Annotated in this window: 75 protein-coding genes (1 of these 75 cut by a window edge); 32 read left to right on the top strand and 43 right to left on the bottom strand. The window is 42.9% G+C overall.

The genetic code is table 11. From position 1 onward, the window contains the following. Positions 1–117 precede the first annotated feature (117 nt). From DWW91_RS20845 to DWW91_RS20830, 4 genes are all read right to left on the bottom strand, one after another. On the bottom strand, positions 118–1,698 hold the full coding sequence (locus DWW91_RS20845; protein ID WP_010800643.1) for a peptide chain release factor 3: 1,581 nt from the start codon (positions 1,696–1,698) through the stop codon (positions 118–120). A gap of 86 nt (positions 1,699–1,784) precedes the next feature. Continuing rightward, positions 1,785–2,645: a dTDP-4-dehydrorhamnose reductase gene (gene rfbD, locus DWW91_RS20840; protein ID WP_122328823.1), complete on the bottom strand. Its 861-nt coding sequence runs from the start codon at positions 2,643–2,645 to the stop codon at positions 1,785–1,787. Positions 2,646–2,649: 4 nt separating this feature from the next. Beyond that, entirely contained in the window at positions 2,650–3,198 is a 549-nt protein-coding gene (locus tag DWW91_RS20835) for a DUF4924 family protein (protein WP_010800645.1), read from the bottom strand. Beyond that, positions 3,195–4,121 carry a Mur ligase family protein gene (locus DWW91_RS20830; protein ID WP_046146539.1) on the bottom strand — a complete coding sequence of 309 codons (927 nt, stop codon included), beginning with the start codon at positions 4,119–4,121 and terminating at the stop codon, positions 3,195–3,197. The genes DWW91_RS20835 and DWW91_RS20830 overlap by 4 nt, the downstream gene beginning before the upstream one ends. A 95-nt stretch (positions 4,122–4,216) precedes the next feature. Here DWW91_RS20830 and DWW91_RS20825 point away from each other — a divergent pair, with 95 nt between their 5' ends. The 4 genes from DWW91_RS20825 to DWW91_RS20810 all read left to right on the top strand — a co-directional run bounded on the left by DWW91_RS20825 (position 4,217) and on the right by DWW91_RS20810 (position 12,040). Next, complete coding sequence (locus tag DWW91_RS20825; RefSeq protein WP_122328822.1) at positions 4,217–5,047, top strand: MBL fold metallo-hydrolase; 831 nt, start codon at positions 4,217–4,219, stop codon at positions 5,045–5,047. A gap of 125 nt (positions 5,048–5,172) precedes the next feature. Then, the gene (locus DWW91_RS20820) at positions 5,173–7,494 is read left to right on the top strand and encodes a glycoside hydrolase family 20 protein (RefSeq protein ID WP_122328821.1); all 2,322 of its coding nucleotides are present in this window, start codon (positions 5,173–5,175) and stop codon (positions 7,492–7,494) included. A gap of 95 nt (positions 7,495–7,589) precedes the next feature. Continuing rightward, on the top strand, positions 7,590–9,449 hold the full coding sequence (locus DWW91_RS20815) for an ATP-binding protein (RefSeq protein WP_009859719.1): 1,860 nt from the start codon (positions 7,590–7,592) through the stop codon (positions 9,447–9,449). A gap of 104 nt (positions 9,450–9,553) precedes the next feature. Further along, complete coding sequence (locus DWW91_RS20810; protein ID WP_122328820.1) at positions 9,554–12,040, top strand: S9 family peptidase; 2,487 nt, start codon at positions 9,554–9,556, stop codon at positions 12,038–12,040. A 148-nt stretch (positions 12,041–12,188) separates the two neighbouring features. Here DWW91_RS20810 and DWW91_RS20805 read toward each other — a convergent pair whose 3' ends face one another. From DWW91_RS20805 to DWW91_RS20775, 7 genes are all read right to left on the bottom strand, one after another. Continuing rightward, on the bottom strand, positions 12,189–13,547 hold the full coding sequence (locus tag DWW91_RS20805) for a hypothetical protein (protein WP_122328819.1): 1,359 nt from the start codon (positions 13,545–13,547) through the stop codon (positions 12,189–12,191). Positions 13,548–13,672: 125 nt separating this feature from the next. Further along, positions 13,673–15,223: an alkyl hydroperoxide reductase subunit F gene (gene ahpF / locus DWW91_RS20800; RefSeq protein ID WP_122328818.1), complete on the bottom strand. Its 1,551-nt coding sequence runs from the start codon at positions 15,221–15,223 to the stop codon at positions 13,673–13,675. 93 nt (positions 15,224–15,316) lie between these two features. Further along, entirely contained in the window at positions 15,317–15,883 is a 567-nt protein-coding gene (gene ahpC / locus DWW91_RS20795; RefSeq protein WP_122328817.1) for an alkyl hydroperoxide reductase subunit C, read from the bottom strand. Positions 15,884–16,043: 160 nt separating this feature from the next. Beyond that, positions 16,044–16,946, bottom strand: coding sequence for a cation diffusion facilitator family transporter (locus tag DWW91_RS20790; RefSeq protein ID WP_010800653.1), 903 nt, complete (start codon positions 16,944–16,946; stop codon positions 16,044–16,046). Positions 16,947–17,034: 88 nt separating this feature from the next. Further along, entirely contained in the window at positions 17,035–17,757 is a 723-nt protein-coding gene (gene pflA / locus DWW91_RS20785) for a pyruvate formate-lyase-activating protein (protein ID WP_046146537.1), read from the bottom strand. 20 nt (positions 17,758–17,777) lie between these two features. Next, positions 17,778–20,018, bottom strand: a complete 2,241-nt coding sequence (gene pflB, locus DWW91_RS20780; protein WP_009859726.1) for a formate C-acetyltransferase — start codon at positions 20,016–20,018, stop codon at positions 17,778–17,780. A gap of 775 nt (positions 20,019–20,793) precedes the next feature. Beyond that, positions 20,794–21,423 carry a DsbA family protein gene (locus DWW91_RS20775; protein ID WP_122328816.1) on the bottom strand — a complete coding sequence of 210 codons (630 nt, stop codon included), beginning with the start codon at positions 21,421–21,423 and terminating at the stop codon, positions 20,794–20,796. A gap of 347 nt (positions 21,424–21,770) precedes the next feature. Here DWW91_RS20775 and DWW91_RS20770 point away from each other — a divergent pair, with 347 nt between their 5' ends. From DWW91_RS20770 to DWW91_RS20700, 15 genes are all read left to right on the top strand, one after another. Further along, a complete protein-coding gene (locus tag DWW91_RS20770; protein ID WP_046146252.1) occupies positions 21,771–23,084 on the top strand; it encodes a hypothetical protein in 1,314 nt (437 codons plus the stop codon). 35 nt (positions 23,085–23,119) lie between these two features. After that, positions 23,120–24,340, top strand: a complete 1,221-nt coding sequence (locus DWW91_RS20765) for an imelysin family protein (protein WP_046146251.1) — start codon at positions 23,120–23,122, stop codon at positions 24,338–24,340. Between the two features lie 92 nt (positions 24,341–24,432). Continuing rightward, positions 24,433–25,839 carry a di-heme oxidoredictase family protein gene (locus DWW91_RS20760; RefSeq protein WP_009859730.1) on the top strand — a complete coding sequence of 469 codons (1,407 nt, stop codon included), beginning with the start codon at positions 24,433–24,435 and terminating at the stop codon, positions 25,837–25,839. Between the two features lie 19 nt (positions 25,840–25,858). Continuing rightward, positions 25,859–27,094: a porin gene (locus DWW91_RS20755; protein WP_009859731.1), complete on the top strand. Its 1,236-nt coding sequence runs from the start codon at positions 25,859–25,861 to the stop codon at positions 27,092–27,094. 14 nt (positions 27,095–27,108) lie between these two features. Further along, positions 27,109–27,816: a hypothetical protein gene (locus DWW91_RS20750; RefSeq protein ID WP_009859732.1), complete on the top strand. Its 708-nt coding sequence runs from the start codon at positions 27,109–27,111 to the stop codon at positions 27,814–27,816. Between the two features lie 21 nt (positions 27,817–27,837). After that, complete coding sequence (locus tag DWW91_RS20745) at positions 27,838–28,989, top strand: Rid family hydrolase (RefSeq protein WP_122328815.1); 1,152 nt, start codon at positions 27,838–27,840, stop codon at positions 28,987–28,989. 25 nt (positions 28,990–29,014) lie between these two features. Continuing rightward, the gene (locus DWW91_RS20740; RefSeq protein ID WP_010800662.1) at positions 29,015–29,707 is read left to right on the top strand and encodes a hemerythrin domain-containing protein; all 693 of its coding nucleotides are present in this window, start codon (positions 29,015–29,017) and stop codon (positions 29,705–29,707) included. 10 nt (positions 29,708–29,717) lie between these two features. Then, positions 29,718–30,326: a response regulator transcription factor gene (locus DWW91_RS20735; RefSeq protein WP_122328814.1), complete on the top strand. Its 609-nt coding sequence runs from the start codon at positions 29,718–29,720 to the stop codon at positions 30,324–30,326. A gap of 103 nt (positions 30,327–30,429) precedes the next feature. Beyond that, entirely contained in the window at positions 30,430–31,575 is a 1,146-nt protein-coding gene (locus tag DWW91_RS20730; protein WP_122328813.1) for a Rid family hydrolase, read from the top strand. A 49-nt stretch (positions 31,576–31,624) separates the two neighbouring features. After that, entirely contained in the window at positions 31,625–31,867 is a 243-nt protein-coding gene (locus DWW91_RS20725) for a hypothetical protein (RefSeq protein WP_046146247.1), read from the top strand. Beyond that, entirely contained in the window at positions 31,846–32,232 is a 387-nt protein-coding gene (locus DWW91_RS20720; RefSeq protein WP_122328812.1) for a type II toxin-antitoxin system RelE/ParE family toxin, read from the top strand. Before DWW91_RS20725 ends, DWW91_RS20720 begins: the two co-directional genes overlap by 22 nt. 76 nt (positions 32,233–32,308) lie before the next feature. Next, positions 32,309–33,001, top strand: coding sequence for a hemerythrin domain-containing protein (locus DWW91_RS20715; RefSeq protein ID WP_010800666.1), 693 nt, complete (start codon positions 32,309–32,311; stop codon positions 32,999–33,001). Positions 33,002–33,007: 6 nt separating this feature from the next. After that, positions 33,008–33,622: a response regulator transcription factor gene (locus DWW91_RS20710; protein WP_046146245.1), complete on the top strand. Its 615-nt coding sequence runs from the start codon at positions 33,008–33,010 to the stop codon at positions 33,620–33,622. Between the two features lie 151 nt (positions 33,623–33,773). Continuing rightward, positions 33,774–34,340, top strand: a complete 567-nt coding sequence (locus DWW91_RS20705; RefSeq protein ID WP_009859741.1) for a DUF3575 domain-containing protein — start codon at positions 33,774–33,776, stop codon at positions 34,338–34,340. A 15-nt stretch (positions 34,341–34,355) separates the two neighbouring features. Then, a complete protein-coding gene (locus DWW91_RS20700) occupies positions 34,356–35,804 on the top strand; it encodes a DUF3868 domain-containing protein (RefSeq protein ID WP_122328811.1) in 1,449 nt (482 codons plus the stop codon). Between the two features lie 78 nt (positions 35,805–35,882). Here the strand turns inward: DWW91_RS20700 and DWW91_RS20695 are convergent, their stop codons facing one another. The 12 genes from DWW91_RS20695 to DWW91_RS20640 all read right to left on the bottom strand — a co-directional run bounded on the left by DWW91_RS20695 (position 35,883) and on the right by DWW91_RS20640 (position 53,897). After that, the gene (locus tag DWW91_RS20695; RefSeq protein ID WP_122328810.1) at positions 35,883–36,950 is read right to left on the bottom strand and encodes a nitronate monooxygenase family protein; all 1,068 of its coding nucleotides are present in this window, start codon (positions 36,948–36,950) and stop codon (positions 35,883–35,885) included. A 138-nt stretch (positions 36,951–37,088) separates the two neighbouring features. After that, a complete protein-coding gene (locus DWW91_RS20690) occupies positions 37,089–37,907 on the bottom strand; it encodes a phosphate ABC transporter substrate-binding protein (RefSeq protein WP_009859744.1) in 819 nt (272 codons plus the stop codon). 92 nt (positions 37,908–37,999) lie between these two features. After that, positions 38,000–39,286 carry a hypothetical protein gene (locus DWW91_RS20685; RefSeq protein ID WP_009859745.1) on the bottom strand — a complete coding sequence of 429 codons (1,287 nt, stop codon included), beginning with the start codon at positions 39,284–39,286 and terminating at the stop codon, positions 38,000–38,002. A gap of 81 nt (positions 39,287–39,367) precedes the next feature. Continuing rightward, a complete protein-coding gene (locus DWW91_RS20680; protein WP_122328809.1) occupies positions 39,368–41,284 on the bottom strand; it encodes a beta-N-acetylhexosaminidase in 1,917 nt (638 codons plus the stop codon). A 76-nt stretch (positions 41,285–41,360) separates the two neighbouring features. Beyond that, positions 41,361–42,812: an alpha-L-fucosidase gene (locus DWW91_RS20675; protein ID WP_122328808.1), complete on the bottom strand. Its 1,452-nt coding sequence runs from the start codon at positions 42,810–42,812 to the stop codon at positions 41,361–41,363. 24 nt (positions 42,813–42,836) lie between these two features. After that, positions 42,837–44,348 (bottom strand): hypothetical protein, encoded by a 1,512-nt coding sequence (locus DWW91_RS20670; RefSeq protein WP_122328807.1) that lies wholly within the window; start codon positions 44,346–44,348, stop codon positions 42,837–42,839. Between the two features lie 52 nt (positions 44,349–44,400). Further along, on the bottom strand, positions 44,401–45,570 hold the full coding sequence (locus tag DWW91_RS20665; RefSeq protein ID WP_046146242.1) for a 6-bladed beta-propeller: 1,170 nt from the start codon (positions 45,568–45,570) through the stop codon (positions 44,401–44,403). A 6-nt stretch (positions 45,571–45,576) separates the two neighbouring features. After that, the gene (locus DWW91_RS20660) at positions 45,577–47,208 is read right to left on the bottom strand and encodes a TlpA disulfide reductase family protein (protein ID WP_052716698.1); all 1,632 of its coding nucleotides are present in this window, start codon (positions 47,206–47,208) and stop codon (positions 45,577–45,579) included. 170 nt (positions 47,209–47,378) lie between these two features. Then, positions 47,379–48,146, bottom strand: a complete 768-nt coding sequence (locus tag DWW91_RS20655; RefSeq protein WP_046146241.1) for a DNA-binding domain-containing protein — start codon at positions 48,144–48,146, stop codon at positions 47,379–47,381. Positions 48,147–48,203: 57 nt separating this feature from the next. Further along, a complete protein-coding gene (locus DWW91_RS20650) occupies positions 48,204–49,064 on the bottom strand; it encodes a T9SS type A sorting domain-containing protein (protein ID WP_122328806.1) in 861 nt (286 codons plus the stop codon). 83 nt (positions 49,065–49,147) lie between these two features. Then, on the bottom strand, positions 49,148–50,812 hold the full coding sequence (locus tag DWW91_RS20645; protein WP_046146239.1) for a RagB/SusD family nutrient uptake outer membrane protein: 1,665 nt from the start codon (positions 50,810–50,812) through the stop codon (positions 49,148–49,150). Between the two features lie 13 nt (positions 50,813–50,825). After that, a complete protein-coding gene (locus DWW91_RS20640; protein ID WP_046146238.1) occupies positions 50,826–53,897 on the bottom strand; it encodes a TonB-dependent receptor in 3,072 nt (1,023 codons plus the stop codon). A gap of 616 nt (positions 53,898–54,513) precedes the next feature. Here DWW91_RS20640 and DWW91_RS20635 point away from each other — a divergent pair. Then, entirely contained in the window at positions 54,514–58,542 is a 4,029-nt protein-coding gene (locus DWW91_RS20635) for a hybrid sensor histidine kinase/response regulator transcription factor (protein ID WP_046146237.1), read from the top strand. Positions 58,543–58,581: 39 nt separating this feature from the next. Here DWW91_RS20635 and DWW91_RS20630 read toward each other — a convergent pair whose 3' ends face one another. The 4 genes from DWW91_RS20630 to DWW91_RS20615 all read right to left on the bottom strand — a co-directional run bounded on the left by DWW91_RS20630 (position 58,582) and on the right by DWW91_RS20615 (position 66,361). Continuing rightward, entirely contained in the window at positions 58,582–59,955 is a 1,374-nt protein-coding gene (locus DWW91_RS20630) for a Gfo/Idh/MocA family protein (RefSeq protein ID WP_122328805.1), read from the bottom strand. Between the two features lie 82 nt (positions 59,956–60,037). Continuing rightward, positions 60,038–61,798: a RagB/SusD family nutrient uptake outer membrane protein gene (locus DWW91_RS20625; protein WP_122328804.1), complete on the bottom strand. Its 1,761-nt coding sequence runs from the start codon at positions 61,796–61,798 to the stop codon at positions 60,038–60,040. Positions 61,799–61,830: 32 nt separating this feature from the next. Next, entirely contained in the window at positions 61,831–65,271 is a 3,441-nt protein-coding gene (locus DWW91_RS20620) for a TonB-dependent receptor (RefSeq protein ID WP_046146234.1), read from the bottom strand. Positions 65,272–65,392: 121 nt separating this feature from the next. Beyond that, positions 65,393–66,361 (bottom strand): FecR family protein, encoded by a 969-nt coding sequence (locus DWW91_RS20615; RefSeq protein ID WP_044215148.1) that lies wholly within the window; start codon positions 66,359–66,361, stop codon positions 65,393–65,395. Positions 66,362–66,509: 148 nt separating this feature from the next. Between DWW91_RS20615 and DWW91_RS20610 the strand changes: the two genes are divergently transcribed. Next, entirely contained in the window at positions 66,510–67,058 is a 549-nt protein-coding gene (locus DWW91_RS20610) for an RNA polymerase sigma-70 factor (protein WP_009859765.1), read from the top strand. 4 nt (positions 67,059–67,062) lie between these two features. On the opposite strand, the gene DWW91_RS20605 is transcribed toward DWW91_RS20610, so the two are convergent. The 13 genes from DWW91_RS20605 to DWW91_RS20545 all read right to left on the bottom strand — a co-directional run bounded on the left by DWW91_RS20605 (position 67,063) and on the right by DWW91_RS20545 (position 86,631). After that, the gene (locus DWW91_RS20605; protein ID WP_009859766.1) at positions 67,063–67,827 is read right to left on the bottom strand and encodes a glycerophosphodiester phosphodiesterase family protein; all 765 of its coding nucleotides are present in this window, start codon (positions 67,825–67,827) and stop codon (positions 67,063–67,065) included. Between the two features lie 164 nt (positions 67,828–67,991). After that, positions 67,992–71,681, bottom strand: a complete 3,690-nt coding sequence (gene purL / locus DWW91_RS20600) for a phosphoribosylformylglycinamidine synthase (RefSeq protein WP_122328803.1) — start codon at positions 71,679–71,681, stop codon at positions 67,992–67,994. Between the two features lie 121 nt (positions 71,682–71,802). Beyond that, entirely contained in the window at positions 71,803–73,038 is a 1,236-nt protein-coding gene (locus tag DWW91_RS20595; protein WP_122328802.1) for a 6-bladed beta-propeller, read from the bottom strand. A 150-nt stretch (positions 73,039–73,188) separates the two neighbouring features. Further along, positions 73,189–74,136, bottom strand: a complete 948-nt coding sequence (locus DWW91_RS20590) for an HlyD family efflux transporter periplasmic adaptor subunit (protein ID WP_370449602.1) — start codon at positions 74,134–74,136, stop codon at positions 73,189–73,191. Between the two features lie 20 nt (positions 74,137–74,156). Further along, positions 74,157–76,352, bottom strand: coding sequence for a peptidase domain-containing ABC transporter (locus DWW91_RS20585; protein WP_122328801.1), 2,196 nt, complete (start codon positions 76,350–76,352; stop codon positions 74,157–74,159). Between the two features lie 62 nt (positions 76,353–76,414). Beyond that, entirely contained in the window at positions 76,415–77,995 is a 1,581-nt protein-coding gene (locus tag DWW91_RS20580) for a vitamin K epoxide reductase family protein (protein WP_122328800.1), read from the bottom strand. A gap of 32 nt (positions 77,996–78,027) precedes the next feature. Then, positions 78,028–79,128, bottom strand: coding sequence for a 6-bladed beta-propeller (locus DWW91_RS20575; protein WP_122328825.1), 1,101 nt, complete (start codon positions 79,126–79,128; stop codon positions 78,028–78,030). 125 nt (positions 79,129–79,253) lie between these two features. Then, positions 79,254–79,511, bottom strand: coding sequence for a hypothetical protein (locus DWW91_RS27565; protein ID WP_147426560.1), 258 nt, complete (start codon positions 79,509–79,511; stop codon positions 79,254–79,256). Positions 79,512–79,659: 148 nt separating this feature from the next. Beyond that, positions 79,660–80,007, bottom strand: coding sequence for a LytTR family DNA-binding domain-containing protein (locus tag DWW91_RS20565; RefSeq protein ID WP_122328798.1), 348 nt, complete (start codon positions 80,005–80,007; stop codon positions 79,660–79,662). A gap of 54 nt (positions 80,008–80,061) precedes the next feature. Beyond that, the gene (locus DWW91_RS20560; protein WP_122328797.1) at positions 80,062–81,576 is read right to left on the bottom strand and encodes a glycosyltransferase family 2 protein; all 1,515 of its coding nucleotides are present in this window, start codon (positions 81,574–81,576) and stop codon (positions 80,062–80,064) included. Continuing rightward, on the bottom strand, positions 81,573–82,763 hold the full coding sequence (locus DWW91_RS20555; protein ID WP_122328796.1) for a hypothetical protein: 1,191 nt from the start codon (positions 82,761–82,763) through the stop codon (positions 81,573–81,575). The genes DWW91_RS20560 and DWW91_RS20555 overlap by 4 nt, the downstream gene beginning before the upstream one ends. 46 nt (positions 82,764–82,809) lie before the next feature. Continuing rightward, on the bottom strand, positions 82,810–85,467 hold the full coding sequence (locus tag DWW91_RS20550) for a glycosyltransferase (RefSeq protein WP_122328795.1): 2,658 nt from the start codon (positions 85,465–85,467) through the stop codon (positions 82,810–82,812). Positions 85,468–85,530: 63 nt separating this feature from the next. Further along, positions 85,531–86,631, bottom strand: coding sequence for a DUF4934 domain-containing protein (locus tag DWW91_RS20545; RefSeq protein ID WP_122328794.1), 1,101 nt, complete (start codon positions 86,629–86,631; stop codon positions 85,531–85,533). Positions 86,632–87,143: 512 nt separating this feature from the next. Here DWW91_RS20545 and DWW91_RS20535 point away from each other — a divergent pair. Further along, complete coding sequence (locus tag DWW91_RS20535; protein WP_053078011.1) at positions 87,144–87,428, top strand: transposase; 285 nt, start codon at positions 87,144–87,146, stop codon at positions 87,426–87,428. Here DWW91_RS20535 and DWW91_RS20530 read toward each other — a convergent pair. The 3 genes from DWW91_RS20530 to DWW91_RS20520 all read right to left on the bottom strand — a co-directional run bounded on the left by DWW91_RS20530 (position 87,391) and on the right by DWW91_RS20520 (position 89,018). Continuing rightward, a complete protein-coding gene (locus DWW91_RS20530; protein ID WP_082150344.1) occupies positions 87,391–87,561 on the bottom strand; it encodes a TIGR04149 family rSAM-modified RiPP in 171 nt (56 codons plus the stop codon). The two genes, DWW91_RS20535 and DWW91_RS20530, sit on opposite strands and share 38 nt — an antisense overlap. Before the next feature lie 312 nt (positions 87,562–87,873). After that, positions 87,874–88,308 carry a DUF6078 family protein gene (locus DWW91_RS20525; RefSeq protein ID WP_009859770.1) on the bottom strand — a complete coding sequence of 145 codons (435 nt, stop codon included), beginning with the start codon at positions 88,306–88,308 and terminating at the stop codon, positions 87,874–87,876. A 110-nt stretch (positions 88,309–88,418) separates the two neighbouring features. Continuing rightward, the gene (locus DWW91_RS20520; protein ID WP_053078012.1) at positions 88,419–89,018 is read right to left on the bottom strand and encodes an RNA polymerase sigma-70 factor; all 600 of its coding nucleotides are present in this window, start codon (positions 89,016–89,018) and stop codon (positions 88,419–88,421) included. A 136-nt stretch (positions 89,019–89,154) separates the two neighbouring features. Here DWW91_RS20520 and DWW91_RS20515 point away from each other — a divergent pair, with 136 nt between their 5' ends. The 10 genes from DWW91_RS20515 to DWW91_RS20470 form a co-directional block, all read left to right on the top strand. Further along, the gene (locus DWW91_RS20515; RefSeq protein WP_122328793.1) at positions 89,155–90,156 is read left to right on the top strand and encodes a FecR family protein; all 1,002 of its coding nucleotides are present in this window, start codon (positions 89,155–89,157) and stop codon (positions 90,154–90,156) included. A gap of 159 nt (positions 90,157–90,315) precedes the next feature. Continuing rightward, a complete protein-coding gene (locus DWW91_RS20510; protein ID WP_048314427.1) occupies positions 90,316–93,753 on the top strand; it encodes a TonB-dependent receptor in 3,438 nt (1,145 codons plus the stop codon). 16 nt (positions 93,754–93,769) lie between these two features. After that, positions 93,770–95,605, top strand: a complete 1,836-nt coding sequence (locus DWW91_RS20505; RefSeq protein WP_046146532.1) for a RagB/SusD family nutrient uptake outer membrane protein — start codon at positions 93,770–93,772, stop codon at positions 95,603–95,605. A 103-nt stretch (positions 95,606–95,708) separates the two neighbouring features. Beyond that, positions 95,709–97,157 carry a beta-N-acetylhexosaminidase gene (locus DWW91_RS20500; RefSeq protein ID WP_122328792.1) on the top strand — a complete coding sequence of 483 codons (1,449 nt, stop codon included), beginning with the start codon at positions 95,709–95,711 and terminating at the stop codon, positions 97,155–97,157. 15 nt (positions 97,158–97,172) lie between these two features. Beyond that, positions 97,173–98,687: an arylsulfatase gene (locus DWW91_RS20495; protein WP_122328791.1), complete on the top strand. Its 1,515-nt coding sequence runs from the start codon at positions 97,173–97,175 to the stop codon at positions 98,685–98,687. A 96-nt stretch (positions 98,688–98,783) separates the two neighbouring features. Then, a complete protein-coding gene (locus DWW91_RS20490; protein WP_122328790.1) occupies positions 98,784–99,368 on the top strand; it encodes an RNA polymerase sigma-70 factor in 585 nt (194 codons plus the stop codon). A gap of 55 nt (positions 99,369–99,423) precedes the next feature. Further along, entirely contained in the window at positions 99,424–100,428 is a 1,005-nt protein-coding gene (locus tag DWW91_RS20485; RefSeq protein WP_009859778.1) for a FecR family protein, read from the top strand. Positions 100,429–100,545: 117 nt separating this feature from the next. Beyond that, positions 100,546–103,950 (top strand): TonB-dependent receptor, encoded by a 3,405-nt coding sequence (locus tag DWW91_RS20480; protein WP_233584539.1) that lies wholly within the window; start codon positions 100,546–100,548, stop codon positions 103,948–103,950. Between the two features lie 5 nt (positions 103,951–103,955). Further along, entirely contained in the window at positions 103,956–105,575 is a 1,620-nt protein-coding gene (locus DWW91_RS20475) for a RagB/SusD family nutrient uptake outer membrane protein (protein WP_233584538.1), read from the top strand. Between the two features lie 101 nt (positions 105,576–105,676). Then, positions 105,677–106,863 carry the 5' portion of a sulfatase-like hydrolase/transferase gene (locus DWW91_RS20470; RefSeq protein WP_122328787.1) on the top strand. 319 nt of this gene lie beyond the right edge of the window, so 1,187 of the gene's 1,506 nt are visible here — the first part of the coding sequence; the start codon lies at positions 105,677–105,679; its stop codon lies beyond the right edge, outside the window.

Here is a 106,863-nt window from a genome sequence, read left to right as displayed (position 1 = left end):
TGAACTTTTGGTTACTTTTCTTTCTAGAGAAAAGTAACATTCAAAACTGATAAATTTTGAATGAATCCCAATCCCCCAATTTATGATGGAAAGCGGCAAAACCGGACACGTTCCTTATCAGAATTCCGAAGTAAAATGGAACCTGATATCCGGGAAATCCTGCTGTGCCATGGTCAGCACATAGCCGGAATCGGCCAGATAGACGTCGCGCCCTTCTTTGTCGAGCGCCATATACTGGGATTTACGTTTCTTGAAATTCTCTAAAGCAACAGGATTGTCACTCTCGATCCAGCAGGCTTTGTACAAGCTGATCGGTTCCCATTTACATTGTGCGCCGTATTCATGCAGCAGGCGGTACTGGATAACCTCAAACTGCAACTGCCCTACCGTACCGATAATCTTGCGGCCGTTGAACTGGTTGGTGAAAAGCTGTGCCACACCTTCGTCCATCAACTGCTCGATACCTTTGTTCAATTGCTTGGCCTTCATCGGGTCGGCATTTTCAATGTATTTGAACATTTCCGGAGAGAAGCTGGGCAATCCCTTGAAATGAAGCTCTTCACCAGAAGTCAGCGTATCGCCGATCTTGAAATTCCCGGTATCCGGCAAACCGATAATATCGCCGGCAAAAGCCTCGTCCACCGTCTCCTTCTTCTGCGCCATAAAAGCAGTCGGGCTACTGAAACGCAATTGTTTGCCGAAACGGACATGTTTATAAGGAGCGTTACGCTCGAAACGACCGGAACAGATCTTTACGAAAGCGATACAACTGCGATGGTTCGGGTCCATATTGGCATGTATCTTAAAGATAAAGCCGGTGAAGCTATCCTCTTCCGGTTCAACCACACGTTCCACCGCCTGAATAGGACGGGGAGACGGGGCAATCTTGATAAAGCAATCCAGCAACTCCTTCACGCCGAAGTTGTTCAGGGCAGAGCCGAAAAAGACAGGGGCGATATCCCCTTTCAGATACGTATCCACATCGAACTCCGGATAAACGCCTTCGATCAGCTCGATGTCCGCACGCAGCTTTTCAGCCAGCGTATCGCCGATATGGTTTTCCAGCTCCGGGCTGTTGATGTCGTTGAACTCGATCTTTTCCGTCACATACTGTTTGCTCGGCGTATAGAGGTCGAGTTTCTGTTCATATATATTATATACCCCTTTGAAACGCTGTCCCATATCGATCGGCCAGCTCAAAGGGCGCACTTTTATCTGCAATTCTTCTTCTATCTCATCCAGAAGGTCGAAAGGATCTTTACCGTCACGGTCCATCTTGTTGACAAACACGATCACCGGTGTCTTGCGCATACGGCAGACTTCCATCAACTTACGGGTCTGGGCTTCCACACCTTTGGCAATGTCGATTACAATAATTACACTGTCTACGGCTGTTAACGTACGGAAAGTATCTTCGGCAAAGTCCTGGTGACCCGGGGTATCGAGGATATTTACTTTATGGTCGTCATAGTCGAAAGCCATCACAGAGGTTGCAACGGAGATTCCACGTTGTTTTTCTATTTCCATCCAGTCGGAGGTCGCCGTCTTCTTGATCTTGTTGGACTTAACAGCTCCTGCCACATGGATCGCGCCACCGAACAACAGCAGTTTTTCCGTCAATGTGGTCTTACCGGCATCCGGGTGGCTGACAATAGCAAACGTTCTTCTTCTTTTAATCTCTTCTGAATACTGACTCATTTTTATATCGTTTATTTTATTTCAAACAGGGTTATGAACAGGGTTTTCAACATACTTATCAACATATCAACAGGGTTATCAACAACCTACAGTTTCTCCATGCAAACGCGGAGACTCTCTTCCCAATGCGGGATGACGATGCCGTATGTTTCTTTTATCTTCTTCTTATTCAATACACTATAAGGAGGACGGACCGCCTTTGTCGGGTAATCTTTCGTTTCGATCGGACGGACGCGGCATTCTATTCCGGCCACCTCAAGGATTTTCACCGTAAAATCATACCAGCTGCAAACACCTTCGTCGGAAAAATGGTAAATCCCCGGCACAAAGGCATCCCGCTCGCCAGAGTCAACCACCGTGAGAATGGCTGCTGCCAGGTCGCCTGCATAAGTCGGTGTCCCGATCTGGTCGAATACGAAACCGAGCTCATCCCGTTCTTTTCCCAGACGGAGCACCGTCTTCACGAAATTATTCCCGAACTCCGAATATAACCAGGCGGTACGGATAATCACCGCATCGGGACAAACTTCCTGTAAAATCTCCTCACCGGCCAATTTAGTCCGGCCGTAAGCCGAAACAGGCCGGGTGACATCGGTCTCCACATAAGGACGACAGTTTGTTCCACTAAATACATAATCGGTAGAGACGTGAATCATTTTAGCTCCCGCCTCATGTGCAGCTTTACCCAATACACCGACAGCAAAAGTATTGATGCGGCGGCACAGGGCCTCGTCGTCTTCCGCCTTATCGACGGCCGTATAGGCGGCACAGTTCAATATATAGTTCACTCCGTTGTCCTTTACCATCGCCCGCACAGCAGCAGGATCGGTAATGTCCAACGTGTCGACATCCGTAAACAGGAAATTATATCCGGAATATTTGCCGGCTAACAAACGAATCGAATTACCCAGTTGCCCATTGGCACCGGTTACCAGAATTGTTTTCATGTCATTAATCTTCTAATTTCAATTCTCCGTTCATATCTTCACGATACTTTTCGGCAAGGAGGGCCAGAAAAGAACTGATCTGTTTGATCGCTTCCTGCGTTTCCGGACTGACGGTTTTTCCCTGCATACGGAGAAGCAGATAGCCATAGATTGCATTAAAACAGGTCTCCAGTTCAGGTAAGTCCTCTCCCCCGGATTTTGCGCGGAGTTGCACTATATAAGGGAGCGTTTTATAGTAGGCCGCCCCGTAAACCATTTCTTTCGTAGATTTAAGCAGCCGCAGATGCAGGTCGGTCAAGGCAATGATGACATTCTTGTTCAACTGGATATGTCCTTTTTCCTTGACACCTTCGCTACGCATCATCTCAATCAGTTCCTCATACCATCCGGCTATTTCTTCTTTCACATCGTCCGGCTGGTCGTATTGGGCGATCACCGTACGGCGGATCGAATCGATGTCAAACTGGTTGGCACGTATCAGGTCTTCCACCTGCCACATGTATAACAGATACTCGGCTATATTTTCTTTTCTTTTTTGCTTCGCTACAATCATGGTTGCAAAGATACACTATATTCGGATATCGCCCGATAGAAATCAGCATCTTTAACACCTAACTGACGGCAAGCCAGACGTGCAGCATTGAGGTTTGTCAGGAAATAACTGTCCGGGACATGTATCGGGAAATCCCCGTAACGGGTCTGGAGGAACGTCGCCCCGTCTTTCTCAATCACAGGATGTTCGCCGTAAGAGATGGCTGTAATATCCTCGCGCACTTCCTCAGCCAGCTGCTTCACAGCCGGGTCGCCTTCAAAATAAATCAGTTTGCCTTCACGTTCGATCAGGGTCGTGAAGTTCCTGAACGTATCATAATAAGCATCCGGAGTGGGATGGTCGGTATCCGGCGTCCATGACAGATTGGTCAATATCGCGATATGGGGACGGAAAAACTCCAGCTGGAAACGTTTCTCCAAAGCAGACGTAACATGTTCATCACCTTCGATCAGGGCGATGCGTGCTTCATAACTCATATGTACACGATTCGGCAACAAAGGAATCTCGCTGGTCAATGCATAGTCGAAAGCCAGCTTCTGACGTTGAAGGGCACGAATGATCATCGAGATAATTGTTTTCTTTCCGCGGCTTCCCGCAACAACTACCCGTGTCTTCTCTTTGGTCCGCTGAAAAATAAATTCAGGTATAGAGAGAATTAATAACCCTAATTCCTTAGCTCTTATCAGTTCCGGATTATCCTGTTTGACAGTGGCACCCAGAACGACAAAATTATTATCCTTTGTTAATCTCTCCGGAAACCAACCGTTTCCATGGCAAGTACAACCGGCAGCGTGCAGCTTTGCTATCACATCTTCTGTTATACCATTGCCGGAAACACTCACATCATATCCCTTCTCATGAATAGCCAAAGCCAGGTCAAGCACAAGAGGTTCGGTTACGGAGATTAAATGAACTTTTCGCATCACTTTGAATTTGTCGCAAATGTACACATTTTCATCAAGCATCAACATATAAGGAATAGAAAAAACATGCTTATCTTTGACACAAAAAAAGTGAAATGGATATACAGATAATCGATACGGGCTACTTTTATGCAGACGGCGGCGCCATGTTCGGAGCGATTCCGAAAACTGCCTGGAGCCGGCGTTACCCCAGCAACGAAACCAACGGCTGCGTCCTGGCAATGAGGAGCCTGCTTGTATCAAACGTTCCCGAAAAAGTGATCCTTATCGACAACGGAGCAGGCACGAAACATCTCCGGCAACTGAGCTATTATAATTTCTTCGACCTGGTCGATCTGGGGGAAGAATTACATAAGCGCGGCATCTCACCCGGACAAGTGACGGACGTTGTCCTCACCCACCTGCATTTTGACCATTGCGGTTATTCAACCTTAAAAAATGAAGAGACGGGAGAAATCTATCCGGCTTTTCCCAACGCGACATACTGGGTCAGCCGCAAACAATGGGATAATTTCCTACATCCGAACGCACTGGAAAAGGATTCTTACTTCATAGAAAATATGAAGGCGATAGCCGACAACGGACAACTGCGCCTCATCGATACCGACACGGAACTTTGTCCGGACATCGACCTGCGCCTCTTCGACGGACATACGCCGGGACAGATCGTTCCTTATATCCATACTCCCGAACAAACTTTCGTCTTTGCCGGAGATGTGATTCCCCTGGCAGCCAGTGTTTCACCGGAGTGGATTTCGGCTTACGATACCTTCCCGGTCACTTCTTATCAGGAAAAAGTCCGCATGCTGGAAAAAGCCGCCAGGGAAGGTCAAGTCCTTATTTACTGTCATGATGCTTATACCAGATGCAGTACGGTAAAGAAAGTCAACGACTTTTTCAAGAAAGATAAAACGATAGAAATATAGTAAGTTTACCGATTACCATCCGGATTCATTTCAGAAATAAAATAAATCACTATCTTTGGAAACAATCTGTTACAGATCATAAGATATATGAAAAAGACATTATCATTTATAACTTTTAATAACGCATGAATAAACTAAGCAAACTAACGCTGTTGTGTGCAGCTTTTGCCGGAATGATGGCATGTTCCGATGGTAAAATCGCGAAAGGCGATTACGGCATCATCCCTCTTCCGCAGGAAGTTTCCATGGTCAATGGAAGCTCTTTTGTGTTAACGCCTTCTACTTCCATCATTTACCCGGAAGGAAATGACTTACTGAAACAGGCTGGCGAGTTCCTGGCTTCTTATATTAAGGAAGCAACCGGCTATGCTCCGAAAGTGGGGACCGACAAGAGTTCCAAGCCGATCCATCTGTCGGTCGACAAAAGCATCTCCAACCCTGAGGGCTACCGGCTGACCGTTACTCCGGAAGGTATCGAGATTGCAGGTGCGAGCGAAGCCGGCGTATTCTACGGCGTACAGACTTTACGCAAATCGATTCCCGCAGTGGCCGAAGGGATGAATATCGAACTCCCGGCCGTAACGATCAACGACTATCCCCGTTTCGCTTATCGCGGAATGCATCTGGATGTGTCGCGCCACTTCTTCCCGGCTGATTCTATTAAGAAATACATCGACATATTGGCATTGCACAATATGAACACTCTCCACTGGCATCTGACAGACGACCAGGGATGGCGTATCGAGATCAAGAAATATCCGGAACTGACGACAATCGGTTCCCAACGCAAAGAAACAGTGATCGGACGTAACTCCGGTGAATATGACGGCAAGCCTTACGGCGGTTTCTATACTCAGGACGAAATCCGCGACGTCATTGCCTACGCTAAAGAACGTTTCGTCACAATCATCCCCGAGATCGACCTGCCCGGACACCAGCAAGCTGCGTTGGCGGCTTATCCGGACCTGGGTTGTACAGGCGGCCCGTATGAAGTATGGACACAATGGGGTATTTCCGACGATGTGATCTGTGCCGGCAACGACAAGGCAATGCAGTTCCTGGAAGATGTGTTGTCAGAGGTGATCGACCTGTTCCCGTCCGAATATATCCATATCGGAGGCGATGAATGTCCGAAAGTACGCTGGAAAACCTGTCCGAAATGCCAGGCACGCATCAAAGCGGAAGGCATCAAGGGAGACCAGAAACACAGCGCCGAAGAATATCTGCAAAGCTACGTGATCTCACGCATGGAAAAATTTGTGGAAAGCAAAGGACGCCATATCATCGGCTGGGATGAAATCCTGGAAGGCGGACTGGCTCCGAATGCGACGGTAATGAGCTGGCGTGGTGTAGACGGCGGTATCGAGGCAGCCAAACAACATCACAATGTGATCATGACACCGAACACGTACCTTTATTTCGACTATTACCAATCTACCGACACAGAAAACGAGCCGTTGGCTATCGGTGGTTACCTGCCGCTGGAACGGGTTTATTCACTGGAACCGACTGCCGGTATTCCTGACGAATATAAGAAATATGTAATCGGCGTACAAGCTAACCTTTGGACAGAATATATCCCGACATTCTCACAGGTTGAATACATGGTTATGCCGCGTATGGCAGCCCTTGCCGAAGTGCAGTGGACCGACCCGAGCAAGAAAGAATACCAGAGTTTCCTACCCCACCTGGTCCGTATGACAAAACTGTATGACCGCCTGGGTTACAACTATGCCAAGAATATCTTTGACATTCACGCAGAATTCACCACCGATACGGAGAACAGCGAAGTCGTCGTAACTCTCTCTACCCTGGGTGACGGTGATATCTACTACACACTCGACGGCAGCGAACCGACAAGCGCAAGCAATAAATATGAAGCTCCCGTAAAGATCAAGGAAAACGCAACCATAAAAGCCGTTGTCGTTCGTCCGACAGGCAACAGCCGCGTATTCTCTGAAAAAATCAATTTCAGCAAATCGACGGCAAAACCCGTTACTTTGCGTGTAGCTCCGAGTAAAGGATACGATTTCAAAGGTGGTCCTGAAATGACGGACGGCCTGACCGGTGATACAAATTACAAAACCGGCCGTTGGCTGGGCTTCCAGGGAAAAGACCTGGATGCGGCGATCGACCTGAAACAGCCGGTCGAAATCAGCAAGGTGGCTTTCAATACCAATGTGGTTAAAGGCGACTGGATCATGGGGGCTGCCGGAGTTACCGTAAAGGTATCCGAAGACGGTAAGAACTTCAGGGAAGTGGTATCCAAAACAATCCCGTCCCTGAAACAAACCGATAAGGATGGCATCTATCCGCAGGAAATTACCTTCGATCCGGTAAAAGCCCGTTACGTGGAAGTGATCATCAAAAGTGACAAACTGCCGGCATGGCATGGCGGCGCAGGTAATCCGGCCTATCTGTTCGTAGACGAAATTATTATTCAATAGGGTAAAACATCAACATTAAAGCCGTCTAAAAGACTTACCTCTTTCCGACAGTAAGTCTTTCAGACGGCTTTTTTACTTCAAATTATACAGGCTTTATGCGAAAAGCAATCATCATGCTAAGCCTTTTCCTCTGCCATTTCACACTAGTATACGGTAATAATCAAGGCAAGCAGGAATACATCCTTGTTCTGAACTCCGTTAATTACGACGAAGTCTGGACGAACGGAGTCTATCAATCTATCTACAACACCTTTAATGGCTCGCAATATGCAATCCGCACAGAAGAACTGATGGTTCCTACCATCGCGAACGCGGATGAAGCCGAAGCCAAAAGAAACTCCTTACTGGAAAAATATCCCATACGCCCCAAAGTAGTTGTCTTTATAGGCGATCCCGGATGGATAGTATACCGTTCCTTATTCGACAGTGAATGGAAAGAGGTCCCTGTCTTAATCTGCTATTCACGCAAAACCATGCCAGGTTGCATCGAAAATCTTCTTTCCCGGAATATATCGGACAAAGAACTTGTCCCTGCCAGCCAGATGTTGAAAGGCTATAATATAACAACCTTATATCAACCTTTCTATATGAAAGAGACGATTGAACTCATGCAACGTATTCAACCGGAGATAAAAAATATTGCTTTCATATCCGATAATCGCTATATCAGCCTGTGTGCACAAAAAGAAGTGGAACAAGCAATGGCTGACTATTATCCGTCACTGAAGTTAGATATTCTCACTACAACCCGGCTTTCAACCGAACAGTTGCTGGACACAATATCACGTTACAATAAAGAAACCGGAATATTGTATTACTCCTGGTTCTCTAAACAGGTTCAAGAAAATAATTACCTGAATGACAACATACAACGAATCGTTTACGGCTTTGCCCATAATCCGGTATTTACCGTTGCCGACCTACAAGCGGAAAACGGGAACTTTGCTGGAGGTCATTATATCTCGCTACCCGACTTTAGCGAGGAGGTTATTCATACTTTACAGCAAATAGTAGACGGCACTCCGGCTCGTGATATCCAGCCGCACAACGGAGGTGAACCACAAACCTACCTGAACTACCGGCATTTGAAACTACATAATACCGACAGCAATCTCTATCCTCGCAATGCGGTCTATTATCAGCGTCCTCCGAGTTTCTATGAACAGAACAAACTGGCTATTATCTGTATCATCGCACTTGCTTGTGCCATAGTCATAATCCTGGTGATGAGACTCCGGTTTTACTGGCAAGTACAACAGGAGATACGCGAACGCGAAAAAGCCGAAGAAGCCAACCGCCTTAAATCAGCCTTCCTGGCAAACATGAGCCATGAGATACGCACCCCGCTGAATGCGATCATCGGCTTCTCCACCCTGTTAGCCAATGAAGAAAATCTGGAAGAAAGGCAAGAATTCATCAAGATCATCGAGAACAACAATGAGTTATTGCTCCAACTGATCAACGACATACTGGACCTCTCCAAAATTGAGGCAGGAACCCTGGAGTTCATCTACTCGGACGTAGACGTGAATTCTTTACTGACGGAGATAGAACAAAGCAGCCGCATCCGTAACCGGCATCCGGAAATCCAAATCTCTTTCGAAGAACGTCTGCCACAATGCATCATCCATACGGAACGAAACCGTCTGACCCAGGTCATAAACAACCTGCTGACCAACTCTATGAAGTTTACAACCCGGGGAAGTATCCGCTTCGGTTATCGACAGGAAGGCAACAGGCTGCGTTTCTATGTAAAAGACACCGGATGCGGCATCCCTGCGGATAAGATAGATTCAGTCTTCGGACGTTTCGTCAAACTGAACAACTTCCAGCAAGGGACCGGCCTCGGCCTCTCCATCTGCAAAACCATCGTAGAAAAGCTCGGCGGAGAGATAGGTGTCGAGTCGAAAGAAGGGGTAGGGACTTTATTCTGGTTTACTATTAAGGTTGAATAAAGTTCTTCTTTCATTTCTTACAATACATTTCAGGATTTCAAAAGCATAGGTCTCCCTGTCAAAAAAATAAATACCTTTGCAGGAAACATCAAATTTTATTCGCCATGAAAAGAAACCTATTGCTTTTGGCGGCTATCTGTTCCTGCTATCATCTCTTCGCTGAGGAGGTCATAGTCAAGCAATTCAGATATGCCGGCCCGTATGAAGTGAAAAAGCCGTTCCTGAAAGACAGCCTCGACGTAAACAGTAAGAAATTCACCGAAAAAGAATTATTGAAAACAGCCGTTCCGTTTAGCAATGTACGTCAAAGTACACAATTGCTGGAAGCAAATGCCGACGGAGAAAGTACACTTCCGGCCGGCAACCAGTCTTCTTATATCGGACTGACCTCTTTCTATCTGAACAGCGACCGGTATGTAAAAGGGACTTTGCAGGTTAAAGGCCCGGAAACATACGAGGTCTATGTAAATAACGAAAAACAAACAGCCCCCGACGGAAAGGTTTCCCTGTCACTGGAACCTCATCGTTACGAAATCGTTATCAAATATTTAGCCGAAGGCGATAAAGCCGAAACCCTGAAAGTTTCGTTCGATACGGAAAAAGAGGCTGTTATCACGGCTACCACCGATCCGGAAAAAAGATATACGATCAGCGACGTGTTCGACGGAACACGTTTCCGCTCCGTCAGCCTCTCCCCCAACGGAAAATATCTGCTTACCTCCTATCAGACTACTTATCCCGGCGGACAGACCGCATATTTTCAGCAGATTACCGATAAAACCAACGGACAGGTACTGATGGAAAGCAGTACGAACAATTTCAGCTGGATGCCCCAATGCAACCGTCTTTATTATACCCGTAAAGGATTACAGGGAAAAGAACTGGTGACCGTCGATCCGGTGACAAAAGCCGAAACAATCCTCTCCCAGAATTTGCCCGATGGCTGGTTCAGCATCGCCCCGACAGAAGATTTTCTGATCTTCACGATCTCCGAGAAAGGGCCGGAAAAAGACAAAGACATGGAAGAAATACTCGTGCCCGACGACCGTCAGCCGGGATGGCGCAACCGTTCCTTCCTACACAAATATGACCTGGCAACGGGTGTTCTCGAACGCCTCACTTACGGCCACAATTCCACTTCGCTTAACGACATTTCGAAAGATGGCCGTTATCTGCTGTTCACCAGCAGCCGGCGCGAACTGACGAAGCGTCCGTTCAGCACAAAAATCCTTTACCGGATGGATTTGCAGAACAGGCAGGTTGATACACTCCTGGAAGATCCGTTCATCAACTATGCCAGTTTTTCACCGGACGGAAAGCAACTGGCTGTTTCCGGTTCGGGAGAAGCATTTAACAAGATTGGCTTGAATATTGCTCCGGGACAAACATCCAACCTGGCTGACGGACAGTTGTTCATCTACGACCTCTCCAATAAGCAGGCGACAGCCGTAAGCAAGGATTTTAATCCGTCTATCCAATCATTTACATGGAATACCGGAGATAAACAAATCTACCTGCAAGGAGAAGACAAAGACTGTGTCCGCCTGTATACGCTCAACCCAGCAAACGGAAAGATCAGTCCGGTTCCACTGAAAGAAGATATATTATCGGATTTCACAATTGCTGAAAATACCCCCGAACTTGTTTATTTCGGCGAAAGTGCCTCCAACTCACAACGACTCTACTCCATGAATCTGAAAAAGAAAGAGAAAGAGTCTGTCTGCCTGAAAGACTTGTCTAAAGACATTCTGAAAGATATTACCCTGGGCGAAGTGCACGACTGGAATTTCCAGGCGGCTGCCGGAGATACAATCTACGGTCGTTACTATCTGCCGCCGCATTTCGACCCGAGCAAGAAATATCCGCTGATCGTTAATTATTACGGCGGGACAAGTCCGACGGAACGCTCACTCGAAAACCGTTATCCGTCGCATACCTATGCTGCACTGGGATATGTAGTTTATATCATACAACCCAGCGGTGCCACCGGTTTCGGACAGGAATTTTCCGCACGCCACGTCAATGCCTGGGGAAAACGTACGGGAGACGAGATCATCGAAGGAACAAAAAAGTTTTGTGAAGAACACAGTTTCGTGGATGCCAAAAAGATCGGCTGCATCGGCGCCTCTTACGGCGGCTTTATGACACAGTACCTGCAAACTAAAACCGATATCTTCGCCGCCGCCATCTCACATGCCGGTATCAGCGATATTACCAGTTATTGGGGAGAAGGTTACTGGGGATATTCTTACAGTGCACTGGCTACCGCCAACAGTTACCCCTGGAATGCACGGGATATCTATGTAGAACAAAGCCCCTTGTTCCATGCCGACAAGATCAACACGCCGATCCTGTTCCTGCACGGCTCCGTCGATACAAACGTACCTGTAGGAGAAAGTATCCAGATGTTCACTGCCCTGAAACTACTCGGCAAGCCGACAGCCTTCATACAGGTAAACGGACAAAATCATCAGATACTGGATTATAAGAAACGGGCGGAATGGAACAAAACCATCTATGCCTGGTTCGCCAAATATCTGAAAGAGCAGCCGGAATGGTGGGAAGCTCTCTATCCGCCAAAAAGTCTGTAAAAGAATTGCGTCGGGATGCGACGCAACGTTACATCGACATGCAGTGCAACGTTACATCGACAGCTGATGTAACGTTACATTGACAGCTGATGCAACGTTACATCGAACCCCGATGCAAATAACACATATTTCATCAGCACTAACGATTTCAGAATCCATACTTTTTTATCAGCTCATCACAAAAAGAGAAGGCCTGTTGCCATGCATAGGCATGTTCGGATTTTTCAATAAGCAATAAACTGAGTATTTCCCGGGATTTGCGAAGATCAGAACCGTTCAATGCTTTATGAGCCATCAGTTCCTTTTTCCCAGGAAAACTATCGGGTATAGACATTTCCAGCATCCGATAATAGACTACCACTAACACAGCACGTTGCGATTGCCCCAGTAGTTCTTTCGATTTTTGACCACACTCATCGAGTGCCTTAAAATATACGGCATTCAAATACTCAACCGATTCGGCATATTCACCCTGTAAAGCAAGGATTCTGAAAATACCCAGTCGGGCACACTGCACATTATCAGACGATACCGACAAGTCTGCTACACGTTCAAAACCTTCTTTTGCCTCTTCCTGAGAGAGAACACTTTCTATAATCGGGATTTTTATTCCTTGTATTTTCACCCATTCATAGTAAGACATGCCAACCAAACAACGATGGAAAAGCCGGTTAAGTTCCGGTCCTTCTTCCATAGCGGACGCATAGCGATCGGCCTCAACAAACTTTCTCTTCAAAATAGAATCGTGGACCATCGATTTGCAAAACTCCAGGGATAAATCCCCTGTATTGTTCTTGTTCTTCCATTCATTATACGGAGCGCTCCAACCGGAGAGAAAAGGCATTTCTTCTTCTTCAAAGTCATCCAACTCCTTGCCAATCTCATCAGTCGCAAGTACTTCAAATGATTCGGGAACAGCCAGCATTTCAAGTAACGCCCGGATTCGCTCCGGTTCCGGCGCATCCTCCTCGTCCATCCCCGCCATCTGACAGAATAAGGGGAAAAAGGCATACCAAAATCCCAGCGTATCAACGGCATTAGCATAATTATCATCTTCTTTATCTCCCCCGGCGAGCACCTTTGAAGCCAGTGGGATGATAAGTTCGGCCAGTTCCAAAGGATCGAGTTCACGAAGTTCGGTCTTTGCCGATTCCGGAAGGATGCCGAGATCGATCAGTTTCGTCCACAGCAACGATCCTGCGGTGACACAGCAACGACCCGAACGGTGGTCGAAATAAGTTCCGTCACTCAAAAAGCCACCTTCTTCGTTGAGTTTCAGGGCTGCACTACGTTCCGGCTCGGGTAATTGCTCCGGAGGCAGAAGGAAGAGATAACCGAGTTTTTCCAGTTCTTCCCGTACCCGCAGGACAGTATATCCACAATCCAGTTGATTCTGGAGCTGGTAAAGATTGAAACAAATGTTTCGGGCTAAAGGAGGGATAGGAGAAGCGGTGGCAACTGTTATCACAGAACTTTCCACCAGACTTTCAATTTCATGCATCGACATAATTGTATAGATTAGAATGAATCTTGCAAAGATAGCAATACCCGGATATAAACCGACATAGAAACGCTTCTGAATCGATTTATACCCGGGTATTATTTTTTATGCCTTCCGGAAAGTTCTGCGGCTTATAACATTCCCCGCATCCGGTCTTCGAAAGCTGTCAGGGCTGCTTTGGCCCCTTCGCCCATCGAAATAATGATCTGTTTATAAGGAACAGTCGATACGTCGCCGGCCGCATAGATACCTGGAACGCTTGTACGACAATGGCTATCGATCACGATCTCACCCTGACGGTTCGTATCTACCACCTCACGGAACGGACCGCTGTTGGCTGCCAGGCCGATCTGGACAAAGATGCCATCCAGTTCGATGTTGCGGACTTCCTCCGTCTTACGGTCCTTTATACGGATACCGGTCACTTTTTCACCGTTACCCAGTACCTCCATCGTCTGGGAATGCATAAAGATCTCCACGTTCGGAAGGCTTCTTGCCTTATCCTGCAAGACCTGATCCGCTTTCAACTCATCGGCAAATTCGAGAAGCGTCACTTTTGAACAGATACCAGCCAGGTCGATAGCCGCCTCAACGCCTGAATTTCCTCCGCCAACAACAGCCACATGCTTGCCTTTATAGAACGGACCGTCGCAATGCGGACAGAAAGCGACACCGCGTCCGATATATTCGGATTCTCCGGGGACATTCAACCTACGCCAGCTGGCTCCGGTTGCTACGATAACGGCCGGGGCTATCAGTTTTTCGCCGGTAGAGGTTGTCAGCAGCTTTTCGCGTCCTTCGACTTCCACCTTCTCGATACGGCGGTGTTCAAGGATATCGATCGGATAATCTTTCATATGCGACATCAGGTCGAGAGCCAGCTGCTGCCCCGTCGTCTGCGAAACAGAAATCATATTCTCGATACCGACAGTTTCCTTCACCTGTCCGCCGATACGGTCGGCCACAACAGCCACCGCCAAACCTTTACGGGCAGTATAGATAGCTGCCGCACTTCCGGCAGGACCTCCGCCGACGATGATAACATCGTAGTTCTTTTCTACCACCGGCAGGTTCTCCTCTTTCACGCCATACTGCGCTTCGAGTTTGCCAAGCAGTTCGCCAAAGTCTCCACGACCTACATGGATCAGTTTACCGTCGGCAAATACGGAAGGTACTCCCTGCACTTTCATGGCAGCAACCTCTTCCTGGTTGATCGCACCGTCCACCATTTCGTGAGAGATTTCCGGGTTCAGTGTAGCCATGGCATTCAAAGCCTGTACAACGTCAGGACAGTTGGTACAGGTCAAAGAAACATATGTAGTCAGTTTGACTGGGCCATTCAGGGCCTTCACACGGTTACAAATACTTTCGTCGGGAATATTTTTGCCTTTGCCGTCGCTGTTCAGGATAGCCAGCAGCAACGAAGTAAATTCGTGTCCGTTGGGAACGCCCCGGAATTTAATACCGGTTTTTTCCCCGTTTTTCAGCAGAGAGAACTCCAGGCCTTCGCCGTCTGCCACCTGTACGGTGATCTTATCGGAACAGGAAGCCACATCGTTCAGCAATTCCAATAATTCCTTCCTGCTTTCATGTTCAGGAGAAACTTGTATATCAAATATATATTCGTTCGTCAATCCGCTAAAGATACCGGACAACTGATTTCTCATTGATGAATCTAACATAGTTGAATCCTTTATTTTAATTATGAATAGAACAACTGATATTTGTTTAGATAAAAAAGGCCGACAATGTGTTGCCGGCCTCCAGTTTTACTATTAGATCTTACCGACCAGATCGATGCTCGGTTTCAATGTTTCGCCACCTTTTTTCCATTTGGCGGGGCAAACTTCGCTCGGATGTTCGGCGATGAACTGAGCTGCTTCTACTTTACGAAGCAGTTCGTCGGCGTTACGGCCGATACCGTTATCGTTGATTTCTGCCAGTTTAATCTTTCCTTCCGGATTTACCAGGAATGTACCGCGGTAAGCCATACCGTCTTCTTCAATCATTACACCGAATGCACGGCTCAATACGCCTGTCGGGTCTGCCAACATCGGGTATTTGATCTTACGAATCGTTTCAGAAGCATCGTGCCATGCTTTGTGTACAAAGTGTGAATCTGTACTTACAGAATAAACTTCTACACCCATTGCCTGAAACTGGTCATATTTGTCAGCCATATCTACCAACTCGGTCGGACAAACAAATGTAAAGTCAGCCGGGTAGAAAAAGAAAATCACCCATTTGCCTTTGATGTCGTCGCTGCTTACAGTTTTGAAACTACCGTTGTGGTATGCCTGAACTTTAAACTCGGGTGCTTGTGAATTGATAATAGGTTCCATAGAATTTTTATTTTAATCGTTATTACTATTTTGTTTTTGTTACTGGTGCAAAGATAAGTTGCCGATTCGAGGTAAGAACAAAAAATCCAATCGAAAGGTTTTATGCAGTCATAGACAAAATCTTTGAGTATCAGTAAATCAGGTTTATAATATACCTGTTTCAGTCTGAGCAACAGTGCCCATCGCACTTGAATCCCGACGTTTCAAATTCGAGCGTAGCATGCTGGATTCCCACATGCTGAAGGTCGTGTTTTATCTCCTGTTTGATACGTTCCATTTCTGAAATATCCGCAACGGAAACATGGGCGGTAAGTGCCGTTTCGGTCGTACTGATCGCCCAGATATGGAGATGATGGACGCCTTCAACGCCTTCGACCGAATGTATCGTCTTTTCCACCTTATCGATGTCCGTTCCCGCCGGCACACCGTCCAGAGAGAGACGGATACTGTCGCGCAGCAGTCCCCAGGTAGAAACAATGATAACGATCGCAATCAACAGGCCGATAATCGGGTCGATGATATACCATCCGGTATGGGCAATAACAATTCCGGAGACAACCACGCCGACCGATACCAGTGCATCGGCAGCCATATGCAAGTAAGCACCTTTCACATTCAAGTCTTTATCCTTATCCTTCATGAAAAGCCATGCCGTAAGTGCATTTATAACGACTCCGATACCTGCCACCCAAGCGATCGCATCACCCTCGACCGGACGCGGATGCAGCAGTTTTCCTATACTTTCAGCAATAATAATCCCGACGGCCACCAAGAGGATGACCGCATTCAGAAGGGATACGAGTACAGTGCTTTTCTTATATCCATAGGTATAGCTGCAAGTCGGGTGCACCTTAGCCAGCCGGAAAGCCAGCATAGCCAGTACCAGGCTGGCCACATCTCCCAGGTTATGCCCTGCATCCGACAGAAGTCCTAATGAATTATACCAGAAGCCAGCCGTAAATTCGGCTACGACAAAAGCCAGGTTCAGGGAAATACCTATAATGAAAGCCTTGTTCAAAGAGGTTATTTCGTGGTGGTGATGATCATGATGATGTTGTTCCATATTCATTCCTACTTTTATTTGAGTAACAATATGGGACAAAACTATGTTTTTTAGAGCAATAAAAATATACCTGATTATAGGTAAATTATCAGATGGTTATACCGTGCTTCTTAAATATTTCTTTGGCATTTGCCAGACGTTCGGCCGATAAAGGTTCTACCTCTTTCAGTTTGTAGTCGAGACCTTGAGCCTCGTATTTATATGTGCCCATCGTGTGATAAGGCAAGAGTTCCGCCTTCTGTACAACCGTATAGTGGCTGATGTATTCGGCCAGTTTATCCAAGGCTTCGTCATTATCCGTCAGTCCGGGCACAATGACATGGCGTATCCAAACCGGAACACCGCGTTTTTCCAGTTCGTCCAGGAAACGTAACGTATTATCCAGTTTCACGGCCGTTAGACGGGGATGCAGGTCGGGATCGATGGTTTTTATATCCAATAAGACCAGGTCGGCATATTCCAGAACCGCCAGGGCTTTCGGTGTGCAGATATAGCCGGATGTATCGAGCGCCGTATGAATACCGGCTTCCCGGCAAAGACGGAAAAACTCCCTGAGAAATTCAGCTTGCAATAAGGGTTCTCCCCCGGTGACAGTCACGCCACCCTTGGCGATAAAGTTCTTATATCGTAAAACCTCAGCCAATAATTCTTCAGGCGTCATCTGATATTTGGCAAGCCCTTTGCTATCCCAGGTATCCGGATTGTGGCAATACAGGCAACGGAGCGGACACCCCTGCATAAAGACAACAAAACGAATTCCGGGACCATCAACGGTCCCGAAACTCTCTAGTGAATGTATGTTTCCTTTAATTTTCAATTCTCAATTTTCAATTACAAAGAATGATTGATTGTTCTTGAAATCACATCCAGCTGCTGTTCGCGTGTCAGTTTCACAAAGTTTACTGCATAACCCGATACGCGGATTGTCAACTGCGGATAGTTTTCCGGATGCTCCATAGCATCGAGCAACAGCTCCTTGTCGAATACGTTCACATTCAGATGCTGTCCGCCGTCAGGAGTAAAGTAACCGTCCAGCAGGCCGACCATATTGGCGATCTGAATATCACGTTCTTTTCCTAACGTTGCAGGAGAAACAGCGAATGTATAAGAGATACCGTCGTGTGCATGCTGGAACGGCAGCTTAGCGACAGAAGCCAGTGCAGCAACAGCGCCTTTGGTATCACGTCCGTTCATCGGGTTCGCACCCGGAGCAAACGGCGTACCGCCTTCGCGACCGTCAGGAGTTGCACCTGTTTTCTTTCCATATACGACATTAGACGTGATAGTCAGGATAGACTGTGTCGGAGTGGCGTTGCGGTATGTCTGGTGCTGGCGCAGATACTCCATGAACTTTTCAGTGATGTCGACAGCAATACTATCTGTACGATCGTCATTGTTACCGAAAGGAACATAATCTCCTTCACGCTCGAAACCGACAGCCAGACCACGTTCGTCGCGGATCACTTTTACTTTCGTATCGCGGATAGCAGCCAATGAGTCGGCAACGATAGAAAGGCCGGCAATACCTGTTGCGCGGATACGTTCTACCGAACCGTCATGCAAAGCCATCTCGAATGCTTCATACGCATATTTATCGTGCATGTAATGGATGATCTTCAGTGCATTCACATAGACTTTAGCCAGCCAGCGCATCATCTGTTCGTATTTCTCCATCACTTCGTTGTAATCCAGGTATTCGCTGGTGATCGGTTCAAACCTCGGAGCCACCTGTACACCTGATCTTTCGTCGCGCCCGCCGTTGATGGCATACAGCAAACATTTAGCCAGGTTGGCACGTGCGCCGAAATACTGCATCTGCTTACCGATCTTCATCGGAGACACGCAGCAGGCAATACCATAATCATCTCCATAATCCGGACGCATCAGATCGTCGTTCTCATACTGGATAGCGGAAGTATCGATAGAAACCTTCGCACAGAAACGTTTCCAGTTTTCAGGAGCGTTGTTGAACCACAGTACCGTTAAGTTGGGTTCCGGTGCCGGGCCGAGGTTATATAATGTATGCAGATAACGGTAAGACGTCTTCGTCACCAATGAACGGCCGTCGACACCCTGTCCGCCCAAAGACTCGGTTACCCAAACAGGGTCACCGGAGAACAGGTCGTTATATTCCGGAGTACGAAGGAAACGGACGATACGCAGTTTGATAATAAACTGGTCGATCAGCTCCTGAGCTTCTTCTTCCGTCAGCTTGCCTTCACGGATATCTTTTTCAATATAAATATCGAGGAAAGTAGAAGTACGTCCCAACGACATGGCAGCCCCATCCTGGTCCTTCACCGCAGCCAGATAACCCAGATAGACAAACTGAACCGCTTCGCGTGCATCCTTTGCAGGTTTAGTCACGTCGAAACCATAACCGGCACACATCTTTTCGAAAGCCTTCAGCGCCTTTATCTGTTCGGATATTTCCTCACGGCTCTGGATGATCTCTTCGGTCAGTTCCTGAATATCGAGTCTTTTCAGATAATGTTTCTTTTCAGCGATCAGGATTTCCGTACCGTAAAGTGCTACGCGGCGGTAGTCACCGATAATACGTCCGCGTCCATAAGCATCCGGCAGGCCGGTGATGATAGCGGAACGGCGTGCTGCAAGCATTTCATCTGTATAAGCGGAGAATACGCCTTCGTTATGCGTCTTTCTGTATTTCGTGAAGATTTCTTTTGTCATCGGGTCCAGTTTGTAGCCATATGCTTCCAGACTGTTTTCCACCATGCGGGTACCACATTTCGGGTAAATACCGCGTTTCAGGGGGGCATCGGTTTGCAGGCCGACAATTACTTCGTTTTCTTTGTCAATATAACCTGGTCCGTAAGTATCTATACCTTGAGGATATTTTGTTTCAGCGTCGTAAACACCCTTCTCCCTTTCAACCTTAAACATTTCGGTCAATTTATCCCAAACTTTCTTCGTCTTGTCTGAGGAGTCTTTCAAGAAAGAGTCGTCCCCTTCGTAAGGTTTGTAGTTGTTCTGGATAAAATCCCTTACGTTAATCTCTCTTTTCCAAATTTCGCCTTTGAACTGCGCCCAGTTCTCGTTTTCAAACTTCATACCTTATTTTGTTTTCTTCGGTTTTAATTTCGGTGCAAAGGTACGTTATTTATATGGCATGCGAAACAATCAACAAAAACATCATGTATTCCCAACGGCCAAAATCCCTACAAATAGTTACTAAAACGGTAGATATAGTGCAGCGTATCGCCTGATATAGGTATCAAACAGGAAGGATTATAAATAATATCAAAAAAATAAAAAAGGAACCATCCTTCGCAGGAGAGTCCCTTTTTTATGCCGGAAACAACCAATAAAAAATTTCCGACACACGTTTAATCATCTTATATGCTTACATAATTAGCAAAAGGTTTTGATATAGCGATTATACTAATAGTGTTACTTTTTTCTATGTTGCAAAGATAGAGCCGTCAAGGGGAGTACACAATACCTATTATATAGTAAAAAAAGAGCTTCCTACTACCTATTCTGTGTTATAATCGGGAAAATTGATCATTGGAATAAACAATATTTGCAAAAATTGCTTTCTTTGATAAATAAAAAAGAGCCATTCTTCACAGGATGGCTCCCTTTTATATATGAAAGGGACAACCAATAAAAAAACTCCCTTCCATGGGTATTTACCTTAAATGATAGGTGTACATAAAAATCAACAAATCGGATTTTGGTCAGGACGATTTATACTAATAGTAAAACTTAATTGATACGGCAAAGGTAAAACCACGGAAAGGCACAGGCAATACCTATTTATATGTAAAACGAGCTCATTTCTAACCATAAATAGGGATTACAGGGTAAAATATTACCTATATAATTATTCTACCTTCAGATTTTCTCCCGCAACATATACCACAGACCTGCCCGCCCCGCGACGGCGAAGAAGCCCCTGGCTGATAAAATCGTTCAGTTCATTCATCGCCTCGTAAGGTGTCAATCCGACCAGTCCTATATATTCCTTTCGGGTAATACAAATGTTTATTTTGAGGAAAGAGACCATTTTTTTCATCCGCTCTTTCACGGTAGAATTGACAATTTTTTGTCTCCGCGTAAGGGAATGCACGCGTTGAAACTTCATCTCATGTTTGATTCTTTTTCGGAATTCACTGCTGATTCTCAGATGTACATTTTGAAAAGCGATCGATTTCGGTTTGATTTCATCCTCATCGTCATCCGTATCCTTCAGGCACTTCAATGAAGTAGAAAAAAATCCAAGATCACCTAATTCCACAATGTTTCCATCGGCAAGCAGATAACAAAGGTCGTCGACAATGGCAACAAGTGCCCCGCCAATCTGATTCTTCGGCAGATGTTCAAAGGCTGCCACATGTTCTACAAACTCTTGACTGGTGTAAGTCTTTTTCGGACAAACACGGGCATGCAGCGATTTTTTACCGTCTTCCCCTTTGGGTGAAGGTGTTTCATACAGGTCGTATTGTGTGATCATAGGTTATATTGATATTAATTGTTCAAATATAACTTGTTTCTCCCTGATAAATCGAAATACTTCTAAAAATAAATTTCGCTTCTAGAAAAAAAATCATTCGACAATCATTCTTTATTCGTTCGACAATTGTCGAATGATTATTCGATAGCTGTTAAATGCATAAAGAATGATTGTCGAACGATTTTTTATTTTAAACGAACAAATATAGAAATAAGAATTGAATAGTACGCCCTCAAATAAACCTAACAAATACCTACAACTAGGTAAGCTCAACCACTTTTTACCTACTATATGCGATTGCGCAGGCTTCCCACACAAGCTAATTTTGCCAAAAATTTTAAAAAGGCATGAAAAGATTAGTGAATTTCCTAACGTTAGCGATATGTGTTTGCTGCCCGGTTTTAGCTCAAGAAAGCGAGATGAACTCTACCGTTAAAGCAAAAGAGGTCTACGATGATTATCAAAAGTTTCGTTTCGGAGGTTATGGGGAGATGGCTGCCAGTTACTTAGATTACGATTGGAATTGGACAACAGCCAACGGAACAGCAAAAAGAAACAGAGGAGAAATATCCATACCTCGTTTTATTTTAGCGTTTGACTACAAGTTTTCCTCCAAATGGGTGTTAAGTTCCGAAATCGAATTTGAATACGGAGGCACCGGAGCTGCCCGGGAAATCGAATGGAAAGAAGAAAATGGGGAATATGAAACAGAAATTGAAAAGGGCGGTGAAGTAGCTCTCGAACAATTTCATATTTCTTATTTAATGAATAAACATTTAAATTTCCGCTTCGGTCACATGATCGTTCCTGTCGGATTAACGAATGCGCATCATGAACCTTTGAATTTCTTCGGGGTATATCGTCCCGAGGGTGAAACGACCATCCTGCCTTCCACCTGGCATGAAACAGGAGTTGCCCTGTTTGGTGACTTAGGTAATTTCGACTATGAATTACAATTGGTTTCCGGTCTTGACCCGCAGGCTTTCCGCACAGAAAACTGGGCAGGAAAAGCGACTCAGGGCGCTTTCGAAATCAGCAATTTCACAAGCCCGGCATTTGTAGCACGCGTCAACTATAATGGAGTAAAGGCATTCCAGGGACTACGCGTCGGAGCCTCTTTCTATTACGACCAAATGGCTAAAAACGGAACCAAACCCACAAGAAACAGTAAGTATAAATTCCCGGTTACGATATTTTCGGCAGATGCCCAATACAAGAGCGTGAATAACAGTTTGATTGCTCGCGCCAACATCATATATGGCAATCTGGAGGACAGTGATGCATTGACCAGTATAAACAATGGTTCTTCCAATGCTTCCGGTTATCCCAAATCAACCGTAGCCAAAAATGCCATAAGCTATGGAGGTGAAGTAGGCTATAACATTGGTTCTTTCTGTGGAAAAAAAGCACCTAAGATTTATCCGTTTGTACGTTACGAATTTTACAGTCCCATGTACAAGATGGAAAAAGGAGGCAATGTCAAAGTCGCAGACAAACGTCTGGAAAAGAGCCTTATAACGGCAGGTTTAAATTATTATGCACTCCCCAATCTGGTTATAAAAGCAGACTATACCCACAAAATTGTAGGTGGAGGCGATTACAACAGCCAGAACATGGCATCTATAGGCATTGCTTATATAGGCTGGTTCATAAAAAAATAAAAAGAGAAAATATAAATTTATAATAGAATTTGAAAATGAAAAAGAGTACATTATTTCCCATCTTATTAATGGGAGTTTCATTGAGTTTCTTTTCTTGCAGTGACGACGATCCCGATAACAATGCTCAGGGATGGACTTTTGACCTCTTGCCTAATGACACAGGTACAAAACCGACAGAAGCACAAATGAGTGCGACTGTTACACAATACGTAGATCATGTTGTATTACCGACTTATAAGGATTTATTAGACAAAATGACTGCTTATACTGCTGCCGTAGACAAATTCGTAGCATCTAATAGTCAAAATGACCTCTCCGATGCATGTACCGCCTGGCGTGCTGCCCGTGTGCCTTGGGAACAATCGGAAGCTTTTCTTTTCGGTGTCGCAGATAAAGGTTTGTATGATCCAAGCTTGGATAGCTGGCCATTGGATAAAAATGGGATTGATAAAATTATAGAGTCCGGAGATTTTAGTAATGTAGATGGTGATGTTGATGACGACGAAGACGCACCTGCCGATGCTCCTCAAAACCTTCGTGGCTTCCACACAGCAGAAAGAATGTTGTTCGATAACGGCGATCCCCGTCAAATATCGAAATCACCTTTCAGTGACAATGAAAAGAAATATCTTCAAATTGTATCTAAACACATGCTGAAAGATGTTACAGCATTATATAATGGATGGGACAAAGGTTTAGGAGATATCAACGTACCAACTTCTTACGGGGAAGCGATGAAAAAACATGACGGGACTTCTGCTTATACTGGGTTAAGTTCTATTTACCAGGCTATTGAAACAATACTAAACGGAAATAACGGAATGGCTGGAATTTCTAATGAAGTGGGAACAGCTAAAATTCAAGATCCTGTTGATAAATGGAATGAGAGTAACAAAGATGCATCTGACCCGAACAACCCGGGAGTATTAGCCGTAGAATCATGGTATAGCTGGAATTCTATCGATGACTATGCAAACAATATTGTCAGCATCAAAAACTCATACTTCGGAGGCCGTGACCTGGATAAAGAGAATGCAAGTACCAATAGTCTGCATGCGTTGGTCAAGGTTATAAACCCGACATTGGATAGCTTGATGGTTGTACAGATCGACAAAACAATTGAAGCGATAGAAGATATGCCACGTCCATTCCGTAACAATCTGGGAGCTGAAACAGAAATCAAGGCTGCGACGGATGCATGCAAGGAATTGACAAACGGATTAGGAAAAATCCGTGCCAAGCTTTCTGCTGAATAACACAAACATAATATAAGTATCGGGAAGGAACCTTATAACAAAAAGGTTCCTCCCCCCTTTTGCATTTAAGCTATATATCAATAACCAATAAAATGAAACAGAGATTACTCATATATTTCTCTATTATCGGATGTTTGCTTTGCAGTTGTGAAACGGAAGATATCGAGAACTGGCTAGTCAAAAAACCGAATGGGCAGACAGCATCTCCCGAAGAACTCTCTGCCGGTATCTCTACCATTTTTTCCAGTGCGCCGGACGCCTATGACTCTCAATCCGAGTGGGTGACAGGAGAACTGGAAAAACGTTTTAACAGCGGTGACGGACTATATGACGACGCACGTGGCGTAGAAAATGTATCCGGAGGTGGCTTAGGTCCGCTATATGCCGGATATTCCTGTGGAAGCTGCCACAAAAGTACCGGTAGAACACGTCCTGCCATAGCAGATGGCGGGTCAGGAGCCGGTTTTTCTTCGATGCTGATTTACATCTCCCGCAAAAGTGGGGGTTACTACCCCGACTACGGGCGTGTCTTACACGACCAGGCCATTTATGGTACAAAGCCGGAAGGACGCCTCAAAATAACGACATCCGTACAAAAATACAAATTTCCTGATGGCGAAGAATACGAATTGATGACGCCTCACTATCAGGTCACAGAATGGTACGCCGACAGTATCCCGATGTCGGATATACGCATATCTGTCCGCCAACCCCTACGCCATGTTGGAATGGGACAAATGATGGCGCTCGATCTGGATTTACTGAAACAAATTGCAGCAAAAAGTAATTATCCGGAATATGGTATTAGCGGACGACTCAATTATGTAACGGAAAAAGGAAAAAAACAGATCGGTCTTTCCGGAAACAAGGCAAACCATCAGGATCTGACTGTTGAACTCGGTTTTTCTTCAGACCTGGGTGTAACAAACGACCGTTTCCCGCATGAAGTAGGCGAAGGACAAAGTAATATGATGGGATTTGCCATGTCGGGAGTACAGGTATCGACTGAAGATATGGAAGATGTAGACTTATATTTGCAAACTTTAGGTGTACCGGCACGTCGCAACATTAATGACGCTACTGTAAAAAAAGGAGAGCAACTATTTTATCAGGCTAAATGCCACCTTTGCCATGTAACCACCCTAAAGACACGGCCACGAGGAACCGTCTTGCTCAACAATACAGAACTTCCTCAACTCGGCAATCAAATCATTCACCCCTATTCGGACTATTTGCTTCACGATATGGGAGTGGAACTGGGTGACGATTATCCAAGCGGAATAGCAAACGGCAACGAATGGCGTACTACACCGTTATGGGGACTGGGATTACAGGAAGTGGTCAACGGTCATAGCTATTTTCTGCACGACGGACGGGCACGCAACCTGACGGAAGCCATCATGTGGCATGGCGGCGAAGGAGCCGCATCCCGCACATTATTCGCCCGTATGAGTAAAGATGACCGTGAAGCTCTTATTAAATTTCTTCAAAGTTTATAAACAAGTCAAACAAATTGAAATGAAAAAATTATATATCGCGTTGACAGCAGCATTATTATCTGCAACAATTCAGATACAAGCACAAGATACTACTAAAAAAGAAATTGACGACAAATACGTAGAAAACGATGTGGTCTCTTTGGCAGGTAAGAAAGGGTTCTCTTTTTCGACAAAAGCTGGTGATTTCCTGTTCAAACCTTATGCCCTTGTACAGGCTAGTGCAACCTATAACCGATATGACGACCAAGGACTGGAAAGCCATTATGCTAAAAATGTGGCGAACTCTGGTTTTGCCATACCTAATGCCATCCTCGGTTTTACAGGGAAGGCATTCAACAAAGTTACTTTCAACTTATCATTGAATCCGGCCAAAAGTGGTGGTGCACTATTGCAGCAGGCATGGTTCGACATTGCTATAAAAGAATCTTTCCGTATCCGCGCCGGTAAATTCAAAACACCGTTTATGCACGCTTATCTAAGCACATTGGGAGAAACGTTGTTTCCCGTATTACCTTATTCGGCCACGCGATCCATCTTACTTCCTTATGACCTCAATTATGTGATACCGAGCATGTCGACTGGTTTCGACCTGGGTGTCATGGTACACGGATTAGTCAATAATAAATGGGAATATCAGGTAGGTATATTCAATGGCACCGGCATCGATGTCAATACAGCGACAAAGACGAATTGCGATGATCACGAATGGTTACCATCCCTACTCTACTCCGGCCGTCTTGCCTTTATGCCGAAAGGAGAGATGCCGAACTCCCAAGGTTCACCGGAAAATCTGAATGATGATAAGATGTCTATCGCAGTTTCTGCCTCTTACAACGCTGAAGCCGAATTTTTGTCCGCCAGCGATACCCGTGTAGGACTGGAATTTACCTGGATCAAAAACCGCTGGTATTTTGCTGCGGAAGGTTACTTCATGAATATGCATTTTACTAAAATCATGCAAAAACCGGATAAAAATTTCTGGGGAGCTTATGCACAGGCGGGATACTTTATTACACCGAAACTGCAGGGGGCATTGAGATATGACGTATTCGACCGCAATGCTACAGATGACGGTGGTTTGTTAAATATGCCGGCAATAGGAATGAACTATTACTTTTTCAACAATAACCTGAAATTGCAGGTCATGTACCAGTATATGGGACGTACCGGACACGCCACCCAAGGTGACCGCGACGAAGACGGTATCGGTATCGCACGCCATTCGGCAACAGCAATGTTACAGTTTACGTTCTAATAAACTTATGTATTATGAAGAATAAATATACAGGGTTCGTTTGCTCCTTTCTTCTAATGCTTTGCGGATGCGATGAAGGAACAATTTATCCGGACGAAACGATCGACTCGGGACGAACCGCCTCCGTAACAGTAACCTTCAAGGGGATTGATGCCTGGCCGAAAGAGAACTACTTATCTCTTGCAGCCTTTGGAACAGACACGCAAATCCCCTTATTGACAAAACGCATCTCCAAACCGACAATCGACGGCAGAGAACGGACAGTCAAACTGAACAACCTGAGTCCTGATACAAAAAGCATAAATATTGCCATTATCAGCAATGGGAAAAAAGTGATCTATTCATACTGTAACCAGCCGGTTGAAAACAATGGAGAGAATATTGAAATTAATTTTGGAGAGTTAGAATTGGCAAGCTTCAAACGTATCCAGTCTCAGGTATTCAAGACAAACTGTCTGTCCTGCCATGGAGAGAGTAGTTCCGGATTAGCAGGGAACCTCGATTTGAGGGAAAATACAGCTTATAAATCATTGGTAAACGTTAAAGCACCAGTCTCGGAAGAAGGAATGAACTATGTAACGCCCGGTGATCCTCATAATAGTTTTATACTCGAGATACTGGAAGAGAATCCTATCCATAAAGATATGTTCAACAGTACAGGTAAGCAAGAAATTCTCGCGCTTATAAAAACATGGATACAGGAAGGAGCTCCCAATAATTAATGAGGAATAACAAAACAGACAATGACATTCACAACAAAAACATACGAACAAGACTTTATTCACGCTCAAATTTGTTCTTTTGAAGGCAAGGGAGGGGTGACGGAATATCATATTATGTTTTCCGTTACCGACCCTTCACTTTCTTTCGGGGAACAGTTGGATTCTTTACAAAGAGCATACGACGCAGTGACTAAAAAAGAGGTCGGTAATGCCGTAGCCGTTTTCCGTCGCTACTTTCTGAGCGATGCGGCCAACCAGGCGGATATATTGATGGAACGGGAATGTGAAAACCCGTTCTGCGCCTTATCCATCGTGCAACAGGCACCCCTCAACGGCACAAAAATAGCCTTATGGGCCTGGCTGCAAACCGGGATGGTGACAGAAACCTGCAACTCAGGAATGTTTGAAGCATCCCACAACGGGTATCGCCACCTATGGAACGGAGGTGCACACAACAAGGCAGCGACTTCCGAATACCAGACCCGGTTGCTACTCAACGATTATGTGTTGCAACTGACCGAACAACATTGTACCCTGGCTGCCGATTGTATCCGGACCTGGTTCTTCGTACAGAATGTAGACGTCAATTATGCCGGCGTAGTAAAAGCCCGCAAGGAAGTTTTCATCACGCAGAACCTGACGGAAAAGACACATTATATATCCAGCACCGGTATAGAAGGACGCCATGCCGATCCGGATGTATTGGTACAAATGGATGCCTACACGGTCGACGGCCTGCAACCGGAACAGATACAGTTCCTGTATGCTCCCACCCATCTCAATCCGACCTATGAATATGGCGTCACTTTTGAACGGGGTACCGCCGTCTCCTACGGCGACCGTAAACATATCTTCCTGTCCGGCACAGCCAGTATCGACAATAAAGGCGAGATTGTCTATCCCGGCGACATATTGAAACAGACCGGGCGGATGATGGAAAACATCAGCGCCCTACTGGAAGAGGCCGGGGCTTCCATTGGCGACATCATGCAGGCCATCGTTTACCTGCGCGACCCGGCAGACTATGAGAATGTACAGAAATATATCAGTACCCATTATCCGGAATTGCCGCACCTTATCGTACTGGCACCGGTATGCCGTCCGGGATGGCTGATTGAAACGGAATGCGTGGCTATTATACCGGCCGACCTTCCGCAATACCCCTGTCTATAAACATAACATCCTAAAAATAACAACTATGTATAAACAAGGAAAATACACAGAGACAGATAAAATGAGCGACCTGATTTGCGAGAACTACCCGATGGTTCTCGTAATGAGCCGCTTCGGCATCGACCTGGGATTCGGAGAGAAAAATATCGGCGACGTATGCCGGCAGAACGAAGTGGACAGCTGTACCTTCCTGACCGTTGTCAATTTCCTGACGGAAGAGACTCCCGCCGTGATAAACGGTATCGACAACTGCCTCTCTGTCGGTTCACTGATTACCTATCTGCACAATGCGCACGATTATTTCCTGAACTTCCGCCTCCCACATATCCGCCGCAAACTGACGGAAGCGATTATCGGCTGCCCGGGTGATATTGCCTTCGCCATCACCAAATTCTTCGACGATTATGTTTATGAAGTACATAAGCACATGTCGTACGAAGAAAAGATTGTCTTTCCTTATGTTCGCAATCTACAGGACGGTGTGAAGGACTCCAAATATAATATCAGCATTTTCCGCAAACGGCACGACCAGATAGAGATGAAAATCGTAGAGCTTAAAAATATCCTGCTCAAATACTATCCCGGGCCTGACAATTACCTGCTGAACAGTGTCCTGTTCGACATCTTTGCCACCGAACAGGATCTGGCCTCTCATAACCGGGTAGAAGATTACCTCTTCGTTCCCGCCGTACTGGCAATTGAAAAAACAATAAAATGACTACTGCTTTATGAGTCCTAACATCAAAATAGCTATTGCCGAACCGTCTGCCATTATCCGTTGCGGACTGGTTACTTTACTGAAACGACTGCCCGGACTTCGCATCCAGCTCACAGAAATAGCAACCGCCGAATGTCTCATAGAAAGTCTCCGCATGCATCGCCCGGAGGTCTTGATGATTAACCCGGCGTTACCCGGTTATTCCGGCATACAACGTTTAAAGGAGGAATGCGGATGTCCCGAAATGAAATGCCTGGCCCTTACGTATATGGCTACCGACCATACCCAGCTCCGGTCGTACGATGACCAGATTAACATCTACGACAGCCCGGATGAGTTAAAGCATAAACTGGAACGGCTAAACGCAGAAGAAGCCTGCCCGGATACAGGAGAAGAGGAACAGCAGACACTTAGTTCGCGCGAAAAGGAGATTGTTATATGTGTTGTGAAAGGAATGACTAATCGCGAAATAGCTGACCGCCTCTATCTATCTACCCATACGGTAATCACACACCGCCGCAATATAGCCCGCAAACTGCAAGTACATAGTGCCAGCGGTTTGACCGTATACGCAATTGTAAATAAACTGATTGAATTGAACGACATAAAAAAAGCCTGATATATTTTTCTCACAGCTTTTGTTTTCTTTTCACATTCCAAAATTTGGGTTCATACTGATATGCTGTATCTTTGGGAAAAGAAACAAAATATATCAGGATACCATGAATCTAATTTCCAAACAATACGATAAGACAGAGGTGCAAATCACCTCATTCGAGACTAAAAAGGGTATTACAGAATATCATCTTCTCTTCCAACAAACGGATTGCCTGGAAGATTACCCTACCCAACTACAGAATCTTCTGCAAGCCTATACGCAATGTGTAGAAGAACTTCCCGGAAACCCGACAGCCGTATTCCGCCGCTACTTCCTGAGCGATGTCACCAACCAGACAGCATCGCTGATGGAACAGGACCGCAGTAACCCGTATTGCGCTTTGTCCATCGTACAACAGGCACCGATGAACGGTACTAAAATAGCTCTTTGGGCATGGCTTCAGACCGGAGTACAAACGCAGGTTCTTCCCAGTAACCTGTTTGAAGCGCGTCATGGCAACTACCGCCAACTATTCGGGGCTAACCTGTGTAACCGTGCTGCCAATTCGGAGTATCAGACACGGCTCATCTTCCGCGATTATATCATGCAGCTGACGGCCGCCAACTGCACGTTGGCAAACAACTGTATCCGTACCTGGATATTTGTTCAGAACGTAGACGTGAATTATCCGGGAGTCGTCAAAGCCCGCAAAGATGTATTTGCAACACAGAACCTGACGGAAAACACTCATTTTATTGCCAGTACCGGCATTGAGGGACGCTATCAGGATACCAATGTTTTCGTGACAATGGACACGTATGCCGTATCGGGTATCGGACAGGAACAGATTCAATATCTCTATGCCCCCGACCACCTGAGCCGGACGTATGAATATGGCGTGACTTTTGAAAGGGGAACAGCCATTACGTATGGAGACCGCCGTCATGTGTTCGTTTCAGGTACCGCCAGCATCGACCGGTATGGTGAGATTGTACATCCGGGAGATGTCATCAAGCAATCGGAACGTATGATTGAAAACATCACCGCCTTGCTGAATGAAGCCGGAGCCGACCTGAACGACATCATGCAGGCCATCGTCTATATCCGCGACACAGGTGATTTCGCCCGCATCGAACAATACATGAAAGCTAATCATCCGAATATGCCTTACCTGATTGTCCGCGCCCCGGTATGCCGTTCCGGCTGGTTGGTCGAAATCGAATGCCTGGCCGTCGTTGCCGTAGACGAACCGGAGTATCCGCCGCTATAATTGATTTATAATTGCTACATTTGCAGCAGAACTTTAAAAATAAAGCGATATGACATTAATAGAACGCAAACAACACCTTATCCAACGCTTGCAAACTGTATTCGACGAACATCTTATTAATGAAATCGAACAGTTACTCGACCAAAAGGAGCAAAAAAACGATATCTTATACTTTTCTTCGGAATTAAAAGGAAAGATAGACTGTGCTTTGGAACGAATGAAAGCAGGAAAAGGAGTTTCTGATGAAGAAATGAAAAAAAAATTTGCCAAATGGTTAACGCCAGAGCAATAATATGGGATGAAGAAGTCTTGCAAGAATTAGAAGAAATTGCAGACTTTTATGACGAGCGTAATGGTAATACCCGGTATAGCAGTTATTTATTAAACAAGTTTAGAGAAACAATAAAGCAGGCTGTATCCTTTCCTTTGTCAGGAAAAGCTACGGAATATCCTCATTTACGATATCTTATTGCTGTTCCGGAATACTCCCTCTTTTATCATTACAGCGATGAACTAATTACCGTTCTCGTTTTATGGGATAACCGCCGTAATCCGGAGCGTCTGGCCTATACCTTACGTAATCAGGACCCGCAATATCTGAACGAACCAACGGTTCCTTATGAAAAGCAAACGTCCTCAACAAACGTGAAAGATTAATAACGTTCAAAGTCATTAAGAGAAAAAGGAGTACCTTTGGAGAATTAATAACACCAAAACAAGAAAGAAACAGCCTATGTATAAAAATGGGAAATACCGGGAAACCGACAAAATGAGCGACCTTATCTGCGAGAACTATCCGATGGTTCTTGTGATGAGCCGCTTTGGTATTGCCTTGGGATTCGGAGAAAAGAATATCGGAGAAGTATGCCGCCAGAACGGAGTAGACGCCTGTACTTTCCTGACAGTCGTCAATTTCCTGACGGAAGAAATTTCCGCTCCCGTCACCAACGTAAGCAATTGCCTCTCCATTGAAGCATTAATTACCTATCTGCATAACGCACACGATTATTTCCTGAATTTCCGTCTACCGCATCTGAGAAGAAAACTTCTGGAAGCCATCGCAGAATGCCCGCAGGACGTAGCATTCGTCATCCAGCGCTTCTTCGACGAATATGCCGATGAGGTCAATAAACACATGTCATACGAAGAAAAAGTCGTTTTCCCGTATGTCCGCGGCTTGCTGGAAGGGAAAAAAGACCCGAAATACAATATCTCAATTTTCCGCAAACGGCACGACCAGATAGAGATGAAGATTATCGAACTGAAGAATATCCTCATCAAATATTATCCGGGGCCCGGAAGCAACCTGTTGAACAGCGTGCTGTTCGACATCTTCGCGACAGAACAGGACCTTGCCTCCCACAACCATGTGGAAGACTACCTTTTCATGCCTGCTATACTTGCTTTAGAAAAAACAATAAAATGATGCCCTATGAGCACCAATCTGAAAATCGTTATTGCTGAGCCTTCCGCCATTGTCCGCTACGGGCTGGAGACCATGTTGAAACGTCTCCCCGGCCTGCGTATCCAGGTATCAGAAATAGCGACTATCGAATCACTTACGGAGGACCTCCGGACACACCAGCCGGATGTCCTCATCATCAATCCTTCCATCCCGGGTTACTTCACTATCCCTCACCTGAAGGAGATGACGGGTTGCCCGGATATGAAATGCCTGGCCCTGCTCTATTCCGTAGCCGAACATGCCGTTATCCGGTATTATGACGACCAAATCAGCATATTCGACAGTGCAGACGAAATGAAGCTCAAACTGGAGCGCCTGCATGCCAAAAGCGAAGACGGCGAAGGGGATGGCGATGAACAACAGACATTGAGTACCCGCGAAAAGGAAATCGTTGTCTGTGTCGTCAAAGGAATGACCAACCGCGAAATAGCCGACCGTCTCTTCCTTTCCACCCATACAGTCATTACGCACCGGAGAAATATCGCCCGCAAATTGCAGGTACATAGTGCAAGTGCATTGACAGTATATGCCATTGTCAATAAGCTGGTAGAGCTGAGCGATATTCAAAAGCCACGGGAATAATCCGGTTCATACCGTATTAACATAACAAATACAAAAACCATCGTTTTTCTTATAATTAATCATAACCTTTCACCCTTTTTATCAAACAAACCAAACAATCGCCGGAACCGCCCTGTTAAGAAGGAAGAGTATAACTAATATTGAATATCACATGAAGAAATTCTTTTTAATAGGGGCAACGCTATTATTATCCCTCTATGCAAGTGCACAGCATGTAGCATTAAAGAATAATATCGTCTATGATGCCACCGCCACTCCAAACTTAGGTCTGGAAGTGGGATTAGGGAAAAAGGTTACAATGGACCTTTCTGCGGGTTATAACCCATTCGAGTTCAACAACGACAAACAAGCCAAACACTGGCTGGCCCATGCAGGCGTACGCTTCTGGACCTGCGAGAAGTTCAACGGTACATTTATCGGTGTACACGCCTTGGGCGGACAGTATGACGTGGCCGGTTTCAAGCTGCCGTTCGACATGTTCAAGAAACTGCGCGACCATCGCTACGACGGTTATATGTATGGCGGCGGTATCAGTATCGGACATCAATGGATTCTGAGCAAACGCTGGGGTATTGAAGGCGAGATAGGTGCCGGTTATGCCCGTATGCACTACGACGAATATGCAAAAGGCAAAGACATGCCCAAACTCCGTACCGGCAACCACAACTATTGGGGCGTAACAAAAGCCTCCATCTCATTTATCTATTTTATCCACTAAAAACGAACAAACAAAATGAAGAAGTTATTCTATATAGCAACCGTTTTATTATGCTCCGCCTATGGGAGCATGCAGGCGCAGGTTGTCAGTCCCGACGGCATAGCATACAGCGACCTGCAAGTAAAAAAAGAGGGAAGCCAGGTGAGCCTGTCTACAACCGCCAACCTCAACAACATGCAACTGAAATCGCAGAACATGGTCATCATAACCCCGGTACTCCAATCGGCGGACAAGGCGCACAGCATCAAATTCGACCCGTTCGTGATTACCGGAAAGAAACGTATGAAAGCACTCGACCGTGAGATGGGCTTCGGCGCAGAACCGTTCGAACAGACTCCGACAGTCATCTTCCGCCATAAAAAGAACGAGGCAGAATCTATCCCGATGACGCTGACCGTACCATACGAAAGCTGGATGCGTAACGCCTCACTGATCATGCAGGCCAATACGACCGGATGCGCTTCATGCGACGTGGCAAGCAATATCACTCCGCTGTCATCCCGTATCCTACCGCCGGTTGTCGCACCGACCTACGAGCTGAGTTATGTGACACCTCCTGCAGAACCGGTAAAACAACGTAGCGAAACGCACTCGGCCTACCTCAACTTCGAAGTGGGTAAGTCTGTCCTGCTGCATGACTTTAAAAACAATGCCGCCGAACTGAAAGAGGTTAACAAAATCGTGAGCGAGGTTCGTAACGACAAGAACCTGAAATTTACAGAATTCAACATCACCGGTTACGCTTCACCCGAAGGCGGTTACGAATACAACATGAAACTGTCTGAAAACCGTGCCAAAGCGTTTGCCGCTTATATGAAGGATAAAGAAGATATGCCTGCTTCATTGATGAAAGTCAACTGGGAAGGTGAAGACTGGATAGGCTTGCGCCAGGCAGTCAAGGCATCCAACCTGTCCAACCGCGATGAAATCCTTAAAGTATTGGAAGTGTCCGATATCAATAAACGTAAAGCGCAACTGAAAGCACTGAACGGTGGTAAGACCTATCGCATGTTGCTGGACGAATATTATCCTGCTCTGCGCCGCATTGACTACACACTGGCGTATATCGCCCGTCCGTTCGATGTGAACGAAGCCAAACAGGTTATCAAGACGAAACCGCAGTATCTGAGCCTGAACGAAATGTTCCTCGTAGCCAACACGTATCCGAAAGAAAGTGCCGAATTTAAGGAAGTATTCGATATCGCCGTACGCCTCTACCCGACCGACCCGGTGGCACAACAGAACACAGCCGCCCTCGAGATAGAACGCGGAGCCGACGATGCAGGTATCGCCCGTCTGCAAAAAATCAATACACCGGAAGCATGGAACAACCTCGGTGTAGCTTACGCCAAGAAGAAAGAGTATCAGCAGGCACTCGACTATTTCGGCAAAGCTGCCAACGCAGGCGTTAAGGCTGCCGCCCAGAACCGGGATGAACTGAGCAAATGGCTGGATGAACAATAAACATCAAAGATAACAAAGAAAGCCCCGATAGGCATCATGCTTACCGGGGCTTTTTGTATTCATATAAGTAGACAAAATTTATTCTTTTGCTTTCCACTCATTAATGAGTTCGTTGATTGTCTCTTTCACCGACATGATACGGCTGGTCTTCCAGGCATTGCTTCCGGCAAAGGCATATCCGTTTTCAAAGTTTCCTTTGAAAGCATTATACAGCGCCCTAACGATGCAGTACGGACTCTTCGAAATATCACACGTCTTGATGCAGTTGAACGGACACGCTTTCGGTTGCTTGATGCCGGCCTTCACCTTCTCGAGGAAGTTGCAATGGATGGCACGCCCCGGCATTCCGACAGGACTCTTGATTATCTCGATGTCCTTTTCTTCCGCCTTGATATAGCTTTCTTTGAAAGCATCGCTGGCGTCGCACTCGGTAGTAGTGACGAAACGGGTTCCTAATTGAACGCCCGATGCTCCAAGGTCCATCACGCGTTTGATATCTTCACCCGTATAAATGCCTCCTGCTGCGATTACCGGGATTCTCTTGTTGTATTTCTGTTCGAAAACAGATACTTCCTGCACAACCTGCGGAAGCAACTCTTCCAGTGAGAAATGTTCGTCTTCCAACTGGTTTTCCTTATAACCGAGGTGACCGCCGGCCTTAGGGCCTTCCAGTACAACGGCATCGGGAAGATAGTCGTAGTTGTTCTTCCATTTCTCGCAGATGATACGTACGGCACGGGCGCTTGATACGATGGGCACCAGCTTCGTCACGCTGTCTTTCTTGAGGAACGACGGCAGGTCGAGCGGTAGTCCGGCACCACTGAAGATGATATCTACCTTCTCGGCGATACTCGTCTTCACCAGTTCTGCGAAATCGGAAAGAGCCACCATTACGTTTACACCGATAATACCTTTTGCCTTTTCACGGGCTTTACGGATTTCTTCGGCCAGGCCCAGATTGCCTGCTTCTGTGTAATTGGGTGATAGCTTTTTATATAAAAGTCCGAGACCGGCGGCGGAGATAACGCCAATCCCACCTTCATTTGCTACGGCTGAGGCTAAGCCGGATAGAGAAATGCCTACGCCCATCCCACCTTGGATAATTGGGAAGCGAGGTTTCAAATCTCCGATTGTTAATGTCTTCATGAAAAATATTGTTATTAAATACGCGGCAAAGGTAGCACAATAAACCAAATGATGTGCAAAAAGGACCAATAATATTGCACAGGTATAATACTTTTGTGCAATATTATCGGTCCGTGGGGAAAAACGGGAGTTATTATCTTATTTTACGGGGATATATCCTACTTTTTTAACAGTCTCCTGGCCTTCGGCAGAGAGTACATAGTCGATGAAAGGTTTTACCCTGCCTTCGGTCTTTGCTTCATAGTAGTAAAACAAAGGACGGACAATCGGATAAGTCTTATTTTTCGCATTGGCGAATGAAGGTTCAACGAAACTTTTGCCGGCATCATAAGAAACATGCAGAGCCTTGACATCTTTGTTTACATAGGCCAGGCCAACATAACCGATAGCACCTTTGGTCTGGCTGACCGACTGGATAATGGCTCCGGTTGCAGGCATACTCAGGATACCGTTCATATAGTTCTTATTTTTCAATACGCTTTCCTTGAAAAACTCGTATGTACCGGATGAAGTCTCGCGCGAATAGGCTACAATCTTCATATCGGCTCCGCCTACTTCCTTCCAGTTCTTGATTTTTCCGGTGAAGATACCTTCCAGTTGTTCGCGGGTCAGGTTATCCACCTTATTGGAAGGGTGAACCACCACAGCCAGAGCGTCGTAGGCAATAACCACTTCCTTTGCATTCTTCTTTGCTTCCTGCAAACGGACTTTCTCGTCGAATTTCATTTTACGGGAAGACATGGCGATATCGGTCGTACCTTCCATCAGGGCGGAGATGCCGACACCGGAACCACCGCCTGTTACAGTCACTTTGGTTCCTTTATTCTTATTCATAAAGTTTTCAGCTTCTGTCTGGCTGACCGGCAAACAGGTATCACTTCCTTTAATTTTCTGTGCAAATACATTCGTTGCAAACAAACAGGCTGCCATAGCTGCCAAAAGAATCGTCTTTTTCATTACTCTTATTTGAATTAATTTCCTGATGCAAAGGAACAACACACGTATTTCAACTACATGAAACAGGTGTTACATTTGTGTGAATAAAAAAGTCAGAATTTGTATTGCAAACGAACCGTCAACACATTATCCTTACGGTCTTTCTCATATCCTTTTACGAAGTCGCTCTTTTCATTGAAGTTGAATTCGTAGTAAGCCTGGACACGGATATGTTTGTTGAAGCGGTATAAGCCGCCGATGCCTAATGTACTTTGGGCCAAATCTGTTTTAGATGTAAATGAGTTATCCGTACCTATTTCATTTCCTTTCAGCTTCGTATTCGGATCGTATACATCATATTTGAGTACGGCAGAGAATGGGGAAGTCCCGATGTCCTGTACCAGGTAGAAGAAATAACCGATAAAGGGGCGTTTGAATAACGCATTTTCGGGAAGATTCTCCGGACGTGTTCCGGTATTCGGGCTTTTGCTGCTGGAGGCAATTCCCGGCTGTGTGCCTAAAAGACCTTCGGCACGTAAAGAGGTTGTTCCCCATGAACTCAAGAAACTGAACTGGGCATCCATACCGATATATTCACGTTTCATATACGTACCGGTTTCACCTTTATCAACTTCGATAAAACGCTTGCCGTCCATCTCATAGGCAGTTGTAGTCGGGTTGTAGACGCCTCCGTTGTAATAAGAAATACCTGCTCCCCATTTACCCCAGTTGCCGATTTCCTTGTCAGCACCCAGACGGCCGATAAAGTCTTTGCGGTTATCGGTTTCGCGGTTGATGCTGTTTCCGGCAAACAGACCGGCATCCAAACGGAGGAAAGCGAGAGGACTTTCTTTTTTGGTACGCAGCGTCAGCATAGCACCCAGGTCACGTTCGTCCGGGAAGAAATACTGGATAATCGTTGCACGTTCAGGCGATTCCAGGCCACTGGTAGAGTAACCGATCTCATGTCCGAAAGGACGGTTGAAGACACCGGCCATCAACTGGCTGCGTTTCGTCCAGGGGTCTTTAATGCCGATATAAAGGTCACGGAAACTGACGCCTTTGTCGTTAGCCTCAATCTGTACCGCTCCGGTTCCGATACCGTCATTATATTCAAACTTCAGTCGTCCGCGGCGGATACCGATACGGTTAAAACCTTTATCCTCATGTTCATTCTTATCGCCGACTTTCAGGGTTGCATCCTCCTGTCCGTACTGAAATTGACCCTGGATATAGGCAGAAACTTTAAATTTACTTAGTTTCTGCACTATTTTATCCAGCGTTGCTGTCTCTTCCGCAAGCGAATCGATGCGGGCATCTATTTGTTCCGTGTTCTGAGCTTCCGTGAAAAAGGGAAGCAGCGCCAACAGGACAAGCGCCATTAATTTTGTTATCTTCATTCCTAACTTTGTTGGTTGCGTAGAGAGCACAAAGATAAAACCAAGTTGTTACATAGATGTTACAACCTGGTTAAAATCCTGTTAGTCAACAGTCAGGTTCCCGTGACCGGTTCTTTTATCGGACTCGGCACGTTTTGCCAGTTCCTTTGTTGTCAGGGTGATTACCTTGCCGACCGGTTTACCGTCGCGATAGGTCACGATACGCAACCAGGTTGCATTTTTCGGTATGCTCAACGGCTCGGTATATTTCGGAGTATGGCTATCCGGGTCTGTATTATCGAATGTATAGTAAATATCCGTACCGGCAATCTCACTGCCCAGTTCCACCTGCAAAACGCCATCCTGCAAGTACGGGCTCACAATTGCATTGTACATACTGCGGGCATAGTTTATATCTGCCTGGTCGGCACGGACAAAATGTTTTTCGACCCGCGGCCAGAATTTCTCCCAATCCGTTTTAGACGGCCCGCTCCATAATACTTCCGACAAGGCCCATCCGCGCGGCCAGGTCATGTATTCGACATGACGGAAAGTAGGAAGCGATTCAGCCCACAGATTTCCCTGTCCACCCAGCACCATTTCGGCCGGAACGCCTTCCGGTATGGGATTGAAACTGTATGAATCTTTCAGACGGCACATAGAGTAGGTATCCGGTTCAACAGAAGGTTCCCCCTGCCATAAATCCAGGTAACAATGTTCCGTCGGAGTCATAATCACATGATGGCCGGCTTTAGCCGCTTTGATACCGCCTTCCATACCACGCCAACTCATTACGTTCGCATCGGGAGCCAGACCACCTTCCAGGATTTCATCCCAGCCGACCAGTTTCTTTCCTTTCGACTTCAGCAAATCGCCCATCCGGTGGATGAAATAACTTTGCAGCTCTTCTTCATTCTTCAGGTTCTCAGCCTTCATGCGGGCCTGGCAACGGGGACATTTATGCCAGAAACCTTTAAAACATTCGTCACCGCCGATATGTACATATTCATCCGGGAAAAGGGCGGCAACTTCCGTCAGTACCTTATCCATGAACTCGAATGTATAATCCTTTCCGATACAAAGCGTATTTTCATCTTCCCCATAGAACTTATTTCCGACATTCACGGCATCCGGGGCTTTCATACAGGCCAGTTCCGGGTAAGCGACCAACGCTGCGACGCTATGTCCGGGCACGTCTATTTCAGGAATAACACGTACATAACGTTTGGCTGCATAGGCCAGCACTTCTTTCACATCCTCCTGGGTGTAGAAACCGCCGTAGGTAGTCTCCTCTCCCGGTTGCTGACGTTCACGCTGCCACCATTGGCCCACACGGGGAGCACGCCAGGCACCAACTTCCGTCAGCTTCGGCAAGGACTTTATTTCCAGCCGCCATCCCTGATCGTCCGTCAGGTGCCAGTGGAAGACATTCATCTTGTATTCGGCCAGTTCATCAATATACTTCAAAACTTCTTCCTTGGTAAACCAGTGGCGGCTAACATCGAGCATCAGCCCGCGCCAGGGGAACTGGGGTTTGTCAGTGATTTCAGCACAAGGAATAGTCCATTTCTTATCTTCAGGCTGCACAGTCTTGCTTTTAATCTCTGCCGGAAACATCTGTAACAGTGTTTGCACACCATAAAAGATACCCGCAGGCTTATTGGCAGTAATAAGGATATCTGAATGTTTCACTTTCAACTGATAGCCTTCATCTCCTAAAGACGCATCCTCCACCAGCTTGAATTCTATTTTCCCATGCTTTTCTACCGGAAGCTCAAAACCTGTAGCAGGTGAAATTTTCTCATTCAAATATTCGGCAATTCCCACCAATGCCTGATTCGACTGATCGAGCGTAATCGCAGCATTACGGGTAAGCGTAAAAGAATCAGAGTTTACTTTCATTTCCTGCGGAACAGGAATCAAGGCAAGCGTATCACGCTCACTTACAGACTGACGGGAACAAGAAATACTTATACAGACTATTCCCGTCATTAAAAATGCATGTAATGACTTCTTCATTCTATTTCAAACATATTTACAATTAGTGCCCGAAGATAAGAATAGTTATTCAATTACCACATCTAATTCCGCACATTCAATCGTAAGAGCAACAATTACATTCGATGTTCGATAATAACGGGCAAGCCTTTGCTTCATTAATCGTGAAACGAAGTTTTTGTGTCTCCACTGTTGGGAAACGCAAGATTCGCTTATATCCGATTGTCGAACCCGTAGCCACAACCTGCCATTCATCACCGACAAAGGCTTCCAAAGTAAACGCTTTTACACGCTGTCCCAAGCGAATATATTCCTGCACCAGGAATTGATTGATCGCGGTAGGAACTTTAAAATCAAACTCCACAGAAGCAGAAGTCACCTCGTCATCCGTTGCCCAATAAGAATCTTTATTTCCATCGATTAAATGAGCAGCAGCAAAATCTTTCCCCCTCACATTCGAAGCCCTGACCTCTGCTTGTTGTGCTAAGTTTTCTTTGAAGTTATTCTGTAAGATCTTTGCAACTTCCATTAGGACAGCAGAATCGGTCGGGTGAACCAACCCACGTTTGTCGATCGGAATATTCAAATTCCAGGTAGCATTACGACCGACCGAATGATAATACACATCGAGTAACTGATCGACAGTCTTCACCTGATCATCTTGCTCTTCATGATAGAACCAACCCGGACGAATAGAAACATTCACTTCTGCCGGCACCCAATACGAACCATCTTCATGTCCATTCTGTAACTGCTGATAATGAGGCCATCCCGGCCAAACTTCTTCTCTTCGAAGCGTGCTCCAATTTGTCTCGCCTACCCATCCGGCCTCGTTTCCACACCAACGGACATCAGGACCTGCATCACTAAAAATTACGGCATCCGGCTGTAATTTTTTTACCAATTGATTGGTACCGGGCCAGTCATAATAGGTCTTACGATCTACGCTACGTGTTTCATCCGCCCCGCCATAATAACCGGAACCGCCATTTGCACCATCAAACCAGACTTCAAAAATATCTCCGTAATTCGTCAATAGCTCATTCAGTTGATTTCTGAAATAAGTGATATAAGCTTCCGTTCCATATTCTTTATGATTTCTATCCCAGGGAGAAAGATAAATACCCAACTTCAATCCATATTCTTTACAGGCGTCAGCCAGTTCACGCACTAAATCCCCATTACCATTCCTCCACGGAGATTGTTTCACACTATAATCCGTATAAGCCGAAGGCCACAAACAAAAACCATCATGATGTTTTGCCGTCAGAATAACCCCTTTCATTCCAGCCTCCTTAAATAACCGACACCACTGCCTGCAATCCAGTTCCGACGGATTGAATAATTGGGGATCTTTATCACCATATCCCCATTCCATATCGGTAAACGTATTCATACTGAAATGAATAAAAGCATAACGCTCCAGTTCCTGCCATTTAAGTTGGGCTTCCGTCGGAACAGGTCCGCATGCCTCCGGCGCTTTCGGCCGTTCACAACCTGTTAAATTAAATAATGCGATCAAAACCAATAATAAACAATCTTTTTTCATCTTCTATTTATTTTATCAATCTGTTCATTCTACCATAAATAAAGCTCCGCTCCCTCCCTGCAAATCCACTTGAAAATAGGTCGTATCATCTTCTTTACCTATAGCCTCCAGTGGTTCTTTTTTACCTGTCTCCGGATTTATCCAACAACAGCCTGTGGCACCGGCTTCAGCTAAGTCTATACCCAACCGGACACGCTGAGTCAAAGGAGCAGCCTCTTCCTCCAACTTCGAAGCATACCCGTTGGTGACCATGAAAAACGTCTTTTCGCCTTCCTTGAAGAAGCCCGGGTCGCCCTGCTCTTCCTTCGGTATGACATCAAAGAAACCTACATACAAATCGGCACCTTCCTCCGGCTCCGACACGATCCTGCCCTCAGCCTTTTTTAAGAACGAAGCCTCCGGATTAAGAACGGAAATCATCCCCGGTTTGCCTTCCGTATATTTGGTGGTACCCGGCACATAACGGACATCGGTTGTTTTCAAACGCACCAAATAATCGCCAATATGCAGGCTCTCGCGATTGCAACGGTTCACCCAATCCATGTGTTTGGTCGGATGCCCGGGCATCCCCTGTTCCAGCAACAGTGACCAGTCGGTCGGTGCCGTTTGTCCGCCATAACCATCCCCTTGTAAAAAGCGGAACCAGTTCAGCCACTTCCCGCCAAACGTCCAGGTCATATAATAATACAGGCGCAATTGCGACTCGGTCAGTTTATAGGTTCCTTCGTTGACATACCCTTGCGAATATTGCCCGAACGCCATATAATCTTTCTTGTTGCCTTCCCATCCGCCTAACGCCAGATCGCGGTATTCGGCCAGATGTCCGGCCATGTCTTTGGCTCCTATATAATTATCCTTATCCCATGTATGGAAATAATACCAATCGTAGGTCAACAAATCCGGCTTGGCAAGTTTGATGTAAGTCAACAGATTTTCCCGAGTCCACTGATTGGGATATTGATTATTATGAACCAAGACATCCGGATACAAACGACGTGCCACATCATACCACTCTTTCAAAAACTTCGCCACCTCAAACGAGTAGTGTTCTTCGTCCCCGAAACAGATCGTAGTCAGGTTATTCAAATACTTCAACTGGTCTTCCGAAAGGAATCCGTTCTTCTTTTCATAATCTGTCGGCCCTTTCTTCAACTGATCGGCATGAGGCGCTTTCGCTATTGCCCACTGGCTATCAGGAAATTCCTTGAAATAAGAGGTATTAATCAAGGGCGGTCCATAGAAAGTAGGCCCGGTAAACCCCGTCAGCTTCCAATCCGGAATCGACAGGTTATAGGCAGGTTGCCCGGCCTTCCCTCCTAATTCATAATTGTCGGTTGCCACCCAGCATTGCAGTTGCAGCCCATGCCTGATGAATATGCGATTTGCCCGGAACAACTCCGGCTCCACCACTTCTATCCCGGGTTCTTCCGGATCCGGTTCTTCCGTAATCGGATTATTATTATCCGAACAAGACAGCAAACAGAACACTGCCAATAACTTCCCGGAAATCAAACTACTTAAAATTTTCTTCTTCATATAAATCCGTTATAATGTTTTATTCAAATGTTCTTTTAATAATTTTTCCACTTCATTTTAAATAATGAATCAACAAAAAAGGATTACCCTCTTCATCTACCGAATCAAACTTTTCCCGTAACCGCTTGACCTGTTCCGGATACTTCGCCTCAAAATCATTATATTCATTCCGCCCCACCCAAAGATCTTTCAAATACCAGGCAGGCACCAACGAATAAATAGCTGTAGCGTCCATCCCGATCACCTCACCGAAACTGATCAAATACTCATCCGTATAAGTATCCAAAGAAACGACACGGCTTTTACCCTCCTTTTTGTCGTAAACGCCCATGACCTGTTGCCCGTCAAGGATGAAAGGAGCCAACAAGTAATGTTCCGTTTCCTGAAACCCTCTGAAACCAACCACATATTTACAGACCGGATTACTCCTCCGCAGTTCTTCGTATGGTTGAGCTTCTTTGGCATCTTCGGGCCAACTCCTGTCGCCCAAATCAAACCGATATTTAGGGAAGAAACTGCCATCCGCTTCATCCATTTGATAAACCGTATAGTCCAATGCTTTCGTATAATAAAAATCCGATTGAAAGGAAGAAAACGGATATCGGCTGCCCAAGTCGAAACTATTCCATGAGGCGGGAATCATGAAAGTCTTCTGCTTCGTCTCCATCTTTTCAGACAGAACCCACACGTTATACGGATTTTCACAATCCTGGATATAATTTCCCATATACCCGACATAACGATCTTTGAACTGTGTAAGCCGAGTAAAAGCCTTAGGGGTACCGATCACTTTCCGAAGCTGTTTACCATCCAAATCAAACTTCATGATTTTCCGGTCGATCCGTGTAGCCACATTCAAACTGGCATCTGTCGGATCGATATATAAATCAGCCAATTGCAAATACTCATCCGGTCCTTGCCCATACTTTGAAATCTTATTGATATACTTTCCGGAAAGATCATAAATATAGACAGTGCGTGTCTTATTCGCATCCATCAAATAAATCCGGTCTTTATATCTGACAATCCTGTCTATATCCCCGAAAAGAGCCTCCTCACTATCCAGCCGGACAATCTCCAACCGATCCAATACGCCCCAGTCATGAATACTGGAAAGCTGGTTGCAATCGAGAGCTATAACAGGCAGGTCGGCCTTTTCTTTTTTATGGCTGCAACCACCCAGTATGCAGAGCATCAAACCTAATACAAGACTTTTTCTCATGACAAACTACTGAATATGTTCTTTCAACAACTTCTCCACCTGTTCCGGTAACGGATCCAATGCCAAAATCTTTCCCTCCGGATCTATCAGGAAACGCCCACCGGCACCAGTTTCTCCATACATTTCCCAAACACCAACCTGGCCATTCAGATCCACCAAATTGATCCAAGGATATTGGTCCTGCTGCAACGCCTTTTCCAAGGGACCTGTACTGTTGGCTTCGCGAGCAACTCCTACAACAGTAAATCCTTTATCCTTATAGGTTTCATAAGTTGGGATAATCAGTTTCGAGTAAGCACGGCAAGGACTACACCAAGAAGACCACAGATCCAGCAAGGCATACTTTCCCTGTATCAAATCCGACAACCGATGAGAATTGCCCTCCACGTCGGGGGCCACAAAGTCAACGAAAGGGTCGCCCTTTTTTAATTGGAGACCGGCCAAGTTATTACCTATCTCTTTAATATATGGATGAGAAGCATACTGCTCTTTATACAAATTTTCAAATATCTCTTCAAACATCGGTATATTGGAAAGGGACGGTTGAGATTTAAATATACCTATTTCCCTAAACAGCCAATATTTATACAGGCACAGCCCGACAAGGGTGGGATACGTACGGATATACGCTATGTTTCGTTCCTTCTCCTTCTGAAAGCTCTCGTTAATCTCTTTCTCCAATGACCGAGCCTGTTCGGTCATACCATCTCCCTTCTCGAAATAGGCTCTTCCATCTTCCATCAATTGCTCACGAATCGATTCGTCGCTTTCCTGGTCTACCCTGTCTTTCAACGCATGAATCTCCGACAAGTAGTATTGCTTATCCTGCATCAATTGTCTTCGTTTGGAAAACAACGGATCCATGATAGAACCTTCCTTCACATGCTGTAATTCCTTGTTCAAAGGTGAATCCGATTGGATACCGGAAGTTTCAACCGCATCCCCGTTATAAAGTTTGAAATGGGTTTTCCCTTTCTCCGAGATAAAATCAACCGGATAAAAACCATTATTCATATAATCATGCCAGGAACATAGTTGATAAAGCCGGTTTACACTGTCACGGAGCGTATATCGGAATTTTCCATCAACCACCGGTATGGAGTACTGCCTTGCAACATCTTGCTTACAGGCCTCCGTCAGCAGTAAACGGCTACATTCGGGCCAATCCTTTACTTCGCCTTCCAGCACACATTCAAACGTATTACGTGGTTGCTCGATCGGTTTCAAATGAATCCCTTCCAAACGGAGATCCCAATTATCCTTCAAAGAGATAAAGTCGATAAACTTATCTTTCGGCGATACTGGTTCAAACTGCAAAGTTACCCAACAGCATCCGGAAGCAGGCATTATTATCTTCTTTCCCAACTCACATCCGGAAACATTCGTCAAACGATACGTCTTACCAGTCGTTTTCCCCATCAAACTCACCTCAGAAGAAAGAAGCGCAAACTCACCTGGCCTATTATACAAGGCCATCTGTAAAATGGTTGCCGTATCGGAAACTTCGACCCGGTAAAGTTCCAAAGCGTTTGTATTCGTCTTTTCCACCACCGGATAATCAATCACACGCCCTGTCTCCGAACAGGCAACCAAATTAACAAATAATAAAACCAATACTATATGTTGGAAAAACTTCATCCCTGTATTCCTCCTATTTTTATAATTCTCGTTCACTTAAAAAGTTTCCCATAATCCAACACCCTTATCACCGGATTACTATCCTCTATCAACCGAACAGACGTACGCCTGTCGATCAAACAGAAACGCCTCTGTCAGTCGAACAGGTGTACGTCTGTCGATCGAACAAATTATTCGATCTCCGGACGGTCGCTGCCTCCACCGTTGCCAATGCGCAAAGCATGCTCGTATTCAATCACACGCGGAGCCTTCAATAAGGTATTACTATTGGAATACTGCGTGACAATACGGAGCGTATATGTGCCTTCGGCCAATTCTGCTGGCACACGGGCAATCACCGTCTTCGGATCATTCTGTGTCAAGCGACGGGTCACAGCCGTTTCCACGCCTTTCGAATCAATAAAGAATACACCGACACCTTCAGCTTCTCCGGCAACCCGAATCTTTTCGCCGGAGATCAAGATATCGTCGCCCGGTGTCATCGAACCGTCGGTCAAGCCGGTAACCGTATCAGTCACCAAACCGATACGCGCGGTACTGTCTTTCACGCCCAGCACTTCCAAGCCAACTACCGAAAGAGCTTTCCGCAGCTCGGCTGAAGGGCTTATACTGACTGAAACCTTGTGCTTCTCGGGATTATACTTCTCAGTAGAACTATTCCACACACCCAATACGCTCGGTGTATATTGGGCAACCCCGGTCAATACGCTGGTGCCGTTTTGCAACAATTCACGGATAATACGGTCGTGCTGGTTGATGACAGACAATAAAGTATCATACTTTATCTCAGAACCTTCCTCGATAATCTGTTTCGCGATGTCTTCGTTGCGTGATGTTTTCCCTACAGTAGATACTTCTGCTGTGTAATCGTTCTCTACGTCTTTGGTAAGCAGGTTCAAGTTCAACCATACTTTCCAGAATTTTGTGAATGCACTCATGATATGTTAATTTAAGGCACAACAACGGCGCTGTGTCAGGTTATTTCTTTAATGTAACTAATTTATAAGGATCTTTCGAGTTTGAATATTTTTCTCATCCAAATATAATTTCAACACATATACTCCTTTGGGAACATTTTCAAAGTTTAGAACTCCGGATTTAGATTCAACCATGCCTTTTCTCATTAAAGAGCCTCTCATCTGGTCATACAATTCATATTTCAAAGGAGAAGAAGATACCGGTTCTTGATCAACATTCAGAATAAAACTATTGGATGAGGTTCGTGCTACTTGGATTTCGTCAGATTGAGGTCTCTCTATCACATTCACGTTATTTCTTAAAGAAACTATCCACACTTCTGATTGTACATTGGCTACAATATATTCATAGGAGGAAACATTCTTTTTGGTGGTAAATACCGCTTTTGTCGTTCCTTGTCCGGAAACGATTTCCAAGCCATCAGAAACAAGCCAGTTTATGATCACTTTTTCCCGTGGGAGATTAGTTACTTCTACCGTTGCTTCCTTTCCATAAGACAAAATTGTACTGTTACTTGTCAGATACGGATCGGATATTTCAAATGTTCGTGAGATAGCCACAGAACCACAATCCGCATAAACGGTACATGTTCCTGTTTTTAAAAAACGACCTTTCACACTATTGGTAAAACAACCCTCTTGCATAGCATGAAAATCTCCATACCATCGTCCAACCTTAACGGAATGTTGTCCACTTTTACTTCGTATTTCAAGTTCACAGAAATCCAATGTACTAATATGAGAAGGAGGACTTCCATAATGAGCAAATGCAATTTCTAAATCTTTCTTTAATTCTTCAGCTAGCTGTGCATTAATAGTTTGTGCCATAAAGAATAGGCAACAAGATAATAAGGAGAATACAGTTTTCATGGCTTTCATATTTTAAAATTTATACTATTAAAATTAATAGGAGTGTATCAAAACTCCATAAACGGAATTTTGATACACTGTTTTGAGTTTATTTACCACCCTGTCGGCTGCTCAATATTCGGATTAGCCGTTTCCTCGGTTTGAGGGATAGGCCAAGCATTGTATTTCGGGAATGTGCAAGCACGGTTTTCAACCTGAACATACGCATTGGTTGTCGGGTTCCAAGCACCCAAAGCTGAGCCATTCATGGTTTCATTACCAATACCCCAACGACGGATGTCGAAGTAGCGTTTTCCTTCGAAAGCAAACTCAACACGACGTTCGCGACGATACAGTTCACGCACCTTTTCCTGTGTATTATAAACCGCTTTGTCCATATTCGGCATACCGGCACGATTACGAATCATATTGATGTATTTCTCAACATCCGGATTCTGCCAATCGCCTGTTTCAACCAAAGATTCTACATAATCCAACAAGACTTCTGCATAACGGTATAGCGGGAAATATAAGCTACCATTACCATTATTAGATCGGTCTTCTTCGTTCAAATACTTCTTAGCCCAATAACCAGTACGAGATGCACCCACTTTTCCAACTTGGTCGGCACCGTCTTTGAACGGTTCATATACATAATCTATGAAAGAACTATTATCACCCGGTAAAACTACAGTTTCATACAAACGCGGGTCGCGTGCTACCGCCAATGGATCCTTTTGCAACTTTTCACGCTCTGCAGCAGGCAGGTCTTTCAAAGCGACACCATCAGCCGTTTCATATTCATCTACCAACGATCTCAAAACACTGGCAGCCCCCTGTCCTCCCAAACTCTGCGGAGCATTACGGAACCAAGCTTCCGAACAACCGCTTCCAACATACATGATACGTTCTTTATTGTCTTGTCCCTTATAACGGAACATATCGCGATAGTTCTTACCCGGATCATCATCTGTTTCAGCAGAGTAATACAACTCAAAACTATTATCCGGATGTTCGATGAATGTCTTAGCTGCTGCTTTAACCACATCATAGCGTTTGAATTGCAAATTCACATCCATCTTCAACATCAATGCGTATGCTTTACACATACGATCGCGACGGTCTCTATCCCACACAAATGGAAAAACTTTATTCTCCGTATCTTGGATGGCAATCACCGCATCCAATTCACTATTGATAAAGTTTAAACATTCATCAATCGTATTGCGGCTTTTATAGATTTCATCGCCATTCAAGACTTTATCCTGAATTGGAATACCATCGTTCATTCCATAATACATCAACAACTGGATATGATACCAAACACGCCAAACACGTGCTTCTGCAATCATTCTCTCCCGTTCTTTTTCGTCTACAAAATAAGCAGCATCCACATGATCCAAGAAACGGTTGCAACGACGAATACGCATATAGTATTGCGTCCACAAATCATTCATATACCCACCTGTAGTGGTAGTAGCCGAACCATTTCCTAAGTTGGCAATTTCCCCCTTGAAGTTACCCGACCAATACATATTGTCGGTAGCCCCTTCCAAGTGAACCAGTGAGAAATAAGGTGCATCGTAGTGATAGGTACCCCGTGGCCAATACTTACAAGAAGACAATGCAGCATTACATTCGCCGACGGTTCCCCAGAAGTCTTCATCCGTTATCGCTGTTGGATGATCTCGCGTCAAGAAATCTTCACAACCACAGAAAAGAATAGACGCAGAAAGTAAGGTTAAAACCTTTTTACTGAAAATATTTTTTAATTCCATGATACAATCTTATTTAGAAATTCAAATTAACACCAAAAGAATAGGTCTTCACCAACGGATACTCTCCCATCTGGCCTCTACTTTCCGGATCTACCAAATCGTCTTTGGCAAATGTGAACGGATTTTGAGCATTCACATACACGCGGATGCTGGATACTCCTAATTTCTTTAATCCGAGCTGATCAAACGTATATCCCAACTGAATATATTTCACACGGCAATAACCGGCATCGAAGAACCAAAAATCAGACTGGTGTGCATTATTACCATACGTAGCATTCGGAGCCAAACGTGGATAGCGCGCACCCGTATTGGTCGGTGTCCAATAATCAGTCTGTGCTGACAAAGGGACCATACCGTCACCGGTAATATCCAAACCAAATGAGTAAGGTTGTGAATAATAAGCATCAACTCCCGTTACCCCCTGGAATAAAACTTCTAAGTTCCATTTTTTCCAATCCAATGAAACGTTAGCAAAATAGTTCAATGAAGGTTGGCTATCCCCACGGATCACACGGTCGTCGGCGGTAATTTTACCATCGTTATCCGTATCGAGGTAATGGATATCACCCGGCTGCTGACCGTCCCAAATAACAACGCCTTCTTTAGGAATCCATTTCCCGGAAGCATCTTTCGTAAAGTCACTTTCCTGCAATAAACCAGCAGTCGGATAAACAAGATGGCTATTCAATGCATATCCTTCTTTATTGATTGATCCGCCATTATAATAGGGGCCACCAAACAAGCTTTCAATTTTGTTTTCATTGTGGCTCAAACCACCATGGATATTAAATCCAAAATCTTTAGTCAATTGTTTACCATAATTCACATCGATTTCCCAACCTTTATTTCTCAACTCACCCGAATTCAAGAACACAGTGCCGGAACCACCGATAAAAGAGATAGGCGGTTCGAGAATCAAGTCTTTAGTCAATTTGTTATAATAATCGATCGTGATATCCAAATCTTTAAACAAACGAATATCAGCACCTACATTCAACATCTGAACGGTTTCCCATGTCAAATTAGGGTTACCATAGACTGTTTCCGTTCCATCTCCTGAAGAAATCAAGCTTTGATACTTATACAATTTATCAATGTTCTCATTACCTAATGATCCAAATGACCCCCTGACTTTGAAGTTATTTACAAACTTCAAATTGTTCTTCATGAAGTTTTCTTCATGCAAGTTCCATCCCAAACCGACAGAGGGGAATACACCAAACTTGTGCCCTTTACCAAAACGAGAAGAACCGTCACGACGCACAGTACCTTCAATCAGATAACGATCATTAAATGTATAATTAGCTTTTGCAAACATTGATACCATTGACCACTGATCCCAGTCACCTTTATTCGTCAACTCCTGATTATAACCACCGATGGCAAACAAACGATGTTTGTCTTTTTCAAATGTATATTCAGCCGTTCCACCGATATAGTAATAACTGGTTCTATCTTTTCCAGCTGCATTAATAGCTCCCCATGTTTGCAAAAGGGCACCCGTTTCATAATCAAAAAAATTGTAAGAACGTCTTCTTCTGTTATTTGCGGTACTACTGATACGATAGGAATACTGACCCCGCAAGATCAACTTAGGTAATACTTCATAACGCGGTGCTAAATTAATACTAATATTATCTTCCAATGCTTTGAATTCGCCGCCACGATCTAACATAGCAGCCGGGTTTCGTTGTTCCGGGCGATTACCATAGTAAACAATATCACTACCTTCTTTCATTGGATATCTGCCTATGATCGTTGGCGGAGTTCTATAAGCATACTGAATAATATCTTTCGTATAAGATTCATCTCGATACATCGGTTCATACTTGTTGGTACGGTATGAATTGAAGTCCATATCAACAGACAGGTTATCCAACAAGTTGACAGTCGTGTTAGCACGGATATTCAAACGGTCAAATTTAGACTTTTCTATCAAACCTTCGTTGTTCAAATAGTTTACAGTCAAAGCGAAACGCGCCAGGTTACTACCTCCAGAAATACCCACAGAGTGACTATGGATCAAACCGTTTTTAAACAAGAAATCCATCCAGTCCATATTCGGATACTTAATCGGATCCGTTTGGTTACGAGTAGCATCGATAGCTTCTTGTGAATACGTCGGGTCACCACCGATATTTTGGTTAGCCACATTCGACATTTCCATAAAAGTAGCGGCATCTACCATTTTCGGCAAATAAGTAGCCTGTTGAATACCTACATATCCATTATAAGAAACATTTACTTTTCCCGGCAAACCACGTTTGGTCTTAACCACAATTACACCATTGGCAGCACGAGCACCATAAATAGCAGATGCGGCAGCGTCTTTCAAAACAGTAACACTTTCAATCGTATTCGGATCCAGTTGGTTCATATCCATCGGAATACCATCTACCAACACCAAAGGATCGTTATTCGTCATCAATGAAGATATACCACGAATCTTAATAGTTGCAGCATCGGCACCCGGTAGACCGGAACTTTGCGATACGTTCAAACCGGTAATACCTCCCTGCAAAGATTGTGATAAAGAAGTGATGGGTTTCGTCGCCATGTTCTTCGTAACGTCCAGTGTAGACACAGCGGAAACTGAGTTCATTCTCTTTTCCGACGAGAAACCAGTAACGATGATTTCATCAATTTCTTCAGAGTCGGAACTCAAAGAAACTGTCAAGTTACTGATAGCACGTGAAACGACATGTTCATAATCTTTAAAACCGATGTATTTGAATACCAATATGTCACCTCGTTTAGCTTTAATATTAAAATATCCATTAATGTCGGTCACCGTACCTATGGTTGTACCTTTGATCACAACATTCACACCTGCCAATGGAACCGGTGGTTCTACATTTTCTACAACCTGCCCCTGGATAGTCCATTCCCTATCGTCAGCGAGAAGATCTACCCCGGGCTGTTTAGCGGCATACTTTTCTACGACCAGATTGTCGTTTTCAGGTGAACCGGCAGCCCATAAACTAGGTCCTCCTCCCATCAAAGCACTGCTCAGCGAAACAAATAAAAGCGAACGCTTTAAAACTTTTTGATTAGATAACAGATAAAAACCTGTGTTCTTCATAATGTTATTATTAATAGTTGATTAAATTCATTTTCTGTTTGTAGCAAAGGGTCATAATTTATTCGTAGATTAACGACTGTTCTTATAACCCTGTTTGAACTGTGATAATTTTTACTATCTCCTAATAGCCCTCCTTTCTTTAATTTAGATTAACATTACTGAGGGCGAAATTACAGTTACCACAAAATTCAATAGGAGCAAATCAGATTTAACAGAAGATAATATTGTACTTGAAGGGATAAAAATTGGTTTTTATAGGGATAAGATTGTACTAAGCCGATCATAAACAAATAATTAACAAGGCATTAGCAAAATACATAATAATACTATAGTCCTAGGAGAACTATGTTAATATGGGCAAATATAACGTATTTTTATTCATTTTTCTAATAATACCCTATAGTTCTATCTAAAAGACGTGATACAAATATGTTATAGATTGTATATATTATATAACATATATGCACAAATGAACTTTAGGTTAAATCTGGAGTAGTTATAAAGAAAAACAAGCCTTTTCCAAGACGACTATCCATAGGAATAAACTTATTGACTGGTCTGAAAAATGAATTTTGATAACATAGTTCTCCTAGTACTAAGGCTCAAAATTATAAAGATGATACGAATTACAAATTTGATAATATTATCAATCCTTTTCTTTGTTTTCCAGGTAAGCGGAATAAACTTTCCAGATTTCTGGTTTGAACACATAACAATAGCCGATGGATTATCCCAAAACTATATCACAGATATTAAGCAGGATAAGGACAGACTCATTTGGATCGGCACTAAAAACGGACTCAATAAATACGATGGCTACGAAATGACCATATACAATCATATACAAAATGATTCGACATCAATTCCTAATAATTACATCTCCTACATATATCAGGACTCAAAAGACAATCTTTGGATCGGAACAAATACAGGCCTATGCAAATACATTTCGGAAAAAGACTGTTTCGAACAATTCAACTTCGAAACCACGGATAGCCCACATTCCAACTACAACATCTCCTCTCTTTTTGAGGACAGAAATAATACTTTATGGATCGGAACAGAAGAAGGGTGTCTGATTTCATTCGACCTAAACACAGAAGGACTCAAAATATATAGAGCTTCTCAGGGAATCAAGGCTATTGAGCAGGACAAAAGTTCTTTACTGATAAGAGGAAGAAATAAGGGTATCATACACTTCGATCCTATCGAAGAAACCTTTTATCAAACTGCAATCGACTCAACATTCAATTCTGAGACAGTCACAACCATTGCTACTGATCCAAAAGGAAATTTTTGGATAGGTACACAAAGTCACGGCTTTTATCTATACGGGAAAAACCTTAACAAACTATCCGGACAGACCATTCTGGACATTCATTTTTATAAAGATACTTTTGCCTTGTTAGGAACCGAAGAAGATGGTCTTGCTTGCTACAATATATATACTGACGAATTTCAATATATAAACAATACACACAAAAATGTAAATCTCAATTCGGAAGGAATCACTTCATTATATGTAGATTCCACACAAACAATATGGATAGGAACGATCAATGGTGGAATAAATAAATTTGATCCGAACCGGAACAGGTTTGTACACTTGTCGCTTTCACCCAAGTATAATACGCCTTCTACTATCCATTGTGTTTTTGCATTGGAGACATTGGATAATCAATCAATATTAGCCGGATTAAATACAAAAGGAGTCTATTCGCTGGATAGCAGAACTTATAAAATTGACAATACTGCTATAAACCAAATAGCCCCTCAACTAAGCGAAACAACAATCAATACCATTCTGAAAGATAGCCGGGGTTTATTGTGGCTGGGCACTTACAAAAAATCGCTAATCATATCCGGTCCCAGAAACTTAACCGAACCAATAAACAAACTAATAGAAAAGAGCTTATCCCCATCAAGCTCAATCAAATCTTTGTATGAAGATTCTCAACACAGAATATGGATAGGAACAGATAACAGCGGACTGTTCTGCTACGATCCGAAGTTACATACTCTCCCCGGGAATACGAAAGAACTAAAAAAATACATTTATCCCGATCTGATAACCTCGGTTATCGAAGACGACAACCACCAACTCTGGGTAGCAACAAACTGTGGACTATATTTATACGATCCGGAAGAGGATTCTTTTACAAGAAATTTTCTCGCCAACCAAGAACAACCCTATTCACTGGCAAACACAATTATCCCGATCTGCCCAATCCAAGATACGCTTTGGCTTGGAACACGGCAAGGGCTCATCAAATATTCACACAAAGAACAAAAACATCGAATATTTCAGGTGGAAGACGGACTGCCAAGCGAAAGTATCAAAGGCTTATTGTATGACGAACCGAATAATAAACTCTGGATATCGACCGATCGCGGACTCAGTTGCCTGAATCTGTCTTCTTACCAATTCATAAACTTCGGACTAAAAGATGGAATTGTCGGAACTGAATTCAATGATATGAGTTTCGAAAAAGGTGCCGACGGAACTTTCTTCTTTGGTTGTGTAGACGGAATATACTGTTTCCGTCCGGATCAAATAAAAATGAATCCTTATGCCCCTGGGGTTATCATTACTCACTACCGGTTATATGATGATTCCCCCCAAAATAAAACAAATGGGGATATATCACGTATCCCTGTCCCTTCAAACAAAGAGATAACAATCCCGTTTAAACAGTCTATTTTCAGCATAGACTTCGTTGCACTCAACTATACAAACACACCTAAAAACCAATACGCCTATAAATTAGAAAATTACGACAATAACTGGCACTATGTCGGGACACAACACATGGCAACCTATACGAATTTAAACCCCGGAACTTACCTGTTCCGGGTTAAAGCCTCCAACAACGACGGTGTCTGGAACGAAAAAGGAGCCTCTCTGAAAATAACGATACTTCCTCCCTGGTGGCGAACAACATGGGCTTATTTTATCTATACAATAATAATCGGAGGTATTATTTTTATTTCAATCAGAATTTATACTAATCGGTTGAAAATGCAAAATCAGCTTAACAGGGAACAGTTCGAACGGGCACAACTAGAAAAATTAAACCAGTTAAAATCACAGTTCTTTTCCAATATCACCCACGAATTCAGAACGCCATTAACGCTTATTATCAGCCCTTTGGAAGCCATAAGTAATACTAAAGGCAGAGTTTCCCTCCGAGAGAATTATCTCACTACAATAAAAAACAATGCTTATAAACTACTGGACTTAGTGAACAGGCTTCTGGATTTTTCAAAAGTAGAGTCCGGTTGCTTCACCTTTAATCCGATTAATATAGACATTATATCTTCCATTAAACACGGTGTTGCATACTTCCAGCCTTTAGCCGGAGAGAAAAATATTACACTCATCTTTCATGCCGACAAAGATGATTTTGTCTGCTCTATCGATCCCAATATTATAGAAAAAATACTATACAATTTAATTTCAAACGCCATAAAATATACTCCTGAAAATGGGACAGTAGAAGTTTGTGTTACACTGGAAAAAGGTAATTTATTAAGCCTCTCGGTAAAAGACACAGGGAAAGGAATTCCCGTTAATAAGCAAAAGGTTATATTCGATCGCTTCTACCAGTTAGACGGAGATATACCTAATGGTACCGGTATCGGCCTGTCATTAGTGAAGAGTCTGGTAGAGTTACATCATGGAAGTATCGATATGGAAAGCGAAGTGAATAAAGGTACAATATTCACCATTCACATCCCTTATAAAAATGCAACAACAAATGAAGTAATAATTATCCCGACAGTTGAGAAGAACAATCGACCTAATAAAGAAAAAGACCGGGCATATCTAACGAAAATGCTGAACGAACAGGATATTCAGGAAACCAATTCAAGTTTCCCAACCATATTGATAGCAGAAGACAACCATGATCTCCGGGAATTTATTAAGAGTATTCTGAATAATAAGTATAACGTAATAGAAGCGGAAAATGGAGCCATAGCACTGGATATAGCGCGAAAAGACAGTCCGGATATTATTATTTCCGATATTCTGATGCCAGAAATAGATGGAAAGCAACTTTGTGTACAAATCAAACAGGACATACAAACTTGCCACATCCCTTTCATTATGATAACAGCTTTGAGTTCAGAAACCGACCAGATAGAAGGCCTGACAGTCGGTGCTGATGATTATATCACCAAACCGTTCAATCCGGAAATTTTAAAAACAAAAATCAAGAACGTATTAAAAAGTAGGGAGCTTATATCCCGCCGCTATGCAACATTGTCCGCTCTAGAACCGGAAGAATTTGTAACAGAAGATAAAGATGCAACCTTTCTACTGGAAATCATCGAATTCATAAAAGCAAATGTATCCAATCCGGATTTAAAAGTAGATGACCTATCTAAAAATGCAGGCATGAGCCGAAGTCCATTTTTCAAAAAACTAAAAAATCTTACCGGAAAAACTCCAAACGATTTCATTCGTGACATCCGTTTAAACCAAGCAGCCAAACTTTTATTGAAAAGTGATTTAAACATCACTGAAATTGCTTATCAAACAGGATTCACTTCTCCGAAGTATTTCAGGGAATGTTTCAAAAAACAATTTGGAGAATCCCCCAGCCAATATATTGAAAACAAAAAAAGCCTCCCCGGGAAATAACCTGGGAGACTTTTTCTGATATTGATTTTAAGCCCGTAACTATTCAGCGAACCGTAACCCTTTCAGCTTATCCCATGCACCACGGGTAAAGTCCGGGATTTCGACCGGGGCGCCTCCATTCTTCACGGATGTTTCCGTCAGTTCGGTCAGGCAGGACCATTCGGCTGCATCATATACATCCTGATCCAGCGGCAAACCGTTACGCAGACAGTAAATAAGGCGATAATCCATAATAAAGTCCATACCGCCATGGCCTCCTACTTTCCGGGCTTTTTCTCCGACCTCTTTAGTTATCGGATGTTCATACAAAGCCATGATAGAATCCATTTGCACCTTACTCAGGAATTCGTGTGCTTCAGGCTCCAGCGCAATACCTTCTACGGGATATTTCTGGGCAAAACCTTTCGTTCCGCTAACAACATGATGGCGGTCGTACGGACGCGGACTGGTTACATCATGCTGAATCAGAATAGTCTTTCCTTTCTCCGTCTGAATCAATGTGGTATTCATGTCACCTACTTTATAGGTCTGTTTGGCTTCTTTCGAATCGGCTCCGAAAGTTTCTTTGGCATATTCAGTCATCCCGACCTGTTTAGTGGACATGGATACCAGATAATTCATTTTATCCCCTCTGTGAATATTCATAATCTGACAGATCGGCCCCAATCCATGGGTCGGATACGGATTTCCGGTATGTTCCTCGTTATATTTCAAACGCCACATTCCCTGATAACCGCCCTTTTCACTCGGATAGAAATTCAATGAACGCAAGTCATGGATGTAAGCCCCCTCCCCATGGATCACCTCACCGAATACACCCTGTTGAGCCATATTCAAGGTAGCCATTTCAAAGAAGTCATAACAACAGTTTTCAAGCATCATACAGTGCTTACGAGTCTTTTCTGCCGTATTAACCAACTGCCAGCATTCATCGATCGACATGGCAGCAGGAACTTCTACAGCCACATGTTTGCCATGCTCCATCGCATAAACAGCCATAGGAGTATGTTTCAACCAGTCTGTGCAAATATAAACCAGGTCGATGTCATCCCGTTCACAGATCTTTTTCCAGTCTTCCGAACCGGTATATTCATCGGCAGCGGGTAGTTTTTTATCCGTCAACGTTTTTTGCGCACTTTTCACGTAATCACTATTCAGGTCAGAAAGAGCTTTCACCTCTACCCCTTCCAAGAAAGTAGAACGATAAACGGCTCCGCTTCCACGCATACCCAGACCGATATACGCAATACGTACTGTCGGGATAGGATCGCAAGACAAGTTCAAAACATCTACCTGCCCGGCAGGACGTTCTGGAGCTGGTGTCGGAATCATTTTAACCTGCGCCACCGACTGATTACAGGTAAAACCGGCTAATACAGCCAGTAAAAACAATGAATAAACAATTCTTCTCATAAGTATTTTAAATATATAAAGTGCGAATAAGTTAAGAAAAGCGGGCCATCCTTCATACCGGATGGCCCGGAACTAAGGTTAATTAATACCCTGGATTCTGATCGTCTTTCAGAAGCGGGTTCAAGTCCATTGCATTTTGAGGTATAGGCATCAGAAGGATACGGTCGTTCCATTTCTTTTCGATCAGTTTATATCCGTTCGGAGCATATGTAATTCCATTCATAGACTTCTGCCCATAGGCCGAACCATAACGGCGGATATCATCATAACGATGTCCTTCGCCGGCCAGTTCTATACGGCGTTCATTACGTACAAATTCCAAAGCTGCATCTTTTGAAGGCATGGTAGCCGGCACATTCGGCATTCCGCAACGGTCACGCAGATCATTCAATGCAGCCTGCACTTCACCATCCCAACCAGAATTGACAATACGGGCTTCAGCGAAAGTGAGTAACACTTCGGCATAACGAATGACAGGATAATCATCAGAACTGTTATAATCGTTATATGGACTCAATGCCACCATTTTACGATAGCTATATCCGCTCCATGACTCATTTCCGTCCAGTCCGGCTTTAGTCGGATCCCATCTGTAATAGAACGTGCCGCCTTTAAAGTCAGTTTCGTGCCAACCCTTGAACGGGAACTGGATAGAAGCATACAAACGGCTGTCACGGTTACGGAACTCCTGCATATAAGCAAATTTTGTAAGATCCATAGTCGGAACCTTTGCTATATAGGCTGCCTGGTCCAGGCCATCCACCTCAGCATTAATCACCTCGAAATTTGTTTTACGAGTTTCCATCGGGATCAACGAACGGACTGTCTTGCCATCAATATCCCAATAGGCATCCACCAGGTCCTGCATCGGTTCGAATGAAGAGTATCCTGATCCCATCTGGCTGGGACGGATATACGTATAACGCGCCCAGTCATTGTTATTATCGTCATTCATGTATTCGCGGGTCTGGATATACTCAGGATTGGAAGGAGAAGCATTGTCATGATGCCAAAGCGCTTCATAGCTGAACAGTCCTTTTGCAAATTTGTCCTTATCGATACCCTTTACTTCAAAATCAATGAACTGACCTAATTCTTCCGCTTCTTTTCGCTGTGCTTCATTCAAAGACGTCACACGGAACAATGAATGGTGTCCCTCTTTAATAATGGTGTTAGCCGAAGCCTCGGCCTCCGTGTAATTACCGAAATACAGTGCGGCACGTGCACGCAAAGCCAAAGCGGCGGCACGTGTGATACGCCCGGTTTCCTCTGTATAACCACCGTTGTATTTGTCCGGCAGGACAGCAGCGATAGCAGCCAGTTCATCCAGGATAAAAGACTGCACTTTATCGACCGGGTCACGCGGAACGTTCGGAGCATCATATTCCATCACCGTTGTTACGACCGGCACTTTTCCGAATTTAGTTGTCAGATCCAGATAAGCCTGGGCACGGAAAAAACGAGCTTCCGCCTTCATCCTTTCTTTCAGGGTTTCATCCATTTCACAGTTATCCACCTTCTCCAGGAAGTTGTTTACAATACGAACCGTACTGAAATTATATCCACGGTCTTCCGCCGTACTCAGTTCACTTTGCTGGATAGATTCGTACGGGCCTTCCCAGGGTTTATGGCTATGGGCATTATCCGTACACATCTCATCCCAGATATCAAAACCGTTACCTTGTGCATAACAAGCATTCAAACCGTACCATGCATCTTTCTCCGATGTCCAGAAACTTTCTGCCGATATATCGGATGGCGGAATCACGTCCAAATCACAAGCTGTAAAAGAGGCAGTTATCAAGCCAAACACTGCCCATTTCTTTATATTTAGATTTACCATTACTCTTACTTAATTTTAAATTATTGAATCGATTAAAAAGATACGTTCACGCCGAAAGCAACCGACTTGGTTCCTAACGAACCGATACCACGTCCGGAAGAGGCTTCAGGATCGAAATCTTTCATCACATGATCGGCACGCAATGTAAACAGGTTTTCACCGGTCAGGAAAAATTTCAAAGAAGACATTCCCCATTTGGAAATGAGATTAGACGGAACACGATAGCCCAGAGAAATAGTCTTGATACGGAAATAGTCTGCATCAAACAATTGGTAATCTGAGAAATACTGATTATAATCATCCAGACTGTGTCCGCCATAAATACGGGGATAAACAGCACGCGGATTCGGATTCTCCTCCGTCCAGCGTCCCAGATGGAACTTACGCGGGTTTGAGTTCAACATAAAAGCAGAAACCTGTTCAGATTCAAAACCAGCCATTGTTCCGGATACACCTTGTCCAAAAATAGAAAGCTCGAAGTCTTTATATTGCAGATTCAAATTAATACCATATGTAAAGTCAGGCACATCTTTACCGATAATCGTACGATCTTCTCCGTTAATGGCACTACCCCATTCTACATTCTCGCGTTGCGGAACATACTTGATATCACCGGCTTTCGGTTTACGACCGTAAGTATAATAATGACCGGCATCGATCTCCTCCTGTGTATACAACCCGTCTGTTTTCAATCCGAAGAAAGAACCGATCGACTCGCCTTCACGCAGGATATAACGTATCTTGTCACCTCCATTCTGGATAATATCATCAGATTCACCCATGTCTTTGATCTCATTATGGTTGGTTGCAATATTGGCACTTACCATATAAGAGAAATCACCGAACGATTTGCGATGCGTCAAAGCCAACTCAAAACCACTGTTACGCACCTTGGCTATATTTTGCGAAGGGTTAGACCAGATACCCGTTTCTAACGGTACATTGTAACTCAGTAAGATATCACTGGTATTCTTCACATAGTAATCAGCAGTTAAACTCAGTAGTCCGTTGAAGATATCGAAGTCGACACCTATATCGGTCAAGGCAACCGTTTCCCAACCTAATTTCTCGTTTGCCGGTTTCGATTCCAATACTCCCTTTACCGCTTCATTATCGAAGTTATAATCTGCACCATTATTATACAGCTGGAAATAATCGTAATTACCTACGTTATTAATATTACCCAACGTACCCCATGAAGCACGGACTTTCAGGTTATTGATCCAATCGATCTGTTGCATGAAGTCCTCCTGGTTGATACGCCATCCGGCAGAGAAAGACGGGAAGATCCCCCAACGGTTATCTTTATGGAAACGGGAGGAAGCATCCGCACGCAGGTTGGCTTCAAACAGATAACGATCCAGCAGGCTATAATTCAAACGACCGAAATAAGAAAGGATCTTATATTCTCTCAGCGGCGTACCATACGAATTCTGGTCCGGTTGATCTTTGCTGATCTCTCCACCGGTCGTCATATCTTCCAGATCATCCGTTACAAAATCTTTCCATTTTGCATAAAGACGTTCATATTTATAATGTTCGTACGAGGTACCGGCCAGTATACCGATATTATGTACTTTATTCGACCAGTCGTAGCGGGCTGTCAATGTATACATGGTCCGGTTTTCACTCTGCCAGAACATATTCATTTCATTTGTATACACACCGGTTCCAGGGATTTCAGCACCTGTTTCAAAATTCTTTACATTATCCTGCAAAGCGGTATACCCTCTTGATTTACTTTCCCATCCTTTGAATGCACCTTGTCCGGAGATCACCAAGCCTTTAACAGGTTTAAGATCGAATCCCAGATCGATCATTGTATTATCGGTCTTACCGTCCGACCAATTATTCTTGCTCAGGGCACGCAACGGGTTACCGTTCATAAACGACTGGGTAGCCGCCTTTCCTCCGGCAATGGACCCCCATTCACCGTTCGACTGCTGCGCAACCATCGTAGAAGGTACCATCAGGAAATTTCCGATCGAAGCAACTCCATGTTCCGTTTTATTAGTACTACGGATAAACTTCACGCCCGATTTCAATGTCAGCCATTTTGTTACATCGGCAGCCACATTGATATCCAGATTATAACGCTGTGAGCTTTGTCCCGGCATGAACTTATCATCATACAGATACCCCAATCCGGAGAAGAAACGTACTTTATCGCTACCACCGCTAAAATTCAACGAATGCTGTGTGGTAACCACCGGATTATCGAGCACCAGGTCCGCCCATTTCGTATTCGGATAATAATCCGGTTTCGAACCGTCCCGGAACCACTTGATCTCATCTTCCGAATAAGCGGCATTTTTACCATTGCTTGCATCACGATTATAGAATGCTTCGTTCAACAAGGTCGCATAATCCCATGAATCGAGTACGTCCGGCAGATAAGTCGGCATCTTCATTCCGACATAGCCGCTGTAAGAAACATTCATCTTTTCTTTCTGACCGCGTTTAGTTGTAACCAATACTACACCATAAGCGGCACGTGAACCGTAAATTGCAGAAGAAGAGGCATCTTTCAGGAAAGAGATAGTCTCAATACTGTTCGGATCCAGGTTTGAAAACAAGTCGGCATCAGCAATCGCACCATCGATCACATATAAGGGAGAAGAAGTACCCAGGTTACCGCGACCACGGAAATTGATTGAAGGTGTCGAACCCGGACGGGAAATAACCGTTACACCGGGAACCGTACCCTGGACAGCGGCCAACACATTTGTCTGTACACGGTCTTTGATTTCTTCAGAACTGATCGCAGCTACCGAGCCGGTCAGGTTCACTTTCTTTTGTGTACCATAACCTACAACCACTACTTCATCCAGTAATTCAGAATCTTCTTCTAAAATAACATTAACCGAAGTCTGACCATCTTTCAATGTAATATTTTTTGTTGTATAGCCAATATAAGAGATAAGCACGTGCTTATCTCTTCCTGACAGTGTCAGGACAAAATTACCATCAAAATCGGTTACAGTTCCGTTTGTCGTACCGGCTTCCACCACGCTGGCCCCGATAACAGGCTCGCCATGCGCATCTTTCACGACACCTTTGATCGTAACACTTTTCTGCTGCTGAGTCGTATTCACTGACGATGTACGTGCAATCCCCCCTTCAGATGATTTTGAAACCACGATCTGATTATTTACAATACGGTAAACGTATCCTGTATTCTTGAACATATGGTTCAATACTACATCCAGAGAAGCATCGGTAACATCGATTGAAACCTTCTTACCCAGATTAATCTGGTCATCATTATAAAAGAAAGTATAGCCGCTCTCTTTCTCTATTTCTGCAATCACAGACGACAGAGGTGCGTTACTTTTCTTCATGGTAATTTGATAGACTTGTGCAAAAGCCGAAATAGGAACCAGGCCTATCGCACCTACCAGAAACAATTGTGTGATCTGTTTTTTGAATTGTTTACAGAACACATCTTTCAACAAAATAACTCGTTTGTTCATATTAATAATTAGATAAAATAAATATGCGTTTTTTCTTTCTCTTTATCAGCCAGTATTCCTACTGTCTCTCATTATCCGGTTTGTTTGTTTTTCATATATCCCTGATTTAAGTTTAACATAATTATTTATTAACTTTCTCATACAAGACAAAGCTGTCTCCTTTTTTACGATAAGCAACCGGAGAACTCTTGGATATGATATCCAGCAAAAGTTCCAACGATTCATCATGAATAGAAAAGGTAAAACTATATTTACCGGCCAGTTCAGACGGACATTTTATACTTATGCCATACCAGCTTTCCAGACGGGGAAGGATCATTCCCAACTTTTCATTTTTGAAATTTGGCCTCCCTTCCCTGCGCCAGGATGAATACTGATCGGCATTTACTTGCATGATTTCGGCTTTTCCGCCCATCACATAAGCCAGTTTTTCATCAGGCTTAACCAGTAAGACATCACCTTTCTCCCGCTCTTTCTTTGTGCTTACTTCGACCGCCCCCTCTGCCAGAATCATTTCCGCATAAGAAAGGGAGTCAACACAAAAGACTTCGAAAGCAGTCCCCAATGCCTTTATATCCATACTTTTTGTTTTCACAATGAAAGGGTGTTCCGGATCATGGTGTACCTCAAAAAAAGCCTGCCCGGACAAAGAGACTTCCCGTCTTTCTCCGTCAAACGACTCCGGATAAGTTAATCTTCCGCCGGCATTCAACGACACATGGCTACCATCCGGCAGATAGAACGACTCCATCGACTGCCGGCCGGCACTTACCACATAAATAGTTTTCTCTTTTGTCCCGCTTTGTCCTATCAACCAGGAGCCAACCGAAATAAGCAGAGCCAGAGAGGCCGCTACCGCATATTTCATCCAATAGTCCCGACGGGTATTATAAGGATGTATCTTCCGCATAACCCGGCCCAGCACCCGCTCTTTAGCCACAGGACTAAGAAACGAATCTCCCGGTTCATTCCACTGTTCTTTCAAATGGCGTAAAACAGGTTCCCGACCGGCCAGAAATTCTTTTTCCTTATCAGTCAGTCCGCCTGCCAGGGCCTTTTTTATAATATCTTCTTCTTTCATTTCCTTCATATCTAACACTAAATACTCCAAATTCAGAGTTATCCCCCAGAAGAATATCAAACTTTTTTTATTTTAACAAAACCGACTCTCTCTCAAAGAGACTTTTGCTATTCTTCAATTCTTTTCTATCTTTGCAATAATCAATAAAGAAGCTAAATTGGATAATCAAACACTAATACTGGCATTAAAAAACGGTAGCGAGGAGGCCTTTACTTCTTTGTATCACAAGTATTGCGATAAAGTCTACAAGTTTTGCAGACTCTATTACACAAACGATTCTACCACCGAGGAAGTAGTACAGGAAGTATTTATCAAATTATGGGATATACGCAGTTATGTAAATGAAAATGAAAATCTGGAAGGATTACTGTTCATCATCACCCGGAATATGATTTTCAGCAATTCAAAGAAAAATTTCAACGAAACTTTCTATAAAATGTCTATCCTTGCGGCTTACGACAAGGCTTATGATATAGAAGAGGAATTGCATGCAAAAGATCTGCGGATTTATATTGAACGGCTGGTAAACGAATTGCCGCCCAGGCAAAAGGAGGTCTTTTACCTGAGCCGCCATGAACAACTTAGCTATAAAGAAATTGCCGAAAGACTCGATATTACCCCAAAGACAGTGGAAAGACACATCAATGAAGCGTTGAAATATCTGAAAAAGAATATTTACTTCCTGCAATTATTCCTTGCAGCATAACGGGTTATTTCCCTATTATCTCCTTCAGTTGCACCGGTTTATCCGTAGTGATAAAATCGACATTCTTTGCAACGAACGATTCCATTACAGCCGGATCGTCCACCGTCCACACATTGATAGTCAGGCCGGCATCTTTGGCTTCCTGAATCCATTCGGGATGTTTGTCAAAAACTTTATAATGATAATCCAGGCCGGAAAAACCTAATACCTTCAGGTCTGCCGGTGAAACTTCTCCACGAAGATAAGAAACCTGGGCACTCGGGGCACGGCGGATCAACTCCTTACAAATATTCATACTGAAAGAGATGTATTCCACCTGGTCTTCCATCTGGTATTTCTGCACCAGATAAAGAATAGTTGCAACCGCTTTATCTTCATTCACGACTCGTTTATGAGGTTTGATTTCAAGAATAAGCTGAGTTCCCTGATTTTTCTTTCCCTGTATCAGGTATTCTTCCAAAGTCGGTAACGTTTCTCCGTTTTTCAACTTCAGGTCTTTCAGTTGTTCATAGAGAGAAGTTTCTATACAAAAACCCTGAATACTGTCATCATGATTAACAACCGGAATGCCATCAGCCGTTATAGACACATCGAATTCAGAGCCATACGCTCCAACCTCATGAGCCTTGTTCAAAGCCGTAACCGAGTTCTGAGCAGAACCTTCACAATCCCAATACCCACGGTGGGCAATCACTTTTGTCTGGGAATAAACGCTACTTGCACATAAGAACAGGACAAGCAGCATAGTAAACATTGATCTTTTCTTCATCTTATCGAATATTATGTATTAGAATCCGTAGCAAACAACATTGTATAACGAAGGTGTAAACTTACTGAATCTGATTGGATTCTAAAAACTTCAACCATAAAAAAGTGCACCGAAAGAGTTATTCACTCTTAAGATGCACCTTTCAATATCATTAGATTTATCTGTTACTTCTTGTTTTCTTCAATCCACTTGCGTGCATTTACGAAACCTTCGATCCACGGAGTCACTTCGTCACCCTTACGATCGGCAGGATAATGACCGCACTGCCACGGGAACAAGGCACGTTCCAGGTGAGGCATCATAGCCAGGTGGCGTCCGTCATGCGAGCAAACACCGGCAACCGACCAGGGCGAACCGTTCGGGTTGGCAGGATAACCTTCATAGTTATATTTAAGTGCGATATGATATTCCTTCTCTTCGTACGGGAACCAGAATTTTCCTTCTCCGTGCGTGATCCAGATACCCAGCTTCTGACCGCTCATCGGACCGAACATGACTGAATGATTCTTCGGAATTTCCACAGAGATGAAGTTTGATTCCAACTTGTGAGAATCGTTATGCAACATCTTATGTTTCTTTTCATGTTCCGGATAAACCACTCCCAGCTCTGCCATCAACTGGCAACCGTTACAGATACCCAGACTTAGTGTGTCAGGACGTGCATAGAAGTTATCCAATGCTTTCTTAGCCTTTTCATTATATAAGAAACCACCGGCCCATCCCTTGGCTGAACCCAACACGTCAGAGTTGGAGAAACCACCACAGAACACGATCATATTCACATCTTCCAGTGTTTCGCGTCCCGAAGCCAGGTCGGTCATGTGAACGTCTTTCACATCGAAACCGGCCAGATACAATGCGTAAGATGTTTCACGTTCGCACTGGCAACCCTTTTCACGGATAACGGCTGCACAGATTCCGCTCTTTCCCTTACGGTCAGGAGTCAGGCCATAATCGGCGAGCTTACCGGTAAAGTTCTTGCTGTATTTGAATTCCAGCGGCTGCATCTTATAGTTTTCGAAACGGTTGCCTGCGCATACGCTACCGCTCTGCTTGATATCCAGCTTGTAAGACGATTCGTACCATACGTCACGCATATAGTCGATACCGAAATGATACTGAACACCTTCTTTTTCCACCAGGATATGACGTTCGTCGGTCGGTTTGGCAATGACTGCACAACCAACACCAGCTTCTTCCATCAATTTCTCGAAAGCCTTCTTGTCTTTCACCTGAACCAGGATACCCGGATTTTCAGCAAACAGGATCTTCACAATGTCTGTTTCAGACAGCTTATCCAGATTGACTTCCAGACCGCCTTCTACGTTTGCGAAGCACATTTCAAGCAAGGTTGTGATCATACCACCGGCAGAAATATCGTGTCCGGCAAGGATCAGGCCCTTTTCGATAGCATCCTGAACTGCATTGAAAGCATCAGCGAAATATTCGCTGTCCTTTACAGTCGGCACTTCATCACCCAACTTGTTCAAAGTCTGTGCAAAAGCGGAACCGCCCAGCTTCATCGTATCGAACGAGAAGTCTATATAATATATGTAAGAGTTCTTTTCGTGAGCCAATACCGGAGAAACAATCTTACGGATATCGCTTACCTCAGCACCGGCAGAAATAATTACCGTACCCGGAGCAATCACCTTATCGTCGCCATATTTCTGTGTCATCGACAAAGAGTCTTTACCTGTCGGGATATTGATACCCAGTTCGCAAGCAAAATCGGAAGCGGCCTGAACAGCGGTGTACAGACGAGCATCTTCCCCTTCGTTGCGGCACGGCCACATCCAGTTGGCACTCAAAGAAACACCTGTCAGCTTATCTGCCAACGGAGCAAAGACGATGTTCGTCAACGATTCGGCAATAGCCATAACAGAACCGGCAGCCGGATCAACCATTGCCACCTGCGGAGCATGACCGATAGAAGTAGCGATACCAGCTTTTCCACGGTAATCCAATGCTACGGCACCCAGGTCACTCAACGGCAACTGCAATTCACCCTGACACTGCTGACGGGCGATCTTACCTGTTACGGAACGGTCCACCTTATTGGTCAACCAGTCCTTACATGCCACAGCTTCCAGCTGAAGTACGTTTTCCAGATAATGATGCAGTTCCGATTCTTTGTAAACGACCGGAGCATATGTTTCTTCCACCGTATGATCCTTCATGATCGTTCTGGGCGGTTTACCGAACATATATTCCAACTTGATATCGATAGGCTTCACACCGTCAGCCTGCTCGAATACAAATTTCATATCGTTAGTCGTTTCACCAACCACATACATCGGAGAACGTTCACGGTCAGCGATACGTCTTACGCGGGCCACATCTTCTTCTTTCATCAGCAAGCCCATACGTTCCTGGCTTTCGTTACCTACGATTTCTTTAGCAGAAAGCGTCGGGTCACCGACAGGCAACTGGCTCATATCGATATGTCCGCCTGTAGCTTCCACCAATTCCGACAGACAGTTCAGGTGACCGCCTGCACCATGGTCATGGATAGAAACAACCGGGTTATTATCCGATTCGGCAATGGCACGAATCACATTCGATACACGTTTCTGCATTTCCGGATTAGCACGCTGCACGGCATTCAGTTCGATACCGCTGGTGTACTGCCCCGTGTTTACAGAAGAAACAGCACCACCGCCCATACCGATACGATAGTTGTCACCACCCAGCAACACCACCTTTTCGCCGGGCTGCGGATCACCCTTTAGCGCATCACGCATATTAGCGTAACCGACACCACCGGCCAACATGATTACCTTATCGTAAGCATATTTTTTATTGTTTTCTTCATGCTCGAAAGTCAGCACCGAACCGCAGATCAGCGGCTGACCGAACTTGTTTCCAAAATCGGAAGCACCGTTTGAGGCCTTGATCAGAATTTGTTCCGGCGTCTGATACAACCAGGGACGCGGATCAAGCACCTTTTCCCATTCACGGGCACCTTCCGTACGCGGATAAGCAGTCATGTAAACGGCTGTACCGGCAATAGGCAAAGAAGACTTACCTCCGCCCAGACGGTCACGGATCTCACCACCGGATCCGGTTGCTGCCCCGTTGAACGGTTCAACCGTTGTCGGGAAGTTGTGTGTTTCAGCTTTCAGCGAGATAACCGATTTGATTTCTTTTACCTCATAAAAGTCAGGTTTGTCACCGCTTGCCGGAGCAAACTGTTCGATCATCGGCCCTTCGTTGAAAGCCACATTATCTTTGTAGGCAGAAACCAACTTGTTCGGGTTTTCTGCCGAAGTTTTCTTAATCAGATTGAAAAGAGAACTTTCTTTCTCTTCTCCGTCGATAACGAATGTACCGCCGAAGATTTTATGACGGCAGTGTTCCGAGTTTACCTGTGCAAAACCGTACACTTCGCTGTCGGTCAGCTTACGTTCCAGCTTCTGGCTTACTTCATTGAGGTAGGAAACCTCTTCGTCACTCAAAGCCAATCCTTCTTTTTTGTTGTAAGCTGCAATATCCTCGATATAAACAATCGGATCCGGTTGTTTACTGATTGTGAAGATATCCTGGTTCAGGCCGTTGTAGATACGTTGCAACATCGGGTCGTGATCAGCTTCACCGGAAGAAACTGGGAAGTATTCTTCGATACGTGAGATACCGCTCAAGCCCATGTTCTGAGTGATTTCCACAGCATTGGTACTCCACGGGGTAATCATTTCCCGGCGCGGACCAACATACCATCCATCCAATGTTTCGGATTGGAGTGGAGCGGCTTCACTAAACAACCAAACGAGCTTTTGAACATCTTCAGGAGAGAAAGCATGTGCCGCCTCAACAGCCAGCACCGTCTTTGTTGGAGATTGAAAGAATAGAATCATATCGTCGATTTATTAAGATATTCCAATAACAGACTGCAAAGATAGTAAATATGTAGCAGATAAGAATATTACTCATTACATTTTAATAATGTGCCAATGTGTTCTATCAAACATGTCTTTATTAAAAATCAGCCCTTATGATTACCGGATTACTTTCTTCATCAATCTGGCTCAATATGTTTTTCACTTCATCGCTTAGGTTCTCTTTTCCACTATAAGTTGCTATAAATGTCTCAGCCGGACACACCATAAACATACTCTTCCCATCAGAAGAGATAAAACCTGGCCAAAAGGTTACACCACCATCCAGATCATTCAATAATCCTAACTGTTTGGAGATTGGTTGTTTTAACAACTTAAACTCCTTTATTTCTTTATCATAAATACCACATACCATAGTCATTGTAACTTCCTTCTCTTCTCCCCAATAATTGACTTTGATAGTAAATGGCTCCGGAGCATAATTATTAAAATCAAAATACATAAATATATGTCGACCAGAGTCTTTCATATTCAATAATTTTATATATTTCCATTTTTGAGCAAGCAGAATATTATCATCAATCGACATTTTATATTCTCCATAATCAAACACATACTTAGGTTCCAGATCTAAAGAATCGATATTTATTCGATAGATAGTATCTGTTCTTGTTTTATAATAATAAAAATCTGTCGGTGACTTATAAATTTCCGAATCTGTCATAACCGTTCTCACACCATCTATCCCAATTATCGGATTACGAGCTTTCAAAAAAGACATTTGGTCAAAAGAATCATCACTAAACATCGCTATATATTGATTATCGACTGGAGATGTCAATTCAAAAAAGAACAAATTCGGAGATAAGAATTTAAATAGCCAAGCAAAATATCCTTTTCCAAGCAAATTTTGCTTGATTGGTATACTACGAAGAAAACCACCATCAGCAGTATACTCTAACAATTCTACATCATGATTTTTCAAATAAATTTTATTATTTAGAAAATCAATATCTACGTCTTTAAGATATACATACTCTCCAGGACCATTACCTATTGTTCCAATCTTTGAGATAAATTTACCGGAATCAGAAAATTTATAGATTTCATTATTTGATCGTAAATAAAAGAAACCATTCCCAAAATAAGAGTTCTTTTCATAAACACCTCCCAGCAATGTTTGATCAGTAGTTTCCAAAGGTATATAATGGAGTGACTTCGCATAATCGCTTAACTTCTCCACTTGATACTCTCCTTTATTTACGCATGTAGCCAAAGGAATAATCTCAATTTCAGAGTTTGAAACATGATCTTCTGCACAAGAAAACAAAATCAAACTTAACAACAAAAAGAAAACATTCATATTAAACTTCATTATCTATATATTTTCTAATCACATAAGTATACTAATACAAGTAAAGACTTATTTCTCTAAAACGCAAGTAATGTTCCATAAAAATAACAATTAAAATGATATTACATATAACTATAAATCATCTTCTTGTAAACTCTTTACATTTAATATTTAAAACCCTTCTTTCAAAATCTTTCTCAGTGGTTGGAAGAAGCGTTCTATTAAACGTGAATCATCAGTTACTATTTCAGCTGTCGCTTTCATTTCATAAAAAACAGGCAGGCTTTTTCCATAATTGGTAATCAATCCGTCAGGGAAAACAATCTCTATCATATAATTATCTTCCGAAGGAACTAATGATACCGATGACAAACGACCATTTACAATACCGAACTCCTGATCCGGAAAATTCGTAAACCGCACGATTACCCGCTGTCCAACCTTCACTTTTCCCGAACGTTGTAACGGCAACAATGCCCGCCCCATCCAACTTTCACCTTCTTTTGGCACAATACGGGCAAAAATATTTCCAGATGAAAGATACTGGTTCGGAGCCTCCTGTAAAAGTAGCTGCACCTTACCTTCCGCCGGAGCCATCAGACAATAAGCCATCTCCCAACTATGGATTGACGCCAGTAACTGGCCTACCGAAGCCCGGTAATCGCGAGCTGAAATATCTTTCGATGCCAAACTCATATAAGCCGACTGAATATCACCCAACAGCCACATATCCTGTAACAAATAATAATTCAACCGTTCCGGTTCTTCTTTATAACGCGCCAACAATTTTTTCAAACGAAACACATCATCCGTCTTTGCTGTATTTTCAATAACAGCCAGTGGAGCACCGGATTTTACTTCCTGACCATTCGATACATACAGCTCACTTATCTTCCCTGACGAGCGTGCAACCACCTCCACTACAGGTTCACGGCTTGTCAGTGTCATCTCCGTCTCCACTATATCCGGATAAGTAAAAAAATAACTGCCCACAAGAAGTGCCAGTACCACAATAAACAATATTGTAATCCCCCACCGTACAATCCAGGCAGGGATTTGTCCCATCACCTCTTGTACTTCTTCACTGCGTAATTCTATTTCCTTATTCTCCTTACTCAACTCTCTTTAATTTTTTATTTTCAATTCCCAAGTTCTAACTGATTCTTCACCAGTTTATAATAAACGCCCCGCCGTGCAGTCAACTCTTCATGTGTCCCTTCTTCAACAACCCGTCCTTTATCAAGCACCACGATATTATCCGCATCCCGCACCGTACTTAACCGATGTGCCACAACAATCACTGTCTTACCTTTATAAAACAGATGAAGATGCTCCATAATCTCCCGTTCATTATTCGCATCTAACGCATTTGTTGCTTCATCAAAAAAGATAAACTCAGGATTTTTATACACAGCCCGGGCGATCAGGATTCGTTGTCGCTGTCCCTGACTCACCCCGTTTCCCTCCATACCAATCTTTGTATTATACCCCAACGGCAACGAATCAATAAAGTCCCTGATATTAGCAACTGTCACAGCATGCAACAGCCGTTCCTTATCAATTACTTCCACACCAACAGCAATATTCTTAGCGATCGTATCCGAAAAGATAAAACCATCCTGCATCACACATCCGGTATGAGCACGCCAGACATGCGGGTTGATATTTTTCAAAGATAAGTCACCTATTTTAATACTCCCTTTATTAGGATCATAAAAACCTAGTAACAGCTTAATCAGTGTTGTCTTACCACTTCCGCTTGCTCCGACAACCGCCGTCACTTTATGTTGTGGAATCCTCAGATTGATATGATCCAAAACATAATCCCGGTCTGCCCCATCATAGCTGAAACTCAAATCCTCAATATATAAGGTCCGGTTTTCCGGTAAAACATTTACTTTCAGAGCTAAGGTTTGTTCCTCGTCTTCTCGTTGATGAATCTCCCCCAAACGCTCCAAACTAATCTTTGCATCTTGAAATGAACGTGCAAAGCCGATAAACTGTTCAATCGGTGAAGTCAACTGTCCTACGATATAAGTTAGCGACATCATCATACCCAACGTCATCTCACCTGAAACAACTGCTCGAGCGGCAATAAAGGAGATCAGGATATTGGTCGTTTGGTTAAAAAACACTGATCCAAGTTGTTGATACTGTCCTAAAGCTAACCCCTTAATACTGATTTTAAATAACTTTACCTGAATACGTTCCCATTCCCAACGTTTTTCCGTCTCACAGTTATTCAGTTTGATTTCTTGCATACCGGTGATTAGTTGAAACAAATTACTCTGCTCACTTGCCGCCTGCGCAAATCGTTTTATATCCAATTCTCTCCTATATCTCATAAACAGCAGAATCCAGGTAACATATAAGCCATTACCCAGCAGGAACAACGCTAATATAGTTAAATCATAATAAGCCAGTACAAAACCGAAAATGATGAAATTCACAAAAGAAAACAACGTACTAATAGAAGTTCCCGTCATAAATGACTCAATACGGTTATGATCACCGATACGTTGCATAATATCGCCCACCATCTTCGTATCGAAAAAATGAAGGGGTAAGCGCATGAGTTTTGCTAAAAAATCAGAGATCAAAGCTATATTAATCCGAGAGTTCATATGTAAAACAACCCAATTACGTATAAAATCAACAGAAAGTTGAGCTACAAATATAACAACCTGAGCAATCAATATAAGGGTTATATAATTCAGATTTCCATCCCGAATACCAGAATCAACCAAAGCTTGAGTCAAAAAGGGCATAATCAACTGCAAAAGACTACCAGTCAACATGCCTAAAACCAATTGAAGTAACTCTCTCTTATAAGGAGTTAAATATCTAAAAAAAAATAACATATTATTCTTTTCTATCATTTCACTCTCTTTACGATCCAGAAAATCTACTCCAGGTTCCAACAACAGAGCAGTACCGGTATCCTTTCCTTCTACTTGTGTACTAAACCAACACCGTTCAAATTCCGCTTCACTATAAACCAACTTTTTACTTGCCGGATCTGCAATATAATATTTCCCATTCTTTATTTTATAACAAACAACAAAGTGACGTTGGTTCCAATGCAAAATACAGGGCAATGGGACTTGATCACGCAGTTGATCAATAGTTATTCTAGCCCCAATTGTTCGAAAGCCAATAGCCTCAGCCGCATCACTAATTCCAAGCATAGATACCCCCGTACGAGTTATAAAAGTGGCTTCACGAAGATATTGCAAAGAATAATTACAACCATAATATTTTGCAATCATTCTAAGACAAGTCGGTCCACAATCAAAAGAATCTAATTGACTATAAAAAGGGAATTGATTTAGCATTTATCAATATATTAAATAGATTAGACCAGTATTAACAACAAATATATTATATGGCATAAATCTTAATCAAGATCCATGTGCAAAAAGCACTTTAAATCCAATATATCATATTCATTAGGCAGTTTATAGCCATTTATTAATATTGTTGGAGTCACATTTAAACCCATCTCCCGAATCCATCTTTCGTGATTTTCATATTCTTTTAGAGATTTATCATCGATTACAACTCCATATTTATCAAAAAATTTCTCTTTCATCCTATTACCTCCTTTATACCACTCATTGTAAATATCAGAGACTCGATCTATATCATTATTTTGATATGCAGATATTAGAAATCTATTCGTATCTTTCAGTTCATCAGTAAATGAAGAAAAAATATATTGTACAAAAAAATTATTAGAGTCTGTATTATTTAATAGATCTCTAATTTGTTCATGTACTTTGGCACAAGGACTACAGTAGGGATTAGTTAATATTGTAATCTGAATTTTTGAAGACAAATTCCCCCATACAATATGAGAAGTATTTTTATCTACATAATACTTATCACTCTTCTTCAACAATGCATAGAACACATCATCTTTTACCTTCAGACTATTCAGTGCCTGTAAAGTTTGTTTAAACTCAATATCATTTTCCAAGAAGTAAGATAAACGATTAATCAAAAATAAAGGTATCAAATATAGACTAGCAACTAATACAAGTGAATATAGAGATAAGACAGGAAGAGATATATTATTAAAAAATATATTAGACAAGAATACTAACCATATTACAACTTGTACTATCAAGCACAGCAAACACCATTGATTTATTTTAATTTTTTGATACCATACACTCCAAAAAGAATATGGTAAGATCAATATATTTATAAAATACACATAAGGAAGTAGCATTGGAACAAATATAGATATAACAATATTAGAAAAAAAATAACCTAACCCTATTTCACTCCAAGTAATATTTGTTCCCCACATTTTTGCAGCATTTGTATCTAATATATTATTACAATCTGACTGTTTAAATAAACTACATATTCTGTCTCCATAGTGGCTATGTCGATATATTTGCTTTGTCAGTAATAAATTACTAACCCAGAAACCAGTTAAATTTAATAGCAGAAAAATATTTAACGCAAAGTTTTGATATAAATTATTTTTCAAATAAATAACAATAAACAATAGCAATACCAAAAGTATCAATAGAACCTTTTGTATGTTCTCATAAATCATCTTTTTATAATGTTTATGATAATTAGGTTCTATTGAAATGTTATCATCAGCCTCAGCGACTAACACAACACCAGTCCATATTCTATAGAATTCATCTATTGGTATTGAAATATCTTTACCATTCCAATAGAAACAAACTGTAGTATTAGTCATTTTGTATATTAAAATAAAATCATCATACGTATGAGCTATGAATGGGATAGGCAAATCTAATAATTGATCATTATTCTTTTGATCAAACTTTAAAGACATATTTTCTATTCTATAGTCATTAAGCATTTTGGATAATCCATACAAACTATTCTTATAGGGGTGTTCTTCAAAATATTTATTAGAAAAATAACTTGTATGCTTCACCCCTAACATTTTAACAAACATTGTAAATATGTTATTTTCAATATGCATCATAATAGATAGATCTTAAACTGATAATAAAAATTTTAGTTTTCCATAAATACAACTACAGGATTATCATCCGATGATATTGTTTTTGTAAAATTAAGATTTGGATTTGTCGGTATTCCATTTTTCTCTATATAATCACAAATATCCGACGCATTCAAAACTCCTAAACAAGTTCCGTCATCACAAGTAGTAGATATTTGAACAGGCATAAATCCATTGATATCATCTATTAACCCTTTTTCATATAAATAGTAAGAGCTCTCCTCTGTCTGTTTATCATAAATACACAATTGCAATACTCCTTTCGTATCATAATCAAAAACTATATTTGCTTCATTTTCATATATAAAAAGAGTTGTTATTGCTTCTCTAAATCTATTATAACGTTCTTTATAAGGAACAGAATACGGAGTAATATTCAATATATACTGCACTTTCAACCGGTTTCTATCAACCTGATATACAGTATCAATATACTTCTCTTTAAAATAGAGATTTTCTTTATATCGATACATATATCCGTCATTTGTATCTACGACATGGATTTTTGTATCCACAAGATGGTGATTGGGATATTCTTTTTTAGCATTACCGTTGTTATCTAATAAAAGTATTCTTTTTCTTTCTCTTCCATTTCGATTCGGAAAAAAAGCACATAGAGTTGTTGAATCTAACGCCGATATTATCCGAGGAGTATCACTAATAGATAAAGGAACTTGTATTTTTCCAATATATTCACCATTCAATCCGTATTTGTGCAAAACACCATTTACCCCAAAAAAATAGAGTAACTTATCGTATGGATTATAAAAATTGTTGTAAAATGAAAAAACAGCTTCCGGGTCGTCACCTTTATGTCCTATCTTTCGTATAAACTTGCCATTTTTTGCACTAAACAAACAGCAACTATTGTAATCCCATGCTAGTATATAATCTTGTATCTTTTGAACATGGATAAAAGAAAGCAAACAATCATCTGTTGTTTCCAAAGGGAGATACCTTACCTTACGAAATAATTTACTTATTTGCGCCATATTTTTAGGCACATGTGTAGTCAAATCAATCTTTGGCACTTTATCATAACTTAACGAACAAAATACCACTACCACAGATAAAAACAAACTCAACTGCTTCATACTAACAAATATTAATAGCAAACAAAATAGAGTATTAGTTTATATAATTATTTACTAATACTCTACTCTATAAAATTATATTATTTACATCTTGACATTAAATAGTAAAATCAGTATAAAATTTATCAATATCCAGATCCAGATATGTAACAAGTACCTCCACTTACACATTTTTGAGCAAGAGATTCTTCAGCTGAAGCATTATTCAAATACCAACCTGACCAACTTGCTCTATATGGAGGTTTTGCTGCATTATTTCTACAATAACAATAGTAATACTTACCAAAATGAGTAACATCATATCCACCAGTTACTGATTTCATTTCTAAATCGTCCAATACTTTTACACCTGTCTCCAGTGTTGTCTTTTTTAATCTTTTCATGGCTTCAATCTTTTTAATTAGTATATTTTTAAATCTAATATAGAGTAAATATAAACAATCTATAATTACTATTAGTAGCTTCCCTACAAAAAAATGCCGAACGTACACATCTTTAATGCCGAACGCAAATATTGATTCAATTTCAGTATCATACATACTGCAAAAAAGATAAACGGACATTCCTCTTTTTGCGTTCACTAATTTTATACTCTAAACCATTCTTTAATTGAATCCGATCTTCTTTGGGATTAGATATTATTTGAATAGCATATTTCATATTCACAATAACCTGACGATTAACACGCACAAAAAATACATCCAAATGATTTTCAATATTACATAGAGTCGTTTTGATCGAAATAGTCATTTCATTCAGTCTTAGCCTAATCAAAGGTTTTTCACATTCTATACTTACCAAATCTTCATAAGAAAAAGTGACTAAGCCACCTTTATGAGAACAAACAAACGAGTTTTCCTTTAATATAAGTATTTCCATTATTCTACCATATTTTTACTGTTCGACAATGTCATATTACTCCAAAACACATTATCAGAGTTCTATTTCATTAATATCTCTCAATTTTTCCTTTCCTGTTTCTTGCTGATAATATAAAGCCACATACGAATCATTTTCTTTTTCGTAAAAGATACGTTTCCCATTTCTACAAGAAGAATTGATGTACCCTGTATGCAACATCAGAGTTTTACTAACATATGTTTTTTGAACATAGGGAACAGAAGGAAAGTGAAGCTTCCTTTGGTGTATTATTTGCATCCGGCCTTTATTTCTAAACATTCTCCACCTAACCCATAAGCCATCCTTTGAATATGAATTCGTATCCTGCATATCCGTACGATATGTCTCCATACTATCCCACAAGTTAGCAATCCAAATCCCTATAGTATCTATTTCCGATTTTTTCATCACATTCCTCAAATCCATAAAACGATCATAAAACAGTTCGTCAGCATCAATAAAAATAAACCATTCAGCTTTAAAAAAAGAAGCTATATCCAATAGAATATTTCGATTTTGTTTATCATTAAATTCTGTACGAACCTTTTTTGCCTTGACCAATAGTTTATCTGAATGAGAGATTTGAAAAGTATCATCCGTACTGTCATCATCTAACAAAATGATGCCATCACAATATTTCTCCACATTGCGGAGGCAATCAGTTATGCGTTTAGATTCGTTATATGTGGGAATTAAAGCGATCAAAGGATAAGACAGATCAAATATGTTATCTGATGATATCTCAAACTGTTTCAATTTGGAAAGGTAATCTTTACACTGCAGCCTGGCATAACGATGTTCTTGCCAGTCATATATAACCATCTCCAGATTACTTTTGCTATCTTTATTTTTAGCATTGATTTCTACAGGTAATAATACTTCAGGCAGCATTTTTTCAGAAAGAGTATTCAGCCATTCTTTATGTACCAGATAATCTCCTCTTCTTACCAAAACGGCTCCAGGCAAAAATAATCTTCGAATTCCGGACAGTTCCAAACGGCGACATAGATTTTCTTCGCTTTCTTCACGATTTACAAATCTTTCGTCATATCCACCAACCATCTCCAGAAACTCTTTCTTTACCATGGTACATCCGTAAGATAGTAAATTATCACGGTATTGCTCCATTAACTGCTCGTCTATTTCTTCCCGGCTATCCAAAAACAAGCTTTGTCCGATAGCATAATGTTCCGGATAGACATCCAGTTTTTCGCGTAAATCGCAGATAACATCTGTATAAAATTCCGATTCCGGCTCTATTAATAAGATGTATTGTTTAGTCGCCTGTCGTATACCGACATTAAACGCTTGCACCAAGTTTAGTGATGTTTCATTTTCAGCACCGGATATAACTTTCCAATTGACAAAAGGATATTTCTGAATGCAATCCAGTATCTTGCATTCAGCTCGTTTATCGATAACAAGCACGACCTCTATACCGTTACGTTCAAAGCATTTAACCTTCAATGGCAAAGTACATGTAAACGTTTCTATTTGCTCGCACAATGGTATTACGATACTCAAATCAAAGTCAGGCAACTGTTTCATAGCATAAAAAGTATTAGTTTCTCTTTCCACAAATCATATAAATTCAACCAAAGTATCTCTGTTTCTTCTTGATTATATCCATATCGTTCGGCTAATTCATGCACAGAGACTGTTCCATCACATAATTTCAATAAATCAAGCATTTCTGCCTCTAATTCAAAGAAACAAGTTTGCCCTCGCATAAGATATTGTTTTCCCTCCGATTCTTTCAAAACGAACAAAGAGGATAAACGAGGTCTTAATAAAAATCGCTTATTCCGGCTTTTCATCGATTTAAACAAACTTATAGTCTGTTCTATATACTGTAAAAAGCTTTTATCAAAATCTTTCTTATCATAAGCACTCAATATCCGCTTTTGGATTTCCAAAGACGATTCTCTCTGATTCACATCAAAAATTCTCCGCATTTCCTCTTCAAGCAGTACAGTTGGAACCATTTCACCAAAACAACCTCCATTACGACCTCTGAAATAAACGGATTGTAGATGTGCAAAATTAGCAAGAGTCACCAAACCGCCTAACCCATAATCTCCCAGCACGATACAAGGTTTACAAAAAGCTAAAGCACGAATTACATCATAACCGGAAGCAACAACTAAATGGGCCTTTTTTATTGCAGGAAGTAAAGCATGCCGCGATACAAGAGTGACAAAGGAAGAAAACGCTTTTTTCAATTGTTCATATCGGTCCGTCACAATTGTCAATGAAACATTCGATTTTTGTAAATAATTGAGCAGTTTCAAATCATTTTCAATAAGGCTTCGACCTGTCGGACAATAAACAACTCGATAAACGGATATCTGTTCTTCATAGATATAATAATTCCCCACCTTTTCTACAGGATAATCCAAACGAAGTTGTAATTCCTCCGGTATTCCCCAAGCAGTTAACAAACTTTTACCCAAATTGATTACACCGAAGAGATTTTTACGCGGGGCAATATAACTATTCAAATTCCCCGTATCAGAAACAAACAACACCGGACATTTCGACAAACGATCCAATATCATTTTATAACGAACCCAACAACGGGCATTTTGAACAATGACCAAATCATAAAACGGTTTAACACAAGCGACTTGTCTATCAAATAAGTCTCCTACTAAATCCACATAATAATGGGGTAATAATTGCTTTACCAAATAATTAGCCAGTTCTTTCGACCAAATATCCAGCTCTTCACTCATACCTATATAAAGTATTGTTTGCCTCATGTTGCTCAATTTTAGTTTATTAATTCAAATCTCTTTTTATCAATACTGGATAAAACCTGGAGAATAAATTCCAGCTAGGCCTATCAACCTCTTCCAGAGGTATAACCGATGTGCCATGCCGTTTAAGCAAAAGTGATAAAACACTTTGGTCATGGCGATTCTCTACAAATCCCACTTCATTTGGAGATAGCGAAGGCGTATCATCCACTAAATAAAAGTTTTCATAATACATATCTAGCCATGCTCTAACCAAAGCGACTGTTTTCGGCTCTTTACGGATAAAAATAACACCGGACTGATATTGTGGCGAATACATCTCTTCTTTTCCACGTATCCGAAAATAATCCAATAAATCTCCCTTCGTCCAAAAACATTCTTTCCTTACTGGCTCTAACTGTGAAACCAAGAACCCACTTTCATTTTCTTTGACTTCCTTCCAATAATCTAATAATTTCTCTTTACCCCGGCTATTCAAGTGACTTCCCATATCCACATAAAGCAAAACATCCCCATCATCCATCTTGGCTAATGTGTCCAGTATAATAAACGGTTTCCAGACCCAATAACCAAATCCACGGATATCTGCACTTAAATATTCCTGAAAATCATCTCGGAACGAAGTCGGTAAATCATATTCATTATAAAGATGAATAGAATCAAATAAATTAAATTCTTCTACTTGTTCCTGCAGCCTTTCACGACTTGCAGCGTAACGGGAATCACCAAAGCTACAGAAGAACAACTGCCCTTCAAGCTTTTTTTGAAAAGTAAAACATTTTTGTTCGCTTTTTACCAAATGACATAACCGGATAAATGGATGTATTTCTTGTAATGCCGCTTTTTTTATAAAGGAAGAGCGTAGCGGTTCTTTACGCCACTGATGATATTGAGCATACAAATTCGGATTTTCGCAACAAGCCTTTAAATGAACAGCCAGTGCATCTGCAGTCTTATACTTACGCACATCCACATAGCAGTTGTCTCCAGGTGCCAATTCATCAATATTAGGTGCTCCCAAATAAATAGGAACAGCTCCCACCAAAAGCGGGTCAAAGAATTTTTCTGTCACATAATCTTCTGCACAAGAATTTTCAAAAGCTATTACGAATTTATAATGACCATACAAAGCCATTTTAGAAGAATACCCGTTATCATTCTCCAACCGACAGTTATTAAACAGTTTCCCATACGAATCAATCTGTATTTTCTGCATCAACTCTTTCAAATATTCCTGCCTTCCACTCTGATTAAACGGACTTGAAACCATCATACAAACATCATCAAGCGATTCAAACGATTGGAGAACTGCCTGTTGCAGACGAACCGGATAATCTTTTTCATAATAGGGGTATACTATATCCGCTCCCTGATGGTAAGACATCCAGTAATCGAACAATCCCATAAACTCCGTACTTTTTATAAAAGGATAATTCTCTTCACATTCTAACGTCCACCCCACCCAGCATTGTTTCTCCGGCTTATCAAGATCTCCTTCCAAATCAAAATCCAAAGTCGGTAAATGAAATACAACTACATCAGCCCGATCAAGATGTTTTTGATCAGAAGTTATCAATACACCTTCCGGAACCTGCTCTTTGGGATATATCAAAGGAGTTTCCCACATACGATTATGAAAAAGAATTACCGTTACTTCATTTGGAATTACCTTCGGAACTCCGGTCACCTCTGCCGATACACGCCAGGAATGATAATTTTTCAATTTTTTGTGAGCTGTCCGAAAACATGACAGACAAAGAGAACGGACTTCTGCTGCCAACAGGCGATGTTTATGATAGATTTGGTACAAAGAATGGCTAACCAACCGGAAACGACTATCACGTTTCTTATCCAATAGCCAAAAGGCTAATTTATATAATTGAGCAGATTTAGCATAAAGTAAACTCCAGATAATCCGTTCCTCGGCCACATCGAAACGTTCTGCAAAACAAAGTAATCGGTTAGCAATATACAGCAGGTTGTTCAGTCTCTTCCCTGCATCCAGCGTATTCATGATCGAACCAGTACGTTGCCTGTAATAATAAAATGGGAACTCCGTACAGACAATCCGGTCTGCCAAACATAATGCCTCAACACTCCACAATTCATCTTCATGGAGAACATCCTCAAAGTATAGATTGTTATTTTCCAGCCAACTACGGCGATACAAATAGGAAGTAGCCATCGGCACAAATTTACTTGCCAGGAACAACTCCGTAAAACAATCCTTCCCAGACAGCACTTGCTTAGTGACGGATTCCGGTAATGGTAAAAACGGAGAATAAAAATTTCCATCCGGATTCACATACAAAACCGTTCCCAAAACCATATCTGCCGCCACCTCTTCTGCTTTTTGATATAGTTTACTCAATTGTTCCAGGTCTACCCAATCGTCACTATCGATAAACACGACATAGTCTCCATTTGCCACCTCCAAACCACGATTACGAGCAACAGCCAATCCTTGATTAGATTGATGAATTACTTTTATAAAAGGTTCACGTAAAGCGTAACGATCAGCTATGTCACCGGACAGATCTGTAGAACCATCGTCTACCAGTATTACTTCCATGTTAACCCGTGGAGTCTTTAATAAAGATTCCAGACATTCTTCCAAATATTCCTCTACATTATATATAGGGACGATACAGGATAATTGATATGGATGTTCACGATTCATAGAATTCTAAATTTCAGGGTACGATATACCAAATAGTTTTACATTCGCTAATAATAACCAATTCTAGTTCTCCATAAACACCACCACCGGATTGTCATCCGGCGAAATCGATTTCAGGAAATTGAGATTCGGATTGGAAGATATTCCACTTTTATCTATATAATCGCAAATATCTCCAGCATTCAAAACTCCCAGACAAGTTCCATCATCACAAATCGTAGATATCCAAACAGGCATAAAATCGTTGATATCATCAATCGGGCCATTTTCACATAAATAGTAAGAACTTTCTCCTGCTTGCTTATCATAAACACATAGTTGTCCTACTCCATTCATATGATAACGAAAAGCTATATTTACATCATTTTCATATATAAAATAAGGTAATATCGCTTCCTTATGTCTGTCATAACGTTCTTTATAAGGTACAGAACGGGATGTTATATTTAAAACATATTCAGCCTTCAACTGATTTTGACTAACTTGATAAACCGTATCTATAAACATTTCTTTAAAATAAAGATTATCTTTATATCTATACGTAAGCCCATCACCCGTATCAAGAATATACCTTTTTGTTTCTACGAAATGATGATTAGGAAACTCTTTTTTTACATTTCCGTTATGATCAAATAAAACTATTCTTTTCTTCTCCCGTCCACTTCTATTCGCAAAAAAAGCACAAAAAGTCGTTAAGTCCAATGGTACTACAAATTGAGGAGAGACACCTGTCGACAACGGGACTTTCATTTTACCAACATATTTACCATCCAGCCCGTACTTAACCCGAATCCCTTCAACACCCTGAAAATAGAGGAGCCCATCATACGGATTATAAAAATTCTCATAAAATGAAAAGACAGCTTCCGGATCATCGCCTTTATGCCCTATTCTCCGTATAAATTTTCCATCTTTAGCACTAAACAAACAACAGCTATCGTAATCCCAGGCAAGTATATAATCTTGTATCTTCTGCACATGGATATAAGAAAGTAAACAATCATCTGTCGTTTCCAGAGGAACATACCTTACTTTACGGAACAATTTACTCATTTGCGCAGCCTGTTTAGGAGTGTGTGCAGGTAAATCGATCTTGGGTATTTTTTCATTACTAAATGAACAAAGTACCACAACAGTCAACAAAAAGAGTTTCACGTATTTCATAATTAATCAAGATTTAAGCGACAGAAACGTGTTGTTTCAAAGTTTCGGGTACAATTTACTGATTAATTTTATCTTAACAAGAAATAGCGTCCAAGAAATTATAATATTTTACTTCCACAACACGCACAAAGACTACCACACAGTCTCAAACAACACATTTATAACGAATTAGCCCAGTCATATCATTATAGACTCCCCCAAAGATATAAAGTAACCTTCGTGATCTGTACTCCATTTTTTAGTTATCCATCAGCACAACCACAGAATTGTCATCCGGTGAAATTAATTTCAGGACATCAAGACTCAGTTTAGAAGAGAATGATGCTTATTTTCGTTATCTTACCAAAGAAAAAATTACCGGTGGCAAATAACCTCCCAAGTTGTACGATGAGAAAATAGAGATGGAGCATCTCGAAGAAGATTGTTTTGATATTATCCCATTGAAAGATGGATAGGGACAAATACTCTCGGCTATCGTACATTCCCGTTCCCCTTAAACGGAATATTCGATTATGCATCTAAAAAATAAAGACAAGAATGTACGCAAAGTATATTTTTCATCTGATACGCAGATGAAAAACATAGACGTGCTGGATTATTACCAGACTCGTTTTCAAGTCGAATTTTGCTTTCGCGATGCAAAACAATTTATAGGACTGACAGACTGTCAAAGTCGAGATTTGAACAAACTACATATCCATTTAAACGCTTCATTGACCAATGTGAATCTGGCTAAAGCAAAAGCTTTAGAGAAAAATATTAATATGCACTTGCATCATTCAGACTGGAATTACTGAGAATATACTCCTGTTTATCGCTGCTTATACAAAGACATTTACAATTACAAGCACCTTTCAAAGCATTCAGTTCACGTTTCTCTAATTCAGCCTTTCTGAATTCATGTAATTTAAGTTTACCTAAAGTTTTCATTTTTTAATGGTATTAAGATTAATAAGAGACTTTTACATGTAGCAAAGTTAACATCCAATTAAAAATAGCAATTAGCCCAATTGAGTCTATTTGAGTTTTCTCTACTTTTATTATTCTAAGTCCTAAATTATGTTTTACCTTTTTTAAAAGAAGCATCAATGTTCTTTTGCCTCAGCATCCTGTTTTGGATATATTATACGGACTACGAATTCAATTGCTTATTATTATTTGTTTCTCCCTAATGAAACACTTGTTCCATTACATAGAAACAACTGTTTCATTAGGGAGAAACAAAATCCGGCTTATATCCTTTTACCATTCATATTGCTCTACATATTCATCGAATACGGGAGCTTCCTGAAGACCTCTTTCAAGAAACAATTGCCGGACATACTCCTGTTGCTCGGGACTAAAAAGACGCTCCTTACGCCAAAGCCGGTAAAAATGCGTTCGTCCGAAATAGGTCAACATCTGTCGTTTGATAGCAATTGCGTCATTATGTGGAATATACGCCAGTAAATGCGTCATTCCCAAGGCAAATTGCTGCAACTGGTCAGCCTTAAAGTAGGGACAATCTTCATTGGCAGGATTCGTGTGCGCAGGATTAACAAAGGTAACAGTCTTACGTTCGATCGGTATATGCTGAGCTGCCCTGCTACGAAGGCACTTATCAGCTTGTTTGCATTGTCCGTTCATACAATGAGCAAATTTATACGGCAGTAAATTGTAATCAAAGTCTTTATTCATAATATATATCGTTTTAACAAAAATACGCTTTATTATTTAAATACAAGACAATTGCATCACAAATGTGGCATTTAACCTGAATAATAAAGCTTCCCTATGGTGGGATACAATCAGTGTTGGTTCAGTAAGAAACAAATCAGGCCGGACATCAGGCCGGTTTCTGTCAGGTGGGTACGGATATCGGATAAGGCTTTGGTTATATGCTTTTCTACCGCCTTCTCACTGATATTCAGACGAAGTGCGATTTCTTTGTTCTTTAGATTTTCTTCGCGGCTCAACAGAAAAACCCTTTTACGCTGTTCGGGAAGCGTACCGACAAAAGAGGTTATCTCCTCTTCTATCTCTTTCAGTAGCAGATTGTCATGCTGGTTATACGACAGTATCTCCCGATCAATCAGTTCATCCAGCATATCGGCATGATCTACACGTCGCTGAACCGACACGGAATTAAGGTAGTTAATCGATCTGTTATAGGTAGCCCGATACAAGTAGGGTTTTATCGGTTCCTCAAAATCAATTTTATCCCGATTGATCCAAAGAGCCATAAACACATCCTGTACAATATCTTCACCCACCGACCAGTCGTTCACATACCGATACGAGTACGTGACCAAAGAGCGAAAATAATCCTCAAAAAGCTTCTGAAATAAAACAAATTCACCCAATCTACTACCCCTTTCGTTAAACTTATTATCACTGATGGTTATCATTACTGTATCTCCGGTTCACAAAATATTTGCGTAAAAATAATCTTTTTTTTCTCATTGAGGTAGGGTTAAACGGTTTTGTTTTGTGATAAGTATAGAAGAGTAACCGAATAATTACCGAAAGGGATACAAAATAAGGATGAACGACATCATATTAAAATATTTACAAAGAACAGCCGGCAAGGAGGAAAAAGAACGTCTTCTCGCCTGGTTACGGGAAAGCGATGCGAATAAAAAGACATTCATCGACTTACGGGATATCTGGCTGGCATCTGGAAAGACTCCGGTACATGCGCCGGGTTACACAGAAAACGCTTTCCGGATATTTGAAGAGAGCGTCCGCCGTAACGAACAAAACAGCCGTTCGTCTAAACGTTCTATACGCCCGTTTTTACGTATTGCCGCCTCCATTGCCATTCTCCTGATTTGTTCGATCGGAGGATATTATATAGGTAGAAACACTCCGGATATCGTTTACATAGAGAAAGAAGCCGTTATTATGAACCAGGCCATCATGGGCAAGGGAAGCAAAGGTTACGTTACACTGCCCGACGGAAGCGTCGCTTGGCTGAATACGAACAGTAAGCTGACTTATCCGGAAAAGTTTTCCGACAAATACAGAAAAGTCAAACTGGAAGGAGAAGGTTATTTCGAAGTAAGGAAGAACGAACAGGCACCGTTTTTCGTCGAGACCAATCAAATGACAGTCAATGTACTGGGCACAAACTTCGACGTAAAGGATTACTCGGATAAAATGAACAGCGAAACCACCCTGCTCACCGGAAAGGTTGAAATACAGCTGCCGAATAATCCGAACAGCATCCTCTTGAAACCCAACCAACGGATCATCCTGGATAAAGAGACCGGCGTTCATGAAATAAGGCAGGTCGATGCCTCCGAATATATATTATGGATCAACGAAAAGCTGGTATGCAACAACGAAAAACTGTCCGTCATCTTACACAAGATTAAACTATGGTACGGCATGGAACTCGTCTGCCAACCGGGAACTCCTGTCGACCAGCGCCTGTCGCTGACGATCCGGAAAGAATCGCCTGACGAAATATTCAAGTTGCTGGAAATGATCGCACCTATTCGTTATTCGATCAAAGATGATGTAATCTATGTGAAACCTAAATAATACGAACCATAAAAACAGAATGCCTATGGGATAAGAAACCGGAGAGTCTAAAAACAATCCAGGCAAATGCTGGTAACATTTGCCCGGTAATGTGAAACAAACTGTTCTCAAAAATAAGAAGATGAGAGCAATAAGTTAAATTTAAAACAGTACAAATGTATGAAAAAAATTTCCATAGAAAGGAATGCTATTTCCTTTCTTAACATTAATTCATTCAGAAAAATGAAGCTAATACTATTATTTATAGGCTTTTGCTTTTTTCAGCTTTACGCAATAAACGGTTATGCACAAAATACGAAAATAAGCTTGGAATTAACCCATGTGAAACTGAGTGAAGCAATCAAAGTGATCGAAGAGAAAACACCTTTTGTCTTCTTCCTCAACAACTCAGAGATCGACATGAACAGACAGGTCAGTCTGAATCTCAAAGAGGCCAGCATCAAAGAGGTGTTAAATCAGTTGCTTGCGCCTGGCAGTTATCGGATAGAGAATTATAAGATCGTCCTGCTGGCCGATAAAATGCCGCAGGAAGGAAAAATCACCGGTAAAGTGATCGACGAAACAGGAATGCCTGTCATCGGAGCCAACGTGATCGACAAGAAAACGAACAACGGAACGATCACAGACCTGAACGGACAATTTATCCTGGACGCTCCCCAGGATGCTACCCTGACAGTATCTTTCATCGGATACATTTCGCAAGACATTCATCTGAAGGGACAAAAAGACATTACTGTCACTTTAAAAGAAGACACTCAGTTATTGGACGAAGTCGTAGTGGTCGGTTTCGGAACCCAGAAGAAAGTCAACCTGACCGGAGCTGTTGCTTCCGTCAATTTATCGGAAACATTGGGAGACCGTCCGGTCCCTAACATAGCACAGGCTTTGCAAGGGACGACACCCGGATTACAGATCGGATCGGAAACCGGTACGCCTGGTGACGCAATGAGTTATAATATCCGTGGTACGACATCTATCAATGGAGGTACGCCTCTCGTACTGGTGAACAACGTTCCGATGGATATCAATATGATCGATCCACAGGAAATCGAATCGGTCTCCATATTAAAAGATGCCGCTTCGGCAGCCATCTACGGGGCAAGAGCCGCCTTCGGTGTTATCCTGATCACCACGAAGCAGGGAAAAAAAGATTCCGCTCCGAAATTCAATTACAACAATAATATATCGTTCTCCAAGCCGCTGGAGTTACCTCAGAAAGCCAATCCGCTGGAATCGGTCCTGGCCTACAAAGAAATGGGTTGGCCCAACGACACCTATGTAGATGGCAAAAACATCACCCAGTGGGAAGGATACATACGTGACTACCAGAGTAACCCGGGAAAATATCCGAACGGATATATCTTTGACGAAAACGGCAATCTATTTCTGATGAAAGAACGGAATATGTTCGACGATATGACAGATAATTTCGGATTCATGCAGAACCACAGCATGTCGGTTTCCGGCGGTAGTGAGAAGACAGTCTATCGCATCGGCGTCGGCTATACCGGAGAAGACGGTATCCTGATTACGGATAAAGACAGCTATGACCGACTCAACCTCTCTACATTTATGGGAGTAGATGTCAATTCCTGGCTGACAACCCAACTCGACTTGAAATATGGTAATTCCAAACAGAAAAAAGTAGAGGCAGGAGGACGTAATACTGTATGGGTAGCCGCCATGAATTTACCGTCTTATCAGAATAATGAAGATTATGAGGAAAACGGGACAGTCTATCCGGCTGAGTCTCCCGCCACTTATATCCGTTACGGCGATCCCCGGAGAATCAAAAGAAATGACCTAAGAGCATTGGGACGAATCATCCTGAGTCCGCTGAAAGGTCTTAAGATAACCGGAGAATACACTTACAACCGGACAACCGAGCAAAATAAATTCTATAAGAACAAATATCAGTATATAGGAATGAACTTTACCGGGGTACTGAACAGCACGGAGAACTCCAGCTATGCGGTCACTTCCAAATATACGGATTATAATGCCGTCAACTTATTCGCCAATTACGATATGACATTCGGTAAACATGATATTTCGGTGATGGGAGGATACAATCAGGAGTCGAGCCATACCGAATCCCAATATTCTTATCGTACGGATGTAGTGGTCGGTTCACTGCCTTCGTTATCCTTATCGACGGGTACTCCGATTACGAATGACGCGTTCGAGGAATTTGCCATCCGCGGATTATTCTATCGCGTGAATTACAGCTATGCCGGCAAATACCTGTTGGAAGCCAACGGACGTTACGACGGAACTTCCCGTTTCCCCAAAAACAGCCGGTTCGGTTTCTTCCCCTCTTTCTCCGCCGGTTGGCGTATTTCGGAAGAAAATTTCATGAAAACGACAAACGAATGGCTCTCCAACCTGAAACTCAGGGCATCCTGGGGTTCCATCGGGAACCAGGTCATCTTAAAATCCGACAATACACCCGATAATTATCCTTATATCCCGGATATGAACGTTTACCTTTCCAATTGGTTGGTGGACGGGCAAAAGGTTACGACACTGGGAGCTCCGGCCATGGTCAGCAGCAGCTTTGGATGGGAAAAAGTCTATACACTAGACTTCGGTTTCGACCTGGACCTGTTCAACAACAAGCTGAATACCACATTCGACTGGTACCGTCGTGATACCAAAGGTATGCTGGCTCCGGGAATGGAATTGCCGGGAGTAGTCGGTGCCAGTGCTGCAAAACAAAATGCCGCAGACCTGAAAACATACGGCTGGGAACTGAAGATCAACTGGCATGACCGGATAGGCGATGTAGGCTACCGGGTAGGTTTCAACCTGTATGACTCGCAATCCGAAATCACCAAATACGACAACGAAGCCGGCCTGTTCGGAAAAGACCTTTACCGGAAAGGCATGAAGCTGGGTGAAATATGGGGGTACGTAACCGACCGTTTCTATACGACGGACGATTTCAACGCAGACGGAACCCTGAAACCGGGTATTCCGATGTTCAAGGGAGCAGGAACTGTATATCCGGGTGATATTCTTTACAAGAACTTCGACGATGACACCGAATTTATTTTCGAAGGCGACAACACTATTCACAATCCGGGCGACCAGCGCATCATAGGCAACAATACTCCCCGTTACCAATACGGCATCACAGCCGGAGTCAGTTACAAAGGTTTCGACCTGTCTATCTTTTTACGCGGGGTAGGAAAACGCGACTACTGGCGTACCGACCAGATGGCATGGCCGAACGGAAGCTGGGGTAGTTTATTCAAGGAAACACTCGACTTCTGGACTCCGGATAATCCGGATGCCTTCTATCCGAGGGTGTATCCGCAGAATGAAACGAATACGAAATTCAACCAGAAAGTGCAAACCAAATATCTGGCAAATGCCGCTTACCTGAAAATACAGAACATTACTCTGTCTTATTCATTACCCAAAAATATCTGTCAAAAGATCTATATGGATAATATCCGGGTATTTGTCAGTGGTGAAAATCTGCATACCTGGGACCATCTGCCAGAAGGAATGGAATCGGATATGCTTTCAAAAGGAGCCTGGGAATATCCTTTCATGAAAAAATATTCACTGGGTATAAATGTTACTTTCTAAATTAAAACATACGATCATGAAGACATTCAAAATATTATTCGGACTACTCGTCATTTTCGGATTTTCCGGCTGCATGAATAACGATTTCCTGGAAAGATACCCGCTGGGCAGTCCCACTGCAGAAACCGTATTCAAATCATACGACAATTTCAAAACATATGCATGGGGTTTGTATGAAACATTCCCGGCACTCGGTTACGGAGAAACCAACACGGACAATATCTCCTATAACTCCACACGGGGGTCAGGCGAAACCGATTGGATCAGGGGAATTGTCGTTCCCCCGTCAAAAACAGACAATACACCATGGGCACAATATTCATTCATCCGCCGGACAAACCTCATGCTCGACCATATCGAGACGTCGGATATGACTGAAACGGAAAGAAACCACTGGCGCAGTGTCGGTTACTTCTTCCGTTCCTACCGATATCTGACCTTACTTTCCGCTTACGGCGGTGTTCCCTGGATCGACCATGTACTGGCAGACGATGAAACGGATATCATTTATGGGGAAAGAGACTCCAGAGATGTCATTGCCAATCATATCCTGGAAGACCTTCAGTATGCAGAACAGAACATCAATCAGGATGGCGATGGAGCCAACACAATCAACCGCGTGGTGGTACAGACATTACTTTCCCGCTTCTGCCTGTTCGAAGGAACCTGGAGAAAATATCACGGACTACAGGATGCTGAAAAGTTCCTGCGGGAATGTAAGCGGGCTTCCGAAGAAGTATTGAAGGTATATCCGAACGTTCACAGCAACTACGACGACCTGTTCAATTCATTGTCGTTAAATGGTATGACCGGAATCATCCTTTACAAAGCGTATGCCAATGATGCCAATGTTGTACATGCTACCAGCATCGGTGGAACCACGGCTCAGTCATTCTATAATGTAACCCGCGACATGGTGGACAGCTATTTATGTTCGGACGGCAAACCGCGCTGGACAAGTCAGATATTCCTGGGTGACAAGGATATGTACGACGAATTCAGCAACAGGGACCACCGTTTATGGCTGCACGTTACTCCGCCTTATGTAGTCGACCGTTCGGAATCGACAACGGCCTGGGATAACAAATGGAAGTTTACGGACAATCCGAAAGACCGTAGTTTTATTGACAGTATCAATCTGATCGTTCCGGCCGAACGTCAGAAAACACTGCCGTTCAGACAAGGATACGATGGCGGTATCTTAGGAGAAAATCCCCACTACGATTTCTTCCTGAACGGGCAACCCTGGTACAAATCGGCATTCGGATATAATAACTGGAAATATTTCAATACTTATCTGAGCATGGGTTCTCAACGGAATGAAGAGACCGACATGCCGATATTCAGGGTAGAAGAAGTGATGCTGAATTATGCCGAAGCAATGGTTGAACTGGGAGAATTCAGCCAGTCCGTTGCTGACATGACCATCAACAAAATACGTTCACGGGCAAATGTTCCTTCGATGATTGTATCGCAGATCAATGAAAGTTTTGATCCGAAGCGGGATTTGGGTGATTCGAGATATGCAGGCGATTATGCCGTATCTCCTCTCTTATGGGAAGTACGCAGGGAAAGACGTATCGAACTGTTTTCAGAAAATTTCCGTTTCGACGACCTCAGAAGATGGAAGAAATGTCATTATGCCATGAAGAAAAAACTCGGGCAATATGTCCGGAAATCAGACTTCCCGGCAGGTACGGCTGTGACCATCGACGGAGGTGCGGATGAAGGTTATCTGGAATTCCATCCGGATCCGAATAAATTATGGCCGGATTATTATTATCTTTACCCGATACCATTGAATCAGATGGTATTAAATCCGAATATCAAACAGAATCCGGGTTGGGAATAGTTTAATTAATCACAAACAAAGAGGATGTATCAAAAATCGAGACTTGTCCTCCATGACAAAACGAACTTTTGATGCATCTTCTTTATTTTAGCTCGTATATATCATGAAATATGTAAGTATTATTATTCTCTTGCTTTCTTCTTTTTTCCTGACGGCACAAACAGTAATCCCTGCACCGGAAACAGTCGTGCAAGGTAACGGAGAATTTCGCACAAAAAACCTACAAGCCGATATCCGCCAGACTACGAATACGGCATTACCTTCTGAAGCATACCGGCTACAGGTAACAGAAAACGGTATCGAAATAGAAGCATCCGGCGATGCGGGTTTCTTTTATGCCCGGCAGACATTAAAGCAATTGGCCTCCGATCAGAACGGGACATGGATCATCCCCTGCCTGAAAATAGAAGACAGGCCGCGTGTCGGTTTCAGAAGTTTCCTGCTCGACTCCGGCCGCCAATATCAGAAAGTTTCGACCATAAAGAAATATATCGACATGGCAGCCCTGCTAAAAATGAACTATTTCCACTGGCATCTGACGGAGGGCCTCGGATGGCGCATTGAAATCAAACAATATCCGCGCCTTACCGAAGTGGGCGCTTTTGTCGGCAAAGGCCCGGAACAACAGGGTTTCTATTCACAGGAAGAGATCAAAGAGATTGTCAGATATGCCGCCGAACGTTGTATCACGGTTATCCCGGAAATCGATATGCCGGGACATGCGGAAGCCGCTCTGGTCGCTTACCCGGAACTAGGCTGCTTCGGCGACACCATACAGGTTCCCGAAAACGGCTTTACACAAAATATCTTCTGTGCCGGCAAAACACATACACTGGACTTTCTGAAGAATGTACTCGATGAAGTCTGCGAACTGTTCCCCTCCGAATATATTCATCTGGGAGGTGATGAAGCCCCCAAAGGGAACTGGGATACATGTCCCGATTGCGGGCAATGTATCAAAGAACACGGTTTGAAAGACAGCCACGATCTTCAGCTCTGGTTCTCAGCACAGATGGCCAACTATCTGAAAAACAAAGGAAGAAAAGCAATCTTTTGGGGAGATGTCGTTTATCAGAATGGTTATGCGTTACCTGATAACGTAGTGATCCACTGGTGGAACTGGCGGGGACATAAAGACACCGCATTCAAAGAAGCACTCAAAAGAAATCTTCCTGTTATCTGCGGAACCAATTATTATACCTACCTGAATTTCCCTGTCACTCCCTGGAAAGGATATGAGGCGGCGCGTACATTCGATATCAAAGATGTATATACCGCCAACCCGTCTTATAGAAAAGAAGATTCGCCTCTCTTGTTAGGAATGAGTTGTGCCCTCTGGACCGATTACAGGGTAACAGAAAATATGATCGACCGAAGGCTGTTTCCCCGCATTCTGGCTATCGCCGAACAAATGTGGAGCCGGAGCGAACCGGAGAGTTTCGAACTGTTTTACCAAAAGGTAAAAGACAAAAAAGAATGGTTTGAAAAACAAGGATATATGTTCGGACCAGGATTAAAAAGCGAAGTAACCGACGATTTCAGTTGGGACTAATTAAAGTACAAAAAGATGAAAAAAACGAATTTATTAGTAGGGCTTTTCTGTATTGCAGGTCTGTCTTCCTGCCAGAAAGAAAAGAGCAAACTTAACATTATATATATACTGATGGACGATATGGGCTATGGCGACCTGCAATGTTACGGCCAGCAAAAAATAGAAACCCCGAATATCGACCGTCTGAGAAACAACGGAATCAAACTGACCCAACATTATACCGGATCGCCCGTTTCCGCTCCGGCCCGCTGTGTACTGTTGACCGGATTACATTCCGGACACACGCAGATCAGGGCGAATGATGAAATAGCCTCACGTGGAGCGATCAACAGCCACGACTCGATGTACGTCCATCCGGAATTGGAAGGGCAATATCCGTTAAAATCCGGTACCATGACAATCGGCCGGATGATGCAGAATGCCGGATATACGACCGGTTGTTTCGGAAAATGGGGATTAGGTTATCCCGGTTCGGAAGGTGTCCCCGGCAAACAGGGTTTCGACCAGTTTTACGGATATAACTGCCAGAGGCAGGCACATACCTATTACCCTCCGTTCTTATGGAAAAACGATCAACGCATATATCTCGATAACAAAGTACGGGACCCTCATCTGACCAAACTGGATGAAGGAGCGGATCCGTACGATGAAGCCAGTTACCGGAAATTTACCCAGAATGAATATGCCAACGACCTCATCTTCGACGAAATGATTCATTTTGTCGACCAGAATAAGGAACAACCGTTCTTCCTGCTTTGGACAACGCCTCTTCCGCATGTATCCTTACAGGCTCCGGAACGCTGGGTCAACTATTATGTCGATAAATTCGGAGATGAAAAGCCCTATACCGGCAACAAAGGGTATATGCCATGCCGTTATCCGCACGCTACCTATGCAGCAATGATCAGTTATTTTGACGAACAGGTCGGAAAACTGGTCGACAAATTGAAACAGGAAGGATTGTATGAAAATACCCTGATCATTTTCACTTCCGACAACGGACCGACGTTCAACGGCGGCAGCGACTCCCCCTGGTTCAACAGCGGCGGATTATTCAAATCGGAATACGGATGGGGGAAATGTTTCGTCCACGAAGGAGGAATACGCGTACCGGCTATCGTCTCCTGGCCTGGAAAGATCAAAGCCGGAACAGAATCCGACCATATCTGTGCATTTCAGGATGTAATGCCGACACTGGCAGATATCGTTTCCATCGAATGTCCTCCCACCGACGGAATCAGTTTCCTGCCGGCACTACTCGGAGAAAAAGACAAACAGAAACAGCATGCATATCTTTACTGGGAATATCCTGACCCACAAATAGGGAACAAAGCGATCCGCATGGGGAACTGGAAAGGGATCATTACAGATATCCGCAAAGGAAATACGAGAATGGAGCTGTATGACCTGGAAAACGACATTCAGGAATTACACGATGTAGCAGACAAACACCCGGATATTGTTGAGAAATTTAATCAATTGATGTCGGAATCCAGTACACCACCGGAAAACCTGAAGTTTGCTTTCTAAACTCAAAAGATAGTAGTTTTATACTTTTTTTTCTTTTTAATGGCAAACGATCTTTATCTTTGTATCCACATAAAGAGACAATAAATCTACCTATTAATGGATTTCGCCACCGAAAAGGGATACATAGAGGCAGTCAGCAGGGGCGATGAACAGGCATTCGAGTCATTGTTCCTGCATTATTTTCCACGTATTAAAGGATTCATAAGCGGTATCCTGCAAAACGAGGAAGAAGCGGAAGATATTTCCCAGGATATATTCGTATCCATGTGGCAGAACAGGGATAGATTGAAAGAGATCGAGAATCTGAACGCCTACCTGTATCGCATTGCCAAAAATACGGTATTCCGACATATCGAACGTTCCCTGTTATTCAGGGACTACCAGGAACAACAAACCAACAATGCTTCGTTTACCTCCACAGACAATGACAGCATAGAAGAAGAGTTATATGCCAAAGAACTGGAATTTCTTATTTCTGTCGCCGTTGAAAAGATGCCGCCCCAACGAAAACAAATCTACCGGATGAGCCGTGTGGACGGATTATCCAATGATGAGATTGCAGCACGCATGTCTATCAGTAAACGGACAGTCGAAAATCACCTGACGCTGGCACTGGCAGACATCCGAAAAATAATCGGATTCTTTATTCTTACATTTTTTTTAAAAAAAGTTCATTTTTGACTGTGTGTACTTCCTGTCTCACGTATCATATATACAAAACAGGAAATATATACGCATGTCAAAAGCATCTAAAATACTATATAATCTGGTCAACCATACATTTGATCCGGCACTCCGGACCAAAGTATGGCAATGGCTGGTTCACCCTTCCAATCAGAAAGAAAAAGAAGAGGCTCTTCTTTCCATATGGAACGAATATCCGACAGGAGCAAATGCAGAGACTTATCATTCACTGAAAACAACACAGAGAAAGATCAGAGAAAATCAATCTCCGTCCAAGCAATATAACCTTGTTCATAAATTATTGCGAATCGCTGCGATATTGATCATTCCTTTGCTATCAATAGCCGGTTCCTATCTATATATCAAACAGAACACATATAATCCCGAATTGATACAATGTTTCGTTCCGGAAGGAGAAAATCAGGAAATAATCCTGCCCGACGGTTCCACAGTAAACATCAACTCCGGAAGTATTCTGATCTATCCTAAAAAATTCAAAGGAGATACCCGCACACTCTATCTGACGGGAGAGGCCAACTTCACCGTAAAAAAAGATAAGGAACATCCTTTTATCGTCAGCACAAGTTATCTGAAAGTTCAGGCTCTGGGCACAAAATTCAACGTGCAAGCCTATTCCGAAAGTGATAAAATTACGACAACACTGGAAAACGGGGCTGTCAAAGTGGATAAAATAGCAGGAGGTGAAGACTCTTTCATTCTATCCCCAAACGAACAACTGGAATACAATCATAAAACAGGGGTATTCGAAAAGCGGAAAATCAATGCAGCAAACTACTCAGGCTGGACGAAGGGAGAACTCAACTTTATCAACCAACCGCTCAAAGAGATACTGGCTACAATTCAACGAAAATATGTTGTTGACTTTGTTATAAATCCGCGTCTGTTTACTTCGGATTTATACACTATAAAATTCCGGCAACATGCCGACATAAACACGATCATGAAAGTTCTTACAATGACTGTCAGCGGATTGGCTTATGAGATAGACGGCAACACAATCACCATTTATTCACTTAATAAGAAAGGAGTAAAATAAAAAGAAAAAAGGGACCGGAGAAAATTGCGACACCTTTTCCGGACCCCCGAAATCAATAATCCATTAAAAAACATAGAGATCTTAAATTTAGTAATCATTGATTTAATGTACAAAAGTATGAAATTAAACTACCATAAGAGCACACACTCGCTCTTAAAATTACGTAAATTATTAATATTTACATTATTAAGTTTATTCACGATAAACATAGCCTGGGGACAAAGCCAGCGAATATCAATAGCAGCCAAAAATAAAACATTGTTAAGCGTATTCGAAGAAATTGAAAAACAAACGGGCCTCAGTATCGCTTATAATCAGACGAAATTAAATATCAATAAAGTTATCAATCAGGATTTTAATGATAAAATCCTGTCCTCTGTTATAACAGAGTTGCTCAAAGACAGCGGATTCTCCTATCGTCTTGAAGGAAAACATATCATAATTGTTCCGGAAAAGAAACAACAACAAAAACAACAAGAAAACAAAAAAGTCAATGGTATCATAACAGATGCTACCGGACAACCCGTTATCGGGGCGAATGTTGTTGAACAAGGAACAACAAATGGTACAATCACAGACCTGGACGGTAAATTTTCTCTGGAGGTTCCTAAAGGCAGTACTTTGCAGATTTCTTATATCGGATACTTGTCCAAGGATATTCCCGTAGATGAAAAAACAAACTATGCCATACAATTAATCGAAGACTCACAAGCTCTTGACGAAGTCGTTGTCGTAGGATATGGTACAGCAAAAAAAGTAAATGTTATCGGTTCTATTGCCTCAGTCGATTCCAAACAATTGGAAAACAGAGCGACTTCATCAGTAGTATCAGCCCTGACCGGTCAGATGCCGGGAGTTACGATCACGCAACCAGGAGGGCGCCCAGGAGAAAATACAGGAACAATTCGTGTACGCGGTGTAGGTTCATTCAGTAGTGATAATAACGCAGACAAAGCAAATGCACTGATATTGATCGACGGGATACCAGGCAATATGACAGATATCAATCCTAATGATATCGAGAGCATCTCCATATTAAAAGATGCATCCACTGCTGCCATCTATGGGTCCCGTGCTGCCAATGGGGTTGTTTTGGTTACAACCAAAATGGGTAAAGAGTCCAAAGTATCCGTGTCCTACAACGGTTATGTAGGATTCAACCGAGCTACAGCATTGCCTAAATATGTAGACAGTTGGGATTATGCACGTCTATTGAATCAGGCAGATGGTATTACACGTTTCACGGATGAAGAAATTCAGGCGATGCGCACGGGCAGTCAGCCGGATGTATGGGCCAACGAGAAGTTCGTCGATGATATTTTTTCAGGTAACGGACTACAGACCGGACACGATTTGTCTTTAAACGGTGGTAACGACCGGAGTCAATATTTTGCCTCTTTCGGTTATCTTAATCAGAACGGAATTGTGCCGGGTAACAATTACTCACGCTATACGGCACGTGTCAACCTGACTTCCAATTTATCGGATAAATTGAAACTGACAATCCGTTTGAGAGGTGACAATGCTAAAACGAAAGAACCGGGAACCGCCGGTGCTATTGACGGCGATTATGGAATGATGTCACTGATCAGCCAGGGGCTACGCTTCCCCGGATTCCGTCCTTCAGTATTAAGTGACGGTACATGGGGACCGGGCGTAAAAAATTTCGGAACCCCCAAAGCCTGGTTAGCATCCGAATCATTCCAGGAAAAACCGACTTTACGTATCAATTCAAATGTGCGTCTCGATTACAAACCGATCGAAGGACTTACCCTCTCTGCTATCGGTGCCTATAATTTCACAAATGCACAAGATAAAAAATTCCGTGCCTCCCTGCCGGTTACCATTAACAGCGCTACAAAAGTATTAGGTCCTTCTTACTTAAAAGAAAAGAATACCAATACAAATTATAAATCATTCCAGGCAACAGTCGATTACTCAAAGACATTTAACAATGTACATAATATAGGTATTTTGGCCGGTTATTCATGGGAAGAAGAATCTGCACGCGACCTGGAAGGCCGTCGAGACAATCTCCCAAGTAATGAATATCCCTATCTGACAGTCGGTTCACCCGATAACCAGACAAATGCAGGCGGAGGTTACGACTGGGTCATCCAATCATTCTTCGGACGTGCACAGTACAATTATGCAGAACGCTATCTGGGTGAAGTAACCATGCGTTACGACGGTTCATCACGTTTCCCATCCAGTTCACGTTATGCTTTTTTCCCCTCCGCCGCTATCGGTTGGAGAATTTCTGAAGAGAGCTTCTTTAAAGAGAACGAAAAATTAAGCTTTATCAACAATTTGAAACTGAAAGCATCTGCCGGTATCTTAGGTAATAATAACATCGGTAATTATGCTTACCAGTCAGTCTATGAATTAGGTAACGATTTTAACTACCCGTTAGGAGGAACCATTCAACAGGGAGCAGCCCTGAAAACGTATACAGATCCGCGACTGAAATGGGAAACAACCCGTACTATAGACGGAGGCTTCGAGTCCGTACTTTGGAACGGTTTACTGACAGCCAATATCTCTTACTTCTATAGATATACGTATGACATCCTGTTTAAACCCAACGCCAGTGCCTCTTCCGCTTTTGGATTACAAATGAGCGAAGTAAATACCGGAGAAGCGTCTAACCGCGGCTGGGAATTTGAAGTTGGGCACAGAAATACCATCGGTGAATTCAGTTACAGCATCAACGGAAACTTTTCCATCATCAAAAATAAAGTAGAAACACTCGGATTGGGGAATGTGGAACAAGCAAACGGAATGGTAGGTAACGGTTCTAATCTTTTCATCGGTTACCCGATCGATATGTACTACGGATATAAAACAGACGGTGTATTTTTGAATCAACAGGATATCGATGACTACTTTGCCCATACTGACCAGTCAGCAATGGGAGCCAATAAAGCCAACACCAAACCGGGAGATATCAGATACCAAGATATTTCAGGACCGGATGGCGTACCCGACGGAAAAGTAGACGCCACTTACGACCGTGTTTACCTGGGATCAAAAATTCCGAAATACACATTCGGCCTTTCTCTGAACGCTGCCTACAAAGGTTTCGACCTGAATATTTTCCTACAGGGAGTAGCAGGTGTCAATGGCAAACTTGGAGGTTTTTCCGGTTGGGCTTTATGGAGCGAAGGGAATATACAGAAATGGCAAATGGAAGAAGCATTCGATCCGGAGAATCCTACACGTTACCCGAAATATCCACGTCTGGCAAATCTGGGAAATGCAACCGGTGTCAATACGCAAGAATCTGATTTCTGGATACGTAACGCCTCTTACCTGCGTGTAAAAAATATTCAGTTAGGATATACTTTACCAAAGTCTATTCTAAAGAATACCTTTATCCAGAATGTCCGCTTCTATGCAGCAACGGAAAACCCGTTCACATTCCACAGTTATCCGGAAGGCTGGGACCCGGAAATCAATGCCGACGACCGTTTCTATCCGGTATTAACGAACTACACATTTGGTTTGAATCTTAAATTCTAAAAAGCATGAAATCAATTATAAAGAAATCAATAATGGCCTTTGTTGCTCTTGCGACTTTAGCATCCTGTGAACTGGACCGTTATCCGCTGACAAACTTCAGCGAAGATACATTCTTCGACAAAGAAGAAAATACAAAACTTGCCCTCATCGGTTTATACCGTGGCGGTATCACCTATGGAGTGGACTACGGCGCTTCCGATTGGTGGGCATACAGCGCAAAAATATTAATAGACGGAGTCAGTGACATAGGATACGACCGCCGCGGATTCAACAATAATCTGGGAAAACTGACATCCGGGCAAATAGATGAAAGCAACGGATGGGTTAATGACCTGTATCAGAAACCTTATCGGCGCATCAGTGCCTGTGCCCGATTTATTGAAGGAATCGACAAGCTAGGATCCGATAATCCGGAAATGGAACGGATGAAAGCAGAAGCCCGTTTCATTCGCGCGGTACAGTATTTTTATCTGGCATCCTATTATTATGATGTTCCGCTGATCAAAACAGTATTAACCCTGGAAGAAGCTAATACAGTGACCAAATCCTCTCGTGCAGAAGTTCTTCAATATGCAATAGACGAATTAACCGAAATTGCAGACATTCTTCCGCATCATAAGGACCTTCCGGCATCAGAACGCGGACGTGCAACAGCACAGGCCGCACTGGTTTATCTGGCCCGTACACACCTGATTGCCCAAAATTACAAAGAAGCAGCGGCAGCATGTAAAAAGATCATCGATTGGGGAGACAATAAATTAGATCCTGATTATCAGAAGCTATTCTACCCAGGGGCGATTAACAGTTCCGAACATATTTACGCAACACAGTTTGTAGATGACCTGGCAGGACATGGGTTACCTCAGCATGCCTATCCGATAAAAGACGGAGGATGGTGTTTGGTAAATGCTTCCAGTACGTTATTCGAGGCTTATGATTTTCTGGACGGAACGCCATTCAGTTATGATGACCCACGTTTCAATAAAAATAATTTCGGAGAAAACAGGGACCCACGTCTGGACTATACAATCTACTATGACGGAGCAACCTTCAGGGGAACCATCTACAATTGTAATCCGGAAACAACTGCCGCTGATAAAATCGGTCCGGGACAGACAACCCAGACTGGTTTCCTTCTACGCAAATATTTCGACGAAAGCTGGAATGGCGATATAACCAAATACGGAAATAATGTACCTCTTGCCCGCTATGCAGATGTACTGATGATGTATCTGGAAGCAGAGATGGAAGCAGGCACACCGATCACACAAACTCTTTTGGATCAGACGATAAATGCAGTACGAGGACGAGTGGGCATGCCTGGCATTACAGAAACCAATCCGGATAAATTACGTAAAATCATACAAAAAGAACGTATGATCGAATTTGCTTTTGAAGGACTTCGCCTCTGGGATTTATACCGCTGGGGGATTGCCGAAGAACGTCTGAATCTGGATATTTACGGATCGCCATTCTATATTTCGAATCAGGAACTAATGAAAAAGAAAGATGGACAGCCTGATCCGTATAATCGTTGGTATGTTGACAAACGTAATTTCAAAACCGGACAAGAACGTTGGCCTATTCCACTATCTGAAAAGAATATCAATCCAAATTTAAGATAGTCGGTTTAATAACACAACAGAGATACCGGTTGCTTACAATACTTTCGGTATCTCTGTTTTTATTTCTGCTTTTGATTAAACATTACCTGAACAACGATATCATGAAACATAAAATAAATAAAGTAATCTTACCTGCATCCTTATTATCTGTTATCGTTTCCGGAGGTTTTTCCCAAACACAACAACCCAATATTGTTATCATCCATACCGACGAGCACAATTTCCGTACGCTGGGATGTTACCGGGAATGCCTGCAAAATGAGCAAGCTTTCCCCTGGGGAAAAGAAGCTGTCGTTGAAACACCCCATATCGATCGTCTGGCACATCAGGGGGTATTATTTACGCGATGTTATGCAACGTCTCCGGTCAGTTCCCCCAGCCGGGCATCTTTCATGAGCGGACTTTATCCGCAGAATAACGGGGTATGGACAAACGACATGGTACTGTCTGATGCAGCCGTAACATTCGGAGAATCACTGCGACAGAACGGTTATGCTACCGGATACATCGGTAAATTACATCTCAATGGCAAAGGACGCCCCGAATGGCATCCCAGGCGGGACTTCGGTTTTTCAGACAACCGTTATATGTATAACCGCGGCCACTGGAAAAAAATAGAGGAAACAGCCGAAGGACCGACATTCAGAAAGGATGCAGATGTGAAAAGCACGGACGAACAGACATTCCCTACCGACTATTTCACCACGCAGGCTATTGAGTTCATCAACCGGCATAAGGAAGGACCGTTCTGCTGCATGCTCTGTTTCCCGGACCCGCATAGCGCCAATCTGGTAAGGCCACCATATGACACCATGTATAGCCGGATCAGATTTAAAGAACCGGCAACAGCACTAACGGATACGACAGGACGCCCCGCCTGGTCACACGGAAATAACCTGAAAGCAGACCAACCCGAGGATATGGCTCAATATTTCGGAATGATTAAATGTATCGACGATAATGTAGGGCGCATCCTGGATGCGTTGAAAGGTGCCGGTATCCTGGACAATACAATCATTATCTTCACCTCCGACCACGGAGACATGTGCCGCCAGCACGGACTGATCAATAAAGGCGTTCCGCTTGATGATTCCTCACGGGTACCGTTTATCATCAGTTACCCGGCCGGTATGCGTCAGGGGATCAAGGTAGAGAATGTCATGTCTGTAACCGATTTCACTCCTTCCCTGCTGAGCTTCTGTAATATACGACCTACTACACAGTATGATGGTCGTGATTTATCGCTTCTATGGAAAGGAGAGAAACTTCCGGAAAAATACAAAGACAT

The organism is Parabacteroides sp. AF17-3, assembly GCF_003635445.1.
Lineage (GTDB): Bacteria > Bacteroidota > Bacteroidia > Bacteroidales > Tannerellaceae > Parabacteroides > Parabacteroides goldsteinii.
This window is presented reverse-complemented; position numbering and strand designations above follow the sequence as displayed.

Excerpts from the sequence above, each read along its gene's own strand:
- DWW91_RS20845 (WP_010800643.1), bottom strand. The coding sequence starts at position 1,698 with ATGAGTCAGTATTCAGAAGAGATTAAAAGAAGAAGAACGTTTGCTATT.
- rfbD (WP_122328823.1), bottom strand. The coding sequence starts at position 2,645 with ATGAAAACAATTCTGGTAACCGGTGCCAATGGGCAACTGGGTAATTCG.
- DWW91_RS20835 (WP_010800645.1), bottom strand. The coding sequence starts at position 3,198 with ATGATTGTAGCGAAGCAAAAAAGAAAAGAAAATATAGCCGAGTATCTG.
- DWW91_RS20830 (WP_046146539.1), bottom strand. The coding sequence starts at position 4,121 with ATGCGAAAAGTTCATTTAATCTCCGTAACCGAACCTCTTGTGCTTGAC.
- DWW91_RS20825 (WP_122328822.1), top strand. The coding sequence starts at position 4,217 with ATGGATATACAGATAATCGATACGGGCTACTTTTATGCAGACGGCGGC.
- DWW91_RS20820 (WP_122328821.1), top strand. The coding sequence starts at position 5,173 with ATGAATAAACTAAGCAAACTAACGCTGTTGTGTGCAGCTTTTGCCGGA.
- DWW91_RS20815 (WP_009859719.1), top strand. The coding sequence starts at position 7,590 with ATGCGAAAAGCAATCATCATGCTAAGCCTTTTCCTCTGCCATTTCACA.
- DWW91_RS20810 (WP_122328820.1), top strand. The coding sequence starts at position 9,554 with ATGAAAAGAAACCTATTGCTTTTGGCGGCTATCTGTTCCTGCTATCAT.
- DWW91_RS20805 (WP_122328819.1), bottom strand. The coding sequence starts at position 13,547 with ATGTCGATGCATGAAATTGAAAGTCTGGTGGAAAGTTCTGTGATAACA.
- ahpF (WP_122328818.1), bottom strand. The coding sequence starts at position 15,223 with ATGTTAGATTCATCAATGAGAAATCAGTTGTCCGGTATCTTTAGCGGA.
- ahpC (WP_122328817.1), bottom strand. The coding sequence starts at position 15,883 with ATGGAACCTATTATCAATTCACAAGCACCCGAGTTTAAAGTTCAGGCA.
- DWW91_RS20790 (WP_010800653.1), bottom strand. The coding sequence starts at position 16,946 with ATGGAACAACATCATCATGATCATCACCACCACGAAATAACCTCTTTG.
- pflB (WP_009859726.1), bottom strand. The coding sequence starts at position 20,018 with ATGAAGTTTGAAAACGAGAACTGGGCGCAGTTCAAAGGCGAAATTTGG.
- DWW91_RS20775 (WP_122328816.1), bottom strand. The coding sequence starts at position 21,423 with ATGATCACACAATACGACCTGTATGAAACACCTTCACCCAAAGGGGAA.
- DWW91_RS20770 (WP_046146252.1), top strand. The coding sequence starts at position 21,771 with ATGAAAAGATTAGTGAATTTCCTAACGTTAGCGATATGTGTTTGCTGC.
- DWW91_RS20765 (WP_046146251.1), top strand. The coding sequence starts at position 23,120 with ATGAAAAAGAGTACATTATTTCCCATCTTATTAATGGGAGTTTCATTG.
- DWW91_RS20760 (WP_009859730.1), top strand. The coding sequence starts at position 24,433 with ATGAAACAGAGATTACTCATATATTTCTCTATTATCGGATGTTTGCTT.
- DWW91_RS20755 (WP_009859731.1), top strand. The coding sequence starts at position 25,859 with ATGAAAAAATTATATATCGCGTTGACAGCAGCATTATTATCTGCAACA.
- DWW91_RS20750 (WP_009859732.1), top strand. The coding sequence starts at position 27,109 with ATGAAGAATAAATATACAGGGTTCGTTTGCTCCTTTCTTCTAATGCTT.
- DWW91_RS20745 (WP_122328815.1), top strand. The coding sequence starts at position 27,838 with ATGACATTCACAACAAAAACATACGAACAAGACTTTATTCACGCTCAA.
- DWW91_RS20740 (WP_010800662.1), top strand. The coding sequence starts at position 29,015 with ATGTATAAACAAGGAAAATACACAGAGACAGATAAAATGAGCGACCTG.
- DWW91_RS20735 (WP_122328814.1), top strand. The coding sequence starts at position 29,718 with ATGAGTCCTAACATCAAAATAGCTATTGCCGAACCGTCTGCCATTATC.
- DWW91_RS20730 (WP_122328813.1), top strand. The coding sequence starts at position 30,430 with ATGAATCTAATTTCCAAACAATACGATAAGACAGAGGTGCAAATCACC.
- DWW91_RS20725 (WP_046146247.1), top strand. The coding sequence starts at position 31,625 with ATGACATTAATAGAACGCAAACAACACCTTATCCAACGCTTGCAAACT.
- DWW91_RS20720 (WP_122328812.1), top strand. The coding sequence starts at position 31,846 with ATGGTTAACGCCAGAGCAATAATATGGGATGAAGAAGTCTTGCAAGAA.
- DWW91_RS20715 (WP_010800666.1), top strand. The coding sequence starts at position 32,309 with ATGTATAAAAATGGGAAATACCGGGAAACCGACAAAATGAGCGACCTT.
- DWW91_RS20710 (WP_046146245.1), top strand. The coding sequence starts at position 33,008 with ATGAGCACCAATCTGAAAATCGTTATTGCTGAGCCTTCCGCCATTGTC.
- DWW91_RS20705 (WP_009859741.1), top strand. The coding sequence starts at position 33,774 with ATGAAGAAATTCTTTTTAATAGGGGCAACGCTATTATTATCCCTCTAT.
- DWW91_RS20700 (WP_122328811.1), top strand. The coding sequence starts at position 34,356 with ATGAAGAAGTTATTCTATATAGCAACCGTTTTATTATGCTCCGCCTAT.
- DWW91_RS20695 (WP_122328810.1), bottom strand. The coding sequence starts at position 36,950 with ATGAAGACATTAACAATCGGAGATTTGAAACCTCGCTTCCCAATTATC.
- DWW91_RS20690 (WP_009859744.1), bottom strand. The coding sequence starts at position 37,907 with ATGAAAAAGACGATTCTTTTGGCAGCTATGGCAGCCTGTTTGTTTGCA.
- DWW91_RS20685 (WP_009859745.1), bottom strand. The coding sequence starts at position 39,286 with ATGAAGATAACAAAATTAATGGCGCTTGTCCTGTTGGCGCTGCTTCCC.
- DWW91_RS20680 (WP_122328809.1), bottom strand. The coding sequence starts at position 41,284 with ATGAAGAAGTCATTACATGCATTTTTAATGACGGGAATAGTCTGTATA.
- DWW91_RS20675 (WP_122328808.1), bottom strand. The coding sequence starts at position 42,812 with ATGAAAAAAGATTGTTTATTATTGGTTTTGATCGCATTATTTAATTTA.
- DWW91_RS20670 (WP_122328807.1), bottom strand. The coding sequence starts at position 44,348 with ATGAAGAAGAAAATTTTAAGTAGTTTGATTTCCGGGAAGTTATTGGCA.
- DWW91_RS20665 (WP_046146242.1), bottom strand. The coding sequence starts at position 45,570 with ATGAGAAAAAGTCTTGTATTAGGTTTGATGCTCTGCATACTGGGTGGT.
- DWW91_RS20660 (WP_052716698.1), bottom strand. The coding sequence starts at position 47,208 with ATGAAGTTTTTCCAACATATAGTATTGGTTTTATTATTTGTTAATTTG.
- DWW91_RS20655 (WP_046146241.1), bottom strand. The coding sequence starts at position 48,146 with ATGAGTGCATTCACAAAATTCTGGAAAGTATGGTTGAACTTGAACCTG.
- DWW91_RS20650 (WP_122328806.1), bottom strand. The coding sequence starts at position 49,064 with ATGAAAGCCATGAAAACTGTATTCTCCTTATTATCTTGTTGCCTATTC.
- DWW91_RS20645 (WP_046146239.1), bottom strand. The coding sequence starts at position 50,812 with ATGGAATTAAAAAATATTTTCAGTAAAAAGGTTTTAACCTTACTTTCT.
- DWW91_RS20640 (WP_046146238.1), bottom strand. The coding sequence starts at position 53,897 with ATGAAGAACACAGGTTTTTATCTGTTATCTAATCAAAAAGTTTTAAAG.
- DWW91_RS20635 (WP_046146237.1), top strand. The coding sequence starts at position 54,514 with ATGATACGAATTACAAATTTGATAATATTATCAATCCTTTTCTTTGTT.
- DWW91_RS20630 (WP_122328805.1), bottom strand. The coding sequence starts at position 59,955 with ATGAGAAGAATTGTTTATTCATTGTTTTTACTGGCTGTATTAGCCGGT.
- DWW91_RS20625 (WP_122328804.1), bottom strand. The coding sequence starts at position 61,798 with ATGGTAAATCTAAATATAAAGAAATGGGCAGTGTTTGGCTTGATAACT.
- DWW91_RS20620 (WP_046146234.1), bottom strand. The coding sequence starts at position 65,271 with ATGAACAAACGAGTTATTTTGTTGAAAGATGTGTTCTGTAAACAATTC.
- DWW91_RS20615 (WP_044215148.1), bottom strand. The coding sequence starts at position 66,361 with ATGAAGGAAATGAAAGAAGAAGATATTATAAAAAAGGCCCTGGCAGGC.
- DWW91_RS20605 (WP_009859766.1), bottom strand. The coding sequence starts at position 67,827 with ATGAAGAAAAGATCAATGTTTACTATGCTGCTTGTCCTGTTCTTATGT.
- purL (WP_122328803.1), bottom strand. The coding sequence starts at position 71,681 with ATGATTCTATTCTTTCAATCTCCAACAAAGACGGTGCTGGCTGTTGAG.
- DWW91_RS20595 (WP_122328802.1), bottom strand. The coding sequence starts at position 73,038 with ATGAAGTTTAATATGAATGTTTTCTTTTTGTTGTTAAGTTTGATTTTG.
- DWW91_RS20585 (WP_122328801.1), bottom strand. The coding sequence starts at position 76,352 with ATGCTAAATCAATTCCCTTTTTATAGTCAATTAGATTCTTTTGATTGT.
- DWW91_RS20580 (WP_122328800.1), bottom strand. The coding sequence starts at position 77,995 with ATGATGCATATTGAAAATAACATATTTACAATGTTTGTTAAAATGTTA.
- DWW91_RS20575 (WP_122328825.1), bottom strand. The coding sequence starts at position 79,128 with ATGAAGCAGTTGAGTTTGTTTTTATCTGTGGTAGTGGTATTTTGTTCG.
- DWW91_RS27565 (WP_147426560.1), bottom strand. The coding sequence starts at position 79,511 with ATGAAAAGATTAAAAAAGACAACACTGGAGACAGGTGTAAAAGTATTG.
- DWW91_RS20565 (WP_122328798.1), bottom strand. The coding sequence starts at position 80,007 with ATGGAAATACTTATATTAAAGGAAAACTCGTTTGTTTGTTCTCATAAA.
- DWW91_RS20560 (WP_122328797.1), bottom strand. The coding sequence starts at position 81,576 with ATGAAACAGTTGCCTGACTTTGATTTGAGTATCGTAATACCATTGTGC.
- DWW91_RS20555 (WP_122328796.1), bottom strand. The coding sequence starts at position 82,763 with ATGAGTGAAGAGCTGGATATTTGGTCGAAAGAACTGGCTAATTATTTG.
- DWW91_RS20550 (WP_122328795.1), bottom strand. The coding sequence starts at position 85,467 with ATGAATCGTGAACATCCATATCAATTATCCTGTATCGTCCCTATATAT.
- DWW91_RS20545 (WP_122328794.1), bottom strand. The coding sequence starts at position 86,631 with ATGAAATACGTGAAACTCTTTTTGTTGACTGTTGTGGTACTTTGTTCA.
- DWW91_RS20535 (WP_053078011.1), top strand. The coding sequence starts at position 87,144 with ATGCATCTAAAAAATAAAGACAAGAATGTACGCAAAGTATATTTTTCA.
- DWW91_RS20530 (WP_082150344.1), bottom strand. The coding sequence starts at position 87,561 with ATGAAAACTTTAGGTAAACTTAAATTACATGAATTCAGAAAGGCTGAA.
- DWW91_RS20525 (WP_009859770.1), bottom strand. The coding sequence starts at position 88,308 with ATGAATAAAGACTTTGATTACAATTTACTGCCGTATAAATTTGCTCAT.
- DWW91_RS20520 (WP_053078012.1), bottom strand. The coding sequence starts at position 89,018 with ATGATAACCATCAGTGATAATAAGTTTAACGAAAGGGGTAGTAGATTG.
- DWW91_RS20515 (WP_122328793.1), top strand. The coding sequence starts at position 89,155 with ATGAACGACATCATATTAAAATATTTACAAAGAACAGCCGGCAAGGAG.
- DWW91_RS20510 (WP_048314427.1), top strand. The coding sequence starts at position 90,316 with ATGAAAAAAATTTCCATAGAAAGGAATGCTATTTCCTTTCTTAACATT.
- DWW91_RS20505 (WP_046146532.1), top strand. The coding sequence starts at position 93,770 with ATGAAGACATTCAAAATATTATTCGGACTACTCGTCATTTTCGGATTT.
- DWW91_RS20500 (WP_122328792.1), top strand. The coding sequence starts at position 95,709 with ATGAAATATGTAAGTATTATTATTCTCTTGCTTTCTTCTTTTTTCCTG.
- DWW91_RS20495 (WP_122328791.1), top strand. The coding sequence starts at position 97,173 with ATGAAAAAAACGAATTTATTAGTAGGGCTTTTCTGTATTGCAGGTCTG.
- DWW91_RS20490 (WP_122328790.1), top strand. The coding sequence starts at position 98,784 with ATGGATTTCGCCACCGAAAAGGGATACATAGAGGCAGTCAGCAGGGGC.
- DWW91_RS20485 (WP_009859778.1), top strand. The coding sequence starts at position 99,424 with ATGTCAAAAGCATCTAAAATACTATATAATCTGGTCAACCATACATTT.
- DWW91_RS20480 (WP_233584539.1), top strand. The coding sequence starts at position 100,546 with ATGAAATTAAACTACCATAAGAGCACACACTCGCTCTTAAAATTACGT.
- DWW91_RS20475 (WP_233584538.1), top strand. The coding sequence starts at position 103,956 with ATGAAATCAATTATAAAGAAATCAATAATGGCCTTTGTTGCTCTTGCG.